The sequence below is a fragment of the Geoalkalibacter ferrihydriticus DSM 17813 genome (assembly GCF_000820505.1).
Lineage (GTDB): Bacteria > Desulfobacterota > Desulfuromonadia > Desulfuromonadales > Geoalkalibacteraceae > Geoalkalibacter > Geoalkalibacter ferrihydriticus.
The window spans coordinates 1-115,343 of sequence record NZ_JWJD01000008.1; the positions used below are offsets into that span (position 1 = coordinate 1).

The following is a 115,343-nucleotide window of genomic DNA, read 5'->3' on the forward strand; positions in this document are numbered from 1 at the left end:
GAACTCTTTGGAGTAGCGGCCATTCGATCTCTTGCTCATGTTGAACACCTCCGCTGATAGGGTACACGTTGGTGTCCGATTTTTTCAACTTACCCCAACTATCAAAAGATGATCGCTCTCAACCGCGAAAAGAATCTTATACGGGAAAGCCCTGACAAACGCTTTACGAACTTCTTTTTGGCCCGGGGGAAAGGCGTCAGGCAATTCAATGATCCGTTGAATTGAGGTACGCACCTCCCGCTTGAAACGGGCGCCAAGCCCGGGATATTGAAGTTCGTAATAGGCCACCGCATCACTGAGTTCAAGTTGTGCTTGCGGAACAAAAAACACCTTCATTCGGCAAAAACGTCTTCCAGCGGTATCCCTTTGATCTTGCCAGCGCGATAAGCAGCAAGACGTCGAAGAGCTTCATGGTTCCAAATTTCTTCGATTTTTCGGTCTGGCCGGTCAACGCTTTCCAGCAGCATATCAACCAAGGCGAGGCGCTCTTGTGGTTTTAGTCTCAACGCGTTTTCAAGAATCTCTCTGGTGCCCATTCCTTTTTCCTTCCATGCGACTAGGTGCGAGACAAACCTGCCAACTGTAAGCGCGAAGGAGAGGCAAGTCCGAAACTATATGGACATCATCACCCCTTTTCACCTGAAAATCAACCGGTTAGGGTCATGAGAAAAGGGGTCAAATCTTTATTGTTGACAAGCCTTCCATCCCTCTTTGTTCGCAGATGGGAGATGACTCTCTTTGCGCCTTCTCTCCTTTGCGTGAAACCCGAGCCTGAAAACCTGCCTCACGCCCGTTCGCTGCGCTCTCTCAAGCCGCAAAGAATGCGGAGAAAAACGTTTTTTTCTTGAACGCAGATAAAGGCGGATTTACGCAGATGAAAACATTAAAACCAAATCTTAGGATAACACCTCAAAACCCTGAAACTTTATCTGGGTACACGTTGCGAATTTATCGGTTTTATGCCTTTGACCTTATCTGCGTGCATCTGTTCTTATCTGCGTTCAAAAAAATGACCTTAAAGATCTTGAACCACTTCAATAAAAGGGAGACGAATTTATTTTCCGGATTCCTTTTCATAAAAAACAGTACCAACCCTTTGAATATGATCGACCAGATCAGGGTTGTCTATCTGGTCGTAAATCGAAAGATCGATCTTATAGGGCAGCAGCACGTCATCCAGTGCGTTTTCTATCGACAAAAACGTCTGCCAACCCACCCTGTTCATGATGGTCAGGTCGATGTCGGATGCCGGCCGATAATTTCCTTTGGCGCGTGAGCCATAGATAACGACCCGTTCAACCTCTGGAAATTTCTGAAAAACTGAAATAATTTTTTTTCGGTCCTGCGCGGACAAGCCAAAGGCTTTATTCATTCCATCAAGTCCTCGATCTGACACTTTTGCTGGAACGATTGGTAGAATTCGGCAAATAATCGGCTGTAACGGTTCTCCAGGTTCCGTAGAATTTCGTTGGCCGTCTCCTCATTATATGTATGAACGGTTCGATTTCGATCCTGCAGCATGGCCATCCACCCATGCCCGTCGGAAATCAACTCACGCTTGAAGCCCTCACGGATAGCGTCACGTGAACCTGAAATGACTTCAGCGCCTTGCCAGAGCAAATAATCACGCAGAACATTCCAGGCCAACTCGTAGGTAAACTCAAAAGCCTGAATAGCCCCTTGTTTTTCAATATTGCTCAATTCACGCGTTGCGAGAAGTTCAAGCGCCTCCTGCAACTGAGCGTAGGCTTTTTTGAAATGATTGAATCTCTGCATCCAACGAGTATCTTCAGACATTAATCTATTCTTCCGGTTATAGGGGCACGAAAAGCAAGAGGGGCGCCTTTCGGGGTCGGACCAAGCGAACCATCCGTTTCCACGACACATTCAACCAGAAAACACCCTCATCTTCACCCTATGAGCCTTATGCTCGTGCTCGGGGTCAATTCTTTATTGTTGACAAGCCTTTCATCCCTCTTTGTCCGCGGGTGGACTATGTCTCTCTTCGCGCCTTGGCGGCTTTGCGTGAGACCCGATCTTTGAAAACCTGCCTCACGCCCGTTCGCTGCGCTCTTTCAAGACGCAAAGTACGCGGAGAAAAACTTTTTCTTGAACGCAGATAAAAACGGGTGGACGCAGATTAAATCAAAACCAGGTCGCAGAAAAACCATGACCCGGGTCGGACCAAGCCAACCAACTGTTTTTACGATACATTCAACCGAAAATACCGCCATCTCGGCATCAAAAGCCCTATTTTACCATCAAAATCAAGACTGTCTCAGGCCCATTCGATGTGTTCACTCAGCCAAAGCCGCAATGGAAAACCTGATCCCGAAAGATTTTGAATCGCCCTTCACGCCTTTACCCTTGAATTTTTCTCCTGCATTTCGCTGAGCCAATCAGCCATGAGTTCGGCGTAGTCGTTCAAGTGCGAGAAAATGCGCTTTGCCAGTTCTTCATTGTACGCGTGAACCGTCAGGTTGCGATCATCGACCAATTCCAGGGCCAGGCGTGCCTGCCCATCTGTCAATATCCCGGACTGTAAGCAGGCTCGCACCACGCCCTTAGGAGACCCCTGTCCAGCCCCTCCTTTTCACGGAGATACAGCTGGGCTGCTTTCCAGACAGCTTCAAAGGTATATTCAAAACGTTGAATGGCCGCATCGCGTACAATATCGTCGACATTTTTTCCCAAAGGCAGATCCTGGAAGCTCCCCAGGGCCTTTTCGGCCATTTCCAGTCTTTCTTTCAGGCGGTCCATTCTATCCCCTCTTTCAGCACTCTTTGTCGGAAATCTTCGTCGGCTTGCGACAAATCAACAAGATCCACAGGGTACGGCACATTGCTATTCTCGATCTCTTCCCGAATTTGACTGAGCAGGCCTGCAGGCAAGTTTTTTTCCGGAAACACCGCCACATCGATATCCGAGGTGATTGCGGCACGCCCGGTGGCATGGGAGCCAAAGAGAAAAATCCGGACGGGATATTCTTTGAGGTTTGCCACAATAATTTGTCGAATTTTGTTCAAGTCCTGTTCAGACGCCAAGGTTGCACCTTTCCAAATTAAACAACGCAAAACTGCGTCTTACGCCCGTTCGCTGCGCTCTCTCAAGACGCAAAGTACGCGGAGAAAAACTTTTCCTTGAACGCAGATAAAAACGGATGGACGCAGATGAAATCAAAATCAAAACCAAAACCAAAACGAACAGGGATACACATGCAGCCCTGGGGGTCAAATCTTTGCAGCCCTGGGGGTCAAATCTTTACTGTTGACAAGTTCTGCATCGCTCTTGATTCACAGGCGAGATATGCCCCACTTCGCGCCTTGACGGCTTTGTGTGAGGCCGACGTCAAGATCTGTCTCTGTCTCGTTCGCTTACGCTCGCTCAAGACGCGAAGGCCGCAAAGTTTTTTGGACACACTGTCTTTTGCGGGGCGGATCAAGGCAACCATCTGTTTCCACGCCTGTTTTAACCATAACGCATTCATGCTTCCGGCGTAAACGCTTTTTTGCCGGCAAAAACAGGCATGAACCTTAAGGCCTACTTGTGTGGCCTGTCTTTGGTCGTGCTTAGCGGCGCAGACGCAGGTTGGCTTTGATCTGCTCCCAGCGCCGGCGGTCTTCGCCGGCGAGGTTGCGACCGAATTCGCGCACGAAGGCGACCAGCACGGCGAGAAAACCGGCGGCGAAGGTGGCGACAAGCACCATGAGGGAGCGTTTGGGCTTGCTTTTCAGGTCGGGCACTGCCGCGGCATCAAGGATCTGGAGGGTGGAGGTGTTTTTGGCTTCGCTGATTTTAGCGACTTCGTACTGCTTGCTGATGAGCTCGAAGAGGGTTTCCTGCACCTTATATTCGCGCATGAGGCGAGCGAACTGCAGGCCGAGTTCGGGAACCTCGGCGATGACGAAAAAGAGATCGTCGCCCAGATGCCCCGCACCCGGGGACTGCTCAAGACGACGGATCTGCTCGCGGATCTGGACGATGCTCTCGCGCAGGGCACGCACCTCGGGGTTCTGCTCGGTCTGATAGGAAAGCAGTACGCCGAGCTCGACTTCCTTGCTGGCCAGCTCGCCCTTGAGGCGGGAGACGGCTTCAATGAGGCCTTTGGTCTGTTCATCAATACGGATGGTTTTGTGCTCTTGCTGGAAACGCTTGAGATTTTCCTCGGCCAGCTCGAGATCGCGCGCGACCAGGGCGAGCCGCTCTTCGAGAAAGACCCGCTCGCGCCCGGCGGTGCTGAGATTGATGCGCACGTTGAGCTTTTGCAGTTCCTCGACATAGGCGTTGGCCATCTCCGCGGCGAAGCGCGGATCTTCATCGTCGACGCTGAGAGTGATAAAGCCGGTCATCTTGTCGGCCGAGACATTGATCTTGCCGCCCAGGGCCTGATAGGCGCCGTTTCTGGTCTCCCACCCGAAGCGGTTCATCAGGTCGAAGCGCTCGATGATGGCATCGGAAATCGTGCGGCTCTTGGCCAGACCGACATAGAAATCGGCGGAACTGCCCCCCGGGGAAACCCCCGCCAGAGCGGCGAGTCCGCCCATTCCACCGAGCATGCCGCTCAGCCCGCCCTTTTCCTGCTGAGGAGGCAACAGCCGAGCGGTTGCGGTGAAGATGTTGGGCAGAGTCAAGGTGTAAATGCAGGCCAGAGCGAAGGTGGCAATGCAGGTACCGATGATCAGCCATTTATTCTTGACCAGAACGAGCAGCAGATCGAGAAGGTTGATTTCGTCGTCCGGCTCCGGGCGCACAGGAGGATGATCTTGGTATTTTTGTTCTTCGGTCATGATATTCTCTTAAGGGACGCGGTTTGCGGGACGCGGGACGCGAGGGGCAAAAAGTCTTGCGCCCTGCGGAGCCACATTCCGCGTCAGGGGTCTCTGTTCTTTTTCGCCCGAATCAAGCCACCGAGCATTGATGAAATGGCTTCTGTTTCACGAATCCATTTTTTTCCGAGGGCTTTTTCGATATAGGCGATATCCATACCGATATAAATCTGGGTGCGCAGCTCGCCGCAGGAGCCTTTAGAATATAGTAGAAACCTGACGCACTCGGCGCGGGAAATCCGCTCCATACCTTCGGCAATATTTGAGGGAATCGACAAACCGGATCGAGTGATTTGGTCTTTAAACCCGTAATCTTTTAATTCCCTCAACTCCTTGTAGATATCAGCACTCAAGCGCGCAGAACGCTTCCATACTTCCAAGTCCTCAAACCGCAAAGCCCCTCCCCTCCGTCAAAAAAACCGGCTTTTCGCGCCCCGCATTCCGCATCCCGCGTCCCGGCCGCTAAAACGAGGCCACCGCCGCGGCACCGAGAGCAATCTGGTAGAAGATCTGCGTGAGATCCTTGATCTCGCGCATGATGTGGATGCGGCGGAACTTCTCGGGAACCAGCAGGGTGTCGCCAGGATACATGACCGTGTTGTTGAAGCCGCCGAATACCCAGCGGAAATTCTCGCGATCCCAGCTCACCCCGGCGCCGGCCTGATTTTGGCTGAGGACGGTGCCGTCGGCGCGTACGATGAACATCTCGCGGGTATTGGCATCTTCTTTCGTGCCGCCGACCTGATTGAGATAGTGCGAGACGGTTTTGCCCGGGCTGAAGGTGATGGTAATGGGGTTGTAAACCTGCCCCAGCACCATGACGGTGCGCGGATTGGTGGGCACGGTAAGAGTGTCGCCGTCGAACAGTTCGATGTCATACTCGCTGCCGCGGAAATCCTCCAGAGGCGCGAGCCTGACCACCATGCGTCCGGTGACGGGCGTTTCACGCATTCTTTCCAAAAGTTCCTGTCGGGCCTCGAGCAATGCCTGCGCGGATTGAATGTCGTCGCGACTCATGGCGCCGCCGGCAATTTCGGACGAGACGCGCAACGCCGCCTGCTCCTGCTCACGTATCAGTTGTTCGAGGCGTTCCTGCTGCATCAGACGCACCGACTCACGGGAGAACTGGGCGCCGCGCAGGTAAGCGCGTTCGGTGAAGCCGCCGGCACGGGCCAGCAGGGAACCCAGGCTTTCGCCCTTGCCGACGGTGTATTCGCCGGGGAAGCGCACCTCGCCTTCCAGCCGCACGGTGGCCATTTCGGAGAAATCGGGGAGAGTGCGCACGAAAAGTTGATCGTCGGGATGTAGCGCAATGTTATGCGCGGGATCGCCGGCCAGCGCCTTTTCCAGGTTGATGAGAATCTGCCGGGTGCGACTGCCACGCGCATCGTACTCGAACCGGGTAATCTCCGCTTCATCACGAAAGGTTCCGCGCCGCAGGTTACCGGCGGCGACGACCAGATCGCGCACGCGCATCTCTTCGAAGTAGCGAAATAATCCGGGATCCTGCACGGCGCCGGATATGCGCACCTGGGCGCTCTCCTCCATCTCCTCGCGGGCGAACAGGGTGATTTCGTCGTGCTCCCGAAGCAGAATGTCCTCGGCGGGATCGCCGGCCAGGGCGGCGGCGAGATCGACGGTGATTTTGCGCGGTTGGTAAAGGGGCGGCACCATGCGCAGCACCTCGGCAAAGCCGGGGTAATAGTAGGGCAGCAAATTGTCGAAACGCAGCAGCAGTTCGCTCAGGCGCATGCCTTCCCGCAGCTCATAGGGTCCGGGGCGCGCCACGTAACCCTTGAGCATGACGTAGCGGTTCTTCACCGGGGCAATGGAGTGGACCTGCACCATGTCGCGATCGCGGAGAACGAATTGCAGGCCGGGTTCATCGGCGCGAGGATCTTCACCGAGATCGAGGTCGATGACCTTGCGCGACTGATGGGCGAGTACCCGCTCCACCTGTACCTTGCGCAGATAGGCGGTGGACTGGAAGCCGCCGGAGAGACGCAGCAGGTCGGCCAGGGTTTCGCCACCCTTGAGTTCATAGATGGCGGGGCGTCGCACGTCACCGGCGATGCCGACCTGCGCGCCGGCCATGGGCACATGGATGGTGTCGCCGGCCTGCAGGCGTAGGTCACGGCTGCGGTCGCCGGCGGTAAAAAAGGCATAGAAATCGACATCCGCCACCTCCTGTCCGCCGCGCACCAACTGCACGGCGCGCAGGCTGCCGTTGCGAGTCGGGCCACCGGCCAGGGTCAGGGCGTTGAGAATGGTGGCCATGGAACTGACCGTGTAAGTGCCGGGATTTTCGACCTCGCCAACCAGAAATACCTGGATCGAACGCATGGAACCGAGGGTCACGTTCATTTCGAAGTTACTGAAGTATTTGGAAATTGCCTGGCGGATGGTTTCCCGTCCCTGCTCCAGACTCTGCCCCCAGAGAGAGACGGGGCCGACGCGTGGGATGGTAATGACGCCGCTGCGGTCGATGGTCACCTCGTAGCGCCCGTCGATGGATCCCCACAGGTGAACATCAAGGCTGTCACCGGGGCCCAACGGGTAATCGGGTCCGACGGGTGCGAGGCGATCGGGCAGAAAAGCAGGATCGACAGCTTCAAAAAAGCGGAAACCGAACTGCTTGAGGTCGCGATCAATGCTTGGCGCGCGCAGATCCTGCAAATACCAGGGCGATTCGCGCTCGCCGGTGGCGTCGAGAAAACGGCGCCGCTCCTCCGGCGGCAGGGTCTGCAAGTAGACGCGGCGCCGTTGCTCGTCGAGCTCACGGAACATTCTGGCTTTTTCGCGCAGCGTCAGAGTCTCGGGCGCGGTCACCAGTTCAAGAAAAACCAGGCCCTGATAGTCTTCCTTGCTCAGTTCTTTGGGGTCAAGGGGCGCGGGTCGCAGGCTCTCGCCGCGTTCGACGGCGCCGCCAAGGGGGACCGGCGTCTGCCGAAACTGCTGCTCCAACTGCGAGGGCGCCACTTCTTTTTCTTTCTGCAAGCGCTTTGTCTGCTCGCGCAACCGCTCTTCGTTTCTGCGCTCCGCATCAAAACGCAGGTCTTCCCTGGTATCCGGATCCTGCGGCAGGGGGCGGATATCGCGCGGGTCAAAGGCACGCTGACCAGGGGTGCGTTGATCTTGGCTGCGCAGGTCCTGAGTGCGCGGATCCTCAGAATGGCCGGCGGCCGCAATCAGCAGCAAAATGCTGCAGAAAAAACCAGTCAACAGGGAGAGTGAGCGGCGCCGGGAGGCAGTCAGGGTTCTCATAAGCGGTAATCCAGAGTCAGTAAGGAGAAGTGATGGGTTTCGTTTTGACCGGAGAGGTTGCCCCGGTTACGCACCCGATCAAAGGCATAGCGTCCACTCAGGCGCAGGCTGTCGGTTGCTTGCCAGGCGAGGCTCAAACCGGGCTGCAGGTGGGATTCACGTATCGGATCGCTGTACCCGCGCGTCTGATAGTCCAGATCCAGTGCGGCACTCAATCCGCCGGGCAGATAGGCGGAGAGTTCCCCGTACCAGGAACGGGAGTCGCCGCCCAGGTGGTGACCGAGGATCTTGCGCTCATAGGTGTAGCCGGAACGATATTGGGAATGACGATACCAGACGGGGCCATGCCCCTCATAAGCCAGGTTGGTGTGTTCGACGCGCAGGGCCAGGCGGCCGCTGGGTTCAAGCTGCGGCAGGTAGACACCGGCCAACCAGGCTTTTTTGGCGATGAAGCCGCCGGCTTCGTCCTCGCCGCCGAGTTCGCCGTAGAGTTCCGCATTGCCTAGGAACGGCAGGGTCAGGCGCGCATCAAGGGCAGCCAATTGATTGCTGGTGTCCTCGCCGCCCTCGAGATTCTTACCGACGAGAATGGTGACGAACTCGGAGAGGTCGATGCCGGGACGCCCTTCGCCGCCGAACATGACCGCGCGCGAGCCGCCGATCTCCAACCAGGGCAGCGGCTTGAAGTTCAGGCGCATACCGGCGAAGTAGGGATTGGGCACCTCGCGCGCGCTTTCCAGTTCGCTCCAGAACATATCGAAACGCAGAGGCCCGAGATACTTGAACACCCAGGGCAGCAGAACCGGCGAGGGATTGGTGATACGCAGCATGTCGAGGGGCTTGGCATTGTTGCTGAGCACCAGAGTACCGTTGCGGCCCTGGCCCCACCACAGTGACTGGCGACCGAAGGACAGCTCAACAGGCCCGAGACCCAGAGCAGCGCGGCCGTCAAGCAGCCGCCAGTTGCCGTCGGTGCCTTCTTCCTGAATGGCGAACAGGGGACGCGCGGAAAAATGCAGGCGGCGCCAGAGGCGCGCTTCGCTCTCGAAGATGAGTTGCGCGTTGTGGCCTTCGCTGAAGTTGAGGCCCTGGCGATTGGTATCAAGCGCGAACTGTGTGGCATTGGTGCGGTTGGCGGTGGTCGAATCGCCGCCATCGCGCCAGGCATGGGTGAGGCTTGCGCCGCGCAGGGGCTGAAAGTAGTCGACGCCAACCCGGCCGCCGAGTTCGTCAAGCTCTGAACCCAACTCGCGCTCAAGATCGCGCAGCAGTTCGGCGGCAACGGGCAGGCGAGAAGCAGAATGGCTGCGCCGGGCGGCGGCGGTCAGGCGCGCCGCCTCCAGTCGTGTGTAGGGTCGGCTGCCTTTTAGGGAAGAATCGATGAGACCCAGCCCTTCAAGCTTATCAAGAGCTGGATAGACCCAACTGTCCAAAGGCAGGGGGGCGGAAACGGAGGCGGCAAAACCGGGAGAAGCCAAGGCGAGCATCAGTGCCGCCAGCAAAACAATCCATTTTTTCACAAAATTTCTACCTTTTGCGGGCAACTGGCGGTCGGAAGTAAAAGGAGGATGACATAGGGAAAATGAATTAAACTTCAGAAATTTCAAAACTATCAGTTGATCGTCACTTTTGTCAATATTTTAACCCTTTACCGCCCGGCCACTTCAACTTTGGTGCGCAGCTGCCGACGCTGTTCGGAAAAACAGTAGGAAATCAGGGTTTCCTGGTCTTCATCTTCAATCTCGGTGAAATAGACCGCCACCGACCAGCCAGCCGCACCCTGTTCGACGACACGCACCACGCGTCCCTCGCAGCGCACGATTTCGCGCGGCGGGCCGGGAATACTCAACTCGAAGCCCAGTTTCTGCCCCACCGCCATGGTCAGAACGGCGGTGAACATCATGCCGCCGCCGCTCAGGTTGATGCGCTCACGGGGCGACTCGAAGAGCTCGGGGATGTAATCCGGCTCGTCGCTGCACCGCCAGTAGCGCACCGGCACATCGACATCGATGCGGAAATGCTCGCGCTTCTGGGGATGTTCGTAGGCCTCGGTGGCCTCGAGGAGCACCTGGCGGTCGTTGACCACCTGGCGGATATGCCCGTGCACGGAGATGGTCGGTCCGGCAACAACGATGGCCAGCTTGAATTCGCCCTGGGGGTCGATATTGCGCGGCAGGGTGTCGGGGGGGAAACTGACCTTGACGACGGTGGCCGTGACTGGTTGGGCGATGCCCTCAAAGGGCAGCGATCCCGTGCCCCGCGTGGGGAGGTAGACTTTGACGGATTTTCTTCCCCCCAAATGTTGGAGGGCTGCCTGGGGAGAAATTTTTTCCATGGGGAAAAATCAGATTGCCTGTCAGAAATTGCCGCTGACGATGGACCCCCGGCCGGTCGCAGCGCCGCGGTAGCCCGACATGGCCGCCCGCCCACCGCGAGCCTGGGTCAGCTCACTGGAAATAACCGACATCATGCCACGAATTTTTTCCGAGAGCAACCGGTTGTTGTCCTGCACCTGCTGCATGAGTGATTGGCGCCGTTCCAGGGCAGCGACCAACAGCGGATCGGATGTGGCCTCGGGCAGCAAACCGGCGATGACACGGTCGAAGACTTCGACCTGAGCGCGGCGCCTGTGTAATTCTTCGGCAAAAGCGACAATCCCTTGAGCAACGGCGCCTGCCGCCACCGCGTCAAATTCCGCAAGGGCGTCAAGCATTTCGGCATAATGGCGGGTCGAAACCTCCACGGCTTGGGGCAAATCGGCGATGGTCACTGCAACCTCTCGGGGTTTTCTGGTGATTTAAACAGTTTAAGGAGTGAGCAACGTCGCCCACCCCCGCTCGGCATCCTTAATAGGCCGCGGCGACCTGGGCACTCTGTTCGGGTGCCTGGCCAGCGCGCTCCTTGCGCACGATTTCGGCGGCCTGCACCCAGGCCTCGCGCAGCTCGCCAAGGATATTGAGAACCGGCTGCAGTACCCGGGGATCGTTCTTGGCGTTGGCGCGGGGGATTTCGCGCATGATGAAATCATAGAGCGCCGCCAGGTTGGCCGCGATCTCGCCACCGACTTCATGATTGAGGGTGGCATTAAGCTCGGCGATGATGGCCAGAGTTTTGTCGAGGTTTTTAATCTTGAGGGCGCGGTCGCCGTTCTCCATGGCAACGCAGGCCTGGTTGAGAAAACGGATGGCGCCGTCGTAGAGCATGACCAGAATCTGCTCGGGCGAAGCGGTCTGCACCTGAGTATTACGATAGCTATTGAGATAAGCGTTCATTATTTTCTACCCCCTAGGCTGGACAACATGGACATCTGTTGGGTGAGGTAATTGCCGGTGGCGCTCATGGCGCTGACGAGTTCTTCCATGGCGGAGAATTGCGCGCGCAGGGTTTTCTCACGCTGCTCCAAGCGCATTTCCTGCCGTTCGATCTGGGTGGCGATGCGCCGCATGCCACTGTCGGTCGCCTGTTTGCGGCTGGCGAGAATACCGTTGGTGCTATCGGTGGTGCCCTTGAGATACGTCTTGAATTTGGCGGCGATGCCCTCGACGCCATTGCCTCCGGCGAACAATCCGATCACCCCGTCGAGATCGTTGCGAATGGCGTCCTTGAGCTTGGTCCCGTCGACCTTCAGGGTGCCGTCGCGCTGGGTTTCCATCCCGAGCTGGGTCAGAGCCTGAATGCTGTTGTCGCCGCCGATCGCCGTGCCGACCATCATCTGCAGATTGCGCCGCGGCGCCTGCAAGCCGGCGTCACGCCCCCAACTGGCATCGTTTTGTTTGGACACGAAGGAAACCATGTCGTTGTAGGCGGTGACAAATTCACGCACCTTCTTTTCCACCGCATCCACGTCGAGATCGACTTGCAGACCGGTACTCTCCGCCGGATCGCCGTGTTCTTTGAGCAGATCGATGGTCACACCGGGGATGGCTTCGGTAATCGTGTTGCTGGTGCGGTAAATATCGATGCCGTCAACCTGGATATGGGCGCGGGTGCCCTCCTGGGTCTGGGTGAAGAGCGGGTTGGCGTAGCTGCCGCCACTGAGGGAGGCGCTGATTTCAACCGGGGTGCCGGCGTCGTCGGCGGTGATGACCAGCCGATAGGGGTTGTCGGCGTCGCCGTCGTTGATGATGGCGGCCTTGATTCCCGCGCCGGCGGCATTGATGGCGTCACGGATGCCGCCCAGAGAGTTGTTGCTCTCACCGATATCAATCTGTACCGCATCGCCACCGCCGACCTGCGCACTGATGCTGCCGGTGCCGAACTCCTTGGCGTTGACATCGGCAAAGCCCTGACTGACTTCTTTTTCACGCTGTGCCAGGCTCACCACATTGATGTTGTAGCTGCCCTGCATGGCGGTTGCAGAGGCACTGACCTTGAAGAATTCTTCGGACGCGGCCGTAGCCTTGTTGACCACCAGCTTGCCTGCCGATTCGAGCCCTTCGGCCTTGGCCTGCAGATCCTTGAGCTTCTTGTCGAAATCGGTAAAGGCGGTGAGTCGCGTGCGCAAAAAATTGCGGTCGCGTTCCAGCCGCTCGATGGGCTTGCGCTCAGCCTGCAAAAGCTGCTTGATCAAAGAATTGGTGTCGAGGCCGGTGGCCAGACCGCCGATCTGAATGGACATGGGTGTGCTCCCTTGAAGCGCGGGGAGTCGGTCCCGCTGGTCGTCTGGGGCAGACACGCCGCCGGGCGCGCCCTTTCGAGGTGCTTATCGGCAGGGGAGAGAAAAGAGTTTAGAAGAAAATTCTCATGGAATCCGGGAGCGGTGCGTTGGTGGTTTTCTTGAAAAATTCGTCATCGGAGTGCAACAAGAAAGAATCGTACCGCATCCGACTTCTTGCAGTCGCACGCGTTGGAGGTAAAATTTGGGTATGGAAAAAACAAGAAAATTCATCATCGATCGTTGGCGGGTATGGTTGGCGGCCACGCTTTTGGTGCTGGCAGCGGGTTGTACGCATGTACTTCCACCATCAGCAAGACAGGATGTGGATCCCTATCTCGACCTGGCGGCGGTCAAAGAGGCGCCGCATGAGTATGAAGGGCGCACGCTGCTGCTCGGCGGATTGATCGTCGACCATGAAGTGACCCGTGAGGGTTCGCGGCTGGAGGTTTTGAGCTACACTCTGGACCGCTGGGGGCGGCCCTTGCGCGCCGACGAAGACGCGGGCCGCTTTCTGACGAAGACAGAGCGCATTCTCGACCCGGCCCTTTACGAGAAAGGGCGTCAGGTGACCCTGACCGCCGTGGTAAGCGGCACAATGTCGCTGCCTTTGGGCGAAACCGAGTACCGCTATCCGTTGCTGCGCCTGAGCGCCATCTACCTCTGGCCGCGCCACGACCCTTATCGTGAGCGGGATTTGTTCGGGCCGCCCTACTACCCTTATACTCACCCTTATCATTCCCCCTTCCGCCCCTATCCCTTCGGCTGGTATCATCCTTGGTGGTAAGACCGACAAGCGCTGGTGAGCAACGCTCACTCCTTGTTTTTTTCTTAGATCGCTGCGGCGAGGGCAAAAACATATTGGGAGTAATTCCGTGACCCTATCCATGTTCGGCAGCCTGCTGGGCGGCATCGGCCTGTTCATCCTCGGCATGCGCCTGATGACCGACGGGTTCAAGTACGCCGCGGGGCGCGCTTTGCGCGACATTCTCGCGCGCTCGACGCGCACGCCCTTGCGCGGTATTCTCTCGGGCGCCCTGATCACCGCAATGGTGCAGGCCTCGGCCATGGTCACCGTGGCGACGATCGGCTTCGTCAATGCCGGGCTGATGAGCCTGCGCCAGGCGCTGACCCTGGTCTACGGCACCAACATCGGCACCACCATGACCGGGTGGCTGGTGGCGGCGGTGGGTCTGGATTTCAACATCCAGGCCCTTGCCTTGCCCGCCATCGGAATTGGCATGGTTCTGCGCGTGTTACGCGGCGAGGGTCGAGCGGGGCGGCTGGGCGAGGCCCTGGCGGGTTTTGGTCTGTTTTTCAGCGGGCTCGACGTGCTTAAGAACGCCTTCGGAGCCCTCGGGCAGGGTCTTGAATTCAGCGCCATTGCCGGCGATGGCCTGCTCGCCGTGGCGGCCTTTGTCGGCGCCGGTTTTCTGCTGACGGTGCTGCTGCAATCCTCGAGCGCCGCGCTGGCCATCGTTCTGACCTCGGCGGCGGGCGGCGTGGTCGGGGTCGCCGACGCGGCGGCCATGGTCATCGGCGCCAACGTCGGCACCACCCTGACCGCCCTGATGGTCGTGCTTGGAGCCACCGCCAACGCCAAACGGGTGGCGGCCGCCCACATCGCCTTCAATCTGATTACCGGCGTGGTGGCCTTTGCCGTTTTGCCGCTGATTCTGGCGCTTTTCGCCACCGCGCAGAGCCGGCTCGGTCTGGGCCTCGGCCCGGCCACGGAACTCGCCCTGTTTCACACCGCCTTCAACGTCCTTGGCGTGTTGCTGTTGTGGCCCTGGACCGGCCGGCTGGTGAAATTTCTCAACACCCGCTTTGTGCGGGGGGAGAAAGACCAGGGACAACCCAAGTACCTTGACCGCACCCTGGCCGCGACGCCGGTGCTTGCCCTGCAGGCGCTGAGCCGCGAACTGGCCCGCCTGGGAGCGATGGTGCGCGCCATGGCCCGGGAAGCCATCAGCAGCGAACAGGTCGCTACGCAGAATCTCGAGGAGGAGCGCGCGGCGGCCGACCATCTGATCGAGGCCATCGGCGAATTCAGCAACCGCATGCAGCAGAACAATTTGCCGCCGCTGCTGGCGGATGTGCTGCCCGATGCCTTGCGGGTATCACGCTACCACAATGAGATGGCCGAGCTGGCGGTGCTTATCGGCCAGGCGCAGCAGCGTCTCGGGGATCTGGGGCAGGGGGAGCTGGGCGCCGAAATCGGAGCCTTCAAAGGCCGGGTGGTGGGCCTTTTGACCGCCTTCGACCACCGGCCTGACGAGGGCCTGGAGGCCGATGCCATGAGGGAACTTCAAGAGGCCTACCAGGGTCTCAAGAGCCGCCTGCTGCGCGCCGGGGCCGAGGGGCGTGTTGCGGTACGGCGATTGGTCGAGGAACTCGACAATTTGAGCAATATCCGCCGGCTCGCCGAACAGGCCGACAAGGCCGCGCGTTATCTGCGCAATCTGCACGATTACATGAAGGATGAAAAACCTGCCACGGAGGTGCTTAAAGAGGGAGAAGGACCGTCTCAGGAATCTTGAGTCAGAGCGCCGGAGCCAGGAACCAGTTCCTGGATCACGCGAAAAAATTCGTTGAAATCAACAGGCTTGGCAACATAACCGTCGAGCCCGGCGGCAAGGATGCTTTCGCGGTCGCCGCTCATGGCGTGGGCGGTCAGCGCCAGAATGGGAATGTGCGGATCAAAGGCCCCGGAGCGATCCTCGCGGATGGCGCGGGTGGCGGCCAGACCATCCATAACCGGCATTTGCACATCCATGACCACCAGATCAAAGGTCTTCTCCGCCAATGCACGCAGGGCTTCCTCGCCATTGACGGCACAGTTCACCGTGTGACCCCTTTTCGCCAGCACGCGAACCATCAGGGTGCGGTTGACGGGATTGTCCTCGGCGAGCAGGATGCGCAACGGTCGCCCGCCTGGCGCTGCGGCCACAGCTTCAGGCTCCGCGTCGAGCAATTCGGCGGGCACGACCGGCAACGCCAGATTCACGCTGACGCGGGTTCCCGCGCCCGGAGCACTTTCCAAGTCGATCTTGCCGCCCATCAGGTCCACCAACCTCTGCACAATCGTCAAGCCGAGACCACTGCCCTGAAAGCGCCGCTGATAGGTGCCGTCCTCTTGGGTGAAGGGATCGAAAATCCGCTTCTGCATGTCCGGCGCAATACCCACGCCCGTATCCGCCACGGTCAGGCGCAAGCCGATGTTTCCAGTGTCGGAGCACGGCGCGGCGCTCTCCAGGGACAGCCTCACCTGCCCCTGGGCGGTAAATTTGACCGCGTTACCGAGGAGATTGAAAAGAACTTGCCGCAACCGCGTGGCGTCGCCCATGACCAGGGTCGGCACCTCGGGCGCGATGTGCGAACGCAGAGCGAGGCCTTTTTCTTGCGCGCTCTGGCGAAACAGGGCCAGGGAGTCGTCGAACAGCTCCGCCAAGTCCAGGGGCTCGCTGCAAATTCTCAGGCCGCCGGCATCCATGCGCGACACGTCGAGAATGTCGTTGAGCAGGTGCAACAGGTTCTGTCCCGAAGAATAGGCGATCTCGGCGCATTCTTTCTGCTGGGCGTCGAGGGCTGATTCCTGCAGAAGTTCGAGCATGCCCAGCACCGCGGTCATGGGCGTGCGGATTTCGTGACTCATGTTGGCGAGAAATTCACTTTTGGCTCGATTGGCGGCTTCCGCGCGGCGGCGCGCCTCCTCCAGGTCGCGCTCATAGAACATCTTCTGGATGCCCAGGGCGAAAAGATCGGCCAGGCGGCTGAGGGTTTTCAGATCCTGCTCCCCATAATCGGCGCTGCCGTTGACCACGGCGATCTGTCCGACCGCCTCGCCGCCGCGAAACACCGGCACCGCCATAAAACGCGTCACCGGCACATGCCCCGGCGGCAGGCGGCCGAAGCTGGATTCGGCGGAGGGATTGTTGGTGAAAAAGCCCTGCCCGCGATTGAGCGCCTCGCCGCACAGACCCGGATACCGGCCCTCGGGCGTGCAGGGAAAGGTGCTCAGGCCGCCCTCGGCGGGCATGCGGCAGGCCGGATCCATCATCGCCGAAAGGCTGAAGTGAACGTGATCACGGGTGGCGGGATCAATAATGGCAACAAAACCCTGGCGACTGCCGGTGAGTTCGCAGGCCTTGTCTTTTACGACATCGGCCACCTGGCGCAGATCGGCACCAGGGTCCAGCAGCAGCCGCGAGAGTTCGGCCAGAGCGTCCTTGATGCGGCTTTCCCCTATGGCAGCGGACTGAGCCTGTTGGCGACACAACAGCACATAGAGCAGCACGCTGGTCACCGCGACGAAGAAGACACCCTTGCCGCCTTGCAGCAGGGCCAGCCAAGCCGGATCGGCGGTCATCAAATAGACCAGGCGATCGGAAAGGACAATCCATAGCAGTGCCGCCAGAGCATAACTCAGAGTGATGTTCAGGGGCCGACGCGTCGTCAGGCGCAAGAAAAGCATGAAAATCCCAGGGCAAAAGGGACGATGAATGGCTGGTTGGGCCACGGGCGGCGAAAAGCCGGATACACAAAAGCGCACCCATTTTATGCGAAAGGCACTCTCTGAGAAAAGGGGCTCTGTGATTTTTTGTTGCGAATCTTTGTTCAGACCAGGCGCGACGCGCCAAGCCACTGGCTCTCGAAAGCACTCACCGTCAGCGGCGGGCTGAAAAGATACCCCTGCATCTGGTCACAGCTATTGTTGCGCAAAAAGAGATCGTGCTCTTCTTTTTCCACGCCCTCGGCGAGAACCTTTAAATTGAGGCTGTGCGCCATCGCGATGATGGTACGGCAGATGGCGGCGTTCTGCGGATTTTTATCGCTGTCCATGACAAAGCTTTTATCGATTTTTATGAGATCGAAAGGAAATTTCTGCAGGTAGCTCAGGGAGGAATAACCGGTGCCGAAGTCATCCAGCGCAAGTTGGTAGCCACGCTCCTTCATCCGCATCAGGATGCGGGCGGCTTCACCGGTATTTTTCATGATCAGGGTTTCGGTGATTTCAAAGGTCAGATGCGCCGGACTGATGCCGTGGCTCTCGGCACCGGCGTCGATGGCGGCCAGGCAGTCTGAACCATGAAATTGACGGGGCGACAGGTTGATGGAGAGATTGAAATCCTCCACCCCGGAATCCAGCCAGGAGCGTAACTGCCGGCACCCCTCGCGAATCACCCAGGCGCCCAGCGGGCTGATCAGATTGCTCTCTTCGGCCAGGCCGATAAAGCGATCGGGCGCAAGCAGGCCGAGCACCGGATGCTGCCAGCGCACCAAGGCTTCGGCGCCCACCAGGCGCCGGGTCGCGGTGTCGAATTGGGGCTGGTAATAAAGCAGAAATTCGTTGCGCTCCAGGGCCCGGCGCAGATCGCCCTGGAGCATCAAGTTTTCCGTGGCGCGCCGATTCATGCTCGGATTGTAGAGCTGGAAGCTGTTGGGCCCTATCTCCTTGGTGCGGGCCAGGGCGGTTTCGGCGTTTTTCAGCAGCATCTCGACCGTGGTCCCATCGTGGGGAAACATGGCCAGCCCAAGACTTGCCGTCAGGTAGATTTCGCGCTGGTCGATGCGGAAGGCGGGGGTCAGGCTCTCAAGGATTTTCAAGGCGACGCGCGCGGCATCCTGCTCTCCCTGCAGCTGCGGCAGCGCCAGCAGAAAACTATCGCCCCAGAATCGCGCCACGCTGTCTTCGGCGCGCATCGCGCAGCTCAAGCGTCGCGCGGTCTCCTTGAGAACCTTGTCGCCGAAGCCGTGAGCGAAGGCGTTGTTGATGCGCTGGAACTGATCGAGGTCAACCACCACCACCGCCAGCTTTTCATCACCACGCTGGGCGCGGGCCAGGGCCTGGTCGAGGCGGTCGCGGAACAGGATCTGGTTGGGCAAACCGGTCAGGGAATCGTAATAGGTCAGGCTGTGGATTTTTTCGTCGGCGCTTTTGCGCGCGGTCACGTCCTCGGCCACTTTGAGAAAATGGGTGACCCGGCCCTGGGCGTCCTTGACCGGTGAAATGGTCGCGCGCTCCCAATAACTCTCGCCGCTCTTGCGACAGTTGAAGAACTCGCCTCGCCATTCCTGCCCGCCCCGGATGGTTTCCCACAGTTCGCGGTAAAAGCCCTCCTGCTGACTGTTGGAACTGAGCAGCGCCGGCGACTTGCCCAACACTTCTTCGGGAGCATAACCTGTCACCTGGGTAAAGGCCGGATTGACGTATTCGATGCATCCTTCGGCGTCGGTGATCACCAGCACACTCGGGCTCTGTTCAATGGCCCGGGAGAGTTTACGCAGGTACTCTTCATTCTCGTCGAGCTTTTTCTCGGCAGCAACCAGGCGCCGCTGGGTTTCCACCCGGTCGCAGGCCTGGGCCACCACCGCCGGCAGCAACGCGAGAAACCTTTCGTCCTTGACCAGATAGTCCAAGGCACCAAGCTTCATCATGTCGACGGCGATGCGCTCGTCACCATTGCCGGTGATGATAATAAAGGGGATGCGCCGCTCGGCCGCGCGCAGGTGCGCAACCACTTCGCGCCCGGTCATGTCGGGCAGATTGAAGTCAAGCAGCAGCAACAGGGGCGTCTGCGTGTCCAGCCAGTCCAAGGCCTCCCTGCCGGTCGCCACCAATTCAACCGCATAGCCGGTGCGCCGCAGGACACGCTCGACAATGCGGGCAAAGCCTTGCGCATCCTCCACCAGCAGGATGACATCGCGGGCCTCCACTTCGCTCGCCCCTTGCTCAGCCTGTGCCATCATCCCTGACTCCCCTGTCCTGGGCTTTAAATCGAATGCCGGTACCACAGACGAATCCAACGGACCCAAAACACCAAGAACCGGCAGAAAAATATAAGGTAAGGCTAATTTAGAAAACCTAAAGAATCAAGAGATTTTTCACTGCACTCTCATTCAGATCAAGAATTTAGGCATTTTTCCGGCGCCGAATCCACGGATCCCGGTTTACAAATTACACCGCAGCACCTAGAATCTTGGCACCCTCGGTGCTTTGCCGAAACCCCGGAGATCTCTGCATGAATGCCCCGCAACCTTCACGCATCGCCAGCCTGAACGCCAAGATCGGCAGCTACGGCAAGGAAAACCTCGCGGACATCCTGCATGTGCTGGTCGAGGCGATGAACGTTCTCACCCAACAATCGCGCTGTCGCATCTATCTGGAAGATCTCACCAGCGGCTCGCTCACCTGTGCGGCGGCCTCGGGACCTTTCGCCGATCTGATCCGCCGCAAGTCTTTTCCCATTACCAGCACCGCATTTGCCGTCTCGCGCGTGTACATGACCCAGGAAGAGCTGGTTCTCGAGGATGTCGCCGCCTCATCGAGCCCCTATGCCCGCGAACTTGCGGATAAATTCAATATCCTCTCAAGCTATCTGACACCGCTGTTACACAATGGCCGCTCTCTCGGGGTGCTGTGTGTCGACAGCGGCCGCCTCGGTCAGATTCCGGACAGGACGCAGCGCCAACAGATCAAAACCTTTCTCGCCGAGGTGATCGGGCTCATCGATCTGGCACGCAAATACCACCAGCAAATTGTTCTGGCGCGCCTGGTGGATCAGGCGAAAAAGCGCGAAGCGGCCCAGTACATGATGAAATCGGCGGTGCGCCTCATCGACAAGCTGGCCTTGGCTTCGGTTCTGGTGCCGGCGCCGGCCGGCGCCCGGGACGAGCCGGGATTGCAGATTCTGGCCTCTTATTCCAAGGAAAAAGAGGCCAAGCGCCTCTACGAAGACGACAAGATGGTAAGTCTCGGTCCGGGACGCTCACTGCTGGCGCGCTACATCGACGGCAGCGGCGTGATTACCGACGATCTGCTGCTGACCCCGACCTATTTTTCCGACCTTGAATCGGAAACCCTGCAAAAACGCTACATCACCGAAGAACTGGGCCTTAAATCCCTGTACCTGGTACCGCGCTTCGAACCGCGTACACGGCGAGTCATCTGCCTGGTCAATTATTACACCCGGGAAAAATACTTGTTCAGCGATTTCGAAAAGGGCCTGCTCGAAGCGCATGCGGAAATGGCGCAACGCGCCATCGAGGAAATCGGCGGCCAGCACATGGAGATCCAGGTGCTGGCGGAAATCAACGATCTTTTGCAGGCGCGCTTCAGCGGCCTGCAACCCTTTCTCAACCGGGTTCTTTCCAAGGCAACGGAAATCATCGGCGCCGACACCGGCAGCATTGCCCTGGTCGAGCAGATCGACGACCGTAAATGGCTGGTGGTCGAAGACGGTGAAGGGCGGCTGCTCGGCGCCAAGAGCAAGGAATGGTTGAAGAAGAACATCCCCCCCATCCGCATCGGCGCCTTGGATCTGCCGCCCGAGGAGCGCAGCCTCACCGGCTATGTCGCCGCCACCGGACGCCCGCACCTGGTGGGCGACACCCTGGAAGAGAAAGCCGCGGGCGGCTTTTATCGCGAGATCACCGAGGCAATTCGCAGCGAACTGGCCGTCCCGGTCATTTGCGAAGGCGAGGTCATCGCCGTGATCTGCCTCGACAGCCTGAAACCTCACCACTTCACCGATGAGCACCAGCGCATTTTGATGATCATCGAGCGCATGATCTCGCGCCACATCGCCGACCAGCGCCGCATCGAAAAACTCACCACCGAAGTCAATCGCCTGCGCTCCGATGTCGGCTACAAAGACCCCAAGGTTTCGTCCTACAAACTGGGCAACATTATCGGCAACTCGGCAAAAGCCATGGAGGTCGTCGATTTCATCCAGAAAATCAGTCCGCCGCTGGCCAACCGCATCGCCTTCTGGAGTCAGAGCAACATGCAGGAGGCGACCCTGGGCCTGCCTTCCATTTTCATCACCGGGGAAACCGGCAGCGGCAAGGAGTTTCTCTTCAACAACATCTATTCGCGTCTCAACGAGATTTATAAGGACAAAATCCGCCCCGGCATGGAACTGCCCTTGAAAAAAACAAATATCGCCGCCTACAGTGGCGAGCTGACCTATTCGGAACTCTTCGGCCACAAGCGCGGCGCCTACACGGGAGCCAACGCCGATCGTCAAGGCATTCTCGAAGAAGCTCACGGCGGGGTGGTGTTTCTGGATGAAATCGGCGACGCCGACCCCAAGACCCAGGTACAATTGCTGCGTTTTCTCGACAACGGCGGCATCGTGCGTCTGGGCGAAAACATTACCCGCTACGCCCGCGTGTTGCTGGTGGCGGCAACCAATAAAAACCTGCGCCAGTTGATCGTCGAGGGCTTGTTTCGCGAGGATCTCTACCACCGCTTGACGGAATTGACCATCGAGGTGCCCTCCCTCAACGAACGCCGCGAGGACATCGGGGATCTTGCGGTACACTTTCTCGGGCAACTTTTCCGCGTCTACAAAAAGCCCGAGGAGACCGACGCCGACCTGCCGACCCTGAGCCGCGGCGCGCGCGAAGCCCTCATCAATCACCACTACACCGGAAATATCCGCGAACTGCGCAGTATTCTGCTGCGCGCCCTGATCTTTCGCCGCGCCGCGACCATCACCGCCGAAGACATTCGCGCCGTGCTGCCCGGGCCGACGCAACCCTCAGCGGGCCATCGCGCACAAAAGCTGGCCGGTGCCCTGGCCGATGAAGTATTCGGCGACATCCGCGCAGGGCGCAAGGACTTCTGGCAAGCCGTCTACGAACCCTATTCGCGCAGCCGCCTGACACGCGAAATGGTGGTTGCGGTGATCGAGCGGGCGCGCGCCGAAGGCGCCGGCACCATGCCCAAGCTGGCCCTGGCACTTCACGCCTGCGATCCGAAGAGCAGCGATCCGGAGGAGAAAAAGACCTTCTTTCGCTTCAAGAACTTTTTGTACAAGACGATACGGATTTCGTGACACGACCCTGACGGCTGGATAGGACACGGATCAAATCTGCTCCAGACGGATAAAAAAAAACATTTCACCGCAGAGCGCGCCGAGCACGCTGAGAAAAAAGGAGAAAAAAAGCCAAAGTGATCCGTGTTCCATTGTCTTAAGCTTTTTCACCAAGGAATTTCATCATGTTTCAATTGCACCCCCAGCTTGAAGCCGACACCATCATGCTCGGTGATTTTCCTTTGTGCCGCCTGCTGCTCATGAACGATGCGGCCTATCCCTGGTTTATTCTCGTGCCGCGCCGCACCGATATCCGCGAAATCTATGAACTCGATGATGCGGATCAAGCCGCGCTGCTGCAGGAATCCTCGTTTCTCGCGCGGCGGCTGACCGCCGTGTTCGCGGCCGACAAGATCAACATCGCCGCTTTGGGCAACCTGGTGCCGCAACTGCACGTGCATCACATCGTGCGCTACCGCAATGATGCGGTCTGGCCGGCGCCGGTGTGGGGACAGGCGCCGGCCAGGGCCTACACACCACGGGAACTGGCGGCGATGTTGCTCAAAGTGGGCCTGGTACTGGGAGAAGGCACAGAAATGGTGAATGACCATGAGGAAAGTGAGAAGCGCACATGAACCGATTGAAAATCATTGCCGCGGCAGTATTGGCTTTTTTACTGCTGATCGTGATCGTGCAGAACATCGAGCCGGTGGAAATAGACCTGCTGTTTGTCTCCTTTGAACTTTCCCTGGCGGGTTTGCTGTTCATCGCCTTGGGCGCGGGATTCGTACTCGGCGCGCTGGTGGTTTGGCTTTCTAGAAAGAAAGGGCCCACCAAAGACAAAAAGGCTAAAACCAAAAAGGAGAAAAAGCCGGAAGAAAAATCCGGCGAACCAAACAGCGCAGAGGCCAGGGACCAGGTGGAGCCCGGGTTCGAGGCCACGGCGCCCAATGCGGCGGTTAGGGACGAAAAGCCTTAAGCCGGCGCGTCACTCTGCGGCTGACCTCATCGCGCCAAGGGCCAACCACGGCCAGACACAGAGATTCGCGACGAAAAATCTGGCGGGCCATTTGTTGCAGCAATTCTGCTGTGATGCCGGCAATTTCGCGGCGCTCCCGGTCCAGGGTGCGCAGATTTCCGACGGCTTCGCCCCACCCGTAGCGCGCGGCCAATTCCTCGGTGAAATCACAGCTGAATTCGAGTTCATAAAGAAATGCGCGCACCACTGCCGCCAATTCCTCTTCGGGAACGGGGGTGGTGCATAGCTCTTCGAGCAGACGCAGCACCTCATCCAGAGCTTGTTCCAGATTCTCCGGCGCCAAGGACAAATCGATGGCCAAAGCGCCGGTTTCCGCGGTCTGCATGAGTTGGGCTTCGACGCCGTAGGTCAGGCCCAACTCTTCGCGCAAGCGCAGCATCAAGCGCGCGCTTCCCCCACCGGACAACACCCGCCGCAACACGCGCAGTGCCAGGCTGCGTTCATCCTGGCGCCCCGGCCCGCGAAACGCCAATTGCAGCGACACCTGCGAGCCGCTGTCGCGCACCCAACGGCTGTGTGGTCCGGGGCTTTCCGTCGGCTCGTTGAAAACCTGGGCCGCGGGTGCCGGCGAACCCTGCCAGGACCCGAAGTGTTTGCTTACGGCAGCGACGAAAGCGCCGTGTTCGACGCGCCCGGCAGCCACCGCCACCAGATTGTGGGGAGTGTAGTATTGCGTCCAGTGCCGTTCGAGATCCTCCAGACGCATAGCCTCGATGGTCTGGCGACTGCCGATGGGCGGTCGGCCGAGAGGATGATCGGGCCACAGGAGCCGCGCGCCCAGGGTGTCAGGGTTGATTTCCTCGCCCTGTTCGTTGAGATCTTCCAGTGCTTCTTCAAGAATCACGCGCCGCTCGGTTTCCAGATCGCGCAGCAGCGGATAGCGCAGCATGGCGGCGAACAGCTTGGTGGCCTGGTCGAGATGGGCGGGGTGCAGCCGCGAATGATAGCAGGTGGTCTCGATGTCCGTGGCGGCGTTGACGTAGCCGCCGATGGCCTCGAAGGCGCGCTCCAGATCGGGGCCGGTGGGATAATCGCGGTTGCCGCGAAACAGCATGTGTTCAAGAAAATGGGAGACCCCGGCCACCTCAGACGCTTCGTGGCGGCTGCCGACATTGAAAAAAAACATCATCTCGGCGGCGTGCAGATGGGGCATGGGCACGGTGATCACGCGCAGACCGTTGGCCAGGGTGTCTTGGAAAAATTCAGGCATGAGGGGTAACTGCTCGTGAGGGGATTCAGATTTCTTCGAGATCATTTCGCTTTTTCTTCTCCGCCTGCTGTGAGCCGAAGAACACATCGCGCCCGCCGCGCTTACGTCGGCCGATGACGAGAAACACCAGAAGGTGCAGGAAAAACACCAGGATAAATAACAAAACGCACCAACCCGGGATCATGCCCAGGCGCGCCTGGCTCAAGTACTGCTGCCAGTTCTCGGCACCGACCGGATGTAGCTTGATCTTGAACAGCCAACCGGCGATGAGCACCAGAAACAGGTAGATGTAGTTGGAGTAGATGCGCCGCCCCAAGGCGTAGATACGCGGCATCTTGTATTGCGGGTAGCGCAGATCCGAGGCCAATTCAGCCAGCCAGTAGGACCCCTCCTCCAGCTGCAGGCGGCTGTTGAGCACACCATAGATGAAGTTCTGGTTGAGCAGCCGCACCCGGTATTCGTAGGCGTCGTAGAAGCGGTAGCGGCGCGCCTCGACGAAGAGCAGGATATAGGCGATGGCGATGCCGAAGAGGAAAAACGCGTGGGTGATCTCCGGATGCGAAAAGCCGAAGCCAAGAAACGCCGCCGTGGTTCCCACCGCCCAGTTGGTGGTGCGGTCGAGCCGGGTGCGCCAGGCCAGACTGCGCGTCACCTCGGCCCGATAGTAATGCACCAGGGCGGTAATGGTTTCGCCACGGCTGAGCTTTTCGCCGTCTTTGGACTCGAGCGCCATGCCCGGATTTACCCTGTCGCCCGCGCCCTGAGCAACTGCGCGGCTTCCTTGGCGTGATAGGTGATGATCAGGTCGGCGCCGGCGCGCTTCATGCCCACCAGGGTTTCAATCACCACCCGATCATGATCGACCCAGCCGAGCTTGGCGGCAGCCTTGATCATGGAATACTCGCCTGACACGTTGTAGGCCACCAGCGGCAAGTCAAAGCGCTCGCGCAGATCGCGCAGAATGTCGAGATAGGCAAGGGCCGGCTTGACCATGAGAAAATCCGCGCATTCCTGTACATCCAGGGTCGCCTCGCGCAGGGCTTCGCGGCGATTGGCGGGATCCATCTGGTAGGAGCGCCGATCGCCGAACTGCGGGGTGGAGTCGGCCGCATCGCGGAAGGGTCCGTAGTAGGCGCTGGCGTATTTGACCGCGTAGCTCATGATGGGGATGTGGCTGAAGCCGTTGGCGTCGAGGATCTCGCGGATGGCCGCCACGCGCCCGTCCATCATGTCCGAGGGCGCCACCATGTCGGCTCCGGCGCGTGCATGGGAGAGGGCTTCGGCGGCGAGCAACTGCAAGGTGGCGTCGTTGTCCACGTCGCCGTCCTTGATCACCCCGCAGTGGCCGTGGTCGGTGTATTCGCACAGACATACATCGGTAATCACCGTCAGTTCGGGTACCGTTTCTTTAATGGCGCGAATGGTTTCCTGGATAATGCCGGTGTCGCTGTAGGCGTCCTGGCCCACGGCATCCTTGGCTTCAGGAATACCGAAGAGGATGACCGCCGGGATGCCCAAGTCGTGTACCTCGCGCGCCTCGGCGACGATATGCTCGATGGACTGCTGATAAATACCCGGCATGGAGGGGATCTCCTTGCGGATGTCTTTGCCGAAGGCGCTGAACATGGGATAGATCAGATCGTCGACGCGCAGATGGGTTTCACGCACCATGCGGCGTAGGCTGTCATTGCGGCGCAAGCGCCGGGCGCGATATTCGGGAAAGAACATGCTGGGCTCCTTGTCAAGGTAGTTCGTTGTCCGTAGTCAGTTGTCGTCGGTCAATCGTCCCCGGCATGGAACGGTTGGTGCCGGAAATATTCAACCACGGCTGCCGCAAGATCGTCCAGAGTAGAACTCGCCGGTTGGATATGTACATCCAGGCCGAGTTTTTGCGCGGTCTTCGTCGTGGGTGGGCCGATGGATGCGACCGCCACACCGCGCGGCAGCTGCGGAGCGTCCTTGCCGACCATTTTAACAAAATTTTGCACGGTCGATGAAGCGGTGAAGACGACTGCATCCAGGGTACGCTCTGCGAACAGGCGACGCAACTCGTCCCCCCCGTGCTCCGGCATGACGGTGCGATAGAGAACCGGTGCGTCAACTTCGGCGCCCAGGGCCCGCAGGTCGCGCGGGATGAGATCGCGCGCGAGTTCGGCATGAGGATAGAGGATGCGTTTGCCCTTCACGCCGAGGCCGCGCAGCAACTCCACCACACCTTCGGCCTGATAGGTGTTGGGCACCAGATCCGCGCGGATGCCGTGTGCGGCCAGGGCGGCGGCCGTTTTGGGACCGACGGCGACCACCCGGACCCCGGCCAGAGCACGCAGATCACGATTCGTCGCGCGCAGGCGGTCGAAAAAGAATTCGACCGCATTGGTCGAGGTCAGGATCAGAAAATCGGTGTCCGGTAAGCGCATCAGACCCTCGTCCACCGCCGCCCAATCCAACGGCGCTACGGTGGCGATGGTCGGCACGGAGACGACCTCCGCACCCAGGCCTTCGAGCATCTGCTGAAAGGCGCCGGCCTGCCCGGCGCTGCGCGTTATCAGAAGCCGTCGCCCGAACAATGGGCGCTCCTCGAACCAGGCCAGATGGGAGCGCAGGGCCACGACCTCGCCGACAATGATCACCGCCGGCGGTTTGAATCCCTGCTTGCGCACCTTGGCGACGATATCTTCCAAAGTCCCCGTCAGGGTGCGTTGGCACGGGGTGGTGGCCCAGCGAACGATGGCCACCGGCGTTTCGGGCGGGCGGCCGTGACGCACCAGTTCGCGGGTCAGAAGCTCAAGGTTGGCCATGCCCATGTAAAAGACCAGGGTACCGACGCCGGTGGCCAGCTTCTCCCAATCCAGGCGCGACATCTTCTTCTCGGGGTTTTCGTGCCCCGTGACCAGCCCGAGGCTGGTGGTGTAGTCGCGATGCGTTAAAGGAATGCCGGCATAGGCTGCGGCGGCAAAAGCCGCGGTGACGCCCGGCACGACCTCGAAGGCGATACCCTGCCCGCGCAGATGCAGGGCTTCTTCGCCACCGCGCCCGAACACATAGGGGTCGCCGCCTTTGAGCCGCACCACCGTCTTGCCCTGTCGGGCATGCTCGGCGAGCAGGAGGTTGATTTCTTCCTGGGGGCGATGATGAAGACCGCGCGTCTTGCCCACGTAAATCCGCTCGGCCTCGGGCGGCGCTTCGGCGAGCAGACGCGGATTGGCGAGATAATCGTACACTACCACGTCGGCGCGACGTAGACAGTCGCGCCCCTTGACGGTAATCAGGCCGGGGTCACCGGGACCGGCGCCCACAAGATAGACCACTCCCGTTTTTGTCATGCCGTCAAACCACGTAAGGGCGCAGCATGCCGCGCCCCTACCGGAATTTCAATCCTATCGTTTCGTCTTGTACGCTTCACACGTCTTCGCGGTCGCGGTTGAAGGTTTCGTGCTGGTAGACCTCGTTGAGAATCTTGTCGGCGCCCATGACCAGCAGATCCTCGGCGAGAGACACGCCCAGGGCTTGCGCCTCGGCCACCGGCCCGCTGAGGGTTTTCTTGAGAAATTGGCGGCCGTCGACACTCGCCACCAGGCCGGTCAAACGCACCTGATCGCCGCTCACCGTACCGTAGGCGGCAATGGGCACCTGGCAGCCGCCTTCGAGGTGGCGCAGCAGGGCGCGCTCGGCGGTGACGGCATAGGCGGTTTCGGAGTGGTTGAAAAAATCAATGAGTGCATTGATTTCCGCATCGTCCACCCGGCTCTCCAGACCCAGGGCGCCTTGGCCGATGGCGGGCAGCATGACCTCGGGCGCGAGATATTCGCTGATCCGAGCGGCAAAACCCAGACGCTTCATGCCGGCCGACGCCAGCACCACGCCGTCGAGATCTTCTTCGGTCAGCTTGCGCAGGCGCGTCTCGACATTCCCGCGGATATCGAGCATGTGCAGATCAGGCCGCTCGTGCAACATCTGTGATTTGCGCCGCAAGGAGGAAGTGCCGATGCGCGCGCCCTGAGGCAGTTCGCGCCAGGTTGCGACTCCCGGGCGCAACACCAAAATGTCGCGCGGATCCTCGCGCTCGGTGATGCAACGCAGGGCCAGTCCCTCGGGAAACACCGTGGGAACATCCTTCATGGAATGCACGGCGATGTCCACTTCATCGCGCAGCATAGCTTCCTCGATCTCTTTGACGAACAAGCCCTTTCCGCCAACCATGGCCAGGGGCACATCGAGAATCCGGTCGCCCTGGGTCTTGATCTTGGTCAGGGTCACCTCGAGGTCGGGATATCTTTGTTCCAGACAGCTTTTGACCCAGTTGGCCTGCCACAGGGCCAGTTGGCTGGCGCGGGTTCCGATCCGCAGAGTTTTTCTACTCATCGCTGATTTCGCTCCTGATTAAAGAGGTAGGGGCGCAGCATGCTGCACCCATTATATGGATTCGACAAAATGCCACGACCGGGCGCAGCGTGCTGCGCGCCTAAGGGTCGCTGTGTTTTTTGCAGGACGCCGGGTGTTCCTCGCCGTCAACCGGCGGCAGATTGAACAGAGTGCGCAGCGCCTCCACGTAATTGTCGCCGGACGGATCGCTCTGGCCGTTTTTGAGAACGGTGATCGGTTGGTGCAGGGCCTTGTTGATGATGGCTTGCGCCATGGCCTCGATGGCTTTGCGCTGCTTGCCGTTGAGATCCTTGAGATTGGTAAAGGTCTTATCGAGTTCGGCGCGACGGATCTCGTCGAAGTGAGTGCGCAGCGCAACAATGGTCGGCACCACGTCAAGCCCCGCCATCCACTGATGAAACTGGCCGATTTCCTCCTCGACGATGGCTTCGGCCTTTTTCGCCTCTTTGTGGCGCTCCTTGAGATTGGACTGCACCACCCCCTGCAGATCATCGACATCATAGAGATAGCAGTTGTCCACCTCGTTGACCTTGGGATCGATATCGCGAGGCACGGCGATATCGATGAAGAACATGGGCTTGTGGCGGCGCTGCCTGATCACCTCTTCGACCTGGCGCTGGTGCAGGATGTAATTAGGCGCGCCTGTGGAGGTGAGTACGATGTCGACCCGGTGCAGGTTGTCGGCATAATTTTCAAACAGAATCGGCTTACCGTTGAATTCCTTGGCAAGCTTTACCGCGCGCTCATAAGTGCGGTTGGTCACCAGCACTTGAGCAACGCCGTTGGCCACGAAATGGCGGGCGGCCAGTTCGCACATTTCCCCGGCACCGATGAGCAGCACGGTTTTGTCGGTGAGGGTATCGAAGATTTTACGCGCCAACTCCACGGCGGCAAAAGACACTGACACCGCATTGCTCGCAATCTGGGTTTCGGTGCGCACCCGCTTGGCAACGGAAAAAGCCTTGTGCAGAAAGCGGTTGAGGATCACCCCGGAGGTCTTATAATCGCAGGCGTAGCCATAGGCGGTCTTGATCTGACCGAGAATTTGCGGCTCGCCAATGACCATGGAGTCAAGGCTGGAGGCCACGCGAAACACATGGCGAATGGCGTCGAGACCACACAGATCGTAGAGGTGAGGCGCGAGCTCATCGAGAGTGAGCCCGTGATAGTCGGCAAGAAAGCGCCTAAGTCGCGCGATGGCCGCATCCACGTCGCGGCTGGTGACATATAGCTCTACCCGGTTGCAGGTGGAGACGATCACCCCCTCGGTCACCATCGGCAGCTCCACCAATTGCCGCAGGGGCTTCTCCATGGCAGTCGGCGCGAAGGCGACCTTTTCGCGGATTTCAACGGGGGCGGTCTTGTGGCTGAGCCCCACAACGATGATATTCATGCAATCGACTCGAGTTCGGCGGAAAGATAAGAAGGTCTGCGTCTATTTAAAACGATGCTCGGTGGGGAGCAGGAAATTGACCCCCAGGTAGCTGAACAGCAGACAGAGAAACCCGATGATGGAAAATATCGCGGCGCGCCGCCCGCGCCAGCCCGCCGTCATGCGGCCATGCAGCAGCGCCGCATAAATGAACCACACGATCAGACTCCAGGTTTCCTTGGGATCCCAGCGCCAATATCCGCCCCAGGCCGCGTTGGCCCAGACCGCTCCGGAAATAATGCCCATGGTCATCAAGGGAAAGCCGAACGTCAGGCACTTATAATTGATGTCATCCAGCTTGCTCAGCGACGGCAGGCGATAGAAAAGTCCGGAGAGCTTCTTGTTTTTGAGCATGCGCTCTTGCAGCAGATACATGACGCTCACGGCAAAGGCCATGGTAAACATGGCGTTACCGAGAAATGCCAACATGACATGCACCGGAAACCACCAACTCTGCAAAACCGGATCGATCTCGCCGACGCGGGTAAAAGTGGCCCCGCCGAAAAACATCAGAACCAGAGCCAGGGGCGTAATGAAAGCGCCGATCACCGCCAGGCGATAACGCGTGTCGAAGACCAAAAAGGTGCCCACCAGCGTCCAGGCGGAGAACGAAAGGGACTCATGCAGATTGGTCACCGGGGTGTGCCCGGCTTCGACAAACCGCACGACAAGCACCGCGCAATGCATGGCAAAACCGCACACCAGAACCCAGCGCGCGGCCTTTCCCAGGTTGGCGCGCCGGAAAATGATATCGGCGAGATAGAGGATGGTCGCTCCCAGATAAATGAGCAGGGCCATTTTAAAAAGGAGGATGTTGACGCTCATTTAAGCCCTTTCGGCAGAGAGATCCCCAGGCACTCAAGGGTGACATTTTTCCCCGCAACCTGTTGCAACAACTGCTCAACGGCGGCAGAATCTCCGGCCGCCACCAGAGCGGCCAGACCACCGCTCAACAGTTCAGGCAAAACATTGTGATTGTAGGAGGTTGCTTCATCCCCTGTCAACCGCTTTTGGCGCAGGGCCGCGGCCAGTTCAAGGACCGTCGCCCACTCCGGTCCAAACTCCAGGGACAGCAGATCACGCACCGCCGCTGCCAGCGCCGGACTGCGGCCGCCGGTATAAACTGCCAGGGTCAGATCGCCGCGACGCGCCAGGGCCGGCAGATGAAAGTCGCTGCCCTGCGGATCATCGACCGCCTGCGCCAAGGCCCCGGCGGCACGGGCATCCTCGACAATGCACCGATTCAGGCCGGCATCGGCAGTTGCCGCAAACACCAGGAGCGCACCGGCGACATCCTCGACACCATAGGGTCGCGCCACGACTTCCACCCCCTCAAGCCCACCCAGGGCCTGCTGCCGTGCATCAACCACCCGCACCCGGGCTCCAGCCGCTCTCAAGCCCTGCACCTTGCGCCGCCCCACGGCACCAGCGCCGATCACCACGCACAGCCGGTCCACGAGAGAGAGCGCCATCGGATAATCCGCCACGAGTTTGCCTCAGAGCCCGAAGAGCTCCGCCTCCACCAGCTCACAGGTGAGGCGCCCGCAGAACAGCGCGGCTTCGAGCGCGCAGGCCAGGGATTCGGTTTCAAGAACAAAAAAATGGTCGGGGCGCTCGCCGAAATACTCCTCTTCACGCCCGTGAAAAAAGACCGCCACCCGGTTGCCGTTCTGCCGCGCCAGGGCCAGGGCCTCTTCCACCGCCTCGTCGCGTGGCACTCCACACAGCGCTGTCACCACATCGCCGCGCCGCCCCAGGGCGCGCAGTTGCCGGGAAAAGTACTGACCGGCCTGCTCTTCACGGGCCAGGGCCAACGCCAACAGCGGATCATGACTCAGGGAAACGACCGGCAGCTGTGGACGGTCCAGCGACAGCCGAAAATTGAACAGGCTCGCCACCAGATCGGCAATGGCGGCAAACTGGCCGCTGCCGAGAAGAAACAGGCGCCCGCCCTCATGGAAGGTCTCAACCAGCGCTTGCGCCAACTGCTCAAGCTCAGCGCCCTGCTTGCCGAGAAAGCCTTCGAGCAAATCCGTGTGCTGCTGCAATGATTGGGTGATGCGTTCCTGGCTCATTGAATACCTCTCGCCGGTTTATCGAAACCCCGGAGGGGATGATAGAAAGGGTCCCGCACGCTGTCAAGGAAAGGCAGGGGAGAGGATTAAACCCTTGATTTTTTTTCCCCCTGCTCTATTCTTTTAACCATGCTGGAAAAATGTCAGGCGTCGAGTTATCAACCCATCCCGCAAAGGAGCAGTTTATATGGCAAGCGATAAGGTTGTACAAGTAACGGATGATAACTTTGAAAGTGAAGTTCTCAAATCCTCCACCCCCGTACTGGTTGACTTCTGGGCATCTTGGTGCGCCCCCTGCAAGGCTATCAGTCCCGTTGTGGACGGCTTGGCCGATGAGTATGAAGGCAAGGTCAAAATCGCCAAGCTCAATGTCGACGAAAACCCGGCGACCCCCGGTCAGTATGGGGTGCGCGGCATTCCCACGCTGATTCTGTTCAAGGACGGCCAGGTTCTTGACCAGGTGGTCGGCGCGGTCCCGAAAAATCAGCTTGAAGGGCTGATCAAGAAAGCTCTCTGAGCCGCCGCAACGCTCAACATGAAGGCCCCGCAAGGGGCCTTTTTTCGTTCAGAAATCGTACTTTTTCAGCCACCACGCCCTGCGGTGCATGCCGCTAAGTTACCCGGCATCTTCCTCCGCGGGGATCGCCTCGAGAATGCGGTCGATCTCCTCGCGATCGGGAGCCGGCACGTAAACCCGGTCTATCTCGCGCAAAAGCTCTTCCTTGCCCTGCCGGGCCGCCTCCATCTGCTCCAGAGCCTCTTGCACCACCTCGCGGCTGCTGTAGCTCCAGCGACGATAGGCCTGGTTGCGGCGCGTTTCCGCACCCTGGAAAGTCGCGACCAGCTCGCGGGCCTCGTCTTTCCACGCCGCGATCCGCTCCTGGCGCTCGGCGCGTTCAGCCCGCGCGCGGTGCGCGTCTTCCTCGGCACTGCGCGCAACCCCGGGAAGTGGTTCGGGCGTCGGCTGCACGCTGAGGGTCCCCTCACTTTCGGGCGCCTCGTCCAGGGGTTCGCAGTCCGGCGGGAATTTCCCGGGATCGTCGGTCATGACCAGTTGCCCGCTCTGATCGCGACAGCGATAGATTTCATCCGCCGCCCATGCCGATCCGGGAGCGAGAAACAGAAAAGCCAGTGCAAGCAGTGCCCAGCGCAGCATACTCAGCCTCCTTAACTCAACCTTTGACAGTGACCGGCGCGCAACCTCAAGGCCGCCCCTTTTCCGCCCCGGCGCGCAGCAGGCGAAAAATTTCGCGGTAGGCACGGCGATCACCGCTCGTGCGAAAATCCTCGCCCAGCGCGGCCAACGTTTCGCGGTCGCAGCCGGGAAACAGCAGCAAAATCTCGTGCAGGGCCTCTTCTTGACTTTCGTCGCTGCACAGGCGGTCGCGTAACTGCTCCAGTTGATGAAAGTCCTTCACCTGCTCCTGGCGCCGGCCGCTGCGAACATCAAGATACTTCTCGGCGGCCGCCAGGGCCTGTTCATCGCGGCGCAGCAACGCCGCCAGATGTTTGGTCTGGCGTTTGCGCGCCCCGTGTTGGCGGGTTTCGCGCGCCAAACGCAGCGCCTCCAGCAGGGGAGCTTCCCAGCCCAGGCGGCGCACCTCAGAGTCACCAAGCTCCAGCATTTGCCGGGCGAGATCTTCGATCTGCTGGGCACGGCGCTTGACGGCGCTGCGGCTCGGAGCCGTTTCACGAAAACTTTCCATCAGAAGTCCTTTTGGCTGTCGAGCAGAAGGGTGACCGGGCCGTCGTTGACGAGATGTACCTGCATCTGTGCCTGAAAGACACCGGTGGCAACCTCCAGCCCCGTCCGGCGCAATCCCGCGACGAACTCTTCATAGAGGCGATTCGCCATATCGGGCGCGGCGGCGGGGGCAAAGCTCGGCCGCCGGCCCTTGCGGCAGTCGCCATACAGTGTGAATTGGGACACCACCAGCACAGCGCCGCCGACCTCGCTCACCGACAGATTCATTTTGCCCGCGGGATCCTCGAAAATACGCAACCCGGCGATTTTTTCGGCGAGAAAGGCGGCATCCGCACTGCTGTCGGCGCCACCGACCCCCAGCAGCACCAGCAACCCCGGGCCGATGGCGCCCACCACGCGGCCGGCAACCTCGACCCGTGCTTCGGTCACCCGCTGCAGCACCGCTCTCATTGCCGGCTGCCGAGATAGGCCGCCGCCTGCTCGGCGCACGCAACCTGAACATCCACGTAGGGTGCGACGGCCCGCGGTCCGACCAGTATCGTCTTCATGCCCAGCTCCTTGGCGGTTTTCAGGTTGGGCAGCGAGTCCTCGACCATGACGCAGCGCTCACCCTCGGTGTCGAGATGCCGCAGCACCGCCCGGTAGGGGTCGGCGTAAGGCTTGGGCAGATAGTTGGCGACCCGGACATCGAAGATGGCGCTGAACTCATCGCTGAGACCCAGGGCGGCCAGAACCCGTTCGGCATGGCCGCGAGAACCGTTAGTAAACACCACCTTGACCCCGTCGAGGGCGCGCAGAGCGGCGCGCAGACCCGGATCCGGCAATAGCCGGGTCTGCACGTCGACATCGTGCACATACTCCAGATAATCTTCGGGGTCGACCTGATAATGGCGCATCAATCCGCCCAGAGTCACCCCGTACTGCTTCCAGTATGCGCGCCGCAAGCCATCCACCTGCGCGAGGGGAATGCCCACCACCTCGCTCATGTAGCTGTTGATGCGCACATCGATCAGGGAAAACAGCTCCCGCTCGGGTGCGTACAGGGTGTTGTCGAGATCGAAGATGGTAACGTTCATGATGCTCCTCAGGGTGTTCGCAGGGCGCAGGGGCGAACCGGGCGCGGCTTCCTGCGCTCCTAAGTAGGATCGTAGATGCCTTCGAAGACCTGGACCGCGGGACCGGTCATGAACACCTGGCCGTCTTCGGTCCACTCCAGTTCAAGATCGCCGCCGAGCAGATGATTGACGATGCGCCGCTCGGTATGCCCGGTGAGAACGCCGGCTACGGCAACCGCCGAGGCGCCGGTGCCGCACGCCAGGGTTTCACCGGAACCGCGTTCCCAGGTGCGCTGCTTGACTTCGCCGCGAGACACCACCTCGACGAACTCGACATTGGTGCGGCGCGGGAACAGAGCATGGTTTTCAATGACCGGGCCGTACTTGGCGACGGGAAACTCATGGACGTTGTCGACGAAAATGACGCAGTGGGGGTTGCCCATGGACACGCAGGTGATGTGAAAGGTGCGGTCGAGCACCTTAAGCTCGGCGCCTACCACTTCCTCCTCGGCAGGTCCGGTCATGGGAATTTCGCCGCGCTTTAGGCGCGGGCGTCCCATATTGACGCGCACACGGCTCACCTTGTCCTGGTCATTGGGGAAAAGCTGCAAGGTCAAGATCCCCGCGCCGGTTTCGGCGGTGATTTCGGTTTTTTTCACCAGGCCATGATCGTAAGCATATTTGGCAACGCAGCGGATACCGTTGCCGCACATCTCCGACTCACTGCCGTCGGCGTTGAACATGCGCATGCGCACATCGGCTTTATCCGAGGGCAGAATCAGAATCAGGCCGTCGGCGCCGATGGCAAAGTTGCGGTTGCTCAGCTCAATGGCCAGGGCGACGGGATCGTCGACGGGGGTTTCAAAGCCGTTGACATAAACATAATCATTTCCGGCGCCATGCATCTTGGCGAATTTCAAAGCCATAAATCAAAGTCCTTTCACAGATGGCGTGAACAAGCCCGACGATCGGGGCAAAAAATCAGTATAACCAAGGCCGGCCGTTCGCGGCAAGCCTTTGATCCGCCAAAGACGCCGCGCCGCTCTTGTTTCGATGATTCGACCTGTGATAAAGGTAAATATTCAGCCGCGCCGCCCAATCACGCCGAACATTCACCTTTACCGATAAATTTTGCAATCATGCCGAAAATCCGTTACTACATCAGCGGCCATGGCCTCGGCCACGCCAGCCGCTCCTGTCAAATCATCAACACTCTGCGGCGACGCCATGGCGATATTGCCGTCGAGGTGGTGTCGGACGCCCACGAGTGGTTTTTCCGGAGCTTTCTCGACCCCTCGGTTTCCCTGCGCCGCGCACAGCTCGACATCGGCGTTTTGCAGCTTGACAGCCTACGCATGCAGGAAGCCCAAACCCTCACCGCCTATCGCGAGTTTCTCCCACAGCGGCAACTGCTGGCGGCCGCCGAAGCCGCCTCCCTGCGCGCTGAGCGCGTCTCCCTGGTGGCCGCTGACATCCCGCCCCTGGCGCTGGCCGCCGCGCGCCAGGCAGGGATTCCCGGCATCGGCATCGCCAACTTCACCTGGGAGTGGATTTACGCCGATCTCGTTGCGCGCTACGGCGGCTTTGACGATGTCCTCACCTCGGTGCGCGAAGATTACCGCCAGGCATCAGGCTATCTGCGCCTGCCTTTTCACGGCCCCTTTCCCGAGGAGGTGCCCAGCGAGGAGCTTCCCCTGGTCGCGCGCAGCGCGCGTCTGTCCCGCGCGCAAGTACGCGAGCATCTGGCCCTGGCCCCTGACCAGCGCTTGGCGTTGATCTCCTTTGGCGGCTTTGGCCTGGCGGATTTTGATTTTTCCGCCCTGGCGCGCCTGCGCGACTGGGTTTTCGTCAGTGAGGCCGGTCTCTCCACGGAGGCCCCCAACATCCTGACCCTGCCCCCGGACACTCTGGCCTATCCCGACCTGGTGGGGGCGGCTGACGTGGTCGTGACCAAACCCGGCTACGGTATCGTTTCCGAGGCTATCGTCAACGGCACCGCGGTACTCTATACTTCGCGCGGCGCATTCTGCGAACAGGCTCTGTTGGTCGCCGGCCTAGAACGTTACGCTCGAGCGCGGGGCATCAGCAACGAAAAACTTTTGCGCGGCGATTGGGGCGAAGATCTCGAAGCACTGCTGCGCCAACCCTTGCCGACGGCAACCCTGGCCTGCAACGGCGATCAGATCGCCGCCGACCGACTGGCCACCCTGGCCCGCGAGCCGGGCACATTCGCATGACAGGATTTTTCGTGAGCAGCGACAAGCGCATGATTGAAATTTTTCCCGAAGAGCAGCACATCCCCACATTCTGTCGTCCCCCCGCCGCCGAAGATCAGCGCGAATATTTGGTAGACGGTTTATTCCGTGTATGGGATGGGCCTTTGCAGGAGATTTACTCGCCTTTGCCCTTACGCCGTGGAAGGGAACTTCTCCCCCGCCTGCTCGGTCGCGCCCCCCAGCTTGACCGGGTCTCCGCACTCGCCGCCCTGGATGCCGCGGGGACCGCCTTTGACGAGGGGCGCGGCCGTTGGCCGACCTGCGGCAGCGCAGAGCGCCTACGCGCTCTGCGCGATCTGCGTGCGGGACTGGTCGCGCGGCGTGACGAAATCCTTACCCTGCTTATGTGGGAGGTCGGAAAAAGCCTCGCCGAGGCCGCAGGCGAATTCGACCGCACCCTGAGCTATTTCGACGAAACCTGTGCCGACCTGCAACGCCGCGCCCGCGACTCCGCCACCCTGGTGGCGCGCGAAGGTATCGCCGCGCGCTTCGGCCGCGCCCCGCTGGGAGTGACCCTGTGCCTGGGCCCGTTCAACTATCCACTCAACGAGACCTTCGCCACACTGCTACCGGCCCTGGCCATGGGCAACACGGTGGTGCTCAAGCCGCCCAAGATCGGAGTGCTGCTGTTTCGCCCCCTGCTTGGGCTGTTTCGTGAAATTTTTCCTCCCGGGGTCGTCAATGTCATCTACGGTGAGGGCGATGAGCTTCTGCCCTCCCTGCTCGAAACAGGCCGGGTCGACGTCCTCGCCTTTATCGGCTCGGGCAGCGTTGCGCAGAAACTGGTGCGCGCCCATCCCCGCCCCCTGCGCCTGACCGCTGTGCTGGGCATGGGCGCCAAGAACGCCGCCGTGGTCTTGCCCGGCGCCGATCTCGATCGCGCCGTGCGCGAATGTTTGCTGGGCAGCCTCGCCTTCAACGGGCAGCGCTGCACGGCCCTTAAAATTCTCTTCGTGCATCGCTCCCTGGCCGAGACCTTCATTGGGAAATTCCTGGAAGCCATGGCACGCATTCGTCAGGGTATGCCCTGGGAAAAAGGCCTCTGGATCACGCCCCTTGCCGAACCCGAGCGCCCCGCCTATCTGCATGAGTTGCTCACCGATGCCACCGCCCAGGGCGCACGCATCTGCAATTCCGACGGCGGCGTCACGACCGGAAGCTTTTTCGCCCCGGCGCTGATCTATCCTGTGACCCCCGCCATGCGCCTCTTTCATGAGGAGCAGTTCGGGCCCCTGGTGCCGGTAGTTCCCGTTGATGATTTTGCCCCGGTCGACACCTTTCTGCAGGATTCCGACTATGCCCAGCAGATCAGCCTGTTCAGCAACGACCCCGCGGAACTGGCCCCCCTCATCGACGCCCTGACCAATCGAGTGGCCCGCGTCAACCTCAACTGCAAATGTCAGCGCGGCCCCGACAGCTTTCCTTTCACTGGCTGCAAGGATTCCGCCGTGGGCACCCTGGCGGTCAGCGAAGCCCTGGATGTTTTCTCCCGCCCGACCCTGGTCGCCCAACGCGACGGCCGCGACGACCGGCAACTGCTCGACACCCTGGCTAAGGACGGACGCTCGAGGTTTCTCGCGCAGGAGGAGAGATAGCAACCAACCAAGGACGCCGATAAAAAAAAGGCCGGTTCGGAAAACCCGAACCGGCCTTTTTTATGGGCTTATTGCCTTACCCGGCCCCGTAGGAGTGTAGTCCCGAAAGCACCAGGTTGACGCCGAGATAGCAGAAGATGGTGGCGCCAAAACCGATGATGGACAGCCAGGCCGCCTTGCGTCCCACCCAGCCGCGCGTAAAACGCGCATGGAGAAAAGCCGCGTAGATGAACCAAATGATGAGACTCCAGGTTTCTTTGGGATCCCAGCTCCAGTAGGTGCCCCAGGCGTAGTTGGCCCAGGCGGCGCCGGTGACGATTCCCAGAGTGAGCATGGGCCAGCCGATCATGATGGCCTTATAGTTGATGTCATCGAGCACTTTGGTGCTGGGGAACATGGCGAGCAGACCGCCTGCGGGTGTGTTGCCTCCACCGCTCTTTTCCTCGCGACCAACCTTGATCAGGTACATGACAGAGGCGCCGAAAGCCACGGCGAACCCAGCGTAGCCGATGAAACAGGTGATGACGTGATAGGTCAGCCAGTTACTCTGCAGAGCCGGGACCAGGGGCTGAATCGCCTTGCTGTGATCAGGCATCATCTGTCCCCAGGCCATGAAAAACACCGCCACCGGCAGGACAAAAGCGCCCACAGCGCGAGCTTTGTATTTAAGGTCCATGAGCAGATACACGATGAGAATCGACCAGGCGAAAAAAACAAAGGATTCGTAGAGGTTGGTCATGGGCGCATGGCCCATGCCCATCTGCGCCGATTCATTCCAGCGCACACCAATGGCGGCCGTGTTGAGCACCCAGCCGAGCCAGGCAATGAGCGTACCGACGAGGCCCACGGTATGGTTTTTGGTTGCGATGTAGGCGATGAACAGAACCATCGCCACGAAATAGGCGAGTGTCGTGTAGTTGAAAAGTTGATCGCTGAACATGTGATCGATCATGGTGTTTTTCCTCCGCAGCGGTTAAATGACCGTCAGGAATTAAGTTTTTCCTTGAAGTTTTTTTTGAATTCGTCGAAAGCCAGCTCAAATCCGGTCTGGTTGCGATGGGCGACGCCGCCGAACTTGACACCCGTCTTACCGCCTTCCAGAGGTACCAGGGTAACCCAGATACGGCGATGCGACAGGAAGAAGGCGATGACCGATCCTGCCATCAGCAGGATGCAGCCGATCCACACGACCCACACGCCGGGATCCTTGGCGACCTGAAAGCCGGTGTACTGGCGCTGCGTATAGTCGACCAGGGAAAAGATGAAATCATCACCGCGCTGGGCATCGAACTGCGGGAAGGCCTGAAGAACGGTGAAGGCACGCAGGGGTTGCCCTTCGGGCATGACCTCAACACGGGCCGCGGGACCGAAATTCTGAAAATTCTCGGAAAAATTGGCCACGCGGAACGGCGGCCCACCGGGCAGGCGCGCAGGCTGGCCCTGGCGCAGGTTGTAGGTCTGCTTTTCTCCGGTGGCACGCTCGGTAACCTCGAGCACAAAGGTTGGGTCGCCGGCGGGCCCATAGCTCGATTGATAGAAAACAACTCCCTTGTAGGTCAGGGGATCGTTGACGATGACCGAGCGGTCCTTTTTCACTTCCACGCCGTTATCAACAATGGTGACGATGCTCTCATAGAGCTTGGGGCGTCGGCTGCCCTCGTAGAAATCCACCGAAAACTTGTCGACGCGCACTGTAAAGCCGAGATCGAGGGGCGTGGGCTCGGTTCCGCCGCGTTTCCACACGCGATTGGTCTCGGTGCCTTCAACGATATTGACATAAGCCTTGTAGCCGAACACGCTGCCGATGATGGCGCCGATAAAAATAATGATGATCGAGGCGTGGGTGATATACACCCCGAAGCGCGCCCAGGCCATTTTTTCGGCATAGAAATGCACCCTGCCGTCATCCCCCTCGGTAACACGTGCCGGGGCGAAATTGGCCTTGAAAAACTCACCGATTTTGGCTTTGAGCGCATCGGGGCTCTGCTTGCTGACAACCTCTTCCACGTTGGAGAGGGTGCGGTAATGATTATCGTCGGGCACCAATAGCGGGTTGCGCACGAGCTTCCATACCCGCGGCAGGCGCTTGATGGAGCAAGCGGTCAGGTTGAGGGTAAAAAGGGCGAGCAATCCCAGAAACCACCAGGACTGGTACATGTTGAAAAAGCCCAGGGTTTCAAATATGCGGTAGGTGGATTCGCCATAGACGCGAATATACTCCTCGGCAGAGCGATTCTGCTGGATCACCGTGCCAATGACCGAGGTCGCCGCAAGCAGGATCAGGGTGATGATCGTCAACTTGAGTGAGCAGCAAAAATCCCAAAGGGCGTCTAAAAAGGAGCTCTTTTTTGTGTTCAAGGTTCTCTTCTCCGGGAAAAATCAATTGATGAGCGGATGCAGTCACGCGCCCGAGATACCGCCTGAGACATCTCGGTACCGAGCATTTCAAGCTGCAACCCTTGCTAAAAACCATCAGGGGGAAAAAGCCGGTCGACTCAATTCAGAAGCACGACGGTGCGCAACGAAACCAGGCGCGTGTCGGGCAGGAGGGACAGGGAAGCCTTTACGCTGTCGGCGCAAGCGACATGGTAGGCATAACGAGGAAGCGGCAGCGCCGCCGGCGCCCCACTGTTCTTGCCGTCAGAAAAGGTATTGGCCAACTGCGCGAGCGCCGGAGCGCCCTTGGCCGCCCTCTGGGACGGCCCCCCGCAGGCGGGACAGAAAGGGGAAGCCTGGTATTCACTGATAAACTGCTGGGTGCCCGGGCTCAACAGGCGCAAGCCCGCGTTGGCGCACACCGAGGGCTCCTCTGGAAAACGCCCCCAGACCAGCAGCACCAAAAAACAGGTGAAATAAAGACTCAACGCCCAGGGCGCGCGCTTGTTCACGTAGACAACCTCGTCGAAAGAAAATCCATCGGCGTTTCAACACAAGAAGGAACTATAAACCAAATCCGCAAAAATCGCCACCCGCTAATTGGCGGGCGCGCCCCGAACAAATCTACAAAATAAGAACCGCAGGGCGAATCATAACCTAAACGGAGAGAGTTTGTCCCTCCTTTTCGGCGCGACCCATTGTATACATCACGCTTGTCTTCATGAAAGCCTGTCGGTATGATGACGTTTTGTGCAAACCATTTTCAGGCCCTCTTCAACAGAAGCAACATTCATGCCGAAGGCAAATCGACTTCGGCGAAAAACGCAAGGAGGATCATCTCGTGGCTGCAACTCAGGTTTTCCGCCATGCTCTCGGCAATCTCAATCGCATCTGGCGCGGCATCGCCGCGCCCTTTGCCGAGGATGACAAGCAACCGGCCTTTTCTCCCGAATTGTCCGAAGAGGATGCCCGCCACCTGCGCAACCTGATCAAGCAGTGCCTTGAAGGGCGCGGCGGCGAAGTGTCGGCGCGTGGCCACGCGGCCCGCCTCGGTCGTCTTTATCTCGGCCTCGACGACCGCGGAAGACAACGCTTTTTGCAAATTCTCGCCCAGGACTTCCCTGCGGATCATACGCGGTTGTGCGATGCGGCCGCGAAACTTTGCGCAGCCCAAAAGGAAAGCGACTACCTCGCCGCCGAAGAACATCTGCGCAGCCTCTTGACTTCGCCGCGCCTGCGCCTGCTCAAACACTTCAATGCCCTGCCCCAGGGGATCAAGTTTCTCATCGATCTGCGCGCCGATCTGCTCAGATGGACCCCTGAGGATCCTTGGCTCAAGAGCCTGGATCGCGAACTGTGTCAATTGCTCGCCACCTGGTTCGACATCGGTTTTCTCGAACTGCGCCGCATCACTTGGGATTCACCCGCCGCCCTGCTGGAAAAACTCATCGCCTACGAAGCGGTGCATGAAATTCATTCCTGGGAAGATCTGCGCAACCGTCTTGAGTCGGATCGCCGCTGCTATGCTTTTTTTCATCCGGCCATGCCCGAGGAGCCGCTGATTTTCATCGAGGTGGCCCTGGTGGAAGGTTTGGCCGGAAGCATTCAGGAACTGCTCGATCCACAGGCACCCGTGGCCGATCCCGAGGAGGCGGACACCGCCATTTTTTATTCCATTTCCAATGCGCAAAAGGGTCTGCGCGGCATCAGCTTCGGCGATTTTCTCATCAAGCAGGTAGTCGACGATCTCAGACATGATCTGCCCGGCCTTAAATCCTTCGCCACCCTCTCGCCCATCCCCGGCCTGCGCCCCTGGCTGGAGAAGGCGCTGAGCACCGCCGAAACCGACACGACGCTGAGTCGTTTGCAGCAGGCCCTTGATCGAGCGGCGGAAATTCTCGGGACACCCTCCAGCCTGGCGGCCGTCATCGACACCTCCGACTGGTGGGCGAACGAAGAGGTGGTGAATCTGCTGCGCGAGCCCCTGGAAGTGCAGTGTCTGCGTTATTTTCACGAGAGCCGCGCGGACGGTTTTCCCCTGGATCCCGTCGAGCGCTTCCATCTCGGCAACGGCGCACGCATCGAGATGCTCAACTGGCTGGGAGACATTTCACCCAAGGGCATGAAACAGTCTTGCGGACTCATGGTCAACTACCTCTACCGGCTCGAAGACATCGAGAAGAACCACGAAGCCTTTGCCGGCGAAAGGCGCATCGTGACCAGCAAAAAACTCAAAAGCCGTCTCGAGCCTCTGGAAGGAGACAAAGGCGGTGGCCTGCGCCGCCTGTGGAAAGGGCGCGCCTGAACCCTGCTCGGCCCAACCCAGCACCCGGGATTAATACCTCATGCGCGGTCTATTGTTCAATTTCGTCGCCAATCTTAAAATGCGCTGGAAGATGCTGGTGGTGGTGCTGCCGCTGGTGGTGCTGCCGATCTTCGTGGTCGGCGGGGTCATCGGCTATATCAGCTACCAGCAGGCCTATCGCGGCATTACCAAGGCCAGCGAAGCTGACCTCGACCACATGGCACGTTTCACCCTCGATCTGCTCGACGCTCACTACAAACAGTTCCAGGTCTACAAAGAAGACAAGCGGCAGGCGGTGCGCAACGAGCTGCGCACCCTGACCGACCTGGCCTACAGCCTGGCCGAGTCACACCACCACCAGTACCAGAGCGGCGAAATCAGCCTGGAAAGAGCGCGTAGCGAGGCTGGACGGGCCCTCAAGCAAGTCAGCATCGGCCAAAGCGGCTACATTTTCGCCATGAGCAGCCAGGGTGACCTGACCGTGCATCCGGCCCGCGAGGGGGAAAATATTTTCGACGAGCAGGCCGAGGACGGCCGGTATTTCATCCGCGCCATGTCCCAGGCGGCCACGCGCGCCCCGCCGGGGGCCGTCATGTTCACTCTTTATCCCTGGCGCAACGAGATGCTCGGTGATCAGGCGCCACGGCAGAAGATGGCCGCCTATCGCTACTTTCCCGAATGGGATTGGATTATCGCCGCCACCGGTTATGTAGAGGAAACCTACGAGGATCTGGCCTTTGAGCGACGCTCCTTTGCCGATCTCAAACAGAAGATCAAAAACAAGAAGGTCGGCCGCACCGGCTACATCTATTGCATGGATACGCAGGGCACTCTCCACATCCATCCTGAGGATGAAGGGCTCAATATCGCTGAGCGCACCGATTTCACAGGCAACCCTTTTGTTCGCGAGATGGTGCAGAACAAGCACGGCTGGATCCGCTACCCCTGGCGCGGCACCGAGGATTCACTACCGCGCATGAAAATCGTGCGCTACCTCTATTTCAAGCCCTGGGACTGGATTGTTGCGGTGGGTTCCTACGAAGATGAGTTTTTCGAAGAGGCGAAGCTCATCAAGACGCGCATTCTCGGCAGTCTCTTCATCCTGACTTTTTTTGTCGGGACAACGGCGATCTTCATGGTGTTTGTTGCCGCGCAAGTGCTGACCAACCCCATCCATCACATGATCGACGTCATCCGCCGGGTACGCAAGGGACGCCTCGACGCCAAGATGCAAGTGGACACCCACGACGAGCTGGGCGAACTTGCCGCGGCCTTCAATCGCATGACCGACATCATGAAACGCAACCAGGAAATGGAGGCGAGCCTCTCGCAACAGGGTAAAATGGCCTCCCTCGGCATACTCTCCTCGGGCGTGGCCCATGAGATCAACAATCCCCTGGGAGTTATTCTGGGTTATGCCGCCTACCTTGAAGGCAAGCTCGACCCCGACGATCCCAAATTTAAGTACGTGCACGAGATCAAGCGCGAGAGCAAGCGCTGCAAGAAAATCGTGCAGGATCTCCTTAACTATGCCCGCACCCCCAAGCCGGCGCTGGAAGCAACCAATATCAACCAGTTGCTTGAGCAGATCGTCGATTTTGCCGCCAACCATACCGACATGCACCAGGTTCGGGTGCGCAAAGCCTTCACTGCCGAACTGCCGCCGGCCATGATCGACGGCGACCAGATCCGCCAGGTGGCCATCAATCTGATTCTCAACGCCGGCGCGTCCATGCCCGAGGGCGGCGATCTGGTGGTGGGCACCTCCATGGGCGCCGACGGTTTTGTGGAACTCAGCTTTGCCGACACGGGGTGCGGAATTCCGCCCGAATACCTGGAAAAAATATTCGAGCCCTTCTTTACCACACGGCCCCGGGGAACCGGATTGGGGCTGGCAATTACCCGCCAGATCATCGAACTGCACCAGGGCGAAATTCACATCGACAGCGAACCGGGGCGCGGCACCAGAGTGTTGGTGCGGTTGCCCACCCCGGCTCGGGAAAGCACTGACCTATGACGAAAAAGCCGAAGATTCTGCTCATTGATGACGAGGAAGGCCTGTGCCGCATGCTTGAAGCCGTGCTGGGCGACGAGGGGTACGCGGTGCGCGCCTACAATCGGCCGGTGGTGGCCATGAGCGAGTTCGCGGCCGGCCGCTATGACCTGGTCATTACCGATATTCGTATGCCCGAAATGACCGGCATCGAGGTTTTACAGCGGGTCAAGGACAAAGACCCCGGCATTCCGGTGATCATCATCACCGCCCATGCCACCGTCGAGATGTCCATTCAGGCCATGCGGCGCGGCGCCTATGATATGGTCACCAAACCTTTCGAGCCCGACGAACTGCTGTTTCGCGTGAAAAACGCCCTGCGCCAGACCGAACTCAGCGCCGAGAACCAGGATCTGCGCGAAGAAATCGCCGGGCGCTTTCGCTTCGACAACATCCTCGGCACCTCGCAGAAGCTGCGCGCGGTGCTCGACAAGGTGGAAAAACTCGCCATCCGCGACACGTCGATCCTCATCACCGGTGAGTCGGGCACTGGCAAGGAACTTATCGCCCAGGCGGTGCACTATAATTCACCGCGCAAGGACAAGCGCTTTGTCGCCATCAACTGCGGCGCGCTGCCCGAGTCGGTGCTCGAAAGCGAGCTGTTCGGGTATAAAAAAGGTGCTTTTACCGGCGCCGCCGAGGATCGCGAAGGCTTGCTCAAGGCAGCCGATGGCGGCACCCTGTTTCTCGATGAGGTCGGCAATCTGCCCATGAACGTGCAGAAAACCCTGCTGCGCTTTCTCCAGGAGCAGGAATTCCGCCGCATCGGCGACACCACCTCCACCAAGGTCGATGTGCGCATTCTCTCAGCGACCAACGCCGATCTGCGCGAGGGCGTCAAGCAGGGCGATTTTCGCGAAGATCTTTACTATCGCCTCAACGTAGTCAACATTCACCTGCCGCCTCTGCGTGAACGCAAGGCCGACATCGCCCTGTTGGTCGATCATTTCATCCGCGCGCAGAACGAAAAATTCGCCACCCATATCAAAGGATTGTCCGCCGAAGCCCTCGAGGCGGTCACGGAATTTTCCTGGCCGGGCAACATTCGCCAGTTGCGCAACGTGATCGAAGCAGCGGTGGCCATGGAAGACGGCGAATACATAACTCTGCCGGTACTCGCCCAGTTTATCGAGATCGATGACGCCGCCCCCGTGGAGCGCGCGGAAGACAACGACTATTCAAGCGCCATGGCTGATTTTGAAATCGGCTACCTCAAAGAGCTGTTGCGTAAAACCGAGGGTAACGTCGAGGTCGCCGCGCGCCGCGCCGGCATGAACATGGCAACCATCTACCGCAAACTCAAGAAATACGACCTGCGCAAAGACGATTATCTCTGACCTGCACAGGTGCAAGGGTGCGAAAAAACCATTTGCAAATCTGCGAATTCTTTTCCGCAACCCTCAACTCCCGGACACCCAACTGAAATCACTAAGTTTTCCGGGGATTGAGGGGAGGTTGCGGGAACCGCCGCCGGGACGCAGGCGCTTCGCACCGGTGCGAAAAAAGCGCCATAGTCCGATCTTGCCTCGACCTTTCAAGCCAATGGAATCACTCATTTTTTTCGATTTTCTCGACCTGTCCCCCAAGATGGAATAGCTCTTGCTGCTTTTAAATCCCCAGGAGTGCGCTGGGGCGGTCTTCGAGTTCGCAACCTATCGCGCAAAAAATGACGGCAGAAAGCGGTGCGGCCATGGCGGATGACAGCATCTGTCCCTACTTCGGAATGGATGAAGACCTGTGCGATGTCGGGTGCGGTTATATTTCCCCCTCCGATGTGCATCAGATCATTCGTTATTGCCGCGCGCAGCACCAGCAATGTCCTCGTTGCCAGCAACTGGCGGCGCATTTTGCCGAGCAACAGGCGGCTGCGCGAAGCGGCGGGGCACTGCACAGCGCCCGGCGCGAGCTCGACCCCGCGCCGCTGAACAATCGAAACCCCGCCCCCCTGATCAGCGGCGCAAGGAGTGCAACGGCGTGCCTGAGCCTGCACGAGTCAAGCGCGGAACGCTGCGCGCCGGTGCCTTTGGGCCTGCTCGGCACGGGCATGACGATTCTTCTGCTGGGTGTGCAACAGGCCACCCTGCTGCCACTGGACGCCATGATGATCGCCATGGGCCTGTTTTACGGAGGCCTGGCACAGATCATCGCCGGCATTTTCGAGTGGCGGCGCAACCAAAGCTTTGCCGCGACCACCTTTTGCGCCTGGGGCCTGTTCTGGCTGACCCTGGTGGGCATGGTGGCTCTGCCGCGCGCCGGCATCGGTGATCTGCCCTCCCCGCTGGCGCTGACTTCTTACCTGGTTCTCTGGGGCCTGTTCAGCGGCGTGCTGTTCATCGGTGCTCTGCGCCTGGGGCGGCTTTTGCCGTTGATTTTCGCCAACCTCAGCCTGTTCTTGTTCCTGCTTGCCCTAAGCGAGGCTCACACTCTGGTCGCCCTGGACCGCTTGGCCGGATGGCAGGGTGTACTGACCGGCATCCTTGCCGTCTATGCCGGCTGCGCCCAGATGCTCAATGATATTTACCGCCGCCCGCTTCTCCCGACCTGAAAAACACTCCCAATTCCCAGTCTCTCGCAACCCCTCGTCCCTGGCCGCCCGACGCGCTGAGGCCGAGGAACCCGGCACAATCGCGAATTGCTATGCTATAGTTCTTGCGAACACCTTTATCAGGAGGCAGCCATGACCCCCGCCAAAGAGAGCGAACAAAGCTACAACGAGTGTACCAACGCACAACAACACCGCGAACACCTGTGTATTCTCATGGAGCAAGGACGCAGTCGCGAGGTATCCGAGCGTTCAACGCATCCGGCCTTCGCCTGCCGCAACTGTGGCGCTTACGCCAACGAGGCGCAAGATCTCTGCAATCCCATGTCCCTTTAGTTTTACCTGGATCCGCAGGCGATGCCGTCGCGCCCTGCTGGAAGGCTGAACAGTTACGATTTGGGTTGTCTTATCGCCAGATAGACTTGCAGAATGAAATCGCCCTGGTCTTGTTCGCTGACCAGGCGCCAATCGGAAGAACTGAAAGGTGGGAAGAAGGTGTCCCCGGAAAACTTCCCGGGGATGCGGGAAAGGATCATCCGGTCGGCGACCGCCAGGGCGCGGCGATAGATCTCGGCGCCGCCGATGAAAAAAATTCCGCGCCCGGCCCCTTCTGCCTGCGCCAGCGCCGCAGAGAAGCCGCGGCAAACAGTGATGCCCGGACGGGAATCCAGACTGCGGCTGACCACCAGGTTGAGACGCTCATCAAGAGGGCCGCCGAGGGATGCAAAGGTGTGCCGCCCCATGATTACCGTGTGGGCCAGGGTCAGACGGCGAAACAGGCGGCGATCGGCCGCGACATCCCAGGGCAGATTACCGTCGCGACCGATAACGCCATTTTCGCCAACCGCGGCGATGATGATTTTTTCCCCGGCTTGGGCGGGCTGAGGACTGTCCATGTCCGCTTTATAACCTGAGTCTCGCTAAATTGAAAGTCTTTGGAGGCAGTTCGTGTCTGAAGATCTGCTCAACCATCCGCTGATTGCCGCACGCTATTTTTTTCCCCGGCCCGACAGCTTCGCCGAGCCCTTCTGGGTCGATGTCGGCGAGGCGCGGCTGGCCTGCCATTATCATCGTCCACATTCCCACGGCTACACGCTGATTCATTTCCACGGCAATGGCGAAGTCGCCGCGGATTGGCGTGACGGGTTCCCCGAAGCGCTGGCCTCCCTGGGACTCAACTGCCTGCTGGCGGAGTTCCGCGGCTACGGCGGCTCCAGCGGCCGTCCGCTGCTGGGAGCCATGCTCGACGATGTCGAAGCACTCATCAATGCCGCCGGCGTCGCCCCCGAGCGCCTGATTCTCTTCGGCCGCTCGGTGGGTTCGCTGTTTGCCGTGCATGGTATCTCGCTCTATCCCAATATCGCCGGACTAATCCTGGAAAGTGCGGTCGCCGATGTGCTGGAGCGTCTGCTGCTGCGCCTGACCCCGGAAGAACTGGGGGCCAGCCCTGCGCAACTGGAAAGAGCCGTCGCTCAGCGCCTCGATCAGCAGCAAAAAATGCACGCCTACCCTGGAGAAACACTGGTCATGCATGCGCGCGGCGACAGCCTGGTGGATGTCTCCCACGGCAAACGGCTGCACCAATGGGCCGGCGGCCCCAAACGCCTGCACATCTTCGCGCGGGGCGACCACAACAACCTCATGTTCGTTAATCAGCGGGAGTATTTTGCGGAAATTGCGGAATTCGTGGAGCGATTGGAACGGGGGAATGAAATTTAGAGGCGAATGGGACAGGGATCAAATCTGATCAAAGCGGATTAAAGGCTTGAAAACAAAAATTCTGTGTTGTTTTTTTCTTTTCGTCCTTTAATTTCAATTTTTTAGGTTGGTTTTCTCGGCGTTCTCAGCGTTCTCTGCGGTGAAAGAAACAAGGGGTTTTTGCTTTTGCCTTATATCCGCCTTGATCAGATTTGATCCGTGGTCGAATTAACTTTCTCCCTTTTCAGCCCGGGGATCCCTTGTCGGTGTTTCGCTTGCGCCGCCGCGGGCGGCGACGTCGCTTGGCCGGAGCGTCCGGGGGCGGCGTAGATACGGGCGCCTTGCCGTCCAGGGCAGCGCGCCACTGTCCGACCAGATCGCGGTAATCGCCCGTCACCTCGCTCCAGCACCCGAGTAGATCCAGGGCATGGGGCGTCATGGGATTGCCGAGCAGCCGCCGCTCACCGCGCTGGCGGCGGCCGCGGGCCAGGCGATAAATTCCGACCAGCAATTCGCGGGCCTGATGAGAAATGGCGCGGGCGATGCTGAAATACCCACAATGGGGGGCCAGCACCAGGCCCGCCAGGCGCACCACCTCGGTGACGGGCGCTTCGCGGTTCGGCGGGCAGGCACGCAGAAAGCGGCTGAGAGAAAGAGCCGCCAGAGCAAAGGGCTCAACCACGGGCAGGCCGCCGCGGGTACGGCGGTCGAGATGCTCAAGCAGGTCAAAAGTTTCTTCATCGCCCGCATAGCCGGCCAGCAGTGGCTCCAGCAGGCCCATGGCCGCGGCATGGCGCAGCACCGCTCCGGCCACCCCGTGGCGGAAGAGCTCCATCAATTCTTCACGGATGCGCGCCGGCGCCGCGTCGGCAATCAGGGGCGCAGCGCGATAAATCCCTTGACGTGCCTCGGCGTCGAGGCTGAAATCCAGACGTGCGCAGAACTCAAGAGCACGCAGCATGCGCACCGGATCTTCGGTAAAGCGCTCCACCGGCTCGCCGATGACCCGCAAACGGCGCGCCGCAAGGTCTTCAAGTCCACCCACGTAATCGATAATACTGAAGCTGTTAATGTCGTAGAACAAGGCGTTGATGGTGAAATCGCGACGAAACGCGTCCTCGCATGGCGAACCGAATACGTTTTCCTGAAAACGAAAATGATCCTCCGGATCCTCCGGCATTTCGCCGACGGCGGGCTTGCGCCTGAAGGTCGCCACTTCCACCACCTTGTCGCGACCAAAGCGCACATGCGCCAGTCGAAAGCGCCGCCCGACAAGGAAACAATTGCGAAACAGGTTCTTGACCTGATTGGGCGTGGCGTCGGTGCCCACGTCGAAATCCTTGGGCCGCCGTCCCAGCAGAAGATCACGCACACCGCCGCCCACCAGATAGGCCTTGAAACCGTTGCGGTGAAGGCGGTACATGACTTTGAGGGTTTCTTCGTCGATCTGCTTGCGGGAGATGCAGTGCGCGGCGCGCGGCACAATTACCGCAGGGCAATCAGTATTTTTCGCGGAAGGATCGACAGGCATCATCATTTCGGCAGGTTACAGGGGTTGACATTCCGGCGCCAAATGTAGCAGAAAGAGCGCAGCCGGAAAAGCGTTAAATCGGCCTGCCGCATTTGACGGCAAAATGGGGGGAGAGTCACTTGCGGGAAGCGGCAGAGCAGCGAGGCGGTTTGCGAGAAAAGACCGACATCAACCTGCTGGTGGTGCTGGGCGCCACCGCCTCGGGGAAAACCCGCCTGGGTGTCGAGCTGGCGCGGCGCCTGAACGGTGAAATCATTTCCGCCGACTCGCGCCAGGTTTTTCGCGGCATGGATCTGGGCACCGGCAAGGATCTGAGCGAATACGGCGAGGTTCCTTTTCATCTCATTGACATCGCCGAGGCCGGCAGCGAATTCAGCCTGTTCGCTTTTCAGCGTCACTTTTTTTCCGCCTTCGCCGACATTCAGAGGCGCGGCCGCCTGCCGCTGCTGGTTGGTGGCACCGGCTTGTATCTCGACGCGGTGCTGCGCGGCTACCGGCTTATCGAAGTGCCGCCCGATCCCAGCCTGCGCGCGCGGCTGGCGACTCTCGACGATGCGACTCTGCGCGCCCGCCTGCGGCGCCTCAAACCCGAGCAACACAACACCACTGACCTGATGGAACGCGCGCGCCTGGTGCGCGCCATCGAGATTGCCGAGGGCGAACGCGCTGCCGCAGCCGAGCTCCCCCCCCTGCCCGAGGTGCGCCCTCTGGTGCTGGGCTTGCGCTGGGAGCGTGCCGCGTTGCGCCGCCGCATCGGCCTGCGCCTGCGCGAACGATTGGCACAGGGCATGGTCGATGAGGTCGCGCGCCTGCACGCGGCGGGCGTGTCTTGGGAGCGGCTGGAATTCTACGGTCTCGAATACCGCTTCATCGCCCGTCACCTACAGGGCGCACTCGATTACGATACAATGCTCCAGCAGCTTGCCACCGCCATCGGCCAGTTCGCCAAGCGCCAGGAAACTTTTTTTCGCCGCATGGAACGCCAGGGAGTTGAGATTCACTGGGTGCACGCTGAGGAGGAGCCCTTGGAGCAGGCGATGAAGCGAATGTTTTAAATGCCGCAAAGGTGATGGCGTCGCAAAAAGTCCGCCCTACGGCGTTACGGCGTTTTTTCAGGACCTCTGATGTATGCCTTCGCCCCTGAAAAACCACCAGGCCTTGTAGGACGAAATTTTTGCTTAGCCATCCTCTTAGTTTTTGCGAGTGCATCAAAGCTGAGTGCTGCCCACCCAGTTCGCCGACCTTCAGTCTCCCACCAGAAACTCAAAATCCTCCCGACTCAGCGGCACACCGCCGCCGTCGCGACCTTCGTCGAGCAGGGCCTGGAACAGGCGCTGCTTGCGCTCCTTGAGCACCATCATCTTCTCTTCCACCGTGTGGCGCATGAGCAGGCGCAGCACCGTGACCTTGCGCGTCTGGCCGATGCGGTGGGCGCGGTCGGAGGCCTGGTTTTCCACCGCCGGATTCCACCAGGGGTCAAGATGAATTACGTAGCTGGCGCGGGTTAGATTGAGACCACGCCCACCGGCCTTGAGGCTGAGGAGAAAGACCAGGGGCTCCTCGCTGTTCTGAAAAGCTTCCACCAGCTTTTTACGCTGCGCCACCGGGGTGCTGCCGTCAAGGCGTATAAACCCGTGGCCGGCGGCACGTAGATGGGGCTCCACCAGGTCGAGAAAACTGGTGAACTGAGAAAAGACCAGGGAGCTGTGTCCCTCGGCCTGCAGCTCTTCCAGGTGTTCGCAAAGAGCGGCGATTTTCGGCGAGGCACCATCCTGCGCCGTGCCACCCGCCAAGCGCGGGTCGAGACACAGGCGGCGCAGGCGGGTGAGTGCAGCCAGGGCGGTGATGCGCGCCTGGGCGCGGTTCTGCTCTTGCCAGGCGGCGGCGACCTCGGTGCGCACCGCGGCCACGGTATTCTGATAAAGAACCTTCTGCTCTGCACTGAGATCGAGATGCAGATCGATTTCGACCTTGTCGGGCAGTTCGGCAGCAATTTTCTCCTTGGTGCGGCGTAGCACGAAGGGCTTGGTGCGGGCGATAAGGCGCTGCAGCGCACCGGGTTCGACCTCCCTGCGGTTACTGCCGAAGCGGCGATAGGGGCCGAGCAGGCCGGGCAGCACCAAGTCGATGATCGACCAGTATTCACCCAAATGATTTTCGACCGGGGTTCCGGTGAGAGCCAGCTTGAAAGCGCCTTGCAGACGCCGCGCCGCGCCGGTCATGGCGGCATGGACGTTTTTTATGGCCTGCGCCTCATCGAAGATGATGACGTGAAAGGTCAGCGCACACAGTTCCTCAATATCGCGGCGCACAATCTCGTAGCTGGTCAGCACCACGTCGATGCCCTCAAAAGCGTTGAGACAGCGATCCTGGCCGCGATAGACCAGGGTGCGCAGATCGGGGGCAAAGCGCGTGAGTTCACTCTCCCAGTTGAACAGCAGGCTGGGCGGCACCACCACCAGGTGAGGGATGTCTCGCGGTGCGCGCGCGGCGAGTACACCCTGATGCAGAGCCGCCAGCAGGCTGATGGCCTGAATGGTTTTTCCCAGCCCCATGTCATCGGCCAGGCAGGCACCGAATTTGTGCTCATAAAGAAAGGCCAGCCAGCGATAGCCCAGCCCCTGGTAGTCGCGCAGCTTGGCGCGCAGCCGGGGTTCATCCACCTCGGGCAACTTGTCGAAATTCTCCAGACGGGCGAGGATAGTTTCATCCTCGGCGCCAAGATGAAGAGTCGCTCCCAGTTTGCGCAGGGCGAGCAGATCGAGAATATGCAGACGCGGGATAAGCACCGGTTCGCGATGCGCTTTTTTCTGCCCTGCTCCGCGGAGTCCGGCCAGGACCGTCAAAGCCTCCCGATCGCCTGCCTCAAGCAGATGCAGACACCCGTCGGCTTCAAAAATCCCTTCTTCAAGAGCCTTGCGCCAGGTTTCCTCGTCGAGCGCCACCCCCGCGCAGCTGATTTCCGGGCGCAGCTCAAACCAGTCGATGTCTTTGGCTCCGGCGGTGACACGGATGTCAAGCCGCGCCGGCACGGCTGGGCGCCCGCCATACCGCAGGTCAACGCCCAGGGCACGCAGTTCGCCGACCAACGCCGGCAGGGCGGCGAACAGCGTCTGACGCTTGACCCGCATAGCTCCCGCAAAGGGTGCATCACGCAAGGCCGCAACCCCGAAATAGCCATAGAGAACCTCCAGCAGCTCAGCTTCCAGCGCGCGGTCGCGTTGCAGCAGCAGCCAGTGTTCCTCGGCAAAACTCAGGTGCCAGGTGCACTGGCGCTCGCACTCAAGCAGGTTCTCAAGTCGGCCGCGAGCCTCGCTGACCAGGGCCCGCCGCCGGAAATCCGCACCCGCAATGTTTTTACGCAGAATACGGTTGCGCTCGGTTTTGGTCGTGGCACGGCGCGCGGCGAAAAAGGTTTCATAGAGCGCGCGGCGGCGCTTGAGGGCGCGCAAAGGCAAGGATACACCGTCGAAGAAAGCCTCGCTGAACAACGCCAGGGCACGGGAGTCAAGACCCAGTTCGCAGGCGCCATGCCGAGCCACGGCGCGCAACGTCACTTCATCGTCCGCGCCAGGGTTGATTTCCAGAGAATAATCCCTGAGGTGTGTGGGCAGCACCTGCTGTTCTTGTCCGTCGATCTGCAAAAGGCATTCTTCGAGAGGCGGAGAATCTTCGTCGGACATGAACTCGATGCCGCCGAAATCGCGCCAAGCAACCAGACAACCCGCGCCATCCTCGACAGTCGTGCCGACTGCGGCCAGTTGCGGCCACAGGCTCCAGACCTCCGGAGCAACCACCCGCACCAGGCGGGCATGCTGCGCGTCGGCGACCCAGGAGCCGAACCACAGCAGACGCCCCCCCAGGCAACTGCCGTCATCGAGCACCCGCTGGAGACGCAGGCCGCTATCGCGGGCATCAAACACCAGCTTGCCCTTTAGAGCTTGCGACGCTTCGACCTTCAACGTGTGCAGCCGGCCGCCGCTGTCGCGCACCTGTACCGGCCAGGTCGGCTTTCCCGCCTCCAACAGAGCGCACAGGGCCGTGGCCGAGTGCCCGCCGGCCATCCAGGGCGATTCGAGCAGAGGCTGCAAGGGCTTAGGGACGCGATGGGTAAAAGGCAGGAGCACGTCCCCTTTGCGCGTGACTTCAACAAAAGGAATCCCGTAGCGCTCACTGAGCACAATGGCATAGTCGGCCTGGTCCCTTGGGCGAGAGTCGGGCTTATTTGCAGATGATTTTCTCTTGCGCGGTCCTATTTTTTCAGACCGGGGCAACACAGGCGCCAGCAGGGAGGTGCGAATCTTTTCCAGATCGGCATCCACGGCACGCCAGCCGCTTACCGCCGCCGGCACCAGGGCTTTTTTCAACGTCAGCAAAGCCGCCAGGCTATGGGCACAGACATCCCCCGTAGCGCGATTGCCGCAGCGGCATCGGGTTTCGATCCGCCCGCCCTTGTTGAGGTGCAGAGAGACTTCATGCACCAAGGCGTTGCCGACATCGACGCTCAACAGTTCGCCGCTCTTCTTCCATACCGGCAGGGCCACGGCATTCTTCTGGCACAATAGCAAAGCCTCGACCAACTGGGCTTTGCGTCCCAGGGTGTAAAGGGTCCCTATCGGCAGGTCCCGCAGGGCGCCCGCCAGGGGATTTAACGGCGAAGATGCGGTTTGTTCCATGAAGAAACCAGAGGGCGTAAAGGATTCAGAGGATGTCGGGAGTCGTGGAGTTTTCGCAGGCGCTTGAAGGGCTGTCTCCTGCCTAAGGGACTGCTGGCGTCCCGCCGGTGCGTAATCTCTCCAAGGCAAAATCCAGATCCACCTCGAAGCCGTCCTCATCGACCAGACGCACCAGGGTTTCGCAGGGCACGCAGCGAAAGGCGCCAAAAGTTACGGGAATACGCTGCATACGTCCGTCGCGCAGTTCGAATTTAAAGCTCTGGTGCATGCCCCACTCGCTAAGCCGGTTGCGACAACGCGGGCAATAGGGGCGCAGTTTGCGGTCCCAGAAAATCTCAAACCTGCAAGTATAGCGACGATGAAAACGGGACAGAATATGGTGCCGGGTCAGCAGCAGTAGCGAACAGGCACCCAGCAGAGCGCCGATGAACGTAAAAAACCGCAGAGAATCAGGGGAAAAGGTCATCGTTGTCGGAACATCCGGGCAAAGGCATCTGATGGCGTCTTCTCTCGTACACGCGCTGCAGAAGATAGCTCAGCCGGTTCTTTCCTGTCAAACAGGAAACAACCGGCCAGTCCGCACCCCGTGGCCTCGGCGCGCCCAGCCCAGGGCAACACCCTCAGCGCACCCCGTCGCGTTCGCGCAGCAAAGCCATCACCGCGCGCCACATGCGCCAGGAGCCGATGATGCCGGGCATTACGTCGACGTGCATAAGCCCGCGCACCAGAAACAGGTCGGCCTGCCCAGCGGGCAGCGCGGCCTTGAGCTTGCGGCTTTCGCTATGGGGAATGATGGGGTCGTCAAGGCCATGTATAAGAATCAGCCGTGCCTGCAGCTTTTGCAGGTCCTTATCCGCCAGATTAAGCGCGCCAATGTCACGACGAAGAAACTCGGGAAGATTGGCGATCAGGGCAGGCACCCGCTCGCGATCTTCGTTGACGATAAAGCGATACAGGGCCTTGCCTTCCTCACTCAACCCCAGCGCCAGATCCTCGATGGGCGCGTCGAGATTTTCTTTGCGGCGCTCCGCCATGGTCTGGAAACGCCGGCGATCGCCCTCTTCGGCCAGGCGATCCAGATTTCCCTCGACAAAGACCCACTTGCCGTAACGGTTGGGATCGCCGCGCTGCCAGTCATCGCCGTCATGAAACCAGCCGGTGGTAAAAAATGTCATCACCGCGTGGAGGTCGTAATAGCCGCCGACGCCCACGGCAAAACCCACGTCCTCGCCCACCTCAGGGGCCATGGCCGCCAGCAGTGTCGGCCCCACTGCGTAACTGAAAGCCATCATGCCGAGATGGCCGGTCGGCACCAACTCGGTGCGGTTGCGAAACCAGGCAAAGGCTGCGGCCACTTCATCGGTATTTTCCGCTCGCACTTCCAGGCGATGCATGCTTTCCAGCTCAGGGACCAGCACCGCGAACCGCATGCGCGCCAAGGAATAAGCAAAGGCGACCAGCCGCGGATCATCCTTACCTTCCTCGGCGACCCCTGGCACCACCAGCATGCCCGCCTTAACCGGCTCTTGAGGCAAGTAAAGATCGGCGCCGTAAAACCCGGCGGCGACGGGAAAACCGGGCGCCACCGGGATTCGCACCTGAATCCGCGCGGGTTCCGCGGTCTTGGCCTTGAGCCGGCTCGGCTCCTCGCCGGCGGAAACATCGCCGAGAAGCAACACGGCTTCGTAACCGCGCCGCGGCGAACAGCCGCCGATCAGATTCATCATCAGGACCAGCAGCAGCGAAAAAAGGAAAAAACGCATCGACCCGCTCATAAGCCGAAGTATAGCAAACGGGAATCGCGATTCAAATCCGGGTTGGCTTCAATAGCGAAAATCACGAAAATTCAAGCGGAAAAACAACGAGTAAAGCACCGGTACCAAGCCCAGGGTAAGAAGGGTGGCAAAGGCCAGACCGAAAATGATGCTGATGGCCAGGGGCTCCCACATGGGTCCGCCGCCGAGCCACAGGGGAAGCAGGCCGCCCATGGTGGTAATGGTGGTGAGCAGAATGGGGCGTAAGCGCCTCTGGCAGGCTTCGATCACCGCCCGGGTCGGTTCGAGCCCGTTTTCGTCGATTTCCAGGCGAATCCGTTCAAGCAGCACGATGGCATTGTTGATAACGATGCCCGCCAACGACACCAGCCCGAGCAGGGTCATGAAACCAAAGGACGTGCCGGTCAACAGCAGGCCGGTGGTCACGCCGACCAGTCCCAGGGGGATTGTGAGCAAGATGATCAGCGGCCGGCGAAAGGAATTGAACTGCGTAACCAACAATAGCAGGATGATCAAGCCGGCCACCGGCATCTTGGCATTGATTGCTTCGCCGGCCTGGCCGGAGGATTCCAGCTCCCCGCCCAATTCGTACTTGGTCCCCAGGGGCCAGGCGGCGCTCTGCACTTTGAGCACCTCGTCAAGTTGCCGCGCTATGGCGATGGGGTTGGCCCCTGGATGCACGTCGGCCTGCACGGTCAGAGTCCGGAGGCGATCACGGCGCAAAATCTTGCCCGGTTGCCAGGCGATCTCGATGTCGGCTACCTGCTTGAGGGGCACAGATTTGCCGGTGCTCTGCACATAAAGATTGAAAGTTTCCAGTTTGCCGATGTCCTGCCGGTCGGCGGCGACGGAGCGCAGAATGACCGGAATAATCTCGTCCTCCTCACGGAAATCCGTGGTTTCCATACCGGTCAGAATCGTCTGCAAGGACACCGCCACGTCCCGATTGGACAATCCGGCCCGCTGAGCACGTGGCTGATTAACCCGCACCACCAGCTTCTTGGTGCGCGGCCCCCAGTCATCGGTGATGCTGCGCACCCCGGGTATCTTCGCCAGTTGGTCGCGGGTTTCGGCGGCCAGGGCGAAAATCTGCTCGCTGTCGCGTCCCGAGATACGCACTTCCACGGGGTTTTCCACCGGGGGACCGAGAAACAGCAGGCGGATTTGTGCATCGAGATCCGGAAAATGCCTTTGGCAGAAATCCTCCAACCCCGGGATAACCCGGTCCAGAAGCACCTCCCGAGAGCTGCCGTTGACGATCAGATAGGCATACTCGGGACTCGGCGGCTCGGGATTATAGGCAAGGATATAGCGCGGCGCGCCCTCTCCGAGAAACGTCACCCAGTCGACTATTCCCTCGCGACCCTGGCCCTTATCTGCCATAAAATTGGAAGTCATGTACTCCTCAAGCTCACCCACCACCTGCGCGGTACGCGCCAGGGGGGTACCGATGGGCAGGCGCAATTCGGCAAAAAAGATCGGCTTGTCGCTGGGCGGGAAGAAAATCTGCGGCACGAAGCGCAACCCGAACACGGCCAAGCAGAAGAGCAGGAACATTGCCGCCAGGGTCAAAGTGCGCCACCGCAGCAGCATCAGCAACAACCGCCGGTAGCCACGATAAAACAGACTTTGGTAGTTCTGTGCGGCGCGCTTTGACTTGGGCAAAAAACGCACGCACAGCAGAGGCGTCAGGGTCAGAGACAACACCCAGGAGCAGAGCAGGGTGATGGTGACCACCTTAAACAGGGGAGCGGTATACTCCCCGGTGATCGATTCGGCAAGAAAGATCGGCAGAAAGGCCGCCGCGGTGGTCAAGGACGAGGTCAGCAGAGGAATTCTCAGCTCCTGCGCCGAAGCCGTCGCCGCGTCCAGAGGCGCGCGGCCCTCCTCCATGGACACCTTGATGGACTCGGACATGACGATGGCATTGTCCACCAACAGACCCAGGGCGATGATCAGCGATGCCAGAGACATCTGGTCGATGCCGATACCGAGGCGCCCCATGACAAACAGGGCAAGAATCATTGCCGCGGGAATCAGGCTTGCCACCACCAGACCAGTGCGCACGCCGAGAAAAACCAGCACCACCAGCAACACGATGAGCACCGCCTGCATGAGGTTGACCACGAACTCATCAACCTTTTTCTGCACATGCTGCGGCTGAAAGGCCACCATGTCGAAATCGACCCCAATGGGATAGACCTGGCGAAACTCCGCGAGGCGTTGTTGCACATCCTCGCCCAGGGCGAGGATGTTGCCGCCGTGACGCAGGTTGACCGCCACCGCCAGAGCCGGCTCGCCACGGTAGCGCACCTTGGCCCGCGGCGGATCGATATAGTCGCGCCGGATATCGGCCAGATCCTTGAGATAAACCAACTCATCGCGGCCCGGCAAGGCAATCACGCTGCGGCTCAGATCCTCCACCGAATCGAAGTTGCCGGTGGGCTCGAGAATGATCTGCTCCGTATCGGTAAAAATTTCACCGCCGGGAATAATAATGTTGCGGGCTTCCAGAATTTCCTGCAGTTGCAGGGGCGAGACGCCGTATTCGGCGAGGCGGGCATTGCTGTATTCGACGAAAATGCGCTCTTGCTGCACACCGAAAAGATCGACCTTGGCCACCTCGCGCGACAGCAGCAGATCGTTGCGACAGTCTTCGGCAATCTTCTTGAGTTCGGCGTAACTCAATCCCTCGCCGCGGATGGTGAACACCACGCCGAACACATCGCCGAATTCATCGTTGACCACCGGACCAACCACTTCTGCCGGCAGTTCGCGCGCGGTGCGCTCGACCTTGCGCCGCAAGTCGTCCCAGATGGGGCGCATGTCGGTATAGCGCTCCTGGATATTGACCAGGATCATCGAAACACCGGGCTTGGATTCGCTGGTGATGAAATCGATCTGAGGAATTTCCTGGATCGCTTTTTCCAGCTTATCCGTTACCAGTTGCTCAACACGCTCGGGAGCGGCGCCCGGAAAAAGGGTCAGAACCTGAGCGGTGCGAATGGTGAATCCCGGGTCTTCATCACGCGGCAAAGTGAAAAAAGACCACACCCCCGCCACCAGAAGAACCACCAGCAGCGTGAGGGTGACCCGGTTATTCTCAATCGCCGCGCGGGTCAGGTTCATGGCTGAGGTTCCTCTGTCGCGGCGAGCAACACCCGCTGGCCGTCCTCAATGCGGCTGACCCCGGCGGTCACGACCTGCTCACCCGGAGTCAGTCCGGCGAGAATCTCCAGTCCCTCCAGGGTGAATTCTCCAACTTCGACCGCCCGGCGACGCACCACGGCGGTTGTCTCCTCTTTGGATTCCACCACGAAAACAAAGCGCCCCTGTTGATCCTCGCCCACCGCAGCCGCCGGCACCAGCATTCGCGAAACCTCCCGCGCCGGCGCAAAACGAAAAACAACCTCAGCACTCATGCCCTGGCGCACCCGGTGATCCGGCGTAAGCAACCGCACGGTCACGAGATACGTGGCGCCCGCAGGGCTTGCCGCCACGCCCACTTCGGTCACCATCCCGGCAAAACGCTCGCCGCCGATGGCGTCAAAGGTCACGCTCACAGTATCACCGCGGGCAATGCCGCCGATGAGCGCTTCGGGCAGAGCAACACCCACTTCCGGAAAACGACTGGCGGTCAACACCACGACTTCGGCACCGGTTGCGACATTTTCGTTGACCTCGACACTGACCGCAGCGATGAAACCGTCAAGGGGTGCGTGCAGGCGCGTATAGGAGAGCTGCAATTGCGCCAATTCCAGCCGCATGGCCACAGCCGCCTCGGCGGCTCGCGCCGATTCGGCCCCGGCGCGGGCCGCATCCAGATCGGTGAGGGAGGCATGATGATTCTCATACAAGGCCCTGACCCGCTCGTAATGCGCGTCGGCATTGCGCGTTCGGGCACCGGCCTCGGCCAGAGCGGCTTCGGCTTCGCGGACCTGCAACTGGTAATCGGCAGGATCCAGAGCCGCGATCAGCGCGCCGCGCCGCACCTGATCGCCAACCCTGACGGGAATCTCGACAAGGGTGCCCGGCACGCGAAAGCTCAAGCGGGCCTCGATGGCAGGACGTGCGGTGCCGGAAAAAGCGCGTACGCGCACCCCTTCATCCAGGACCACCTGCTGGGTACGCACCACGCGCAAGGGCTCCTCAGGCAGCGGCGGCTGCTCACCGCAGGCCCACAGCAGCAGCACCAGAAACAAACTCAGTCGTCGCAGCATCAGGTCCATCGCCTTTCTCTACTCTCGCTTCTCAACGCTGCCGCCAAGGCATGGGCTCGGCCGCGTGGAAAAAATTTTGCAAACGGGCCAGCCAGTCATGCTGTTCCTGCGGGCTTTCCAAAAAGAAAAAAAAGCCCGTGGCCCGCTCCACTTCAGAAAAATCGTGAAGAAAATCATACACCGCGTTGGCGGCGACCAGTTCGGCCACCCGCATCGCGCTCTGCGCGTCGAGCAATTCAACGATGGAGAGCACTCCCCGCGAGTAAGAATCCTTGACCAGCTCCAGGTTGTTGCGCGCGGCATCGGCAGCGGCGCGCGACAGATGGATTCCGGCAAAAGTCCCGCGGCTGCTCAGCAGCGCACTGCGAATGTTCTGCTCCAGGCGCTGCGCCAGAGCCGCGCGCTCCAACTGCAAGCGCGCCACCTCGGCGGTTGTGCGACCCAGTTCGGCACGACGCGCGCCGCCGCTGTAAAGCGGCAAAGACAAATTGATGGCCAGGCTCCAGCGGGTATCGTCCTCTTGCGGAAGAGTCAACGGCACATCAGCTGCGGGCGGACTCTGCCCAGCGCCGCCTTCGGCAAGGCGCTGACTGAGTTCGCCCCGCAAGTCGGCCTCCGGGGTCCAGAAGGCCCGGCGGGCCGCGCTCTGCTGCCGCCGCTCGGCAGCAACCGCCGCGTCGAATCGGTGCAATTCCGGCGCCCGCGCCAATCCCTCGCTCACCATGAAATCACGAAAGATTCTAAAATCCCAGGGATTGTCCACATAGCGAAAGACCTCGGGTCGCCCGATCAGCATCTCGGGAGAATCAACACGGATATCCTCGAGCTGAAAAACCGTTTCCACCGGGCGGTGGAGCAGTCGGTTGAGGGCAATGCGCGCCAGATCCTCGTTGACCTCGGCGGCGATGACCCGCTGGCGGTCAGTGGCAATCTGACTTTCCCAGCGATAAACCTCTTCAGGCCCGGAGAAGCCGACCTCGCGGCGCACCCGTGCCAATTCAAGATTGGTGCGCGTCAGTTCAATATTTTGCCCTTCGATGCGCCGTACGGTCTGCGCCCGCAGCACGCTCAGATAGGTCTGTACCGCCTCGGCGACAATATCCAGGCGCAGGGCATTGCGATCTTGCTCCCGTGCCTGCTGCTGGTATTCGGCGCTTTCAAAGTCGGCCCAGGCTGACTCGGAATAAAGGGACTGGCGCAAACGCGCCGTAGCACTCAGGGTGCGCTGCGCCTGATTGCCGAAGCTGCTCTCGGCCCGATCGCGATCGATCAGCAGAGCTTCGGCGCCCACGGAAACCTGCGGCAGCAGCGCCGCGCGGGTCTGCACGACCTGCTGCTCGCCGGCGGCCACGGCCTGAGCGCGCGCCGCCAGATCCAGGTTTGCCTTAAGTGCTTCATGGGCCACGCCCCCCAGGGACAGCAGCGGGCCGGTGGGTCGACCATCTTCGAAGAGCAGCTCAGCCTCGGTCAAAATCCCCCAACTGGGATAAAAGCCGATGGCACGGGCAGTTTCCATGTTGATGGTGAGCCGCTCACCCGGCGTCAGGGCCACCTCGAGGGTTGCGGCCCTTTCTCCGAGCAGGATGCGTTGCAGGTTGAGGGCGGTGCGTCGCGCGCGCAGGGTGAAATCATCCACCGCGATGCCTGCCAGAATACCGCGCTCCACCTCGGCACGTCCCATCAGGGAAAAACTCGGCAAGCGCCGCGCCTTGAGGCCGCTGACCAATTTCTCGAACTCGCTTGGCGACAAGCGCAGCAGAGGCGCAACATACACCGCATCGATTCCCGCCGGCAGTCGCTTTAGGGCCTCGCTTGCGGCCTCATCCACCGGCACCAGAGTCAGCCGACTGTCGAGTTCATCGGTCAAATCCCTGAGGTTTGCGGACAACCGGGGAATCGCCTCGTAAAGTGCACGGTTGTATAATACCGCCAGATGCTTGAAAGGACTCAGGTCGTGAAAAGCCCGCAAGTCGCGCAAGGTCGGCGGCGGCGCGGCAATATAGCTGAGATTGTTCACGCCGCTGGCGTTGTTGCGGCGAGGAATGCCTTGCATCTGCTGGTCGATGATGAATGGGGCGATCGCCGGTTTGGGCAGAGAGCCGCGTGTGCTGATTTCATGAGAAGCAATCACGCCCATGGCCAGCACCAGGTCGACCTGGGGATCGTCGAGCAGCGCGTCGACAGCCCGGCGAACGGACTCCACACTCCAATCCCCAATTCGCAGCTTATCGGCGGGAAAGGCGACGTGGAATTCGCGCTCCACCAAAACCTTGATTTCCCCGCGAAACAAGCGCAGCACCTCATCATTGCCCGCCCAGGGGCCGTCAACCACCACGCCGATGGTCATAGCCGCAGCGGCCGAGGTGGGCAGGCCGGCGGACAACATGACCAAGCCAACAAGCACGATTTTCAGAATCCAACGGGCAGCACGCATGGCAAACCTTAGGTTAAGGCAAAAATTCCGAAAACCACCTCGCCCAAATAACACCGAAAAGCAGCATTGCTCAAGCTGTCCCCCTTGAACCAATGCCCCCCTGAAAAACAACTCATTGCCAAAACGAGTTGAAGGGATCGTCGTCCACGGCCCGGAGCAGGCTTTTGAGGTTGAGGGTGGGGCCGGCGTTGAGGTAAAGCCGCCAGGAATCGCGGTCCACGGGATAGTGCAAAGACCACTGATTGAGTTCGATCTGAAAACGAAACTGTGCCACCGGTCGCCAACTCCAGTTTGCGGGATTGGCCAGGGTGATACGTTCTTCATAGAGGGTGGCGGTTTCGCCCTCGATGCGAAAATTGACCCGTACCTCATTGCGAAAACAGGGCGGAACCTTGGTTTCGCAATAGGAGAAAAGCTCTTTTTCCGCGCACTTACGAACCAGCTCGGGCATCTCCATGGACAACCTCCTGATCAGTGCCTAGTGTTCCGGGCGGTTCGTCGTGTCAAATAATTCTGAGGTATTTTTGGTGCTGTCAAGGCGTCGCCAACGCAGGCAGCGCCGAAAAGAGCCAGAATTAGAAGGCAGGACNGTCGTGTCAAATAATTCTGAGGTATTTTTGGTGCTGTCAAGGCGTCGCCAACGCAGGCAGCGCCGAAAAGAGCCAGAATTAGAAGGCAGGACGAACCGCACGGGGCACGAGACCGGTAGATTATACCGATGCGCACCCGGATGGGCAATTAATGAAAAGAGCCGTCATCAGAAAATTCCTAAACCGCTCCTTGGAAATCTCTGGAATCCAGAGTCAAAACAGCCCGTGCAGGGGCCCACCCCTGGCCGCCAGCTCCTCGACGCGGCGCACCGCCGCGGGATCTTCTTCCAGCGCCGGAGGGTGATGTCCCTTGCGGCGCGCGTCGATCACCAGACTGCCGGTGCAGCCCCAGTGCTTGGCGCTGTTGAAGGCGCCGATGCCGTGAATATCGGTAGCCGGGTTGGAGCGGGTGAAAACTGTCCAGACAAAATTGTTCAAGGTGCGGGCGACGAACTCACTGTCATCGACCACCACCACCAGGGGAAATTGGTTGAGGGGTGCCCGGTCGTCGAAAAAAGCACAGAAGTCCGCCATATCCTCAGCCTCCACCCCCCGTTCGCCTCGGTGTGGCGGCCCCTGCACGGCAAGCACTCCGGGCAGCACCAGGCGCGCTTCGCTATACCCCGGCGGCAACGCCAGATCGCCACCGAGAGTATCCGGAAGCTTGCGCCGCACCGGACCGGCGGCGGCCACGACCACCTTGGAGCCGGCGTTGAAACCATGACCGCTGTAATCCAGAGTATCGATTGTGGTGCGGGTGTGAAAATGCAGGTCGCTGCGCCAATCGGCGCGCTCCAGCACATGCCGCAGAAACGCGGCGATGTCATGGATATCGAGAGCGGGAGCGTCCTCGCGGGCGATGATGAACAAGTACTTGGCCAAGGACAACTGCCCCTGGCCAAGGATCGCATTGGCCAGAGTGAGCAGCTCCATGGGTCGCCGCTCTTCGGCGTAGGGCACGTAGCGTTCGCTGCCGATGGCCAGCAGCAGGGGATGCACCCCGGCGGCATCCACCGCATGCACCGCATGCACGCCGGGCAGCACCTCGGGAATCAGGGGGCCGGTCAGCTCGTGAATGAAGGCGCCGAAGGTGGTGTCCTCCTGCGGCGGCCGCCCCACGGTGGTGAAGGGCCAGATGGCGTCGGCGCGATGATGAACCGCATCGACCTGCAACACCGGGAATTCATGCTCCAGGCTGTAATAGCCGAGGTGGTCGCCGAAGGGCCCCTCGGGCAGGGTGCGACGCGGATCGATGGTTCCGGAGATGACAAAATCGGCTTCCGCCGGCATGGGCAGATTGTTGGCGGCCGTGACCAATTCCAGGCGCCGGCCGCCGAGCAGGCCGGCGAAGGAAAGCTCGGGCATACCCTCGGGCAGAGGCATGACCCCGGCGACGGAGAGGCTCGGCGGTCCGCCGACGAATACGTTGACTCGTAGCGACTCGCCGCGCTCCAGAGCCTCGGCATGATGAGCGCCGATGCCGCGGTGAATCTGATAATGCAATCCGGCTTCCCGATCAGGGGCATAGCTCCCGCCGGAAATCTGGACCCGGTACATGCCGAGATTGCCGTGGCGCAGGCCGGGCCGCGCCGGACTTTCGCTATAGACCAGGGGCAAGGTGACGAAAGCCCCGCCGTCCAGGGGCCATGACTTGAGCTGCGGCAGGCTTGAAAGACTGGTGCGCTGCGCCAGGATCGGGCCGCGCGCGACGCGCTTGGGCAGCAGCAGGCGCGCGGCCAGGGGCACACGCAGCAGATTGCCGGGGTTACGCGCCAGGCTGCGTGGATCGCGCTTGGTCTCGACCAGCAGGCGCACCTGCTCAAGGGTGTCGCGAAAAATGTAGCGGGTGCGCTTCAGGGTGCCGAACAGGTTGCCGAGCATGGGAAAGCGGCAGCCCTTGGGATGGCTGAAGAGCAGCGCCGGGCCACCCGCGGCATAAACCCGTCGCTGGATAATGCCGATTTCCTGATCGGGGTCGACCTCGACGTTGATACGCCGCAACTGGTGGCTGCGTTCGAGATCTGAGACACACTCCTGAATATTGCGATAACCCATGCGTAACTCCTTTTTTTGAAATGCCCCTTTTATACTCCAGATTTTCCGTCCGATGCAACGCTGGGCGCCATATCGGGCAGAGGATGATCGGTTTTTTGCCGGACCCTGTCCGCGTATTCGCCATTGCAGCCACCACGCAACCGTCTCTTAACAAAGCCTTGAGATTTGGAACGAGATTTGCTAGATTCATCATGAATCTTTTCCAACCAGGTGATTCCTATGAAGCCGTCTTCAATTATGCTCGTGCTGTTTGTCGTCGCCCTGCTCTCCGCCGGTACGCCTTTGACGGCTTCGGCGCGGCTGATTTCGACCGCCGATCTGGTCATTGTGGAAAAATCTCAACGCAAGTTGCACCTGGTCAGCAACGGCCATGTCTTCCGCAGCTACGACATTGCCTTGGGCGCCAACCCCGTCGGCCATAAATTGTATAAAGGCGACGGACGTACTCCCGAAGGCCGCTATTACCTTGACTGGCGCAATCCCCAGAGTCGCTTTCACAAATCCATGCACATCTCCTACCCCAACGAGCGCGACCGCGAACGGGCACAACGTCTGGGGCGCTCACCCGGTGGGCATATCATGATCCACGGCATTCCCAACCGCTATCGCCGTGCCCCGGAACTTTTCGAGGGCCTCGACTGGACCGAAGGCTGCATTGCAGTGCGCAACGAGGACATGGAGGAAATCTGGCAACTCGTCGCGGACCACACCCCCATCGAAATTTATCCTTAAAAAATCTCACCCTCCGGGATATAATCGACCTGCCGGCGTTTTCAGCGCGGGGCGACACTCTTTTTTTCGGGGAGACATCAAGCCATGGACCATTCCCCCCAGGACTGCTCCAAGTCAGAAATCCGGCCGGGCCTCGGCGGACTCTTTCAGGGCAAGGAACTCAAGACCTTTTTCATCAACTACCTAGTGACCGTGGTGGTGGTCGAAGGTCTGATCTTTTTCGTCTGTTTCGTGAGCGGTTTGGCGGCCACCGAGGGTCAGTTTCCCTGGAAAGCCTACATCTTCGCCTCCTTCGCCGCGCCTCTGGCTCTGACCTTCATCTTCGCAGTCATTGTTTTGACTTTCAATCGCTATCTCCTGCAAGCCCCCCTCAGGTCCGAGTCCCAACAAAAGTCCGATCACTCCGACCAAGGCAAGGCCGGACAATTTCTGGCATTCACCCAGCAGATGCCCTTTCTTCTGAGCCTGTTGTTGCTGCTCGCCGCCTGCTGGATCGGCTACAACATGGATATGATTGCCCTTTATCTGGCCCGCGCCGGGGAAACCACCGCGCGCTACTTTCTGCTGACTTTCACCGCGGTGCTAGGCGCGGTCGCCCTGTGCATTCTCGCATGGCTGATTCTCAATTTCGTATTGCGTCAAAAAAAGATCAAACAGCAACAGCAATACCGCCGGGAAGTAATGGAACGCCTCGGCCTGGTGATCCTCGACGACAACACCGTACTTGACCGCGAGGGCCGCCCGGTGCACTGCCCCGGCGAGGCCAAACTGCCAAATCAGGACACCGAGGAAATTCGTTTGTTGCCACGAATCAGCCGTGATGCCTAAGGCCTGGCCCTAAGAACGGCCACTCTCCCTGAAAGTCAAAAATCCCGACACAAAAGCCTCAAGTCAGCCCATTCCAGGGGCGCGGCGCAATCCTTGCAAAAGCTTTCCGTAGTCTTTTGCGCCCATGCCATCCTTCCTCCTGGATCAACGAGATCCAGATTCAAGTCAAGGCCGATGAAGATGTCCTTTCGCACGCTGCTCGCGCTCGCCTTGCTTCTGGTCCCGGCTGCACCGGCGTGGTCAGAGCAAAGCCTGACTCTCGGCGTTCTGGCATTCCGCGCTACTGAGCAATCCGTGTCGCGCTGGCAGCCGCTAGCGGACTACCTGCACGAACAACTTCCCGGGGTCAGGGTCCGCCTTAAGGCTTTTGACTACCAAGGGTTGGACGAAGCGGTGGAGCGGCAGCAGATCGATCTGGTTTTCACCAATCCCGGCCATTACGTGCTCATCGCCCACCGCACTGGACTTTCGGCACCACTCGTCGGCCAGATCAACCTCGTTGAAGGCGCTCCAGTCAAGGGGTTCGCCGGCGTCATCCTGGTACGCGCAGAAGATGAAGGCCTGCGCAGCCCAACCGATCTGCAAGGCAAGCACATTGCTATCCCGAGCAAATCATCCCTGGGCGGCTATCAGATGCAGGCCCATAGCCTAGTTCAGGCCGGTTTGCGCATGCCTGGGGCCGTAAAAATCCTTGAAACCGACATGCCCCATGACCGCGCAGTCGAAGCCCTATTGGAGAAGCGTGCCGATGCCGCTTTCGTGCGCAGCGGTCTCTATGAAGCACTGCTCAGGGAGGGTCGGGTGAAACCGGGGACTCTGCGGGTTCTCAACCAACAAGACCTGCCCAACTTTCCCCATAAAGCATCGACGGCCCTGTGCCCGGAATGGCCCATCGCGGCCCTGCCCCACGTCGACGACACCTTGGCCGCGCGAGTCGCCGCAGCCCTGCTTTCTCTGCCTCACGGTGGCGAAACCGCATTGGCCCTCGGCATTCATGGCTTCACCGTGCCCTACAATTACGAACCGGTGCGCGCGCTGCTTGAAAATCTACGCTTGCCGCCCTTTGACGCCGCGCCCCAGTTTACCTGGAGCGACATTTGGGCAAGGTACGGCGGTCTTCTGATCATGCTTGGGATCAGCGTCACCTCAGGCTCCCTGCTTCTGGTTGTACTGATCATCAGCCATCGCCGCATGCAGGCCACGCAAAAGGCGCTACGCGCCAGCGAAAGCAGCTATCGCAACCTTTTTGAGTACATGACCGTCGGCTTTGCCTTGCATGAAATCCTCCTCGACAAGCAGGGGCGACCTTGCGATTACCTTTTTCTGCAGGCCAACCCCGCTTTTGAAAAACTCACCGGTCTGGAGGTGCGCGGCATACTCGGGCGCAGGGTTCTTGAAATACTGCCGGAAATCGAGCCGGACTGGATCGAAAATTTCGGACAGGTGGCCCTCACCGGACAACCTCTTCACTTTGAAAAATACAGTCAAGCACTGAACAAACATTTCGAAATCACGGCCTATGCGCCGCAGCCCGGCCTGTTCGCCACGATTTTTCTCGACATCAGCGAGCGCAAGCTTCATGAAGCCGAGCTGCAGCAAGCCAAAGCCGCGGCAGAGTCCGCCAATCGCGCCAAAAGCCGGTTTCTGGCAACCATGTCCCACGAGATTCGCACGCCCCTCAACGGCATCCTCGGCATGGCGCAAGCCCTGCAGATGCCTGAAGTTTCAGATACAGAGCGGCAGGATTCGGCGCAGATCATCCTCGATTCAGGCAAAGTGCTTCTAGCGCTGCTCAACGACATTCTCGATCTGTCCAAAGTTGAGGCCGGCAGGCTCGAAGTCGGTAAAGCGCGCTGCAAGCCTGAGCTGCTGCTTGAAGAGACCGCTGGACTCTTTGCCCAGGCAGCGCGTGACCAGGGTCTCGAACTGGACGTTTTCTGGCAGGGTCCCGCGGGCCGGATCTACTGGAGCGACCCCATCCGCCTGCGGCAGATGCTCTCCAACCTCATCAGCAATGCCGTTAAATTCACTAATAAAGGCGGCATCCGCGTGCAGGGCCGAGAAATTGCGCGCGACGACGGCATGGCCGAGCTGCGCTTTTCGGTCAGTGATACGGGCATGGGCATTGCCGAGGACCAGCAGCACATTTTGTTTCAGCCCTTCACCCAGATCGACAGTTCAGATACGCGCCCCCATAGCGGCTCTGGCCTCGGGCTTTCCATCGTACGCAGCCTGGCAACCCTGATGGGCGGAGAGGTGGGTTTTGATAGTTCGCGACAGAGCGGATCGACGTTCTGGTTCAGTGTGTGCGCGCCCGTAGCCGAGCCGACAGAGCACAGGGCCCCCTTGAAACAAACGGCCGGAAACCCATCCCAGAACGATGCATTGCTGTTTTCCGGAAAAAAAATTCTGGTGGTGGACGACAATCAGATCAACCATAAGCTGCTCGACGGCATTTTGCGCAAACGCGGCCTTGAGATAACGCATGCTGAAAACGGCCGCGAAGCACTTACCGCAGTGACCGGCGACAACCCGCCCGATCTGGTGCTGATGGACTGCCAGATGCCCGTCATGGACGGCCTTGAGGCCACCACCCACATCCGCCAGTGGGAAGAACGCAACCGCCTGCCGCACCTGCCCATCATCGCCCTGACCGCGGGAGCCTTTGAAAAAGATCGCGAACGCTGCCTGGCCGTGGGGATGAACGACTTTCTCACCAAACCGGTGTATTTCGAGCAACTGTTTGCGGTGCTGGACAAGTGGCTCCAGGAGAAGCAGCCACCTGGAATCGCCTGAGGCGCCCTAAGCTGCGCGACCGCCGGTCGACTTTCCTAGCCCCAGTGTCCCAGCCGTGGCGTCACCGTGCGCAGATAGAGGTCCAGATACTGGCGCGCCGCGTCCTGCCAACTGAAGCGTTGCGCCATGCCGTTCTGAACAAGGGCGGCCATGCCGTCGGGGTCATCATAGTAGGTGTGCACCGCCCAGCCGATGGTATCGAACAGGGCGCCCGGCGTGAGGTCCCCGAACTTGAAGCCGGTGCCGCGGCGGGTGGCCGGATCGAAGTTGTCGACACTGTCATCCAGGCCGCCGGTCGCGCGCACGATGGGCGGGGTCCCATAGCGCAGGCTGTACATCTGGTTGAGGCCGCAGGGCTCAAAGCGCGAGGGCATGAGAAAAAAGTCGGCGCCCGCTTCAACCTTATGCGCGCGCGCCTCGTCGTAGCCGATGAAACCGGAAAATTTCTGCGGATAGGCCGCAGCGGTGTCGCCAAAATAGAAATGGCTCCAAGGCTCACCATTGCCCACCAGCACGAACTGCACGTCAAGGGACAGAATCTGATGGATGGCTGCGGCCAGCACATCGATGCCTTTCTGCTTGACCAAGCGCGACACCAGACCGAAAAGCGGCACATCGGCGCGCACCGGCAGGCCGAAAAGGCGTTGCAGATCCTCCTTGCAACGCGCCTTGCCGCTGAGATCCTGCGACGAGTAGTTGGCCACGAGATAGGGGTCGGTTTCGGGATTCCACTCGTCGTAATCAACGCCGTTAAGAATGCCTGAGAGCTTCCAGGCGCAATCGCGCAGCACGCCGTCCAGCCCCTCGCCGTATTCGGGGGTCTGGATCTCGCGGGCATAGCCCTCGCTCACCGTGCAGATACGGGTGGCATGGTAAAGCCCGCCCTTGAGCAAATTGACCTGATCGTTCATTTCGAGTTCCAGGTAATTGAAATGTTTCCAGCCGATGCCCAGAACATCCATCAGACCTTTGAAGGCCCAGCCCTGATGCTGCAGATTGTGCACCGTGAGCAGGCTGGCGGCGCGCCCGACGTGGGGGTCGCGGCGATAGGTGGTGTTGAGCAGCACCGGAATCACCGCCGTGTGCCAGTCGTGCACATGAATCAGGTCGGGAGCGAAGTCGAGGAACCGGCACAACTCCAAACAAGCCTTCGAGAAAAAGGTGAAGCGCAGATCGTTGTCGGCGTAGGCCGAACCGTTTTCTTCGTAGAGTCCATCGCGGCCGAAATAGCCTTCCTGCTCGATGAAATAGACCGGCACCTCGCAGCCGGGCATGCGCCCTTCATAGACCGCGCCATACTGGTTGCCCATCACGCCCATGGGCACGCTCAGCACCCCCGGCAAGCGCTTCAGGGCGAACTTGGCCTTGTCGATGCGGTAATAACGGGGCAAAACCAGGCGCACGTCGCAGCCCAGTTGCGCCAGATGACGAGGCAGGACGCCTGCAACGTCTGCCAGGCCTCCGGTTTTGGCAAAGGGAACCGCCTCGGAGGCGGCGATCAATACATTGAGCTTGGAGGTCATGACATATCCTTCGGCATAAGATAAAAGTCCGCGCCATTCGCAGCGCGGCTGGAGGCATTCTACCATCTCTGTCGGCGTTGGAAAGCCTTGATGGGGCCAGAACTCGAAAAGAGCACGGCGACACAAAAAAGTTCGCCCGGAGATCCGCGCAAGACGGACATCCGGGCGATGGGTTCGGACTAAAGCAGACCGTGCGTGATCATCAGATCCTCAGACGCACTCCCGGCTGCCGCAGATCCCTGAGCTTGATGACGTGTCCGGCCTCATGGCAACCCATGCAGACTTCGGTGTGTTTGCGATACTCATCATGGCGCTCTTTGAAAAAGGGCATCAACGCCACCCGTTCTTCCTCAAAATGGCAGGCGATGCAGTTGTCGTTGATTTTGTCCTTGTAGCTCGGCAGATTGTCATGGTGCGGATCCACCTGATCGGTCAAGGTCAGAAAGACCTTGCGCATGCCGGCAGTCTTGTCTCGCACCACCCCCTTGGTATGGCAGGCAATGCAGCCAACTTCGGGATGCTTGCCGTGATCCCAGGAAACCTTCTCGTAAGCATGGCAGGTCACGCAAAAATTGTCCTTGGAGGTCTGCCGGGCCATGCCCCAGGCGGCGACCACCAAAACGACGACAATGACCGTGCCCCCGATCAACCAGAGTTTGCTGCTGATTTTTTCCATAATCACTCCCTTCGCGGGGCACCCTAAACCGCCTCCCCCGCCTTGCCAGGATCTTTTCCGCCCTTAAACGCGCGCATCAGCGCACCCGCTCATAACCGTCCCACACCAGATCGGCTTCCGGGAGCTTCGGCAGGTACCGCAACCAGACATGGCTGTCGAGATGTTCCTGGCTCTGCTGCAACTTTCGGCTGTGCTCCATGATAGGCGGCACCAGCTCCTTGATGGGCTTATCGAGGCTGGCGGCAATGGCATAATCGGTCGCGCGGATGGCCAGGCGCACGGCCTCGTCGCTGTACTGCTGAGAGAAGGCCAGGGTATCCAGGGCCTTGGTCGGATTATGGAAGCCCGCGCTGTTCTCGGCGGAAACGTAATCCCAGAACCATTGGCCCTTGCGCACCATCTCACGGGCCTCGGCCAAAACGTCCTTGTCGGCGCCGTCGAATTCCATGGCCTGACGCACCGCCTCGTGGGCACGCACCGATTTTTCCTGGGCAATATTAAGCTGCTTCCACACACGCTCCTGATGGTAAATAACACGGTCACGTAGATAAGTCGGGGTTTTGTCGCCGTGACAGCCCATGCAGGCATCACGGATCATCTCTTCATTTTTCAGAGGCGAGGTCCAGTGATGCGAGGAAATAGTCGCCGGGCCGACCTTGACACGCGGCATATGACAATCGGCGCAAGACACCCCGGCGGCGCCATGCACACTGTCGTGATACATCTCATATTCCGGATGCTGGGTCTTGATCATAGGGGTTTTGGAAACGGCATGGGTCCAGTCGACGAACTGGCCCTTGAAGCCATCACGCTCGGGATCCCCATCGGATTTAAATTTATAGATATCGGCCGGATTCATCCCATAGTCCCAGGGGAAGTGCGGCTTGGCCGCAACACCGTGGTCCTTGGTCTCAAAATAGTACTCAACATGGCACTGGGCGCACACCAGGGAGCGCATTTCGTTGCGCGAGGCCTCACGCCAGTCCACGCCCTGACGCTCCAGCGCCTCGGCCAAGGGAATACTGGTGATGACCAACCGCATGGCCTGATCCGGATCATGGCAGTTGGTGCAGCCGATAGCATGTTTTTCCCCATTGTATTGCAAACGATACTCATTGAATTCCGAGGACCAGAAGGCATCGCCCTGGGCCTCAACCTGGGCCGGGATATTGTTGACCTTGCAGTTCAGGCAGGTGGCCGGCAGACCCGCCTGCTCGCTGTAACGATTGATCCGGTCGATGTGGAAGATGTCCTCGACGGCATAGGTATGGCCGCGGGCGCGCTTATATTCATAGCTGAAGGGGTAACCCAGCCATAGATTCTTCAGGTAGGGCTGGGCGTGTTTGTAGCCCACAGGCAGTGGATTAATGCCGTCATGCTTGTCATGGGGCACCGACCCGCCATACTCGGTCATCTGAGTGTCGTCGTTGTTCTTCAGGTAGGTTCCGTACTGCGGCAGGTTCTTGAACCGCAGGTTGCCCTGATCCTCATCCGCCGCCGGCACTACGCTCAAGGTGGCGAACAGAAATAGGACAGCGGCAAAAAAAACCACGATCTTTTTCATGAATTTTCTCCTCGGGTAAAGTCAACGGCAAACTCAAGGTCAGCAAAACATGTGGGCATTTTGACTCACAACCACCTCCTTCTCTTCGTGCCGCAGCAGAACGGCTGCAAATACACATCGGACTACTGTGGATAAGCACAGCGACACGCATAAGTATACCTTTGCTTTAAAATTGTTCCAGTCAACCAAAGAGGATCTTGCAGAAGGTGAAAAAAGGACAAGGTCACGGGTGGGGCCGGCAACCGAAGGGATCGCTGCGATCAATAAAAAAAGCCGGGCGCGCCGCGAAGCGCTCAGCCGGCTGAATCGCGTAAAAAACCGCCGGGAAAACCATCCCGGCGGCTGGGGTGTGTCGCAAACGCTGAAGTGCCAGCTCAGGGCGTCCAGATCTTGAGCAGCGCCTCGGCCATTTCCGCCGGGCTGTCGGCCACGGAGATCCCGCAGGCGCGCAGATAGTCTTTCTTCTCGGCGGCGCCGCCCTTGCCGCCGGAGATGATGGCACCGGCATGGCCCATGCGCTTGCCGGCAGGCGCGGTGGCGCCGGCGATGAAGGCGGCGACGGGCTTTTTCATGTTTTCCTTGACGAAGGTGGCGGCCTGCTCCTCGGCGTCGCCGCCGATCTCGCCAATCATGATCACCGCCTCGGTCTCCGGGTCTTCCTCGAACATCCGCAGCACGTCAAGATGGCTGGTGCCGTTGACCGGGTCGCCGCCGATGCCGACGCAGGTCGACTGACCGAGATCGCGTGTAGAGAGTTGCCACACCGCCTCATAGGTCAGGGTGCCGGAACGCGAAACGATGCCGACCTTGCCTTTTTTGTGGATATAGCCGGGCATGATGCCGATCTTGCACTCATCAGGCGTGATGACGCCGGGGCAATTGGGTCCGACCAGGCGGGTGCGGGTGCCCTTGAGATACTGCTTGACCTTGACCATATCAAGCACCGGCACCCCCTCGGTAATGCAGATCACCAGTTCGATGCCGGCTTCAGCCGCTTCGAGGATGGCGTCGGCCGCGCCGATGGGCGGAACGTAGATGACCGAGGCGTTGGCGCCGGTCTTTTTCACCGCGTCTTCCACCGTATCGAACACGGGAAAGCCGTCGATGCTGGTGCCGCCCTTGCCGGGCGTGGTGCCGCCGACCATCTGCGTGCCGTAGTCACGGCACTGCTGGGCGTGAAACAGACCGGTGGCGCCGGTGATGCCCTGGGTGATAACTTTGGTATTCCTATTGACCAGAATGCTCATCTGTCAGTCTCCTCCTCAGGCTGCGGCCTGTACGGCTTTGACGATCTTTTCGGCGGCCTCGGTCATGCCGTCGGCACTGACGATATTGAGGCCCGATTCGGCCAGCAGCTTTTTGCCCTTGGCCACATTGGTGCCTTCCAGGCGCACCACCAGGGGCACCTTGACACCCACCTGCTTGGCCGCTTCGATGACGCCGGTGGCGATGATGTCGCACTTCATGATGCCGCCGAAGATGTTGACCAGGATGCCCTTGACCTTGGCGTCGGAGAGAATGATTTTGAAGGCTTCGGTGACCCGCTCGATGGTCGCACCGCCCCCCACGTCGAGAAAATTGGCGGGCTCGCCGCCGTAGTGCTTGATGATGTCCATGGTCGCCATGGCCAGACCCGCGCCGTTGACCAGACAGCCGATGTTGCCGTCGAGGGCGATGTAGGACAGATCGTACTGGGAGGCCTCGATCTCATTGGGGTCTTCTTCGTCATAATCGCGCATGTCGCGGATGACACGGTGGCGGAACAGGGCATTGTCGTCGAAGTTAAGCTTGGCATCGATGCACAACAGGTTGCCTTCCTTGGTCAGCACCAGGGGGTTGATCTCCAGCAGCGAGCAGTCCTCTTCGACGAACATCTTGTAAATGTTCATCAGCAAGGGCACCGCCTGCTTGACCTGCGCCGCGCCCAGTCCCAACTTGAAGGCGACCTTGCGCGCCTGAAAGGGCGCCAGGCCGATAAGCGGATCGATGGATTCAAAGAAAATCTGCTCCGGAGTGTTGGCGGCAACCTCCTCGATATCCATTCCGCCAGCGGCCGAAGCCATGAGCGTCACTTGAGACGTGCCGCGATCGACGAGAAAGGACAGGTAGTATTCCTTTTCGATGTTACAGGCCTTCTCCACCAGTACGCGCTTGACGGTCTTGCCTTCGGGACCGGTCTGATGCGTTACCAGAGTCATGCCGATCATCTCCACGGCCAGCCTCTTCACCTCGTCGGGCGTGCGCGCCAACTTGACGCCGCCGCCCTTGCCGCGACCACCTGCATGGATTTGCGCCTTGACAATCCAGGGGCCTTCGCCAAGACGCTTGGCCCAGTCGCGCGCCGAGTTGCTGTTGTAGACCACGTGCCCATCGGGCACGGGCACTGCGTACTTGCGCAGAATCTCCTTGGCTTGGTACTCATGAATGTTCATACAATCCTCGCCTGGGTTGAAGGGAAACGCCGCGGCACAAAGCCACATTGTACAAATCTGCCTGCGGCGACCGCTCGGGCGGCCGCGCCGCGTATACACCGAGCAAAAGGGGTGCCATGGCCGTATACATAGCTTAGGGCCGCAATTGCGCCGCTTCGCGCCCCGAATCGGGGAGGGCGTCCTTTTGGCCGTCGGTTACTCCCCGCCGCATGTGGCGAAAAATCGAACGGCCCGCTCACCCCGAACGTATATCTTTGATGCGGTCCATGGGGATCTGGTGCCAGCCGGTGGCACCACGCAACATAATCGCGTCCTCCGTGACCTCTTTGAGGATACCGCGATACGCGACCAATGACGTATACACAATTACCGGTTTTTCAATGAGACTGTCAAGAGGCCTTACCATTTTTAGTCTCCCCAAAAAAAACAACCCGAACTTTTAGCATAAAAGTCCGGGCCGAGTCAGCGAAGGGCAGGCGGAAAGAGTGGCTCAGATGCCTGTTTTTCCCCAGTCAGCGAGAAATTTTTTAATGCCTACATCGGTCAGAGGGTGTTTGCACAACTGCTGCATGACGCTGTAGGGGATGGTGCAGATGTCGGCACCGATGAGCGCGGCACGCAGAACGTGCAAGGGCGAACGCACCGAAGCGACGATGATTTCGGTATTATAGCCGTAATTCTCGAAGATGCTGTGGATATCGTCGACACCCTCCATGCCGTCGTGGCCGACGTCGTCGAGCCGCCCGACAAAGGGCGAGACATAGGTGGCGCCGGCTTTGGCGGCAAGCAGTGCCTGCAACGGGCTGAAAACCAAGGTGACATTGGTCTTTATGCCCTCGGCGGAAAAAATATGCGTTGCCTTGAGCCCCTCTTCGGTCATGGGCACCTTGATGACGATGTTGCGCGGATGGATCTTGGCCAACTCCTGCCCCTCGCGCACCATGCCGGCGGCATCGGTGGCAATGACTTCGGCCGAGATGGGACCGTCGACCAGAGCTGTGATTTCGTTGATGACGTCACGAAAATCGCGGCCGCTTTTAGCGATCAGGGAGGGATTGGTGGTGACCCCGTCGACCAGGCCAAGGTCGACGGCTTTGCGGATCTCATCCACATCGGCGGTATCGATAAAAAATTTCACGGCGGTTCTCCTTGTGGGGGGTTGGGCAAGCAGACTCAATCGCCATCGCCAGGATGGCAGCGGACACAGGTATTGGTTGTCAGGCCGGGCCGATAGATCAGCTGTAAAAGCTCTCGATCATGCCAGCGCAAAGCCGCCACGCGCGGGCCTTCGCCCAGCGCCCGACGCTCGCGGCGCCCAGACAAAGGCAACACGGCTTCGAACATCCCGGCATGAGCGCGGTCTTTGTCAAAAGCTCGGGGATTGCCGAGATGGCAATCGACACAGGTGGGCACTCCGCCCATGCCGATCTGTTCATCGAGACGCTGAGGGTCAAGATACATGGACTCGGCACCCAGCGCCCGCATCCGCTCCCGGTCACCGTGGCAGGCCACGCAACTCGACGCCGGATCATAGGCCAGCGCCGCAACCGCAGGAGCGAGCAGGACAGCAAGCAGAAATAACAGGCCTGCAACCGATGCCTTCGGTTTGAAATCGAGCGGATAAATCATTTTTTTTCGCGAAAGGCGTCCCGGCAGCGCGGCGAACAGAAATAATGTCGGCGGCCGTCAATTTGGGTTTCCAGCGCTTCGGTACGGGGCACATAGGTGCCGCACTGGGGATCTTGCACCAGATCCTCGCCGCGCAGGCTGCTTGTCCGACGAGGGGGTACCTGGGGCTCTTTTGGGGGCCGCTGTCCACCCAGCGAGCGGCGCACAAAGGTCCACAGACTGTAGCCGATGCAGATCAACAGAGTCAGAATCAGAAGCCGGGTCATAAGGTCACCAATTTTCCAGGTTGCGACTGACCCGCTGTGAGCGGTCGAGATCGGCCAGCAGGCGTCGCATGCTTTTTTTCAGCAGGGGATGCACCAGCTCGGGCGCCAGATCGCACAAGGGTTCCAGCACGAAACGCCGCTCGTGCAGGCGCGGATGCGGCAGCACCAGTTCGGGGGAATCCAGCACCAGATCGCCGTAGCACAGGATGTCCACATCCAGAGTGCGCGGGCCCCAGGGTTGTGTGCGGCGGCGGCCGCAGGCGAGTTCCACCTCATGACAAAGGCTCAGCAGCGCCAGGGGAGACAAAACAGTGGTGCCGGCCAGGACCGCATTGAGATAGGGTTCCTGGCCCTCCGGCCCCCCCACCGGATCGGTATCGTAAAGGGGCGACCAGGCAAGAATTGTCAGGCCCTCCGCGCGTTGCAGCAGATCGCGCGCCCTCCGCAAGGCGTCTTCGCGCTCACCGAGGTTGGCACCCAGTGCCAGAAAAATACTTTGCATAAAGTTGAATCCTGAGGAAAAAACGAGAAAATTAAAACACAGTAGGCAAAAACGAGTCAATCTTTCCCCCGCCTTCACAACCGGCAGGTGGAAAAACCGGCGTTTTCGGCGCTGATTTTGCTTAAGCGCTGGTTGATTTTAAAAACAGGGGGAAAAGTCAAAATCATGGTTCTTGCCGAGCGTGACCATATCGTACAGGTTATCGATACCCTCGCCAATCAGCATCTGCAAGGTAAGGTGCGGGCCGTGCGCCTGGCGATCATCGCCCTGCTCTCGGGCGGCCACATCCTGCTCGAAGATATTCCCGGCCTGGGAAAAACCACCCTGGCCCTGGCCCTGGCGCGGGTTCTGGGCTTGTCCTTCGGCCGCATCCAATGCACCAGCGATCTGCTGCCCAGCGACATCACCGGGCTCTCCATCTACCGGCGCGAGGAAAACCGTTTCGAATTCATGCCCGGCCCGATTTTTAACAATCTGGTGCTGGTCGACGAAATCAATCGCGCCATGCCCAAGACCCAGAGCGCCCTGCTGGAAGCCATGGAAGAGCGCCGCGTCACGGTGGAGGGCACCACCCACGTGCTGCCCGAACCTTTTCTGGTTATTGCCACCCAGAATCCGGTGGAACAGATCGGCACCTTCCCCCTGCCGGAATCCCAACTCGACCGCTTCAATCTGTGCACAGGCATCGGCTACCCGCCGGCGGCCGTGGAAAAAAGCATTATCGGCGGGGGCAGCGTGCGCGACCGGATCGGGCGCCTGCAGCCCCTGCTCAGCCAGGCGCAGATCCTCAACGCACGCGCCGCATTGCGCAAAGTACACCTCGGCGAAAAAGTGGTCGACTATATCCATGCCCTGGTCGTTGCCAGCCGTGAGCATGCCGCGGTGCTGACCGGGGTTTCCACGCGCGGCGCCATTACCCTCGGAGAAGCCGGTCGCGCCGCAGCCTATCTCGACGGGCGCGATTTCGTCACCCCGGAGGACGTCAAGCAGGTGGCAACGGCAACCCTCGCCCACCGCCTGATCCTGCGTCCGGAACATGAAAGCCTGCGAAAGGAGGATTTGTTACGTCTGCTCCTCAACGATCTGCCCGTGCCTCGGGCCTGAAACCGACCCCCGCCGGCAGCCTCTATATCGCCGTCACCCTGGTGCTGGGCCTGGCCGCTGTCAACACCGGCAACAATCTGCTGTATCTGCTGGTTGCGGCCCTGCTCGGACTGCTTATCGTCTCCGGTGTGCTCGGCCGCGCCAATCTAATCGGGCTCGCAGCGCAGCTGACCCTGCCCGAGGAGATTTACGCCGGGGTACCGACCAGCGCCATACTGAGCCTGACAAACCGCCGCCGGCGAGCGCGGTTTCTCCTGACGGCGCGTCTGGAGGGAAACAACGCCCATTTTAGCGTCATTGACCCTCAGGCTGCGGATGAACAATCTCTGAGCCTAAACTTTGCCGCACGCGGACGCCGGCGCATCGACGGCCTGCGCCTGAGTTCGCCCTTCCCGGTGGGTTTTTTCCAACGCAGCGCCTGGCTGCCCCTGGAGCGGGACCTGATCGTTTTGCCGCACCCGGTACCCTGCGCAACGCCCACGTCCAGCCAGGCACAGCGCTCACGCGGCGAAGCCGGCACCTCGCGCCACGGCCACGACGGCGACCTGCTGGCGGTCAGCGACTACAGCGGGCGTGAGCCCCTCAAGCTGATCCATTGGAAACAGAGCGCGCGGCACGATGCGGTCAAGGTCAAGCAACTCGCCGCGACGGCTGCCCGCCCGCTGTGGGTCAGACTTGAGGACTGTCCGGGCGCAACCCTCGAAGAGCGCCTGGGCAACGCGGTCTATCTCATCAACCTATGGTGGCGCAGCGGCCGTCCCCTGGGGCTGCAGATCGGCGCGCAGACCCTGGCGCCGGGGCGCGGCCGTCGTCACCGGCTGCGCCTGTTGCGCGAACTGGCTTTGTACGATGCGGCTTAAAACCGTTCTTCACACCCTCACCGGCCTGATTGCTCTGCTCGGCTATCTGGCCCTGGCACCGCACCTCGATGCTCTGCCCCTGCTGGCTTTTCCACTGATGCTCGGCCTGGCGGTCGTATGCGAAGTGCGCGGTCTGCGGCGGATGCCGAATTGGGCGGCAAATCTTGCGGGTCTGGCGGCCTTTGCCGCTTATTTGCCGCAGCTCGACCGCACCCACCTGGTGCCCGCCGTCAACATTCTGATCCTGCTCCTGGGGCTGCGCCTGTTGGGGGAAAAATCCCCGCGCCACCTGCTGCAAAGCTACATTCTCGCCCTGTTCGCCCTGGCCGGGTCAACGCTGTTTGATCTCTCGCCCCGCTTTGCTCTCTACCTGGCGATTCAATTTATCGCCGTCGCCCTGGCGCTGGTGCTCCTCACATTCTTGCGCAGCGAACCCGACCTGCGCCTGACGCGCGCGCAATGGCGCAGTCTGCTCGGCACCGGCCTGCTCTTGCCGAGCCTCGCCCTGCCCCTGGCGGCCGCGTTGTTTCTGATACTGCCCCGCGCGCAGGTTCCCTTGTGGAATGTTCTCAACCAGCAGGGCCAGGCCAAAGCCGGCTACACCGAACGGGTGCAGCCGGGAGCATCCCCTGCCATCGCCGGCGGCAACGCCCTGGTGCTGCGCGCGGAAATGGCGCCCATAGCCGCCGAGGATCTTTACTGGCGCGGCACGGTACTCAATCAGTTCGACGGCCAGGCCTGGGTGCGGAGCGCGCCGCCCCGTACCCAGCGGGAGCAGCCCGCCGCCGGACCCAATGTGACGCAGCGCATCTTTCCCGAACCCAGTCCACAGCAGGTGATCTTTGCCCTCGACGCTCCCCTGTCGATCCAGGGTCTGACCCACGAAACCACCACGGATCTGGTTTTCAGCGGACGCCGGCGCAGCGCACAACGGCTCAGCTATGAGGCCGTCTCGGTCCTCAGCCGGGTACTGGCAACCCCAAGCGCTGTCGAGCGCGACTTTTATCTGCAATTGCCTGAGGATCTCGCCCCGCAATTGCGCCGTCTGGCGGCGGAAATTTTCGGCGACGCCGTCGCTCCCGAAGAACGGCTTTCACGCCTGCGCAATTTTTTTGCCGAAGGCGAATTTCGCTATGCCACCAGCAATCTGCCCACCGGCAGCGATCCCTTGAGCCGCTTTCTCCTTGAAGAGCGCACCGGCCATTGCGAGTTCTTCGCCTCGGCCTTTGCCGTGCTGCTGCGCTTGGGCGAAATTCCCGCGCGCCTGGTGGGAGGCTTTTACGGGGGCGATTACAATGAGATGGGCGGCTACTATCTGGTGCGCGAAAACCGCGCTCATGTCTGGGTGGAGGTCCTGCGTGAAGGCGTGGGATGGGAGCGCCTGGATCCGTCTATCTATGCCGTCAACTACGAAAGCGCGCTGCGCGCGCCCCTGGGCGAGGGCTGGCGGCTGTCGCTGCGCATGGCCCTTGATACCCTGGAGCACTTCTGGTCGGTGACCCTGCTTACCTTCGACCTCGAACGCCAGTTGCAGGCAGTGCGCCATACCCGCCGCAGCCTTCAGGAATCGCCACCGCGGTCCGACGAACTGATTCGCTGGGGTGCCGGGGCGCTTCTGGCAACCCTGGCCGCCGCGGGCACGATTCAATTCATCCGCCACCGCACACCAGGCGTCGACCCGCTGCTACGCGGCTTTTTTGCTCACGCCCGACGCCGCCTCGGCCTGCGCCGGTTGCCGCCCCATCTCGGCCTCTACGAGATCGCCGCGCGCCTTGGGGATCCGGCGGCGCGGCAATTTGTCGACATCTTTGCTGCCGCCCTCTACGGTGAACAGCCCCTGAGTCGCGCACAGCGCGGCGAACTCAAAAATCTGCTACGCACCCTGAAGCGCCGCACTCAACGGAATTCAAGACGGTAAAAAAGATCGGCGCCACTGACTTCGCCCAGTTGTGATTCGATCTGCCATTTCTCGGTAAGGCTGTAGCGCATTCGCGCGACGTTGCCCTGGCCGAACAGCGACTGGCCGAAACTGATGTAGAGATCGGGCGTGAGGTACTTGCCGATGGTTACCATGGCGGCCTCGACCTCGCCATTGCCCGCCTGCACCTCGAAGACATCGATACCCAGCCGCCGCCGCAGCTTATCCTGCATCGCCGCCGATTCGCCTTGCGACAGCAGAGCTCCGGCCGCCAGCATCAGGGCGTCCACCTGGCCCTGACCGGCGCCCAGCGGACGACCGAGGACAATGTAGGCAAGGATGTCGGTATCAGGCATGCCGGGTTCCGAGTAAAGGCGAACCACCGGCACCTGGGGGGTACCGCTGACCTGCACCCCGGCACGCACCTCACCCACCGTGCGCAGGGCAAGGATGTCGAGGGTCGGCCGCTCCACGGGTCCGCCGGGGAAAAACAGCCGCCCGCGCGTAATCGGCAACCGTAGTCCGTAGGCTGCGTAATGGCCCTGCACGACGCGAATTTCACCACTCCCGATGATAGCGTTGCGCTCTGAGGTGGTCAGGGTCAGATCCCCGCCGAGGCGCGCATCGAGGCCGGCGAGCTTGATCACCACGCTCTCGCCCAGCACCAGGCGCAGATTGAGATCCAGATCGAAGGGCAGATCCTGTTGCGGCTCAAGCTCCTCGCCGTTGACGAACACCACATCGGCGCTGGGCGAAACGGGAGTGCGCGCCTGCCAACCGGTGACGATAAACAGAGGAATGCGCACCTCGCCGCCGACGAGAAGGCGATCCAGTCCGCCCTCAAGTCGCAAATCGGGATTGACGCGGATTTCAAGTTCGGGCAAATCCGCCACTTGAAAATTTTGCCCGGCAAGCCGCGCATTGAAAGATGCGAAGTTCCAGCCGTCAAAATGCACGATGCCGCTGCCATCAAGGCGCCCCGGACCGGAGCGCACACCGAAAGAGGTAATGCGCACCTGCTGCCCATCGAGTTCGCCGTGCAGCTCGAGTTCGCGCAGACCGATTCCGGTGGCGGGCAGGATCGCACCGGCATCGGTCAGGGAAAAATTGCCGCTGAGCTCAGGACTCAGCCAACTGCCTCCAATTTGCAAATCGGCGCGGACCTCGCCCGCGGTCTCATCCGCCAGCCCCGGCAGGAAGGTTGCCAGCAGCCCATGTTCGCGCACCTGCAATCGCAGTGCAGCCTGCAGGGGAGCTGTCTCGTCGAGGGCGGTCGGCAAACGGGCCGGCAGGGGCAGGCGAAAATCGCCGAGGAGCTCGCCGTAATCGGCGAGGCGCAGATCGAGTTCGCCGCGCAGATCCTCGCCCCGCCAATGCCAAGTGAGATCGGCGGTTTGCAGGGCGGCGATAATTTCACCATCCTCGTCGCGCCAGCGCAAACCACCCTCATTTACGCGCACCGCACCGCCGAGATCAAGGTTCAGATCCGCATCCCAGCCGCCCGCCATTTCGGCGCCCAACGCCCCCCACAGATCAAGGGGCAGAAGCATTCGGTCAGCCAGGTCGGCAAGTTCGACGCCGCTCCAGTCCGCCTCCATTTGGCCCCGGGCCGGGAGACGCGGTGCCCCTGGCTGGTCGGAGGTCAGTTGCAGGCGCAACGCTCCGGCATCCGTAACGCTTACCTGCGCGCGCGCCGCCAGGCCCTGGCCATCCCACGCCAGTTCCAGAGCGGCCTGCTCGACCTCGATGATTGCTTTTTCCAGGGCGATCTGGGCGAATAAGTCGAGTTCGCCGAACACATCGAGGCGCTCGGCCGAATGGATGCGCACGTCCACATCGCCAGTGGTTGCCCCGGCCAACTGCATGTCCGGCAGCCAGGGGTTGAGAAGCTCGAGGTTGAAATCCCGCCAGGACCCCTCTAAAAATCCGCTAAACTCCTGGGGGTCAAAGTCCCCATCGAGGCGCAAGACCCCTCCGGCTTCGGCCGCCAGCGCCAACCCGGAAAGTTCCAGCCGCGCGGCACCGGCATTGAGCAGGGTGGGCTGCACAAACCGCCAGGCTCCCAGGCCGCGTTCATGGCCATGCAGACTGGCGATTTCGCCGCGCCAGGCGGCATCGACCCAGCCCCCATGCGCCTCGGCGTTCATCCACCCGGTGCCCCAGTCAGCGCGCAATGCCAGAGAGTGCTCTTCGAGCAGCCCTACCAGGTTGGCCTCGACCTCGCGCAGGCGCAGATCGCCCTGGCGCAGGTCCGTCAAGCTGATACTGATACGTACAGGGGCTTCAAGATCCGCCAGCTCGGCATCGAGTTGCCAGCCGGCGAGACGCAGCTCGTCCAGGGCCAGATCCGCCCCCGAGGCGCGGATTTCTCCACCCGCGCGGCCATCGCGCACCACCACGCGGCCGTCGGCGCGGGCGCTGCCTTCCAGATTCGGCAGCAATGCCGCGAAATTCTCCACGACTGCGGCAAAATGCAGCTCTTCACTGAGTCGCCCGGCGGCTTCGAGCTCTATCCCCTCACCCTGCAATTCCAGGGCATGCAGATGCAGGTCTTCCCCGATCCAACTCAGGTCGAAACTTCCCGCGAGGGCCCGCTCCAGCAACAGGCTTTCGCGCAGACGTCCGGCGGCGGTGACACTCAATGCCTCGCCCGCAGGCAGACGCAGCGCGGCCTCCACGTCAAAATTCATGAGCCCCTGAGGAGCGCCCTCGACCACGGCGGGATCAAGGCCTGCGCCCTCCAGCCAGGCATCGAGGAATAAGCCGTCCCGCCAGTGCATGGCGACTTCACCCGTCAGGATGCCGGCGAGCCAGTGCGCCTCAATTTCGCGCAGCTTTAAATCCTCGGCGCTGCCGCTGACCAGCGCGGACAGTTCGACACCTTCCCAGCCCGCGCGAGCATTGCGCAACTGGATGCGCCCCTCATAGGCCTGCAGATCGCCCCGCGCCTCCAGGGTGCCGGAAATATCGGTCGGCTGGTCGAGTTCGGAGACCAGATTAAGCCGCTCGATTTGCAGGTGTGTGCTGAACTGGGGCGCGACCTCGCTCCAGTCGACTGCGGCCCAGCCACGGATGCGATCCGGCGCCGCGGCGCGCGCCAGTTGCAGATCCGCCAGACGCAAACCCATCTCCGCCAACTCCATGCGACCTTTGGCGGAAAAATGCGGAGCGTCAGAGGCCGTCAGGCTAAGGGTGAAAGGACCTTCCACCACCAGGCCGGAAGCCTCGCTCAAATCCAACGACAGGCGGGCGCCGTCGATCTCGACTGCCGCCTGGGGTCCCTGCCAGTGGATTTCGGCGGCCAGACGCGGCTCGGTCAGCAAGGCGCGCAGATCCCCCTCGATTCGGCCGAAAGCACCACTCACCCCAAGGCCTTCCACGGTCACCTCGCCCTCACGCCACCCCAAAGCGACTTCCAGGTCGCGCAACACTTGGGGCGACGTTCCACGCGCGCCGAAACTCACCTGGGCGGCATGCAGCCGCACCACCTGCACCGCAAAGCGCAACGCCGTACCTTCCACTTCCGGCCAGGACAGATGCACAGGCTCGGGCTCAGCGGGCCGCGGCTCGGGCTTATCGGCGGCATCCCAGAGAATCTCCAGGTGTCCCAGATCAAGTTCGTGCACGACCAGGCGCAAAGCCGCCAGTTCGCGAGGTTGCCAGCGCAGCCGCAGCGCATCGCTGCGCGCCTCGCCGCCCGGCCAGGCCACCTGCACATTGCGCAGGCGCAAATCACCCCACAGGCGCCCCTCGATTTCTTCAGCCTCCAGCTCCGCCGGGGTCCAGCGCGACACCGCGGCAAAAGTCCAGCGCACGCCCTCGGGCGTGCGCAGCAGCCAGTGCCCGGCCCACAAGAGCAATCCCAGACCAAGAACCACGAATATCAGCAAGGCATATTTGAGAATGCGCGTTACCATCCCAAACCTATCCCGATATGCAGGCGAAATGAAGGCGTAGGCTCATCAATCTGGCGGGCCACATCGACCTTGATCGGCCCCACCGGCGTATAATAGCGCACCCCGCCGCCGGCGGCGCGTGCCAGCCGAAAGTCGGTAAAACTGTCAAAGGCGTTGCCCGTATCGTAAAAAGCCGCCAGCGCCCAGTTGCTGTCGGCAAAACGCTTTTCCAACTCAATGCTGCCCGCCAGCAGGTGCTTGCCGCCGATCACATTGCCCAGATCATCGGTGGGCCCCAGAGTCTGATAGCCATAACCGCGCACCGAACGGTCGCCACCGGTGAAAAAGCGCAGCGAGGCGGGAATTTCCCCTATCTCGTCACTCTGGTTGGTGGTGGAACCCTGGCCGCGCAGATGCAGAAAGGTATCAAACGGCAGGGGGATGAGAAAATTGAGATTGCCCAGAAACTGCAGCAGCTTAACGTCCGAACCCAGGTTGTCATGGGTGCCGCGCACCTCGGCCTGTAAGTGATAGCCGCGGGTTGGGCGAATGGGATCGTTGAAGCGCATCTGGGAATAGCGCACCCCCGGCATGACGAGACGCGAAGAAATGTCCTCGCCGCCGATATTTGAATCTTCCTGTTGCAGACGCAGAAAAATCGTTCCCTGCCGATTCCTGCTCCACCCGTAGATCCGCTCGACCTCGGCAAAATAGAAGCGGGTATCGTAAGTTTTCAGATCCTCTTCCTGGTAACCGGCCCGCAGCGCAACCATGCTTCTCATATTGCGGTGGCTGGGCAGGATATAGCGCACGTTGGCCTGTTTCTGACGCTCGGCGAGCATGCCGCTCAAGCCCAGTTCGTGGCCGGTCTGCACGACATTGACATCCTGAAAATTCAGTGTGAAGCGCGCCCCGGTGTCGGTGCCGAAACCGATACCCGGGCGTAACCGACGCGGCGCCGAGGGTTCGAGGTCGATTTCGATGGGCACCAGGTGGTTCTGCGCCTCTTCAATGCGCGGATTGATCATCACGCCGGAAAAACGATCAGAGTCGAAGAAATTCTGCTGGGTCTGGCCCAATTTGTCGAAAGAGAAGACTTCGCCGGCGCTAAAAGCCAGGTGGCGGCGCAGAAATTTCTCGGGATAGCGATGATTGCCGGTCAGTGTCACCTCGCCGAAATGATAGCGGGGGCCGGGATCGAAAACCATCTCGATTTCGGCAGTGCGCTGTTCACGGTTGACGCGGATCACCGCCAGAGAGAATTCCGCATCGAGATAACCCAGATCCACCGCCAGGCTCTTGAGTTGCGCCTTGGCGTTCTCGTAGAGATCGTGGCGCAGCACCTCGCCGGGCGCCAAGGGGAACTCATTCAAGCGCCGGCGCAAACGCTGAGGCGGATCGCCCTCCATACGCAGACGCCGGCCCACGACCCGCACCGGCACGCCAGGCTGGATACTGACCCGCAGCAGCAGGCGGCGGTTTTCCGGCAGACGCTCGACCTGAATCCGTGGTTCATAATAACCAAAGGGCTGCAGTGCTGTTTCTACGCGTTTTGGAATACCGCGCTCGAAACGCCGCAACCACAATTCGTTCACCCGTCCGTCGCGCACCAAGCCCGGCGGCAGTTCGAGCGCCGCTTCGACGTTTTCAAGAACGGCTCCCTCGACGCCTCTTATCTGCACCCTTACCTCGGAATAGGGCAAAGCTTGCGCCTCGCGTACCACACCTAGCGCCAGAAACAGAACCAGCGCCGCAAACCAGCATGCGGCACCGCCTGGACCTGGCCGATCTTCTCGGCGCGCTAACGCCCCCATGATTACCCATACGCCCATGGTCAAGAATTTTGCAGCAGGGCAAAAACGATCGCAAGTAACAAAATCAGCGCGGTGCTGGCCCAAGCCAGCAATTTAGCAAATAATAGACGCATGATAGAGAACCCCTGAAAAATTCCCGGGCCCGAAGAGTCAGACCAGATCGAACAGTTCCGAATGAATGTGGGTGGGCGGTACGCCTTGGCGCGCAAGCCCCCGCTCCGCGACCCTGATCATGGGCGTAGGGCCGCAGATGAAACACTCGCGCGCGGCGCGATCGGCAGGCAGATGCCGAGCAAAAATTTCCTCGCTGAGATAGCCGGTTTCGCCCTGCCAATCGGGCGGCGGCTCACTGAGCACGTAGACGATCTCAAGGTCCAGCTGTTCCTTGAGCTGCGCAAGCTCCTCGCGAAACGTCAGGCGCTCCCAAGTGTGGTAGGCATAAAACAACTGCAAGGGGCGGCGGTCGCCACGATCAACCAGGGTGCGCAACATACTCATGACCGGAGCGATGCCCACCCCGCCGGCGATGAACACATAGCCCGGCGCCCGGCTCAGGTCGATACTGAAGGTGCCGTAAGGGCCGTCGAGATACACCCGTGTGCCCGGCTTGACCCGGCCGATGCGGCTGGTGAAATCCCCCAACTCCTTGATGGTGAACTGCACCTCGCGTACCGCTTCGGCGCTGGAGGAGATGGAAAATGGGTGCTCCTTCATGGCAAATGGCGAACTCCACAGGGTCAGCCAGGCGAACTGACCGGGCAGAAAGCGAAACCCGGCGTGACGCTCGGGGCGCACCACCAGGGTCCAGGAACTGCCGCGCTCCTCGATGACCTCCACCACCCGCCAAGGACGACGCAGCATCTGCAGAGGCTTGACGAGGCGCACATAAACGATGGTTGCCCCGCAACTCAGGGCGATAAGCAGCCAGAGCCCACTTTTCCATGAAAGCGCACTGTAATGAGCAACCCCGGCGATATGCGCCACCGCCAGCACCAGTGCCGCCACGGCGAGCAGCATGTGCGCCACCCGCCACTCGTCGTAATGAATGCGCAGTTGTTTGCGCCACAGCGAAGTGATCATCAGGGCCGCCAGCGCGGCAAAAGAGACCGTCCCAGCCCACAGATGCCAGGGCATGACGGCCGGATGCATGGCTCCCAGCAGGGCGGGATCGCGCACCACCAGAAGCAAAGGATGCAACAGGATAAAAATGAAGGCGCCGATGGAGGCCAGGCGATGAAAATAATAGATGAGATCAATGCCGAAAGGGGCCGTGGCGCGTTGAAAACGGGCAGTAAGCAGGAACATGACCGCCATCATGGCCGTGCCGGCAAAACCCAGCGCCAGGGACAGATCGACCCAGAAGCCCCCGGCGAGGGGCCTTGGCCCGATCAGCAGGACAAAGAGGGGCGTCAGCACTAATGCCAGATAGACCAGAATCCAGAAGGCTGCGCGCAGATATTGATGCATGGTAAAGGCTGTCCTTTGTCCGTGGTCCGCGATCTGCAATGAGACTATTTCTCACTGTAGAAGCGGCGGAAGATAATTTTTTCCAGTTCGACCCGCACGAACACCGAGAATGCGACCAGGACCAACCGCAGCCGGAGGGAGCAGTCAGAACATAAGTATAGACAATCAGAGGAAGTCTTCAACAAAGGAGGGTGGGAAGCCTGCGTTTAAAAACGATATCCGGTGCCCATCCCGACGAAATTGGAGCCGCCGCGCACGCCGTTGTAGAGGCCGAACACTCCGGAGCGGTGGTGAATGCGCCCGCTCCAGTACCAGCGGCTTTGCGGCTTTGCCAAGGTCAGCTCGAAAAGCAGGTAGTTGAGCAGTTGCGAGACATTTCTGTCGTCGCGGATTTCAAGTTTGGGTTTGCGCGTTGCCCAGGAAATCCCCTCGCCCACCGCCAGCGAGGTCGCCACGCGGTGATTCCAGGGAAAGCGATGCCAGCGTGCGACCACCAGGGCGTTGTACTCCCAGTGCTCCTGGCGTCCAAAATGTTTGACGAGCTGTCCTTCGCCTTCCCAGGCAAGAGAGGGTCCGGTGCGCGCGAATTCGCGGTTTATGGCCAGGGCGGCCAAATAGGAATCTTCGTAGGAATGGCGGTTGAAGAAAATATCCTTAAGTCGATCCGGGGTGTAAACCGCCCCATAGCCGACCAGCGACCAGGGATACTCTTTTTGGGCGGCCGCCGCTCCCGCGGGGAGAACACTGAGGGTCAGGATTGCCGCAAGCAGGAAATTCCAAAAAAACACACGCATAGAAACAAGTCATCCTTGTACACGAGAATTAGCTGCTCGGGAACCTGCTGCGTTGGACCGCAGCAATCAAGAGAGCGAACCGAAGGATGAGCATAATTTCACAAAGTTAGCAGCAAAAGCAAGACAATCAGAAACACCAACCCCGCCGTGGGAAGACGCCGCAGGGCCTGTTCGGCTTCGTGCAGCGATAGCAGCAGGGCCAGATTGTGCCACCGGACACCGGGCGGCGCGCGCCATTTCAACCGTCGCGGCAGAACATCAACGTGCAGCCGCCGCGCCAACTGTGTCAGAGGCTGCATGAATTTGCGCAGGACAAGCAACAGCTCACCAGGGGGCAGCAAGGCCGCGGCCTCGCCTCCCCGTCGTGGCAGACGCAACCAGGCGGCGGCAGCCACCAGCGCGCCGACTGCGACCGGCCACAGAGCATCCCAAAGCCCGTAGGAAAAACCACCGGGGGTGGCGGTGACGCCGATGAAATCCGGAAGCCGGCCGTCGCGGCAGAGCAACACGCCCAGAATCAGCAGGCCCCAGCCCGACCACATGAGGGGCCGCGGGGCCTGGCGGGCGGCGGACCGCGGCCAGAGTACCGCGAGAAAACGCGCCATGAGCAGGGTGGTTCCAATGGCGCCCAGGGACAGCAACCAAGGCAAAAGTTCCGCCCAACCACCCGGTGCCATGGATACCAGGGGCTTGAGCGCGCCTTTGGCCAGAGCACCGCTGGTCAGAGGCGCGCCAGCCAGGGCCAGGGCCGGCAAAAGCAGGCCTCCCAGAACCAGGTACCGGCGCCTGGTGCTTACCGTCAACTCCCCCGCCATGCCCACGCCGAGAAACAGGGCGCCTTTGGCCAGGCCGTGATGCAGGGCATAGAGCAGGATCACCGGCGCCAGCAGCGGCCAGCTTTGCGGAGCCGCCAAGGCAAGCCCCAGGCCGAGCAGGGGAAAACCCATCTGGCTGATGCTGGAATAAGCAAGCACCGCTTTGGCCTGATGCTGTGCCAACCCCGCCAGAACTCCGAAAAAGGCCATGGCCAGCCCCAGCAGAATAAACACCAGAGACCATCCGGGCAGGGCAACCTCACCCAGGGGCAGAAAACGCAGCAACCCGAGCAGCCCCGCCTTGATCATGGCCCCACTGAGCACCGCACTGGCGGGAATCGGGGCCGCCGGGTGCGCCAGGGGCAGCCACACATGCAGGGGCACGACCCCCATCTTGATACCGAAACCCACCAACAGCAGGGCCATAATCAGATTGCGCTCGGGGGCCAGGGCAATCGCCACAGCCGCATCGGCCAATGCCAGGGATTGGCCAGCCTGTGCCGCCAGCACCAAGGCGACAAACAATACCACTTCGCTCACCAGCACCAGGTAGAGATAGATGCGCCCGGCGCGCAAGGCAAACTCGCTGCTGTCGTGCACCACCAGGCCGTAGGCGGAGAAGCTCATCATGGCAAAGAACAGATAAAAATCGAGCATGTCGCGGGCGATGGGCATGCCCAAATTGCCGCACATGGCCAGCAGAAAAAACGCAAAAAAGCGCCTCTGTCGCGGATCCTCCCGTAAATAGCCGCGCGCATAGAGGCCGGCTGCCATCCACAGCAGCGAGAAAAGAAACAGAAAGAGACGCCCGGCCGGATCCAGCCCAAGGCTGCCGCCCAACAACATCCAGGGCAGTTCAAAAACAGCCTCGCTTGGCGGCAGCAGGACCAACAGCAACCCGGGCAGCGGTGCCCAGGGCACCAGACGCAACGCCGTCGCCGTACAGCGGCGAAACCACAGGACCGTCAGCAACACCAACGGCAGCAGCGGCACCAGGGGCAGCAACCCCACCTGTGCGAGCCCGGCTCCCGTCATAAGCCATACTCCCGTGCAGCAATCAGTTGCACCCACTGCAAAGGACTTAAAGGAGCGCTGGCCAGCACCCCGAGCAGTACCACCAGCGCAGCCGTGACCAGGGGCGGCAGCAGCAAAGCCCAGGTGGTTTCGCGATGAGCGTTGCCCAAGTTTTCATGGGGCCAGGGCTGCTGCCGTACACCGAACCAGGCGGTGTACAAAATGGGAAGAAAATAGGCGGCATTGAGCAGGGTGCTCACCACCAGCAAAGCCACCACCCAGGACTGCCCCGCCTCAAGTCCGCCGAGAGCCAGATACCATTTACTGATAAAGCCGACCATGGGCGGCACCCCGATCATGCCCAGCGCCGCCAGGGTAAAGGCCGCCAGTGTCCAGGGCATGCGCCGCCCGACTCCGGCCATCTCGCTGACCTTGTGAATGCCGAGAGTCTCGGCCAGATTTCCGGCACAGAAGAACAGGGTGATCTTCATCATGCCCTGATGCACCAGATGCACCAGTCCTCCGATGGTCGCCAGGGGACTGGCGATGGCGACACCGAGCACGATGTAAGACACCTGGCTGACCGTCGAGAAAGCCAGTCGCCGCTTGAGATCGTCCTGAAAAAGAGCGCGCACCGAGCCGTAGACGATGGTCACTGCGGCCACCACGGCCAGGGGCATGAGTACGCCCAGTTCCAAGGCAAAGCCGATGCCGTAGACATCGTAGACCACCCGCGCGATGCCAAAGGCGCCGGCCTTGACCACCGCCACCGCATGCAGCAAAGCGCTGACCGGCGCGGGCGCCACCATGGCGGTGGGCAACCAGGAATGCAGGGGCACCAGAGCGCTCTTGACCCCCAGGGCGATGATCAGCAACAGGAAAAGAAACTGCAAGGTCGGGTGCAGCGCGGCATCAAGCCCGCCGAGAACCCCGGTCAAAGCGAAATCCAAAGGCCCCGCCAAAACCCGCAGCCAGGCAGTCGCCACCAACAGCAGAACACCGCCGCTGAGAGTATAGGCCAGATAAATGCGTCCGGCGCGTAGCGCTTCCGGTGTGCCACGATGCACCACCAGGGGAAAGGTGGAGATGGTCAGCATTTCGTAAAAAATCACGAAAGTGATCAGATCGCCAGCCAGGGCGATGCCGGTGGTGGCGCTAACGCACAGGCTGAAAAAGCCGAAAAAACGGCTGCGGTTGGGCGAACCCTCCAAGTAGCCGACGGCATAAACGGTGGTCACAAACCAGAGAAACGCCGAAAGCACGATAAACAGCAACGACAGTGCGTCGGCGTGCAGCACCAGATCCATCCCCGGCAGCAACGGCAGGCGAAACGCATAGCTGTGCCCCGTATAAACGCCGAGAAAAAGGACCCCCACCAGGCTCAGTTTGACGAAAGCACCGGAGAGATTGAGGATGGTGCGCAGCCGGTGGCGCTCTTCGGGCAGGCCAAAAATGATCAGTCCCGGAATCAGGGAGCTCGCCAGGATGGCGAGCAGCAACAGGGCGTCGAGATTCACGGCCGCACCTCCAACAGCACCGGGCCCGCCGTCGGCGCATCGATCAGGGCCAGATGCACCGGCATGAACGCCACCAGGCCCAGCAGCAGTGCAACCAGGGCCAGGGCCAGGGGCGGCCAGCGCAGAGTCCAGGCCAGAGTCGGATAGAAGGTGCGCTGCACATCCAGAAAGGCCCAGCTCAGTACGCGCAGGACATAGGCACCGGCCAACAGGCTGCCCAGCGCCATGACCACCAGATACCACCATTGGCCGCTGACGATGGCGGCATTGAGCAGCATCCATTTGGCCATGAAGCCGCCGCTTGGCGGCAAGCCGATGATGGTGACCGCCGCCAGGGCAAATACCACCACCTGGACCCCGAGGGGCCCACCGGCGCCGGCCAGATAGGCGATACGGTCATGGCCGGCGGTATGGTAGATGGTACCCGCGACCAGAAACATGGCCGCCTTGCCGCAGGCATGAGCGAGCACGAAGAACACCACTCCGGCCCAGGCCGTCGCCGTCGCCTCCCCTTGAGCAAGGGGGAAGACCAGAAACAGGTAGCCCAACTGCGCCACGGTGGAATAAGCCACCAACAGCTTAAGCCGCTCTTGGCGCAGGGCCATGAGTGACCCCCAGAGAATCGCCGCCGCGCCCAATCCGCCGAGCAGCTGGCCCATGGCCGGGGTCACCACCGCCGGGAAAACCTCGAACCACAAGCGCAGCAAAATGAGATAAGAGGTCTTGACCACCAGCGCGGAGAGCAGGGCACTGACCGGCGCCGGTGCCATGGAATGGGCCGGCGGCAGCCAGAAATGCAGGGGAAAGAGGGCCGTTTTGAGCAGCAGTCCGCTCACCATCAGCGCCAGGGCGGCGCGCCCCAGGCCATCGTCGCTGACCACCTGGCCGAGCAGCGCCAGGTCAACGGTGCCATAGGCGCCATAGAGCAGCGCCACTCCCAGCAGGTAGGCCAGGGAACCGACCAGACCACTGAGCAGATAGCGCATGGCCGCGCTCAGGGCGGCGATACCGCCACCCATGGCGGTGAGCGCGACGGACGCCAAGGTCACCATTTCCAGAGTCACATAGAGATTGAAAAGATCCCCGGAAACCGCCAGGGCATTACAGGCCCCCCACAAAAACATCCACAGGGGCCAGAAATATCTGCGTTTTTGCGGCTCATGCACACCTCCGGCGAAATAACCCAGGGCATAGAGGCTGACCACCAGTCCCACCAGCGCGGTCGCCACCAGCAGCATGAGGGATAGACCGTCGGTGCGCAACGCGATGCCCAGCGGCGGCTCCCAACCACCCACGACATGGGACTGGGAGCCCAGGGTATGCACCTGCAGCACCACGGCCGCCACCATCAGGGGCACCACCAACGCCGCAGCCAGGCCCACGCGGGCCGCCTGGCGCGGCAGCAGGAACGCAGCTGTGGCCGCAAACATAGGGGTCACAATCGCCCAGGCGCTCCAGGGCTCGCCGAGCAACAGGCTCATGCCCCCTCCTCGCCCTTGCGCGGCAAGCGCGAGCGGCCGCTGAGCTGTTCAATTCTCACCGCCAGTGCCACCGCCAGAGCGGTAAAACAGACCGCCACCACGATGCCCGTCAGCACCATGGCATGGGGAACCGGATCGGCCCCCTCGCCGGGAACCCGTGCCGCCAGGGCGATAAATACCATGAACACCCCGCTGCCCATGACATTGGCGGCAAGAATCTTGCGCAGCAGATGCACGCGCACAAAAATCGCATTAAGCCCCAGGCAAAACAGGACCAGACCGCCTGCGGCATACAGGAGCGAGACGCTCATGCCGCCCCCCCTGAGGAGGTATCTTCCGGGGTCGGTGGATAGTCCGCGCCGACCTCCGGCGGACGGCCACCGATCACCGCCACGGCAAGGACCGCGGCGATGGATCCGCTCAGCAGAGTTTCAACCGTCAGGATGAAGAACTTGGCCCAGCCCCGCGGATATTCCAGCAGCAGTCCGCCCAGCAGCAGCGGCGCCGCGGCGATCCCCAGAAACACCACAAAACCCATCGTCAACACCAGGCGCAGCGGCAGGCCGCTCCAGCGCCGCGGCAAAACAAATCCGGCCAGCAACCCCAGCACCACAGCCGCAGCCAGCAAGGCACCGGCCTGAAAAGCGCCCCCAGGTGCTTGACTGCCAAGCCACAGCAGATAACCACCGGCGATCACCAGCAACGGTAAGAGAATGCGCGCCAAGCCAAGCAAAACCGGGGAGTCCGGCTCCGCCGGAGCGAAAACCGGCGCTTCACTCAGACACCAGATGCCGAGCACCGCCAAGGCCAACACCGCCACCTCGAGTAAGGTGTCAAAGCCGCGAAAATTGAGCAACACCGCCGTCACCGGGTGTGCCACCCCGCTTTGCACCATCTCCTGAGCGACCCGGGGAGCAAGCCCCGAAGCCGACGCCGGCAGCAGGGCTAAGGCCCGCACCAGAATAAAGGCAACAACGAACGCCGCGAGCCCGATCAAAGTTTTTGCCGAAAGACGCTGTCCGATGGTCGGCGCATGGCGCCGCATCCCCAGGGTCTCGGGCCCAAGACGACGCAGGGCGACCAACAGCAGGGCACCGGTAATGCCGGCGCCGATGGCCGCCTCGGCCAGGGCGACATCCGGGGCGCCGAGCCGCGCCCAGGCCAGGGCCAGCAACAGACCAAAGGCGATGAACAAAACCACCGCCTTGAACAGATCGGCGCTGGCCAGAAGCCGCCAAGCCAGCCACACCAGGGTAGCCAGCAGCACCACATCAAACAGCATGCCGAGCCCGCTCATGAACGGCTCCAGGGGCGCTGACCATCGGCCAGGGCCTTGCGTGCAATCAGATGGGCAACCGTCGCCCCCGCCAACAGTACCAGCAACCAGGTCAAAAACAGGCTCGCCGCCGCCTGCCAGGAGCGCGCCTGCACCATGAGCCCGAGCACAATCAGACCCAGGCCGAGATTATCGGCCTTGGTCAAGGCATGCAGGCGGCAGAAGACATCAGGAAAACGCAACAGCCCGAGAGTTCCGGCCAGAAAAAAGGGCACCGCCGTCAGCAACAGCACGGCGCCCAGCAATTCCCTAACCTCCATGCGTTTCTCCCTCTTTCGCTTCTTGGGGCCAGGCACAGCGCACGAAGGTTACTGCCGCTATGGCGGCCAGCAAAGCAAAAATCAGCGCCCCGTCCCACAGGGCCGAGAGCCCCGTCGCCTGCCCCAGCAGCAACAGGATAGCCACTCCTGTGGTGCCGAAGAGCTGCGCGGCAAGCATGCGGTCGGCAGCCGTCGGCCCGCGCAGCACCCGCACCAGTCCGGCGACGATGGTCAACAGCAACAACAGAGCCAGGCCCAGACAAAGTTCAGCCATCTCTACCTCCAAGACGCAGCCCGAACAGGGCCGCCACATATGACTCAAGACGCTGCAAATCCCTGGACAGCGGCAGAGTACCATCAAGACCGTGTACCACCAACTGATCACCGCGCAGATCGGCGCTCAGAGTTCCGGGAAGCAGACTAACGGTATTAAGCAGAAAAATGCGCGCCGTACCCGGCGGCAGCAGCAGAGGATATACGAACAACAGCGGTTCCAGGGGCAGACTTGGCGAAAAGGCGCGGCGTGTCACGTCGATTCCGCCACGCACGGATTGCAGACAGAAAAACGGGACAAAACGCAGAACTCCCCCGAGGCTCAGCCCCCAGGCGCAAGGCTGGCGCAACGCCAGAGACACCCCCGCGGCGAGCAGGATCACCCCTGCTCCGATCACCCAGGCGTCAGCCGCTCCATCCGTCAACACCCACCACAGCAGGGCAAAAACGGCAAGCCGTCCGAGCAGCGCGCGCGGCCATCCGCCGGCCGGATTTTTTGGTTCCCGTTTTTTTTTCCTCACTTCCTCACTTCCTCACTTCCTCACTTCCTCACTTCCTCACTTCCTCACTTCCTCACTTCCTCACTTCCTCACTTCCTCAGTTCCTCAGTTCCTCAGTTGTCAGTTGTCAGTTGTCAGTTGTCATCGGTTGCTATTTATTTAGTGCGCAAAGAGAGTATAGAGACAGGTTTGGCAGCACGCAAGGAACGCCCGCTTGCTCCGGCGGTCGTTCTGGTCGACACGAAAACCTCTTTGCCGTCCGGCACAGAACCTGTGTCACGACTGACACACACATTCAAACCCTCCGCATACCCGTCCCCGTATGCGCGATGGGTAGCGGGGCTGCAAGAATCGCGGAAAGGTGCCGCGCCGCAGAGCACAAACGGCGCGTCTGCCCTCCCTTGCGGCACGAAATCGGCGCAGCCCCACGCCCGCTTGCGCCCTTGCCGGACCGGCACACCTGCGCAGGCGTGCCACCCCTGACACACCACCTGCTTCGTTTTGTCTCACATTGCGGAAGAATGTGTAAAAACGTCCCACTCTCAAGCCGCTCCCGCTTCACCCACCACTATCGTTCACACATGCAAGACATTGCTTTTATTGTTTTTTTTATTTTTTATTGAAAATAATCGAAATTTGGCATTCGCCCTGCATTGTGTATACGTAACAAATTGACACATCCGAGCTTGCAGCTCAGAAACACTAATCAGAAAAGGAGAGCATAATCATGGGAAAGTCGGTTGAAAACCCCAAGCGCTACATCATCTCGTGCCGGATCAGCGACCAGGAAATGGAAGCCCTGCAGGAAATCGCCAAATCTCACGGCACCAGCATTTCAACCCTGTTGCGGCGCAGCCTCAATCTGCTTGAAGAAACCCACGACCGTCCCCAGGCGTGATTCAAACAACGCCCCACCCCATAGCCGTCGCGGGGAAGAGGTGAGCCCCCCACTCGCCTCTTCCCCGCGACCCCTTTTTCCGCCTCCGCCCGCCTCCCGCCAGCAGCCTCCGGCAGCCCTTTTCCCTTGACATAATCACGGTTTTTGCTACCTTGTGGGCTTCGATTTTTTCGACCTTGCCGGGAGATGACACAGCATGGACTACAAAGAGAGCCTCAATCTGCCCCAGACCGATTTCCCCATGCGCGGCAACCTGCCCAAGCGCGAACCGGAAATCCTTCAGCACTGGCAGGACATCGGGCTCTATGAAAAGATCGAGGCGGCCGGCGCCGGTCGCCCGCGCTTTACACTGCATGACGGCCCCCCTTACGCCAACGGGCACATCCACATCGGTCACGCTCTCAATAAAATTCTCAAGGACATCGTCATCAAGAGCCGCCGCATGCAGGGCTTTTACGCTCCCTACGTGCCCGGCTGGGACTGTCACGGCCTGCCCATCGAACTCAAGGTCGACCAGCAACTCGGCTCACGCAAAAAGGAGCTGAGCAAGGCCGATATCCGCCGCGAGTGCCGAACCTACGCCGACACCTGGGTCAATATTCAAGGCAAGGAATTTCAGCGCCTGGGCGTCCTGGGGGAGTGGGACAACCCATATCTGACCATGAACAGGAGCTATGAAGCCGCCACGGCTCGCGAACTGGCACGCTTTGCTGAGCGCGGCAACCTTTACAAGGGCAAAAAGCCCATTCATTGGTGTGCCTCCTGCGTCACGGCCCTGGCCGAGGCGGAAGTCGAATATGCCGACCACAGCTCCCCGACCATCTACGTCAAGTTCCCCTACCGGGGAGAACTGCCCGCCGGGCTGGAGAAACTGGCCGACAAGCCCCTCTCCTTCGTCATCTGGACCACCACGCCCTGGACCCTTCCCGCCAATCTCGGGGTCTGCCTCAATCCGGATCTGCCCTATGCGGCGGTCGACATCGGCGACGAGCGTCTGGTGATAGCCGAGGGCCTGGTCGAAGCGGTTATGAAGGAAGCCGGCATCGGCGATTTTCAGGTCAGCGCCATCCTGTCCGCAGGCGATTTCGAGGGCCGCGCCTGCCGCCACCCCTTCTACGAACGCGACAGCCTCATCATCCTCGGCGACCACGTCACCCTGGAGGCCGGTACCGGCTGCGTACACACCGCCCCCGGCCACGGACAGGACGACTACATCATCGGTCGCAAGTACGGCCTCGACATCTACAATCCGGTTGACGACTACGGCCGCTATCGCGAAGACCTTGAATTCTTCGGCGGTCTCAAAGTGCCTGCCGCCAATGATGCGGTGATCGCCAAGCTTGAAGAAGTCGGCGCGCTGCTCAAAGCAGGCAAGGTCAGCCACAGTTACCCGCACTGCTGGCGCTGCAAAAAACCCATTCTGTTTCGCGCCACCGAGCAATGGTTCATCTCCATGGACGCCAACGACCTGCGCAGCAAGTCCCTGGAGCACATCAACGACGTCCAGTGGATTCCGCGCTGGGGCCGCGAACGCATTTTCGGCATGATCGAAAACCGTCCCGACTGGTGTGTGAGCCGCCAGCGCAGCTGGGGGGTGCCGATCACTGTGTTTTACTGCGAAAAATGTGGCGAAGCGCTGGCCGATGGTCCGACCATGCACCATGTCGCCGACCTGTTTGAGCAGCATGGCAGCGACATCTGGTTCGAGTGGGAGACCGCGCAGCTTATGCCCTCCGGCAGCCGTTGCGGCGCCTGTGGGCACGAGGGCTTCAGCAAGGAAATGGATATTCTCGATGTGTGGTTCGACTCGGGCGTGTCCTTTGCCGCCGTCGTCGAGGCACGCGACTACCTCAGCGCACCGGCTGATCTCTACCTCGAAGGCAGCGACCAGCATCGCGGCTGGTTTCACTCCTCGCTGCTATGCTCCGTCGGCACCCGCGATCAAGCCCCCTACAAGGCGGTGCTGACCCATGGCTTCGTCGTCGACGGCGCCGGCAAGAAGATGTCCAAGTCCATGGGCAACGTCATCGCCCCCGAAGAGGTGATCAAAAAATATGGCGTCGAGATCCTGCGCCTGTGGGTCGCCGCCCAGGATTACCGCGACGACATCCGCATCAGCCAGGAAATTTTGCAACGCCTCTCCGATGCCTACCGCCGCATCCGCAACACGGCGCGCTACATCCTCGGCAACCTGCACGACTTCGACCCCACCGCCGACAGCGTCCCCGACGGCGATTTGCTGGAGATCGACCGCTGGGCCCTATCGCGCCTTGAAGGGCTGGTCACGCGCGTGGAACGCTCGTACGACGAGTACGAGTTCCATGTGCTCTATCACGCTGTGCACAATTTCTGCTCCCTTGACATGAGCGCCTTTTATCTCGATGTGCTCAAGGACCGCCTCTACATCACTCCTCCCAAGAGCCTTGCACGGCGCAGCGCGCAGACCGCCATGTACCGCATTCTCGACGCCCTGACCCGGCTCATCGCCCCGGTGCTGTCCTTTACCGCTGACGAAATCTGGAGAGAATTGCCCGGACGGCGTGAAGAAAGTGTGCATATGGCCGGTTTTCCGCGTTTTGAGGCCAGCCTCGTCGATGCCGATCTCGAAACGCGCTACGAGCGGTTGCTCAAGGTGCGCGCCGATGTCGCCAAAGCCCTGGAATTGGCGCGCAACGAAAAACGCATCGGCGGCTCCCTTGAGGCACGGGTGCGGATCGCGGCCCCCGCCGAATACCAGGAGCTTCTTTCCAGCTATGCACAAGCGCTGCCGACGCTGTTTATCGTCTCGCAGGTGGAATTGAGCGACCATCTCAGCGACGGCGTGGCCGGTGAAAACGTTCCGGGCCTGAGGGTCGCCATCACCCCGGCCGAAGGCGAAAAATGCGCGCGCTGCTGGAACTACGCCACCAGCGTCGGCCAGTGGGACGCCCACCCCGAAGTCTGTCACCGCTGCCAGGAAGCGCTGAGCTGAAGCGCAAACCGACCGCCTCCTGAGAAACGAGATTTTTTCTTGGCTATAAAATATCGCATTCTTCTGGCGACCCTGGTCCTGGTGGTGCCCCTCGACCAACTGACCAAGATTTACATCGACCGTAATTTTGCCCTTTACGAGTCGGTGGTCGTCATCGAGAATTTTTTCCGTATCACCTATGTGCGCAACCCCGGCGCTGCGTTCGGCATTCTCGCCGACAGCGCCATGCGCATTCCTTTCTTTATTTCCGTCGCCACGCTAGCCGCAATCGGCATTCTCTGGTATATTTCCCGCCTGGAACCGCAACGCCGCTGGCTGCCCTTAGCTCTGGCCCTGGTATTGGCCGGCGCCGTCGGCAACCTGATTGATCGCATTCGCCTCGGTGAAGTCATCGACTTCATTGATGTTCACTGGTACCAGTACCACTGGCCGGCATTCAATGTCGCCGATGCGGCCATCACTGCTGGGGTTGTGATGCTGCTCATCGACATGTGGCGCGAGGAAAGACAAAAGAAAACCAACGAAAGTTCCGATCAGCGCAGCGCCCAATCGCGGAAGTAGCCAGCGCCTGCCGCCCGGCGCATGAACTTGACAGCACGGCGCCAGAAACTTAAGATACCCTAATAACATAAATTGTGAGGGAATTGACATGGATGAAGGAAAAACCGAAGAGTTTCGCCAGATACTGCAAAATCAACTGAATGAACTGCTGCGCGAGGCGGGGAAGACCGTTTCGGAGATGACCACCGAAAAAGGCAATCTGCCCGACATTACCGATCTGGCCACGGTGGAGTCCGACCGCAATTTTGAATTGCGCATCCGTGACCGTGAGCGCAAGCTGATCAAAAAAATCCGCGAAGCCATCGAGCGCATCGACAGCGGCGAGTTCGGTGTCTGCGAAGGCTGCGAGGAAGAAATCGGTGAAGCCAGGCTGCGCGCGCGTCCAGTCACGACTCTGTGCATCGACTGCAAGACCGAGCAGGAACGTCAGGAAAAAATCGGCTGATTTACCGCGCGGTCGGGCGACCGGCCGCCACGAGGTAATGGCATGGACGGTGAGACGAAGGATCTGCTGCACCGGATCCATCAGGTTCTTGACGAAACGGATATGGACTTTCCGCGCCAGGCCGTGGAGATCCTCAAGGTTCTCGCCTCCCGCCTGCCTATTTCCCAGGCCTCCCTCAGCCTTGTCGGGCTTAAGCGAAACAGTCCGCCGCAGGTGCTGCGTTCCTCCGGCACGGGGCCGCTAACTCCGGACTCGGCCGACATTCAGCCGGGACCGGGCTGGCATCCCCTGCTTGATGGTGGTACCCTGGTGTTTCCCCTCAACCACGGCAGTCGTCTCCTGGGCCGCCTCGGCCTTCACGGCCTCTCCCATCCCGATGTTCTGGCCGCCTGGCAGAACGATCTGCGTCTGGTCTGCGCACAATTGATCTTTCTCGCCCTCAACGAACGCCGCCTCCAGCATGAACGCCGGCAAAACGCCCGTCTGCAATTTCTCACGGAAGTCAGCCGACGAATCAACCAGGCGCCCACCGTCCATCAGATGCTGGCCGAACTTCTCGGCGCCCTGGTGCGCCAGGGCAAGGCAGTGCTTGCCGCGGTCCATCCCCTTGGCGCGGACAGCGGCGTCCCTCTTCCGCAGGTCGAGATGGACGTCGACTATCGCTCGGCCCGCGCCTGCCTGCAACAACTCACCGCAGCCCTGCACGGCGAGGCCCAGGAACTGGGCCGCATCGTGCGACGCGATCACTTTGACCAAGAACCCTTCCAGCACCTGAGCCTGCCCTTTTCGACCCTGGCCCTGCCACTGGAGTTTCAAGGGCACAGACTCGGCACCCTGGTGGTCATTTTCAACAAAGACGCCGACACCCCCGCACTGGTTTCCCCGGAAGGCGACCAACCCTTCTTCTGCGATCTCGCCGTGCAGGTCGCTGAGGCCTGGGGGCGCATTTCGGCCCTGCAGACCCTGGAGCGAGTCTCCCGCGAAAACGACCGCAAGCTGCGCGAGATTTCTTTTCTCTACCACATCTCTCGCGCCATGCACGGCACCCGCGGCCTCGACGAACTGGTCCATTTCATTCTCTCGGTCACCGTGCTGCCCGAAGGCCCCGGTTGCGAGCGCGCCATGCTTTTCATGATCAACGAACGCAGCCGCTTCCTCCAAGGCATGCTCGGCGTCACCCAGGAAAACGGCAAACATGCCTGGTTGCCGCAGATCTCCCAATACGACCTTTCGCAACCACTGGTGCCGCCAGAAATCCAGTTGGAGCAGAAAAAATGCGCCCTGAGCCGCCTGGTGCAACAACAGCGCCTGGCGCTGGACGATCCACACAGCGCCGTCGCCCGCGCGGCCCGCGAAGGACGCGTGGTCCTGGTGAAAGCCGGTGCGGAACAACACACGGGTATCGGCGATCTCAAACTCGGTACCTACATCTGCGTTCCACTGCGCGGCCGCGACCGTGTTTTAGCAGTTCTGGTCACCGACAACTGCACTCACGCACTGCACATCGACCAGATTGATCGTCGCTTCCTTGAGCTGTTCGCCAATCAGGCCGGGGTCGCCATGGAAAGCGCCATGCTCGTGCAACAGATCAAAAACGCCCACCAGGAGTTGCGCGCCGCCCAGGAGAATCTCCTGCAAACGGAAAAGCTCGCCACGCTCGGCGAATTCGCCGCCTCGGTCGCTCATGAGCTGAAAAACCCCTTGGTATGCGTTGGCGGTTTTGCCCAGCGCCTGCTCAAACAGGTGCCCGAGAAAACGCGCGCCTGGGATTATGCCGAGATCATCGCCCGCGAAGTACGCCGCGTCGAGGAGATGCTCAACAACATCCTCTCCTTTTCCAAACGGCGCATGATGTGCTTTGCCGAATGCAACATCATCGAAGTCATCGGCTCGGCCCTCACCCTGCTCAGCCGGGAACTGACCGAGGCCGACATCACCATCGTGCAGCAGCTCGACCCTGACATCCCCCCCATCGTCGGGGATCACACCCAACTGCGTCAGGTTCTCATCAATCTGTTCAGCAACTCCCGCGACGCCATGAGCGCCGGCGGAACCCTGACCGTGCGCGCCTACCCTTCAACTCTGCGCGGCGACCCGGCAGTCACCGTCGAAGTCGCCGACACCGGGGGCGGCATCGCCCCCGAGGTGCTGCGCAACATCTTCAACCCCTTCTTCACCACCAAATCCGCCGGCACCGGCCTGGGCCTGCCCATCTCGCACCGCATCGTCGAGCATCACCGCGGCACGTTCTCCGTCGTCAACAACGAAAAAGGCGCCACCTTCACCCTGCAGCTCCCGCAAACCCGTCACCGCCATCTACCAGCTTGACAAGCCTTCCCCCTTTTGGCTACATTGAGCACACTTTTTCGGGGCTGTAGCTCAGCTGGGAGAGCGATGCGTTCGCAACGCATAGGCCAGGAGTTCGATCCTCCTCAGCTCCACCAAATAAAAACAGGCACTTACGATGCAATGCGTGAGTGCCTGTTTTGTTCGTTCCTACAGATTTCAGGTCGTTATTCCTGTTTTTCAAATCCCGCCACCCATTGATCGAGCTTCTCGCGAATGGCATCGTAGGTCTTGTAGCTGATATCCGGCAGCGATCCACCGAAAGCCTGGGCTGCCTCCTGAAAACCGCGCTCCACACCGGCAAGGATTTCATCGAGCTTGCTCGGATCATTGCCCGCCAGGCCGATGGCGAAATCGACGATGCGCTGCGAAGTCTGATCGACACCGAAATAGCCGTCATCGGCAACCAGAGCCTGGGCCTCTTCGAGGGACAGATCTTCAATCCCCTTCTGCTCGCCATTGATAGAGAGGCTAAACGTCGCGCCCTGCTCTGTCAAAGTCTTGGCCACCAGATCACGCAGCAGCATGAACTGCGGCGACATCTCGGCGCGCGTCGCTTCCGCCTTGTAGACATCGCCCGCCCGCTTTTCCCCACCCAGGGAAACCTTGTCGCCAGAACCTGCGGCAGAAGCACTTTCCAGTGTCTTCTCGCGCAATTTGTCGAGCTTGCCGCGGCCTGCTTCCTCGGCCTTTGCGGCAGCATTCTGCAAACCGGAAAATGGTGAACTCTCGATTCCCTTGACCATAGTTTACCTCCGCATCCGTGCAAAATATACAGAATCGCCAACAGTTTCGAAACACAAGGGACAGATTCCCACTCACTTATCGGCAGAGACAGGATAAATCCTTAGGAAAAAATCCGGGGCAATGCTCCATTTCCTGAGGGCAATTTCAGAAAAAACCACCCCCAAAATCAGATTTTTCCCGATAGGCAAACGTCCAGAAAAAATATAAGGTTGTTTGCGTTTGCGGCACTTTGTTCGAGCTTGACGCGCGAGGAGGGGGGCTGCGTCTGAAGGCTTCGAAAAAGGTGGGAGGGGGAAGATTTCATCTAACCTGAAAGTTTGCCGTGATTGTATTGGGCCTGGCCGAAGTTATTCGGCCAGGCCATTTTTTTTCCGAGGGCGCCGGGAGCGCAAAAGTCCCGTCTCGAAAAGAGTCTGGCGGCACATTGTGCCCCTATTTCTGAGGTTTTTTCTTCAGGAGGGCCGTAACGATTCCGACCAGGCCGGCGCCCTGAACCCCCTGCCTGCTCTTTCCCAATGCCCGCGGTTCTCTTGAAACGATTCAGCAGGCAACCACCCACATGAATCGCGGCAGCACCCAGGTGGCCGTGAAAGCCATCGTCAACGCAGTACCGATGACCTCTGGCGCTATGCCAAGCTCTGCCGTGTAGCGAATGTCATGAGACCCTATCTGGAAGCGATGAGCGCATGAAAGATCGGAAAAATAACATGGCGGCTTCGGTGCGCCAGCGGCTGCTGAACCGGGCGCGGGAGCGTCGGGAGGACTTCGGCCTTCTGCTCACCCGCTTCGGGACCGAGCGCCTGCTCTACCGTCTGGGGGAGTCCGAATACAGCGGCGCCTTCATTCTCAAGGGGGCGATGCTCTTTCCCCTCTGGGGCTTGGACGAGCACCGACCGACCCGCGATGCCGACCTGCTCGGGTTCGGCGAGAGCACCGAGGCGCATCTGGCAGAGGTCTTTCGGGACGTCTGCCGGGTGGAGGTGGCGGGCATTCCTCGGGCGAAACGGTCTGGAAGGGGAGGGGACGACCTTCGAGAATGTGGCCGGCGCCATCGAGGTTTTCCTGATGCCGGTCTGCTTCGCCATTCACGCAGGGAACGGGTTTGCGAAGACTTGGCAGAGGGGCTGGCAGGGGGCGCGCCACCTTTGAAAATTCCAGAGGAGCCGCCGCTGTGACTAACAATGTGACTACGATAAGTAACAACAATGTCACTTTTTACCCAAGTACCTGGACTAACAAGTGTGAAAAGATAACACGATTTTCAGTTTTTCGGGTCTTCATGAGCGTTCGCAACGCATAGGTCGGCGGTTCGATCCCGCTCAGCTCCACCAAATAAAAACAGACACTTACGCTGCAATACGTGAGTGCCTGTTTCTGTTTTGAGTCGCCCTTTTTCGTTTGGAACCGGCCATCGTAATTGTCGCAGAACAGGCACTTTGAGTCGATGCTTGAAATTTTGTTCTTTAAAGCGTAGTATGTCTACAAATTCTCGACATACTACGCAAGAATAATCACATTTTGTATCGTGACACCATGAACGAAGACCTGCGTCAAGCCATCCCGTTCGAGGAATTCGACTACCAGGCACTGATGGGAGCCCTGGCCGACTACGCCCGGCCCCGGGACAAGGTGACCGATCTGCTGGCCAGGGGAAACATCGTCCGAATCAAGAAGGGCTTGTACATCTTCGGGGAGAAGTGGCGCCGCAAGCCCTACTCCCGAGAGATCCTCGCCAATCTCCTCTACGGCCCCTCCTGCGTATCTCTCGACTACGCCCTGCACTATCATGGCCTTATCCCGGAGCGGGTCGAGGCGCTCACTTCGGTGACGCCAAAGCGCGGCGCCCGCTTCAGCACCCCCGTCGGCCTCTTTCTCTACAGCAGCGTCCCCGAGGCCGGCTTCTCCGTGGGACTTTGCAGGGTCGAGTTGGAGGACGGCAGGGCCTTCCTGATCGCCGCACCGGAGAAGGCCCTGGCGGACAAGCTCAAGCAGGGGCGGGGCCTGGGGATCAGGAGCCAGAAGGAGTGCCTGGCATATCTGGTGGATGATCTGCGGATTGAGGCGGCGACGCTGGGTGGCCTAGATACCGGGTTGCTCGACGCACTCGCCCAAGCCTACCGCTCCCCGCGCGTGGCCCTGCTGGCTAAACTGGTGCGGCGGCTGGTCAGGGGGAAGAGATAGCCCATGCGCGAAGCCGTATTCGAAATGCTGGCCCGTTACGACTGCCAGCGGGTGGAAGACACCACCCGGGCCCTGCGGGAGATCCTCCAGGAGCTGGCCCTGCTCGGATTGTGGCGGGCCAAGTTCTTCGAGAAGGCCGCTTTCTACGGCGGCACCGCCCTGCGCATTCTCTACGGTCTCGATCGTTTCTCAGAGGACCTCGACTTTTCCCTCCTCCAGCCGATGCCCGGCTTCGAGCTGGAGCGCTACAGCAGTGCGCTGGAACGGGAACTGGCGGCCTTCGGCTTCGAAGTGCGGGTTGAGCAGAAGGGAAAAGCGGTCGAGACGGCTGTGCAGTCGGCCTTCCTGAAGGCGAACACGGCCAACGAGCTGCTGGTCATCCAGGCCGGCGACCACATCCGGCGGCAGATCCCCGCAGGCCAGCTCACCCGGATCAAGATTGAGGTCGACACCGATCCCCCGCCCGGGTTCTCCACGGAGAACCGGTTCCTGCTGTTGCCGATCCCCTTCAGCGTCCGCAGCTATCGGCTCCCCGATCTGTTCGCCGGCAAGATGCACGCGATACTTTGTCGCCGCTGGAAGAACCGGGTGAAGGGGCGCGATTGGTACGACCTGGTGTGGTACTGCGCCCGCCATCCCGAGCTGCACTTGGCGCACCTCGAGCAGCGGATGCGCCAGAGCAACCATTGGAAAGGCGAGAAGAAGATAGGCCCGGACGACTTCCAGGACCTGGCCGACGAAGCGATCAGCCGCCTTGATGTCGATCAGGCCCGCGGGGAGGTCCTGCCCTTCGTCCGGGATCCCGAGGCGCTTGAGATCTGGTCGCGGGACTTCTTCCTCGACGTGCTCCGCCGGATTCAGTTCGTGTAGTAGACGCCCGGCAGCCCCACGATAAATCCTTGAAGAAGACTTTAGACAATGCTCCATTTCCTGAGGGCAATTTCAGAAAAAACCACCCCCAAAATCAGATTTTTCCCGATAGGCAAGCGTGAGTTGGCTTGGAATGTCTTGAAGGATTACCTGGAAGAAATGGGCATCTCGGGGATTATCGGCTCCAAGGGCGCAACCCTGGAGGCCTTTCAGAACGGCCTGATTGAGGACGGCGAAGCCTGGATGGAGATGATCAGGGCACGCATTCTCAGCCCGCACACCTACAATCCACAGACCGCTGAAAAAATCGTCGGAGACATCCTGACAAGCTTTTATCCCGCCTTTGAGCAGTTGGCCCAAAAGCTTCCCACTCTGGCGGAATCGTCCGGGAACAATTGATGCGCTACGGACTGAAGGAGCAAACCATCGAGCGCATCTGCACGGTTCTGGCGCAACACCCTGCCGTTAAAAAAGCGGTACTCTTCGGCTCACGGGCCAAGGGCAATTTCAAGCCCGGCTCGGATATCGATCTGACGCTTTTTGGTCCATCCCTTACGTCACGAAATCTCACCGTCATCGCCGACGAACTCGACGATCTGCTGCTGCCTTACAAAATCGATCTCTCATTGTACGCGCACCTCGATCATGAGGAGCTGCGTAATCATATCGACCGGGTGGGTGTGGTTTTTTATCGGCGCAGCTAACGCCAAAAAACACCTAAAGACCTTATGAACAGGGATAAAAAATAGAATGTCCACTCTGGGGTGCACAGACATTTACCTACCGCATCAATAATCGTTTCCCACGCAGGAGGAGTGATTCCTGTTTGCCCGACCTTGGGCATTTCGCTATACTTCTGAAAAATTCAACAAGAAGGTTCTATCATGGTCGACGCTGAAAAACTACAAGCCGCGGTTCGAAAACTGACCACGAAATTCGACCCCGAGCGCATTATTCTCTTTGGCTCCCAAGCCCGCGGAGATGCAGACCTCCATAGCGATGTCGACCTACTTGTGATAACGCCCATCCGCGGCAACCGGCGCGCAATGATGGTGGCCATGGATAGGGAATTGCGAGGCAGCGGCTTCGCCCGCGACATCGTAATCCTCACCCCCGATGAATTTGAGCGCGACAAGACTATCCCCGGAACTGTCGCCCGGCCAGCCTGGCGAGAAGGGACCATCCTCTATGCCCGCCACTGATCGGGACATCACCCGCTGCAATACGGTGACGAAGATCTCGTTTTGGCACCCACCAAAATGAAGGCGTCAGGCGGGATGCTACCCGCCGAATTCTTGCCACAGCCTCGAATCGAATGTAAAATTTCAGCCCAGCCATAACATCGCAGTCGGCGACATCACGAAGGAGCAATGCCATGCCGCTTCGCCTTTGCATTGAATACCCCGATTCCTTACCCGATGCGCTTGCCGAAACACGGCAGGGCTTTGAAGAAGAGGCCAAGATGGCCATGGCGGTCAAACTTTTTGAGATGAAACGCCTCTCTTCCGGCCAAGCCGCCCAGTTGGCAGGGATGGACAGGGTCACATTTCTCCTGCGACTCAAGGATTTCGGCGTATCGGCAATTAACCTGGATGCCGAGGAGCTGAAGGCAGATATCGGCAATGCATGAGACTGATGAGTTGGTCATCAATACGGGGCCGTTGATTGCCCTGGTCGCGGCGTTCGACAATCTTCAGGTCCTGAAAAAACTTTACCGACGCGTTGTAGTGCCCTACGAGGTTCGCCGGGAAATTCTCGCAGCCGGCAAAGATGGGTTTGCCGTCGCCCAATTTTCCACCACGACCTGGCTCGAGAACCTTGACACACCGCGACAGATCAACCCACATCTGATCAACACCCTTGACCGGGGTGAGGCTTCCGTAATCCAGGCCGCCATTGACTTGAAAATTCAAACCGTCTGCATCGACGAAGCGGTCGGCCGCCGCATCGCTCGACTCAACGGCTTGAAACTCACCGGCTCACTGGGAATCCTGGTTCGAGCAAAAAAAGAGTTGGGTGGGTTTTCTGTCACCGCAGCCATTTCCAGCATGCGGCTCAAAGGGATTTGGATAGGCGAGGAACTGGCGAAACTTGTCTCTCATGAAGCCGGGGAATAACGCGCCATAACAAAAGTCTCCTCCTTTACAAGGAAGCGCTTTTGCTTCGTTTAGGCGCCCACCAAAATGAAGGCGTCCGGCGGGACGCGACCCGCCGAATTCTTAATGGAATTTTGCGATTTTTCAGGAGGGAAAAACGATATAGGCAAGCGGACGCACAAATACCGCGACAGCAGCGACCACCCTCACCAAGGATTGATCCGCCCCTATCCCGCCTTTTCAGCGTTCAGTACCACCAGGGTTTCATACGCGTCCCGCAACCCGCGTCCCGCAACCCGCAACCCGCAACCCGCGTCCCGCCACCCCGGATTTCTACCCCTGCTTACTGATCATCACCGCGCGCAGATCTTTTAACTGTTTGTTGAGCCCCAGCAATTCCTCGGCCGGGATCTGGCGGATCACGTCGCCGGTTTTAGAATCAACCAGCTTGACCACCACATCATTGAGATCTTTGTTCTTCTCAAAGCGCACACTGTAAGCGCCGTCGTCCGTCAACTCCTTGATGCGGTTGAGCAGTTCAACGGAATCCACCTGCGGCTCAGCCTTTTTTTCCACAGGTTTTGTTTCGGCAGCAGCCGCCGCGACCTGACGGTTTTCATTGGCCTGCGGATCAACGCTGGCCTGGCCGGGATTCTGGTGGAAGAGTTGTTGCGCTGCAACAGCTTCGACTTTCATGACCTACCTCCCGCTTCCCTGGTGCTTAAGGGAAAAACGGGGGATCCCGTGGGATCCCCCGAAAGAGCCTAACGTGCTTCTGTTTAGCCGAGCAGCGACAGAGCAAGCTGCGGGGCCTGGTTGGCCTGGGCAAGAATCGAAACACCGGCCTGCTGCAGGATGTTGTACTTGGTCATGCTTGAGGTTTCCTGAGCGATGTCGGCGTCCAAAATCCGGCTGCGTGCTGCCGAGACGTTTTCGGAAACGTTCTGCAGGTTGGCGATGGTCGATTCGAGACGGTTCTGCACCGCACCGAGGTCGCCGCGGCTGGTATCCACAGTTCCAATTGCGCTGTCGATCTGAGTGATGGCGGATTGGGCGGCGCTGAAAGTAAGAACATTGAGTCCGTTTACGGACAGCGCACCTGCACCCGCGCCAGCAATTTCGACAGCAATCGTCTGGGCTGCATCAGCACCAATCTGGAATACCATTGCGTTGGATGCCCCAGAGAATCCACCAGCAAGCAGAACCTGGTTGTTAAAGGAGGTGTCCGTCGCGATACGGTCGATCTCCGTAATCAGCTGCTGAAATTCAGCATCCAGGGACTTCTGATCTTCTGTCGTATTGGTGCCGTTGGAGGACTGCACCGCCAGTTCGCGCATACGCTGTAGCAGATTAGTAGTCTCTTGCAAGGCACCTTCAGCAGTTTGCGCCAGAGAAATGCCGTCGTTAGCATTACGTACTGCTTGGTTCAAACCCCGGACCTGGGAGGTCATGCGGTTGGAGATAGCGAGACCGGCGGCATCATCCTTCGCACTGTTGATGCGCATACCGGAAGAGAGGCGCTGCATGGCAGTACCAAGACTGGACTGGGAAGCACCGAGGTTACGCTGGGCATTGAGAGAAGCAACGTTAGTGTTAATTGAAAGTGCCATGGTTTTTTCCTCCGTGAAGTTGGGTTGCGGGCATCCTTGCCCTTGATGTTGAGTATGAACTTCGGAGAGCGGGGGTAAATTTTTTGTCTAGGAGAAAATCACCTCCTTTTTTAGGAATTTTCCGCTCTTGGATGGCTTATCGACAGGTGGTGAGAAAAGGTTTAGAAAAAAATCGCTGCACCGAGCCGGACACATTGGTCACGAAATCCAAAGCCTAACTATACGATTTTCAAAACATGTGCGGGAGGCTACATGGCAGGAGGTATCATCCATTTCCATCGCAGAAAACACCAGCCGAAAGAAATAACGGTCATCTACAGGCGCATAAGCGATATGTCCGGTGAGCGCCGCGGACGATTTATCAACGCCCACGTTCAATACAGTCCGATAATCGCCAAGCCCCACCACTTCGCCGGTCACACCCAACCCGTGGCTGGCTGAAACCAGAGCGGAAACTGGTGCCAAGTGGTTGATTGGCTCACCTTGAATATGAAAAATTTCACGCGTCTCACCGCCGTTGTGGGTTCGATAAAAAAGACTGTCCTGCTGAAACAACTCCGGGTTCACTGTCACATGGCCCAGCCTAAGGGTGCCGTTGGGACACTCGGGCCATCTGAAATGATAAATCAGCTCAAAGCCTTTTCGACTACCTAACAGACGCACCTCTTTTTCAACGGGTCCAAGCCTGGTTCTAATTTCCGCACGGACAACCACGCCATCATCCGTTAAATTCCACTCCGGAGTGACAGGAGAAAGGTCTGTCACCTTGTGCTGCCCGGGGATTTCCAGCACAAAATGCCCAGTATAGAAGTCTGCACCGTAATGAATATCATCGAAATATCCATGGGGAAGTGTCTTGATCAGCGGCTGATCGGACTGTGCCTTGTCCCACCACCCGTCTACGGCCAGCCCGCGACGGCAGTTGAGGCGAAGCCGCTGCTGCGGGGTTTCAATTTCGAGAAACGCCCCATTTTGACACACGAGGATATCGTCGACCAGCGCTGGTACCCGTTCACTTTTCACTGGTCTGG

General features: G+C 60.1%; 103 protein-coding genes, 1 tRNA gene and 1 pseudogene (1 of these 105 running past the window's edge). 36 read left to right on the forward strand and 69 right to left on the reverse strand.

Annotation, left to right across the window (positions count from 1 at the left end; genetic code table 11):
• Positions 1-84: 84 nt before the first annotated feature.
• From GFER_RS14945 to fliD, 15 genes are all read right to left on the reverse strand, one after another.
• Entirely contained in the window at positions 85-336 is a 252-nt protein-coding gene (locus GFER_RS14945; protein ID WP_040100845.1) for a type II toxin-antitoxin system RelE/ParE family toxin, read from the reverse strand.
• Positions 333-536 (reverse strand): addiction module protein, encoded by a 204-nt coding sequence (locus tag GFER_RS14950; RefSeq protein WP_040100742.1) that lies wholly within the window; start codon positions 534-536, stop codon positions 333-335. The genes GFER_RS14945 and GFER_RS14950 overlap by 4 nt, the downstream gene beginning before the upstream one ends.
• Before the next feature lie 518 nt (positions 537-1,054).
• A complete protein-coding gene (locus GFER_RS14955) occupies positions 1,055-1,372 on the reverse strand; it encodes a nucleotidyltransferase domain-containing protein (RefSeq protein ID WP_040100743.1) in 318 nt (105 codons plus the stop codon).
• Positions 1,369-1,797 carry a nucleotidyltransferase substrate binding protein gene (locus GFER_RS14960; protein WP_040100745.1) on the reverse strand — a complete coding sequence of 143 codons (429 nt, stop codon included), beginning with the start codon at positions 1,795-1,797 and terminating at the stop codon, positions 1,369-1,371. Before GFER_RS14960 ends, GFER_RS14955 begins: the two co-directional genes overlap by 4 nt.
• A 556-nt stretch (positions 1,798-2,353) precedes the next feature.
• A complete protein-coding gene (locus GFER_RS19555; RefSeq protein ID WP_268746215.1) occupies positions 2,354-2,530 on the reverse strand; it encodes a nucleotidyltransferase substrate binding protein in 177 nt (58 codons plus the stop codon).
• Positions 2,527-2,760 (reverse strand): nucleotidyltransferase substrate binding protein, encoded by a 234-nt coding sequence (locus GFER_RS19560; protein WP_200889343.1) that lies wholly within the window; start codon positions 2,758-2,760, stop codon positions 2,527-2,529. The genes GFER_RS19555 and GFER_RS19560 overlap by 4 nt, the downstream gene beginning before the upstream one ends.
• Positions 2,748-3,044 (reverse strand): nucleotidyltransferase family protein, encoded by a 297-nt coding sequence (locus GFER_RS14970; RefSeq protein WP_052446469.1) that lies wholly within the window; start codon positions 3,042-3,044, stop codon positions 2,748-2,750. The genes GFER_RS19560 and GFER_RS14970 overlap by 13 nt, the downstream gene beginning before the upstream one ends.
• Positions 3,045-3,569: 525 nt before the next feature.
• The gene (locus GFER_RS14975; protein WP_074669592.1) at positions 3,570-4,787 is read right to left on the reverse strand and encodes a GumC family protein; all 1,218 of its coding nucleotides are present in this window, start codon (positions 4,785-4,787) and stop codon (positions 3,570-3,572) included.
• Positions 4,788-4,870: 83 nt separating this feature from the next.
• The gene (locus tag GFER_RS14980; RefSeq protein ID WP_040100747.1) at positions 4,871-5,221 is read right to left on the reverse strand and encodes a four helix bundle protein; all 351 of its coding nucleotides are present in this window, start codon (positions 5,219-5,221) and stop codon (positions 4,871-4,873) included.
• A gap of 67 nt (positions 5,222-5,288) precedes the next feature.
• Positions 5,289-8,090, reverse strand: coding sequence for an SLBB domain-containing protein (locus GFER_RS14985; protein ID WP_052446470.1), 2,802 nt, complete (start codon positions 8,088-8,090; stop codon positions 5,289-5,291).
• A complete protein-coding gene (locus GFER_RS14990; RefSeq protein WP_040100749.1) occupies positions 8,087-9,610 on the reverse strand; it encodes a capsule assembly Wzi family protein in 1,524 nt (507 codons plus the stop codon). The genes GFER_RS14985 and GFER_RS14990 overlap by 4 nt, the downstream gene beginning before the upstream one ends.
• 128 nt (positions 9,611-9,738) lie before the next feature.
• A complete protein-coding gene (locus GFER_RS14995) occupies positions 9,739-10,425 on the reverse strand; it encodes a flagellar brake protein (RefSeq protein WP_040100750.1) in 687 nt (228 codons plus the stop codon).
• 21 nt (positions 10,426-10,446) lie between these two features.
• The gene (locus tag GFER_RS15000) at positions 10,447-10,860 is read right to left on the reverse strand and encodes a hypothetical protein (RefSeq protein WP_040100751.1); all 414 of its coding nucleotides are present in this window, start codon (positions 10,858-10,860) and stop codon (positions 10,447-10,449) included.
• A 76-nt stretch (positions 10,861-10,936) separates the two neighbouring features.
• The gene (gene fliS, locus GFER_RS15005) at positions 10,937-11,362 is read right to left on the reverse strand and encodes a flagellar export chaperone FliS (RefSeq protein WP_040100752.1); all 426 of its coding nucleotides are present in this window, start codon (positions 11,360-11,362) and stop codon (positions 10,937-10,939) included.
• The gene (fliD, locus tag GFER_RS15010; RefSeq protein ID WP_040100753.1) at positions 11,362-12,708 is read right to left on the reverse strand and encodes a flagellar filament capping protein FliD; all 1,347 of its coding nucleotides are present in this window, start codon (positions 12,706-12,708) and stop codon (positions 11,362-11,364) included. The genes fliS and fliD overlap by 1 nt, the downstream gene beginning before the upstream one ends.
• 247 nt (positions 12,709-12,955) lie before the next feature.
• Between fliD and GFER_RS15015 the strand changes: the two genes are divergently transcribed.
• Positions 12,956-13,531 carry a Slp/YeaY family lipoprotein gene (locus tag GFER_RS15015; protein WP_074669593.1) on the forward strand — a complete coding sequence of 192 codons (576 nt, stop codon included), beginning with the start codon at positions 12,956-12,958 and terminating at the stop codon, positions 13,529-13,531.
• Positions 13,532-13,619: 88 nt separating this feature from the next.
• A complete protein-coding gene (locus GFER_RS15020; RefSeq protein WP_040100754.1) occupies positions 13,620-15,284 on the forward strand; it encodes a Na/Pi cotransporter family protein in 1,665 nt (554 codons plus the stop codon).
• On the opposite strand, the gene GFER_RS17925 is transcribed toward GFER_RS15020, so the two are convergent.
• Together GFER_RS17925 and GFER_RS15030 are read right to left on the reverse strand one after the other, a co-directional pair.
• Positions 15,272-17,218, reverse strand: coding sequence for an ATP-binding protein (locus GFER_RS17925; RefSeq protein ID WP_139172192.1), 1,947 nt, complete (start codon positions 17,216-17,218; stop codon positions 15,272-15,274). The genes GFER_RS15020 and GFER_RS17925 overlap by 13 nt on opposite strands.
• 143 nt (positions 17,219-17,361) lie before the next feature.
• Complete coding sequence (locus tag GFER_RS15030) at positions 17,362-19,494, reverse strand: putative bifunctional diguanylate cyclase/phosphodiesterase (RefSeq protein ID WP_052446474.1); 2,133 nt, start codon at positions 19,492-19,494, stop codon at positions 17,362-17,364.
• Between the two features lie 272 nt (positions 19,495-19,766).
• On the opposite strand from GFER_RS15030, the gene GFER_RS15035 reads away from it, so the two are divergent.
• From GFER_RS15035 to GFER_RS15045, 3 genes are all read left to right on the forward strand, one after another.
• On the forward strand, positions 19,767-22,586 hold the full coding sequence (locus tag GFER_RS15035; protein WP_040100756.1) for a GPMC system transcriptional regulator: 2,820 nt from the start codon (positions 19,767-19,769) through the stop codon (positions 22,584-22,586).
• Between the two features lie 164 nt (positions 22,587-22,750).
• Positions 22,751-23,200 (forward strand): HIT domain-containing protein, encoded by a 450-nt coding sequence (locus tag GFER_RS15040; protein WP_040100757.1) that lies wholly within the window; start codon positions 22,751-22,753, stop codon positions 23,198-23,200.
• Positions 23,197-23,544: a LapA family protein gene (locus GFER_RS15045; protein WP_040100758.1), complete on the forward strand. Its 348-nt coding sequence runs from the start codon at positions 23,197-23,199 to the stop codon at positions 23,542-23,544. Before GFER_RS15040 ends, GFER_RS15045 begins: the two co-directional genes overlap by 4 nt.
• Here GFER_RS15045 and GFER_RS15050 read toward each other — a convergent pair.
• The 9 genes from GFER_RS15050 to GFER_RS15090 form a co-directional block, all read right to left on the reverse strand.
• A complete protein-coding gene (locus GFER_RS15050) occupies positions 23,525-24,814 on the reverse strand; it encodes a M16 family metallopeptidase (protein WP_040100759.1) in 1,290 nt (429 codons plus the stop codon). The genes GFER_RS15045 and GFER_RS15050 overlap by 20 nt on opposite strands.
• A 25-nt stretch (positions 24,815-24,839) precedes the next feature.
• Positions 24,840-25,547, reverse strand: a complete 708-nt coding sequence (locus GFER_RS15055; RefSeq protein WP_052446475.1) for a DUF2270 domain-containing protein — start codon at positions 25,545-25,547, stop codon at positions 24,840-24,842.
• 8 nt (positions 25,548-25,555) lie between these two features.
• Positions 25,556-26,542, reverse strand: coding sequence for a porphobilinogen synthase (gene hemB / locus GFER_RS15060; protein ID WP_040100760.1), 987 nt, complete (start codon positions 26,540-26,542; stop codon positions 25,556-25,558).
• A gap of 50 nt (positions 26,543-26,592) precedes the next feature.
• Entirely contained in the window at positions 26,593-28,137 is a 1,545-nt protein-coding gene (gene cobA, locus GFER_RS15065; protein WP_040100761.1) for a uroporphyrinogen-III C-methyltransferase, read from the reverse strand.
• Positions 28,138-28,213: 76 nt separating this feature from the next.
• A complete protein-coding gene (hemC, locus tag GFER_RS15070) occupies positions 28,214-29,176 on the reverse strand; it encodes a hydroxymethylbilane synthase (RefSeq protein ID WP_040100763.1) in 963 nt (320 codons plus the stop codon).
• 100 nt (positions 29,177-29,276) lie between these two features.
• Positions 29,277-30,590: a glutamyl-tRNA reductase gene (gene hemA, locus GFER_RS15075; RefSeq protein WP_040100765.1), complete on the reverse strand. Its 1,314-nt coding sequence runs from the start codon at positions 30,588-30,590 to the stop codon at positions 29,277-29,279.
• A gap of 42 nt (positions 30,591-30,632) precedes the next feature.
• Positions 30,633-31,454: a c-type cytochrome biogenesis protein CcsB gene (gene ccsB, locus GFER_RS15080; RefSeq protein ID WP_040100768.1), complete on the reverse strand. Its 822-nt coding sequence runs from the start codon at positions 31,452-31,454 to the stop codon at positions 30,633-30,635.
• Entirely contained in the window at positions 31,451-32,101 is a 651-nt protein-coding gene (locus GFER_RS15085) for a precorrin-2 dehydrogenase/sirohydrochlorin ferrochelatase family protein (RefSeq protein WP_052446476.1), read from the reverse strand. Before GFER_RS15085 ends, ccsB (GFER_RS15080) begins: the two co-directional genes overlap by 4 nt.
• Positions 32,102-32,125: 24 nt before the next feature.
• Complete coding sequence (locus GFER_RS15090) at positions 32,126-32,704, reverse strand: D-sedoheptulose-7-phosphate isomerase (protein WP_040100769.1); 579 nt, start codon at positions 32,702-32,704, stop codon at positions 32,126-32,128.
• A gap of 187 nt (positions 32,705-32,891) precedes the next feature.
• On the opposite strand from GFER_RS15090, the gene trxA reads away from it, so the two are divergent.
• Positions 32,892-33,221, forward strand: coding sequence for a thioredoxin TrxA (gene trxA, locus GFER_RS15095; RefSeq protein WP_040100771.1), 330 nt, complete (start codon positions 32,892-32,894; stop codon positions 33,219-33,221).
• 99 nt (positions 33,222-33,320) lie between these two features.
• On the opposite strand, the gene GFER_RS15100 is transcribed toward trxA, so the two are convergent.
• From GFER_RS15100 to dapF, 5 genes are read right to left on the reverse strand one after another with little or no spacing between them, the layout of a single operon-like run.
• Positions 33,321-33,860 (reverse strand): DUF4124 domain-containing protein, encoded by a 540-nt coding sequence (locus tag GFER_RS15100; protein WP_040100772.1) that lies wholly within the window; start codon positions 33,858-33,860, stop codon positions 33,321-33,323.
• A 46-nt stretch (positions 33,861-33,906) separates the two neighbouring features.
• Positions 33,907-34,410, reverse strand: coding sequence for a ribosome biogenesis factor YjgA (gene yjgA / locus GFER_RS15105; RefSeq protein WP_040100774.1), 504 nt, complete (start codon positions 34,408-34,410; stop codon positions 33,907-33,909).
• Positions 34,410-34,859 (reverse strand): D-aminoacyl-tRNA deacylase, encoded by a 450-nt coding sequence (gene dtd, locus GFER_RS15110; protein WP_040100775.1) that lies wholly within the window; start codon positions 34,857-34,859, stop codon positions 34,410-34,412. The genes yjgA and dtd overlap by 1 nt, the downstream gene beginning before the upstream one ends.
• Positions 34,856-35,485: a pyrimidine 5'-nucleotidase gene (locus tag GFER_RS15115; protein ID WP_040100777.1), complete on the reverse strand. Its 630-nt coding sequence runs from the start codon at positions 35,483-35,485 to the stop codon at positions 34,856-34,858. The genes dtd and GFER_RS15115 overlap by 4 nt, the downstream gene beginning before the upstream one ends.
• Positions 35,486-35,544: 59 nt before the next feature.
• Positions 35,545-36,384, reverse strand: coding sequence for a diaminopimelate epimerase (gene dapF, locus GFER_RS15120; RefSeq protein WP_040100859.1), 840 nt, complete (start codon positions 36,382-36,384; stop codon positions 35,545-35,547).
• A gap of 219 nt (positions 36,385-36,603) precedes the next feature.
• Between dapF and GFER_RS15125 the strand changes: the two genes are divergently transcribed.
• Positions 36,604-37,701 carry a glycosyltransferase family protein gene (locus tag GFER_RS15125; protein WP_040100779.1) on the forward strand — a complete coding sequence of 366 codons (1,098 nt, stop codon included), beginning with the start codon at positions 36,604-36,606 and terminating at the stop codon, positions 37,699-37,701.
• A gap of 29 nt (positions 37,702-37,730) precedes the next feature.
• A complete protein-coding gene (locus GFER_RS15130; RefSeq protein WP_412171534.1) occupies positions 37,731-39,335 on the forward strand; it encodes an aldehyde dehydrogenase family protein in 1,605 nt (534 codons plus the stop codon).
• Between the two features lie 76 nt (positions 39,336-39,411).
• On the opposite strand, the gene ccsB (GFER_RS15135) is transcribed toward GFER_RS15130, so the two are convergent.
• From ccsB (GFER_RS15135) to GFER_RS15145, 3 genes are all read right to left on the reverse strand, one after another.
• On the reverse strand, positions 39,412-40,275 hold the full coding sequence (ccsB, locus tag GFER_RS15135; protein ID WP_040100861.1) for a c-type cytochrome biogenesis protein CcsB: 864 nt from the start codon (positions 40,273-40,275) through the stop codon (positions 39,412-39,414).
• A gap of 44 nt (positions 40,276-40,319) precedes the next feature.
• Positions 40,320-41,693 (reverse strand): cytochrome c biogenesis protein ResB, encoded by a 1,374-nt coding sequence (resB, locus tag GFER_RS15140; RefSeq protein WP_040100781.1) that lies wholly within the window; start codon positions 41,691-41,693, stop codon positions 40,320-40,322.
• 137 nt (positions 41,694-41,830) lie between these two features.
• Positions 41,831-42,223: a hypothetical protein gene (locus GFER_RS15145; RefSeq protein WP_040100782.1), complete on the reverse strand. Its 393-nt coding sequence runs from the start codon at positions 42,221-42,223 to the stop codon at positions 41,831-41,833.
• A gap of 329 nt (positions 42,224-42,552) precedes the next feature.
• Here GFER_RS15145 and GFER_RS15150 point away from each other — a divergent pair, with 329 nt between their 5' ends.
• The 5 genes from GFER_RS15150 (at position 42,553) to GFER_RS15170 (ending at position 48,947) form a co-directional block, all read left to right on the forward strand.
• Positions 42,553-44,016 carry a malonyl-CoA decarboxylase gene (locus GFER_RS15150; protein WP_052446477.1) on the forward strand — a complete coding sequence of 488 codons (1,464 nt, stop codon included), beginning with the start codon at positions 42,553-42,555 and terminating at the stop codon, positions 44,014-44,016.
• A gap of 40 nt (positions 44,017-44,056) precedes the next feature.
• On the forward strand, positions 44,057-46,033 hold the full coding sequence (locus tag GFER_RS15155; RefSeq protein ID WP_040100783.1) for a cache domain-containing protein: 1,977 nt from the start codon (positions 44,057-44,059) through the stop codon (positions 46,031-46,033).
• Positions 46,030-47,406 (forward strand): sigma-54-dependent transcriptional regulator, encoded by a 1,377-nt coding sequence (locus GFER_RS15160; protein WP_040100784.1) that lies wholly within the window; start codon positions 46,030-46,032, stop codon positions 47,404-47,406. Before GFER_RS15155 ends, GFER_RS15160 begins: the two co-directional genes overlap by 4 nt.
• 329 nt (positions 47,407-47,735) lie before the next feature.
• Positions 47,736-48,614 carry an acetate uptake transporter gene (locus GFER_RS17930; protein WP_052446478.1) on the forward strand — a complete coding sequence of 293 codons (879 nt, stop codon included), beginning with the start codon at positions 47,736-47,738 and terminating at the stop codon, positions 48,612-48,614.
• Positions 48,615-48,746: 132 nt separating this feature from the next.
• Positions 48,747-48,947, forward strand: a complete 201-nt coding sequence (locus GFER_RS15170) for a hypothetical protein (RefSeq protein WP_040100785.1) — start codon at positions 48,747-48,749, stop codon at positions 48,945-48,947.
• 53 nt (positions 48,948-49,000) lie between these two features.
• On the opposite strand, the gene GFER_RS15175 is transcribed toward GFER_RS15170, so the two are convergent.
• Positions 49,001-49,507, reverse strand: a complete 507-nt coding sequence (locus tag GFER_RS15175; protein WP_052446479.1) for a dihydrofolate reductase — start codon at positions 49,505-49,507, stop codon at positions 49,001-49,003.
• 52 nt (positions 49,508-49,559) lie between these two features.
• Between GFER_RS15175 and GFER_RS15180 the strand changes: the two genes are divergently transcribed.
• On the forward strand, positions 49,560-50,330 hold the full coding sequence (locus GFER_RS15180; protein ID WP_040100786.1) for an alpha/beta hydrolase: 771 nt from the start codon (positions 49,560-49,562) through the stop codon (positions 50,328-50,330).
• A gap of 223 nt (positions 50,331-50,553) precedes the next feature.
• On the opposite strand, the gene pcnB is transcribed toward GFER_RS15180, so the two are convergent.
• A complete protein-coding gene (gene pcnB / locus GFER_RS15185; protein ID WP_235264106.1) occupies positions 50,554-51,792 on the reverse strand; it encodes a polynucleotide adenylyltransferase PcnB in 1,239 nt (412 codons plus the stop codon).
• Positions 51,793-51,959: 167 nt separating this feature from the next.
• On the opposite strand from pcnB, the gene miaA reads away from it, so the two are divergent.
• Positions 51,960-52,895 (forward strand): tRNA (adenosine(37)-N6)-dimethylallyltransferase MiaA, encoded by a 936-nt coding sequence (gene miaA / locus GFER_RS15190; RefSeq protein WP_235264107.1) that lies wholly within the window; start codon positions 51,960-51,962, stop codon positions 52,893-52,895.
• A gap of 189 nt (positions 52,896-53,084) precedes the next feature.
• Here the strand turns inward: miaA and GFER_RS15195 are convergent, their stop codons facing one another.
• The 8 genes from GFER_RS15195 to GFER_RS15230 all read right to left on the reverse strand — a co-directional run bounded on the left by GFER_RS15195 (position 53,085) and on the right by GFER_RS15230 (position 67,590).
• Positions 53,085-56,516 (reverse strand): DEAD/DEAH box helicase, encoded by a 3,432-nt coding sequence (locus tag GFER_RS15195; RefSeq protein WP_052446480.1) that lies wholly within the window; start codon positions 56,514-56,516, stop codon positions 53,085-53,087.
• Between the two features lie 82 nt (positions 56,517-56,598).
• Entirely contained in the window at positions 56,599-56,982 is a 384-nt protein-coding gene (locus GFER_RS15200; protein ID WP_040100787.1) for a hypothetical protein, read from the reverse strand.
• Between the two features lie 154 nt (positions 56,983-57,136).
• Entirely contained in the window at positions 57,137-58,279 is a 1,143-nt protein-coding gene (locus tag GFER_RS15205) for an alpha/beta hydrolase family protein (RefSeq protein WP_040100788.1), read from the reverse strand.
• Positions 58,280-58,339: 60 nt separating this feature from the next.
• Positions 58,340-61,420: an efflux RND transporter permease subunit gene (locus GFER_RS15210; protein ID WP_040100789.1), complete on the reverse strand. Its 3,081-nt coding sequence runs from the start codon at positions 61,418-61,420 to the stop codon at positions 58,340-58,342.
• Positions 61,417-62,511: an efflux RND transporter periplasmic adaptor subunit gene (locus GFER_RS15215; protein WP_040100790.1), complete on the reverse strand. Its 1,095-nt coding sequence runs from the start codon at positions 62,509-62,511 to the stop codon at positions 61,417-61,419. Before GFER_RS15215 ends, GFER_RS15210 begins: the two co-directional genes overlap by 4 nt.
• 31 nt (positions 62,512-62,542) lie before the next feature.
• Positions 62,543-64,945 carry a TolC family protein gene (locus GFER_RS15220; RefSeq protein ID WP_040100791.1) on the reverse strand — a complete coding sequence of 801 codons (2,403 nt, stop codon included), beginning with the start codon at positions 64,943-64,945 and terminating at the stop codon, positions 62,543-62,545.
• 112 nt (positions 64,946-65,057) lie between these two features.
• Positions 65,058-65,402 (reverse strand): DUF3024 domain-containing protein, encoded by a 345-nt coding sequence (locus GFER_RS15225; RefSeq protein ID WP_040100792.1) that lies wholly within the window; start codon positions 65,400-65,402, stop codon positions 65,058-65,060.
• A gap of 346 nt (positions 65,403-65,748) precedes the next feature.
• Entirely contained in the window at positions 65,749-67,590 is a 1,842-nt protein-coding gene (locus GFER_RS15230) for a UbiD family decarboxylase (protein WP_040100793.1), read from the reverse strand.
• 219 nt (positions 67,591-67,809) lie between these two features.
• Between GFER_RS15230 and GFER_RS15235 the strand changes: the two genes are divergently transcribed.
• The 3 genes from GFER_RS15235 (at position 67,810) to GFER_RS17935 (ending at position 71,946) form a co-directional block, all read left to right on the forward strand.
• The gene (locus tag GFER_RS15235) at positions 67,810-68,322 is read left to right on the forward strand and encodes a L,D-transpeptidase family protein (RefSeq protein WP_040100795.1); all 513 of its coding nucleotides are present in this window, start codon (positions 67,810-67,812) and stop codon (positions 68,320-68,322) included.
• 84 nt (positions 68,323-68,406) lie between these two features.
• Positions 68,407-69,150: a hypothetical protein gene (locus tag GFER_RS15240; protein WP_040100797.1), complete on the forward strand. Its 744-nt coding sequence runs from the start codon at positions 68,407-68,409 to the stop codon at positions 69,148-69,150.
• A gap of 180 nt (positions 69,151-69,330) precedes the next feature.
• Entirely contained in the window at positions 69,331-71,946 is a 2,616-nt protein-coding gene (locus GFER_RS17935) for a PhnD/SsuA/transferrin family substrate-binding protein (protein WP_074669594.1), read from the forward strand.
• A gap of 35 nt (positions 71,947-71,981) precedes the next feature.
• Here GFER_RS17935 and glgA read toward each other — a convergent pair whose 3' ends face one another.
• The 9 genes from glgA to folK all read right to left on the reverse strand — a co-directional run bounded on the left by glgA (position 71,982) and on the right by folK (position 80,538).
• On the reverse strand, positions 71,982-73,469 hold the full coding sequence (gene glgA / locus GFER_RS15250; RefSeq protein WP_040100799.1) for a glycogen synthase GlgA: 1,488 nt from the start codon (positions 73,467-73,469) through the stop codon (positions 71,982-71,984).
• Positions 73,470-73,671: 202 nt separating this feature from the next.
• Positions 73,672-74,145, reverse strand: coding sequence for a hypothetical protein (locus tag GFER_RS15255; RefSeq protein ID WP_040100800.1), 474 nt, complete (start codon positions 74,143-74,145; stop codon positions 73,672-73,674).
• Positions 74,146-74,221: 76 nt separating this feature from the next.
• On the reverse strand, positions 74,222-75,709 hold the full coding sequence (locus GFER_RS15260; protein WP_040100801.1) for an ammonia-forming cytochrome c nitrite reductase subunit c552: 1,488 nt from the start codon (positions 75,707-75,709) through the stop codon (positions 74,222-74,224).
• A 374-nt stretch (positions 75,710-76,083) separates the two neighbouring features.
• Positions 76,084-76,956 (reverse strand): succinate--CoA ligase subunit alpha, encoded by an 873-nt coding sequence (sucD, locus tag GFER_RS15265; protein ID WP_040100802.1) that lies wholly within the window; start codon positions 76,954-76,956, stop codon positions 76,084-76,086.
• 15 nt (positions 76,957-76,971) lie between these two features.
• The gene (gene sucC, locus GFER_RS15270; protein WP_040100803.1) at positions 76,972-78,141 is read right to left on the reverse strand and encodes an ADP-forming succinate--CoA ligase subunit beta; all 1,170 of its coding nucleotides are present in this window, start codon (positions 78,139-78,141) and stop codon (positions 76,972-76,974) included.
• A gap of 490 nt (positions 78,142-78,631) precedes the next feature.
• Complete coding sequence (gene fsa, locus GFER_RS15275; RefSeq protein WP_040100804.1) at positions 78,632-79,279, reverse strand: fructose-6-phosphate aldolase; 648 nt, start codon at positions 79,277-79,279, stop codon at positions 78,632-78,634.
• A gap of 35 nt (positions 79,280-79,314) precedes the next feature.
• Positions 79,315-79,770, reverse strand: coding sequence for a hypothetical protein (locus GFER_RS15280; RefSeq protein ID WP_040100805.1), 456 nt, complete (start codon positions 79,768-79,770; stop codon positions 79,315-79,317).
• Complete coding sequence (locus GFER_RS15285; RefSeq protein WP_040100806.1) at positions 79,767-80,036, reverse strand: YHS domain-containing protein; 270 nt, start codon at positions 80,034-80,036, stop codon at positions 79,767-79,769. The genes GFER_RS15280 and GFER_RS15285 overlap by 4 nt, the downstream gene beginning before the upstream one ends.
• 4 nt (positions 80,037-80,040) lie before the next feature.
• Positions 80,041-80,538 carry a 2-amino-4-hydroxy-6-hydroxymethyldihydropteridine diphosphokinase gene (gene folK / locus GFER_RS15290; RefSeq protein ID WP_040100807.1) on the reverse strand — a complete coding sequence of 166 codons (498 nt, stop codon included), beginning with the start codon at positions 80,536-80,538 and terminating at the stop codon, positions 80,041-80,043.
• A gap of 165 nt (positions 80,539-80,703) precedes the next feature.
• Here folK and GFER_RS15295 point away from each other — a divergent pair, with 165 nt between their 5' ends.
• From GFER_RS15295 to GFER_RS15305, 3 genes are read left to right on the forward strand one after another with little or no spacing between them, the layout of a single operon-like run.
• Positions 80,704-81,642 (forward strand): AAA family ATPase, encoded by a 939-nt coding sequence (locus tag GFER_RS15295; protein WP_040100875.1) that lies wholly within the window; start codon positions 80,704-80,706, stop codon positions 81,640-81,642.
• 41 nt (positions 81,643-81,683) lie between these two features.
• Positions 81,684-82,502 (forward strand): DUF58 domain-containing protein, encoded by an 819-nt coding sequence (locus tag GFER_RS15300; RefSeq protein ID WP_161807420.1) that lies wholly within the window; start codon positions 81,684-81,686, stop codon positions 82,500-82,502.
• Entirely contained in the window at positions 82,492-84,420 is a 1,929-nt protein-coding gene (locus GFER_RS15305) for a transglutaminase family protein (protein WP_040100809.1), read from the forward strand. The genes GFER_RS15300 and GFER_RS15305 overlap by 11 nt, the downstream gene beginning before the upstream one ends.
• On the opposite strand, the gene GFER_RS15310 is transcribed toward GFER_RS15305, so the two are convergent.
• The 12 genes from GFER_RS15310 to GFER_RS15365 all read right to left on the reverse strand — a co-directional run bounded on the left by GFER_RS15310 (position 84,399) and on the right by GFER_RS15365 (position 99,608).
• Positions 84,399-88,337, reverse strand: a complete 3,939-nt coding sequence (locus tag GFER_RS15310) for a translocation/assembly module TamB domain-containing protein (protein ID WP_040100810.1) — start codon at positions 88,335-88,337, stop codon at positions 84,399-84,401. The two genes, GFER_RS15305 and GFER_RS15310, sit on opposite strands and share 22 nt — an antisense overlap.
• Positions 88,331-90,148 carry an autotransporter assembly complex protein TamA gene (locus tag GFER_RS15315; protein WP_082048124.1) on the reverse strand — a complete coding sequence of 606 codons (1,818 nt, stop codon included), beginning with the start codon at positions 90,146-90,148 and terminating at the stop codon, positions 88,331-88,333. The genes GFER_RS15310 and GFER_RS15315 overlap by 7 nt, the downstream gene beginning before the upstream one ends.
• Positions 90,149-90,280: 132 nt before the next feature.
• The gene (locus GFER_RS15320; protein WP_040100812.1) at positions 90,281-91,597 is read right to left on the reverse strand and encodes a ferredoxin reductase family protein; all 1,317 of its coding nucleotides are present in this window, start codon (positions 91,595-91,597) and stop codon (positions 90,281-90,283) included.
• A gap of 206 nt (positions 91,598-91,803) precedes the next feature.
• A complete protein-coding gene (locus tag GFER_RS15325) occupies positions 91,804-92,391 on the reverse strand; it encodes a hypothetical protein (protein WP_040100813.1) in 588 nt (195 codons plus the stop codon).
• A 98-nt stretch (positions 92,392-92,489) separates the two neighbouring features.
• Entirely contained in the window at positions 92,490-94,241 is a 1,752-nt protein-coding gene (locus GFER_RS15330) for a complex I subunit 5 family protein (RefSeq protein ID WP_040100814.1), read from the reverse strand.
• On the reverse strand, positions 94,238-95,737 hold the full coding sequence (locus tag GFER_RS15335; RefSeq protein ID WP_040100815.1) for a proton-conducting transporter transmembrane domain-containing protein: 1,500 nt from the start codon (positions 95,735-95,737) through the stop codon (positions 94,238-94,240). Before GFER_RS15335 ends, GFER_RS15330 begins: the two co-directional genes overlap by 4 nt.
• Positions 95,734-97,218: a complex I subunit 5 family protein gene (locus GFER_RS15340; protein WP_040100816.1), complete on the reverse strand. Its 1,485-nt coding sequence runs from the start codon at positions 97,216-97,218 to the stop codon at positions 95,734-95,736. Before GFER_RS15340 ends, GFER_RS15335 begins: the two co-directional genes overlap by 4 nt.
• Entirely contained in the window at positions 97,215-97,529 is a 315-nt protein-coding gene (locus GFER_RS15345; RefSeq protein ID WP_040100817.1) for an NADH-quinone oxidoreductase subunit K, read from the reverse strand. The genes GFER_RS15340 and GFER_RS15345 overlap by 4 nt, the downstream gene beginning before the upstream one ends.
• Positions 97,526-98,515 (reverse strand): hydrogenase subunit MbhD domain-containing protein, encoded by a 990-nt coding sequence (locus GFER_RS15350; protein WP_052446483.1) that lies wholly within the window; start codon positions 98,513-98,515, stop codon positions 97,526-97,528. The genes GFER_RS15345 and GFER_RS15350 overlap by 4 nt, the downstream gene beginning before the upstream one ends.
• Entirely contained in the window at positions 98,512-98,814 is a 303-nt protein-coding gene (gene mnhG, locus GFER_RS15355) for a monovalent cation/H(+) antiporter subunit G (RefSeq protein WP_040100818.1), read from the reverse strand. Before mnhG ends, GFER_RS15350 begins: the two co-directional genes overlap by 4 nt.
• Entirely contained in the window at positions 98,804-99,088 is a 285-nt protein-coding gene (locus GFER_RS15360) for a monovalent cation/H+ antiporter complex subunit F (RefSeq protein ID WP_040100819.1), read from the reverse strand. Before GFER_RS15360 ends, mnhG begins: the two co-directional genes overlap by 11 nt.
• Positions 99,081-99,608, reverse strand: a complete 528-nt coding sequence (locus GFER_RS15365; protein ID WP_052446484.1) for a Na+/H+ antiporter subunit E — start codon at positions 99,606-99,608, stop codon at positions 99,081-99,083. Before GFER_RS15365 ends, GFER_RS15360 begins: the two co-directional genes overlap by 8 nt.
• A gap of 706 nt (positions 99,609-100,314) precedes the next feature.
• Between GFER_RS15365 and GFER_RS15370 the strand changes: the two genes are divergently transcribed.
• From GFER_RS15370 to GFER_RS15395, 6 genes are all read left to right on the forward strand, one after another.
• Positions 100,315-100,485 (forward strand): DUF6290 family protein, encoded by a 171-nt coding sequence (locus GFER_RS15370; RefSeq protein ID WP_040100820.1) that lies wholly within the window; start codon positions 100,315-100,317, stop codon positions 100,483-100,485.
• A gap of 196 nt (positions 100,486-100,681) precedes the next feature.
• Positions 100,682-103,456: an isoleucine--tRNA ligase gene (ileS, locus tag GFER_RS15375; protein WP_040100821.1), complete on the forward strand. Its 2,775-nt coding sequence runs from the start codon at positions 100,682-100,684 to the stop codon at positions 103,454-103,456.
• A 39-nt stretch (positions 103,457-103,495) separates the two neighbouring features.
• Positions 103,496-104,017, forward strand: coding sequence for a signal peptidase II (lspA, locus tag GFER_RS15380; RefSeq protein ID WP_052446485.1), 522 nt, complete (start codon positions 103,496-103,498; stop codon positions 104,015-104,017).
• An 88-nt stretch (positions 104,018-104,105) separates the two neighbouring features.
• Positions 104,106-104,462 carry an RNA polymerase-binding protein DksA gene (dksA, locus tag GFER_RS15385; protein WP_040100822.1) on the forward strand — a complete coding sequence of 119 codons (357 nt, stop codon included), beginning with the start codon at positions 104,106-104,108 and terminating at the stop codon, positions 104,460-104,462.
• Positions 104,463-104,504: 42 nt separating this feature from the next.
• A complete protein-coding gene (locus tag GFER_RS17940) occupies positions 104,505-106,790 on the forward strand; it encodes an ATP-binding protein (protein WP_052446486.1) in 2,286 nt (761 codons plus the stop codon).
• 40 nt (positions 106,791-106,830) lie between these two features.
• A tRNA-Ala gene (locus GFER_RS15395) sits at positions 106,831-106,906 on the forward strand.
• A gap of 69 nt (positions 106,907-106,975) precedes the next feature.
• Here the strand turns inward: GFER_RS15395 and GFER_RS15400 are convergent.
• Positions 106,976-107,554, reverse strand: a complete 579-nt coding sequence (locus GFER_RS15400) for a hypothetical protein (RefSeq protein WP_052446487.1) — start codon at positions 107,552-107,554, stop codon at positions 106,976-106,978.
• 598 nt (positions 107,555-108,152) lie between these two features.
• Here GFER_RS15400 and GFER_RS19880 point away from each other — a divergent pair.
• The 9 genes and pseudogenes from GFER_RS19880 to GFER_RS15440 form a co-directional block, all read left to right on the forward strand.
• Positions 108,153-108,245: pseudogene (locus GFER_RS19880) on the forward strand (type IV toxin-antitoxin system AbiEi family antitoxin domain-containing protein); the annotation flags it as partial.
• Positions 108,242-108,730, forward strand: a complete 489-nt coding sequence (locus GFER_RS17945) for a nucleotidyl transferase AbiEii/AbiGii toxin family protein (protein WP_052446488.1) — start codon at positions 108,242-108,244, stop codon at positions 108,728-108,730. The pseudogene GFER_RS19880 and the gene GFER_RS17945, both read left to right, overlap by 4 nt.
• A gap of 358 nt (positions 108,731-109,088) precedes the next feature.
• The gene (locus tag GFER_RS15410; protein WP_040100883.1) at positions 109,089-109,736 is read left to right on the forward strand and encodes a type IV toxin-antitoxin system AbiEi family antitoxin domain-containing protein; all 648 of its coding nucleotides are present in this window, start codon (positions 109,089-109,091) and stop codon (positions 109,734-109,736) included.
• A gap of 3 nt (positions 109,737-109,739) precedes the next feature.
• Positions 109,740-110,606 (forward strand): nucleotidyl transferase AbiEii/AbiGii toxin family protein, encoded by an 867-nt coding sequence (locus tag GFER_RS15415; protein WP_040100824.1) that lies wholly within the window; start codon positions 109,740-109,742, stop codon positions 110,604-110,606.
• A 138-nt stretch (positions 110,607-110,744) separates the two neighbouring features.
• Positions 110,745-111,005: a nucleotidyltransferase substrate binding protein gene (locus tag GFER_RS15420; RefSeq protein WP_235264108.1), complete on the forward strand. Its 261-nt coding sequence runs from the start codon at positions 110,745-110,747 to the stop codon at positions 111,003-111,005.
• A complete protein-coding gene (locus GFER_RS15425) occupies positions 111,005-111,310 on the forward strand; it encodes a nucleotidyltransferase domain-containing protein (RefSeq protein ID WP_040100825.1) in 306 nt (101 codons plus the stop codon). The genes GFER_RS15420 and GFER_RS15425 overlap by 1 nt, the downstream gene beginning before the upstream one ends.
• 180 nt (positions 111,311-111,490) lie before the next feature.
• Positions 111,491-111,808 (forward strand): nucleotidyltransferase domain-containing protein, encoded by a 318-nt coding sequence (locus GFER_RS15430; RefSeq protein ID WP_040100826.1) that lies wholly within the window; start codon positions 111,491-111,493, stop codon positions 111,806-111,808.
• Positions 111,809-111,981: 173 nt separating this feature from the next.
• Positions 111,982-112,236: a UPF0175 family protein gene (locus GFER_RS15435; RefSeq protein ID WP_040100827.1), complete on the forward strand. Its 255-nt coding sequence runs from the start codon at positions 111,982-111,984 to the stop codon at positions 112,234-112,236.
• Positions 112,229-112,723, forward strand: coding sequence for a toxin PIN (locus GFER_RS15440; RefSeq protein ID WP_040100828.1), 495 nt, complete (start codon positions 112,229-112,231; stop codon positions 112,721-112,723). The genes GFER_RS15435 and GFER_RS15440 overlap by 8 nt, the downstream gene beginning before the upstream one ends.
• A 312-nt stretch (positions 112,724-113,035) precedes the next feature.
• Here GFER_RS15440 and GFER_RS15445 read toward each other — a convergent pair whose 3' ends face one another.
• From GFER_RS15445 to GFER_RS15455, 3 genes are all read right to left on the reverse strand, one after another.
• Positions 113,036-113,398 carry a flagellar protein FlaG gene (locus tag GFER_RS15445; protein ID WP_040100830.1) on the reverse strand — a complete coding sequence of 121 codons (363 nt, stop codon included), beginning with the start codon at positions 113,396-113,398 and terminating at the stop codon, positions 113,036-113,038.
• A gap of 83 nt (positions 113,399-113,481) precedes the next feature.
• Positions 113,482-114,312: a flagellin N-terminal helical domain-containing protein gene (locus tag GFER_RS15450; RefSeq protein WP_040100832.1), complete on the reverse strand. Its 831-nt coding sequence runs from the start codon at positions 114,310-114,312 to the stop codon at positions 113,482-113,484.
• A 198-nt stretch (positions 114,313-114,510) separates the two neighbouring features.
• On the reverse strand, positions 114,511-115,343 hold the final stretch of the coding sequence (locus GFER_RS15455; RefSeq protein ID WP_235264109.1) for a glycoside hydrolase family 57. It continues 1,156 nt past the right edge of the window; the window shows 833 of its 1,989 coding nt (coding positions 1,157-1,989); the start codon falls outside the window, past its right edge — the gene reads right to left on this strand; the stop codon is at positions 114,511-114,513.

Excerpts from the sequence above, each read along its gene's own strand:
- GFER_RS14995 (WP_040100750.1), bottom strand. The coding sequence starts at position 10,425 with ATGGAAAAAATTTCTCCCCAGGCAGCCCTCCAACATTTGGGGGGAAGA.
- ccsB (WP_040100768.1), bottom strand. The coding sequence starts at position 31,454 with ATGAGCGTCAACATCCTCCTTTTTAAAATGGCCCTGCTCATTTATCTG.
- fliD (WP_040100753.1), bottom strand. The coding sequence starts at position 12,708 with ATGTCCATTCAGATCGGCGGTCTGGCCACCGGCCTCGACACCAATTCT.
- GFER_RS15220 (WP_040100791.1), bottom strand. The coding sequence starts at position 64,945 with ATGCGTGCTGCCCGTTGGATTCTGAAAATCGTGCTTGTTGGCTTGGTC.
- GFER_RS15100 (WP_040100772.1), bottom strand. The coding sequence starts at position 33,860 with ATGCTGCGCTGGGCACTGCTTGCACTGGCTTTTCTGTTTCTCGCTCCC.
- GFER_RS15285 (WP_040100806.1), bottom strand. The coding sequence starts at position 80,036 with ATGACCCGGCTTCTGATTCTGACTCTGTTGATCTGCATCGGCTACAGT.
- GFER_RS15425 (WP_040100825.1), top strand. The coding sequence starts at position 111,005 with ATGCGCTACGGACTGAAGGAGCAAACCATCGAGCGCATCTGCACGGTT.
- GFER_RS14955 (WP_040100743.1), bottom strand. The coding sequence starts at position 1,372 with ATGAATAAAGCCTTTGGCTTGTCCGCGCAGGACCGAAAAAAAATTATT.
- GFER_RS15370 (WP_040100820.1), top strand. The coding sequence starts at position 100,315 with ATGGGAAAGTCGGTTGAAAACCCCAAGCGCTACATCATCTCGTGCCGG.
- GFER_RS15330 (WP_040100814.1), bottom strand. The coding sequence starts at position 94,241 with ATGACGGGAGCCGGGCTCGCACAGGTGGGGTTGCTGCCCCTGGTGCCG.
- hemA (WP_040100765.1), bottom strand. The coding sequence starts at position 30,590 with ATGAATATCATCGTTGTGGGGCTCAGCCACAAGACCGCCCCCGTTGAA.
- GFER_RS14960 (WP_040100745.1), bottom strand. The coding sequence starts at position 1,797 with ATGTCTGAAGATACTCGTTGGATGCAGAGATTCAATCATTTCAAAAAA.
- GFER_RS15085 (WP_052446476.1), bottom strand. The coding sequence starts at position 32,101 with ATGGCGCTCTCTCTCGTGGACCGGCTGTGCGTGGTGATCGGCGCTGGT.
- GFER_RS15155 (WP_040100783.1), top strand. The coding sequence starts at position 44,057 with ATGCGCGGTCTATTGTTCAATTTCGTCGCCAATCTTAAAATGCGCTGG.
- GFER_RS15160 (WP_040100784.1), top strand. The coding sequence starts at position 46,030 with ATGACGAAAAAGCCGAAGATTCTGCTCATTGATGACGAGGAAGGCCTG.
- GFER_RS15230 (WP_040100793.1), bottom strand. The coding sequence starts at position 67,590 with ATGGGTTATCGCAATATTCAGGAGTGTGTCTCAGATCTCGAACGCAGC.
- GFER_RS15295 (WP_040100875.1), top strand. The coding sequence starts at position 80,704 with ATGGTTCTTGCCGAGCGTGACCATATCGTACAGGTTATCGATACCCTC.
- dksA (WP_040100822.1), top strand. The coding sequence starts at position 104,106 with ATGGATGAAGGAAAAACCGAAGAGTTTCGCCAGATACTGCAAAATCAA.
- ccsB (WP_040100861.1), bottom strand. The coding sequence starts at position 40,275 with ATGTTCAGCGATCAACTTTTCAACTACACGACACTCGCCTATTTCGTG.
- GFER_RS17935 (WP_074669594.1), top strand. The coding sequence starts at position 69,331 with ATGTCCTTTCGCACGCTGCTCGCGCTCGCCTTGCTTCTGGTCCCGGCT.
- GFER_RS17945 (WP_052446488.1), top strand. The coding sequence starts at position 108,242 with ATGAAAGATCGGAAAAATAACATGGCGGCTTCGGTGCGCCAGCGGCTG.
- GFER_RS15200 (WP_040100787.1), bottom strand. The coding sequence starts at position 56,982 with ATGACCTTTTCCCCTGATTCTCTGCGGTTTTTTACGTTCATCGGCGCT.
- folK (WP_040100807.1), bottom strand. The coding sequence starts at position 80,538 with ATGCAAAGTATTTTTCTGGCACTGGGTGCCAACCTCGGTGAGCGCGAA.
- GFER_RS15320 (WP_040100812.1), bottom strand. The coding sequence starts at position 91,597 with ATGCATCAATATCTGCGCGCAGCCTTCTGGATTCTGGTCTATCTGGCA.
- trxA (WP_040100771.1), top strand. The coding sequence starts at position 32,892 with ATGGCAAGCGATAAGGTTGTACAAGTAACGGATGATAACTTTGAAAGT.
- hemB (WP_040100760.1), bottom strand. The coding sequence starts at position 26,542 with ATGTTCTTTCCCGAATATCGCGCCCGGCGCTTGCGCCGCAATGACAGC.
- GFER_RS15350 (WP_052446483.1), bottom strand. The coding sequence starts at position 98,515 with ATGAGCGGGCTCGGCATGCTGTTTGATGTGGTGCTGCTGGCTACCCTG.
- sucD (WP_040100802.1), bottom strand. The coding sequence starts at position 76,956 with ATGAGCATTCTGGTCAATAGGAATACCAAAGTTATCACCCAGGGCATC.
- GFER_RS15050 (WP_040100759.1), bottom strand. The coding sequence starts at position 24,814 with ATGCCTGAATTTTTCCAAGACACCCTGGCCAACGGTCTGCGCGTGATC.
- GFER_RS15310 (WP_040100810.1), bottom strand. The coding sequence starts at position 88,337 with ATGGTAACGCGCATTCTCAAATATGCCTTGCTGATATTCGTGGTTCTT.
- GFER_RS14945 (WP_040100845.1), bottom strand. The coding sequence starts at position 336 with ATGAAGGTGTTTTTTGTTCCGCAAGCACAACTTGAACTCAGTGATGCG.
- GFER_RS17925 (WP_139172192.1), bottom strand. The coding sequence starts at position 17,218 with ATGCTTTTCTTGCGCCTGACGACGCGTCGGCCCCTGAACATCACTCTG.
- GFER_RS15225 (WP_040100792.1), bottom strand. The coding sequence starts at position 65,402 with ATGGAGATGCCCGAGCTGGTTCGTAAGTGCGCGGAAAAAGAGCTTTTC.
- sucC (WP_040100803.1), bottom strand. The coding sequence starts at position 78,141 with ATGAACATTCATGAGTACCAAGCCAAGGAGATTCTGCGCAAGTACGCA.
- GFER_RS15315 (WP_082048124.1), bottom strand. The coding sequence starts at position 90,148 with ATGGGCGTATGGGTAATCATGGGGGCGTTAGCGCGCCGAGAAGATCGG.
- GFER_RS15055 (WP_052446475.1), bottom strand. The coding sequence starts at position 25,547 with ATGGCGCTCGAGTCCAAAGACGGCGAAAAGCTCAGCCGTGGCGAAACC.
- GFER_RS15435 (WP_040100827.1), top strand. The coding sequence starts at position 111,982 with ATGCCGCTTCGCCTTTGCATTGAATACCCCGATTCCTTACCCGATGCG.
- GFER_RS15210 (WP_040100789.1), bottom strand. The coding sequence starts at position 61,420 with ATGAACCTGACCCGCGCGGCGATTGAGAATAACCGGGTCACCCTCACG.
- GFER_RS14975 (WP_074669592.1), bottom strand. The coding sequence starts at position 4,787 with ATGACCGAAGAACAAAAATACCAAGATCATCCTCCTGTGCGCCCGGAG.
- GFER_RS15305 (WP_040100809.1), top strand. The coding sequence starts at position 82,492 with ATGCGGCTTAAAACCGTTCTTCACACCCTCACCGGCCTGATTGCTCTG.
- GFER_RS17940 (WP_052446486.1), top strand. The coding sequence starts at position 104,505 with ATGGACGGTGAGACGAAGGATCTGCTGCACCGGATCCATCAGGTTCTT.
- GFER_RS15280 (WP_040100805.1), bottom strand. The coding sequence starts at position 79,770 with ATGATTTATCCGCTCGATTTCAAACCGAAGGCATCGGTTGCAGGCCTG.
- mnhG (WP_040100818.1), bottom strand. The coding sequence starts at position 98,814 with ATGGAGGTTAGGGAATTGCTGGGCGCCGTGCTGTTGCTGACGGCGGTG.
- GFER_RS15235 (WP_040100795.1), top strand. The coding sequence starts at position 67,810 with ATGAAGCCGTCTTCAATTATGCTCGTGCTGTTTGTCGTCGCCCTGCTC.
- GFER_RS15015 (WP_074669593.1), top strand. The coding sequence starts at position 12,956 with ATGGAAAAAACAAGAAAATTCATCATCGATCGTTGGCGGGTATGGTTG.
- GFER_RS15325 (WP_040100813.1), bottom strand. The coding sequence starts at position 92,391 with ATGCGTGTGTTTTTTTGGAATTTCCTGCTTGCGGCAATCCTGACCCTC.
- yjgA (WP_040100774.1), bottom strand. The coding sequence starts at position 34,410 with ATGGAAAGTTTTCGTGAAACGGCTCCGAGCCGCAGCGCCGTCAAGCGC.
- GFER_RS15360 (WP_040100819.1), bottom strand. The coding sequence starts at position 99,088 with ATGGCTGAACTTTGTCTGGGCCTGGCTCTGTTGTTGCTGTTGACCATC.
- GFER_RS15170 (WP_040100785.1), top strand. The coding sequence starts at position 48,747 with ATGACCCCCGCCAAAGAGAGCGAACAAAGCTACAACGAGTGTACCAAC.
- dtd (WP_040100775.1), bottom strand. The coding sequence starts at position 34,859 with ATGAGAGCGGTGCTGCAGCGGGTGACCGAAGCACGGGTCGAGGTTGCC.
- GFER_RS15040 (WP_040100757.1), top strand. The coding sequence starts at position 22,751 with ATGTTTCAATTGCACCCCCAGCTTGAAGCCGACACCATCATGCTCGGT.
- GFER_RS17930 (WP_052446478.1), top strand. The coding sequence starts at position 47,736 with ATGACGGCAGAAAGCGGTGCGGCCATGGCGGATGACAGCATCTGTCCC.
- GFER_RS15445 (WP_040100830.1), bottom strand. The coding sequence starts at position 113,398 with ATGAAAGTCGAAGCTGTTGCAGCGCAACAACTCTTCCACCAGAATCCC.
- GFER_RS15430 (WP_040100826.1), top strand. The coding sequence starts at position 111,491 with ATGGTCGACGCTGAAAAACTACAAGCCGCGGTTCGAAAACTGACCACG.
- glgA (WP_040100799.1), bottom strand. The coding sequence starts at position 73,469 with ATGACCTCCAAGCTCAATGTATTGATCGCCGCCTCCGAGGCGGTTCCC.
- GFER_RS15115 (WP_040100777.1), bottom strand. The coding sequence starts at position 35,485 with ATGAACGTTACCATCTTCGATCTCGACAACACCCTGTACGCACCCGAG.
- fliS (WP_040100752.1), bottom strand. The coding sequence starts at position 11,362 with ATGAACGCTTATCTCAATAGCTATCGTAATACTCAGGTGCAGACCGCT.
- GFER_RS14950 (WP_040100742.1), bottom strand. The coding sequence starts at position 536 with ATGGGCACCAGAGAGATTCTTGAAAACGCGTTGAGACTAAAACCACAA.
- GFER_RS14985 (WP_052446470.1), bottom strand. The coding sequence starts at position 8,090 with ATGAGAACCCTGACTGCCTCCCGGCGCCGCTCACTCTCCCTGTTGACT.
- GFER_RS15450 (WP_040100832.1), bottom strand. The coding sequence starts at position 114,312 with ATGGCACTTTCAATTAACACTAACGTTGCTTCTCTCAATGCCCAGCGT.
- GFER_RS15125 (WP_040100779.1), top strand. The coding sequence starts at position 36,604 with ATGCCGAAAATCCGTTACTACATCAGCGGCCATGGCCTCGGCCACGCC.
- GFER_RS15030 (WP_052446474.1), bottom strand. The coding sequence starts at position 19,494 with ATGATGGCACAGGCTGAGCAAGGGGCGAGCGAAGTGGAGGCCCGCGAT.
- cobA (WP_040100761.1), bottom strand. The coding sequence starts at position 28,137 with ATGACAAAAACGGGAGTGGTCTATCTTGTGGGCGCCGGTCCCGGTGAC.
- hemC (WP_040100763.1), bottom strand. The coding sequence starts at position 29,176 with ATGAGTAGAAAAACTCTGCGGATCGGAACCCGCGCCAGCCAACTGGCC.
- GFER_RS15035 (WP_040100756.1), top strand. The coding sequence starts at position 19,767 with ATGAATGCCCCGCAACCTTCACGCATCGCCAGCCTGAACGCCAAGATC.
- GFER_RS15440 (WP_040100828.1), top strand. The coding sequence starts at position 112,229 with ATGCATGAGACTGATGAGTTGGTCATCAATACGGGGCCGTTGATTGCC.
- GFER_RS15045 (WP_040100758.1), top strand. The coding sequence starts at position 23,197 with ATGAACCGATTGAAAATCATTGCCGCGGCAGTATTGGCTTTTTTACTG.
- GFER_RS19560 (WP_200889343.1), bottom strand. The coding sequence starts at position 2,760 with ATGGACCGCCTGAAAGAAAGACTGGAAATGGCCGAAAAGGCCCTGGGG.
- GFER_RS15205 (WP_040100788.1), bottom strand. The coding sequence starts at position 58,279 with ATGCGTTTTTTCCTTTTTTCGCTGCTGCTGGTCCTGATGATGAATCTG.
- GFER_RS15260 (WP_040100801.1), bottom strand. The coding sequence starts at position 75,709 with ATGAAAAAGATCGTGGTTTTTTTTGCCGCTGTCCTATTTCTGTTCGCC.
- GFER_RS15130 (WP_412171534.1), top strand. The coding sequence starts at position 37,731 with ATGATTGAAATTTTTCCCGAAGAGCAGCACATCCCCACATTCTGTCGT.
- GFER_RS15400 (WP_052446487.1), bottom strand. The coding sequence starts at position 107,554 with ATGGTCAAGGGAATCGAGAGTTCACCATTTTCCGGTTTGCAGAATGCT.
- GFER_RS15410 (WP_040100883.1), top strand. The coding sequence starts at position 109,089 with ATGAACGAAGACCTGCGTCAAGCCATCCCGTTCGAGGAATTCGACTAC.
- GFER_RS15195 (WP_052446480.1), bottom strand. The coding sequence starts at position 56,516 with ATGGAACAAACCGCATCTTCGCCGTTAAATCCCCTGGCGGGCGCCCTG.
- GFER_RS15345 (WP_040100817.1), bottom strand. The coding sequence starts at position 97,529 with ATGAGCGTCTCGCTCCTGTATGCCGCAGGCGGTCTGGTCCTGTTTTGC.
- GFER_RS15415 (WP_040100824.1), top strand. The coding sequence starts at position 109,740 with ATGCGCGAAGCCGTATTCGAAATGCTGGCCCGTTACGACTGCCAGCGG.
- GFER_RS15255 (WP_040100800.1), bottom strand. The coding sequence starts at position 74,145 with ATGGAAAAAATCAGCAGCAAACTCTGGTTGATCGGGGGCACGGTCATT.
- ileS (WP_040100821.1), top strand. The coding sequence starts at position 100,682 with ATGGACTACAAAGAGAGCCTCAATCTGCCCCAGACCGATTTCCCCATG.
- GFER_RS15090 (WP_040100769.1), bottom strand. The coding sequence starts at position 32,704 with ATGAGCCAGGAACGCATCACCCAATCATTGCAGCAGCACACGGATTTG.
- GFER_RS15340 (WP_040100816.1), bottom strand. The coding sequence starts at position 97,218 with ATGAGCCTGTTGCTCGGCGAGCCCTGGAGCGCCTGGGCGATTGTGACC.
- GFER_RS15175 (WP_052446479.1), bottom strand. The coding sequence starts at position 49,507 with ATGGACAGTCCTCAGCCCGCCCAAGCCGGGGAAAAAATCATCATCGCC.
- GFER_RS15240 (WP_040100797.1), top strand. The coding sequence starts at position 68,407 with ATGGACCATTCCCCCCAGGACTGCTCCAAGTCAGAAATCCGGCCGGGC.
- GFER_RS15215 (WP_040100790.1), bottom strand. The coding sequence starts at position 62,511 with ATGCTGCGACGACTGAGTTTGTTTCTGGTGCTGCTGCTGTGGGCCTGC.